The sequence below is a fragment of the Rickettsiales bacterium genome (assembly GCA_035765535.1).
GTDB lineage: Bacteria > Pseudomonadota > Alphaproteobacteria > Rickettsiales > JABCZZ01 > JABCZZ01.
Map to the genome: position 1 here is coordinate 402,225 of DASTXE010000006.1, position 113,755 is coordinate 515,979.

General features: G+C 52.3%; 124 protein-coding genes, 2 tRNA genes and 1 pseudogene (2 of these 127 only partly in view). 49 read left to right on the forward strand and 78 right to left on the reverse strand.

Features of this window, described 5'->3' with window-relative positions; all coding sequences use genetic code 11:
* On the reverse strand, positions 1 to 540 hold the 5' portion of the coding sequence (locus VFT64_10585) for a YceI family protein (GenBank protein ID HEU5048274.1). Its footprint begins 42 nt before the window's first position; 540 of the gene's 582 nt are visible here — the first part of the coding sequence; the start codon lies at positions 538 to 540; its stop codon lies beyond the left edge, outside the window.
* A gap of 311 nt (positions 541 to 851) precedes the next feature.
* Here VFT64_10585 and VFT64_10590 point away from each other — a divergent pair, with 311 nt between their 5' ends.
* Together VFT64_10590 and VFT64_10595 are read left to right on the forward strand one after the other, a co-directional pair.
* A complete protein-coding gene (locus tag VFT64_10590; protein ID HEU5048275.1) occupies positions 852 to 1,091 on the forward strand; it encodes an osmotically-inducible lipoprotein B in 240 nt (79 codons plus the stop codon).
* Positions 1,092 to 1,122: 31 nt separating this feature from the next.
* Positions 1,123 to 1,785, forward strand: a complete 663-nt coding sequence (locus VFT64_10595; GenBank protein ID HEU5048276.1) for a hypothetical protein — start codon at positions 1,123 to 1,125, stop codon at positions 1,783 to 1,785.
* 85 nt (positions 1,786 to 1,870) lie between these two features.
* Here the strand turns inward: VFT64_10595 and rplQ are convergent, their stop codons facing one another.
* The 35 genes and pseudogenes from rplQ to VFT64_10770 all read right to left on the reverse strand — a co-directional run bounded on the left by rplQ (position 1,871) and on the right by VFT64_10770 (position 23,722).
* Complete coding sequence (gene rplQ, locus VFT64_10600) at positions 1,871 to 2,287, reverse strand: 50S ribosomal protein L17 (GenBank protein ID HEU5048277.1); 417 nt, start codon at positions 2,285 to 2,287, stop codon at positions 1,871 to 1,873.
* Between the two features lie 19 nt (positions 2,288 to 2,306).
* Positions 2,307 to 3,323 (reverse strand): DNA-directed RNA polymerase subunit alpha, encoded by a 1,017-nt coding sequence (locus VFT64_10605; protein HEU5048278.1) that lies wholly within the window; start codon positions 3,321 to 3,323, stop codon positions 2,307 to 2,309.
* A 105-nt stretch (positions 3,324 to 3,428) separates the two neighbouring features.
* Positions 3,429 to 3,851 (reverse strand): 30S ribosomal protein S11, encoded by a 423-nt coding sequence (gene rpsK, locus VFT64_10610; GenBank protein ID HEU5048279.1) that lies wholly within the window; start codon positions 3,849 to 3,851, stop codon positions 3,429 to 3,431.
* A 35-nt stretch (positions 3,852 to 3,886) separates the two neighbouring features.
* Entirely contained in the window at positions 3,887 to 4,267 is a 381-nt protein-coding gene (gene rpsM / locus VFT64_10615; GenBank protein ID HEU5048280.1) for a 30S ribosomal protein S13, read from the reverse strand.
* A gap of 90 nt (positions 4,268 to 4,357) precedes the next feature.
* The gene (locus VFT64_10620) at positions 4,358 to 5,032 is read right to left on the reverse strand and encodes an adenylate kinase (protein HEU5048281.1); all 675 of its coding nucleotides are present in this window, start codon (positions 5,030 to 5,032) and stop codon (positions 4,358 to 4,360) included.
* Positions 5,029 to 6,369, reverse strand: coding sequence for a preprotein translocase subunit SecY (secY, locus tag VFT64_10625; GenBank protein ID HEU5048282.1), 1,341 nt, complete (start codon positions 6,367 to 6,369; stop codon positions 5,029 to 5,031). Before secY ends, VFT64_10620 begins: the two co-directional genes overlap by 4 nt.
* 67 nt (positions 6,370 to 6,436) lie before the next feature.
* Positions 6,437 to 6,898, reverse strand: a complete 462-nt coding sequence (rplO, locus tag VFT64_10630) for a 50S ribosomal protein L15 (GenBank protein ID HEU5048283.1) — start codon at positions 6,896 to 6,898, stop codon at positions 6,437 to 6,439.
* A 52-nt stretch (positions 6,899 to 6,950) separates the two neighbouring features.
* Entirely contained in the window at positions 6,951 to 7,112 is a 162-nt protein-coding gene (rpmD, locus tag VFT64_10635; GenBank protein HEU5048284.1) for a 50S ribosomal protein L30, read from the reverse strand.
* A gap of 212 nt (positions 7,113 to 7,324) precedes the next feature.
* Complete coding sequence (gene rpsE, locus VFT64_10640) at positions 7,325 to 7,897, reverse strand: 30S ribosomal protein S5 (protein HEU5048285.1); 573 nt, start codon at positions 7,895 to 7,897, stop codon at positions 7,325 to 7,327.
* A gap of 17 nt (positions 7,898 to 7,914) precedes the next feature.
* Positions 7,915 to 8,277 (reverse strand): 50S ribosomal protein L18, encoded by a 363-nt coding sequence (gene rplR / locus VFT64_10645; protein ID HEU5048286.1) that lies wholly within the window; start codon positions 8,275 to 8,277, stop codon positions 7,915 to 7,917.
* Positions 8,278 to 8,283: 6 nt separating this feature from the next.
* The gene (gene rplF, locus VFT64_10650; GenBank protein ID HEU5048287.1) at positions 8,284 to 8,817 is read right to left on the reverse strand and encodes a 50S ribosomal protein L6; all 534 of its coding nucleotides are present in this window, start codon (positions 8,815 to 8,817) and stop codon (positions 8,284 to 8,286) included.
* Positions 8,818 to 8,827: 10 nt separating this feature from the next.
* Positions 8,828 to 9,223, reverse strand: a complete 396-nt coding sequence (rpsH, locus tag VFT64_10655) for a 30S ribosomal protein S8 (protein HEU5048288.1) — start codon at positions 9,221 to 9,223, stop codon at positions 8,828 to 8,830.
* 11 nt (positions 9,224 to 9,234) lie between these two features.
* Complete coding sequence (rpsN, locus tag VFT64_10660) at positions 9,235 to 9,540, reverse strand: 30S ribosomal protein S14 (GenBank protein ID HEU5048289.1); 306 nt, start codon at positions 9,538 to 9,540, stop codon at positions 9,235 to 9,237.
* Between the two features lie 12 nt (positions 9,541 to 9,552).
* Complete coding sequence (gene rplE / locus VFT64_10665) at positions 9,553 to 10,092, reverse strand: 50S ribosomal protein L5 (protein ID HEU5048290.1); 540 nt, start codon at positions 10,090 to 10,092, stop codon at positions 9,553 to 9,555.
* A gap of 167 nt (positions 10,093 to 10,259) precedes the next feature.
* On the reverse strand, positions 10,260 to 10,583 hold the full coding sequence (gene rplX / locus VFT64_10670) for a 50S ribosomal protein L24 (GenBank protein ID HEU5048291.1): 324 nt from the start codon (positions 10,581 to 10,583) through the stop codon (positions 10,260 to 10,262).
* Between the two features lie 14 nt (positions 10,584 to 10,597).
* Positions 10,598 to 10,966, reverse strand: coding sequence for a 50S ribosomal protein L14 (rplN, locus tag VFT64_10675; GenBank protein ID HEU5048292.1), 369 nt, complete (start codon positions 10,964 to 10,966; stop codon positions 10,598 to 10,600).
* 33 nt (positions 10,967 to 10,999) lie between these two features.
* Positions 11,000 to 11,227 (reverse strand): 30S ribosomal protein S17, encoded by a 228-nt coding sequence (gene rpsQ / locus VFT64_10680; protein ID HEU5048293.1) that lies wholly within the window; start codon positions 11,225 to 11,227, stop codon positions 11,000 to 11,002.
* Positions 11,228 to 11,343: 116 nt separating this feature from the next.
* A pseudogene (rpmC, locus tag VFT64_10685) lies at positions 11,344 to 11,532 on the reverse strand (50S ribosomal protein L29).
* 4 nt (positions 11,533 to 11,536) lie between these two features.
* Positions 11,537 to 11,956 carry a 50S ribosomal protein L16 gene (gene rplP / locus VFT64_10690; GenBank protein HEU5048294.1) on the reverse strand — a complete coding sequence of 140 codons (420 nt, stop codon included), beginning with the start codon at positions 11,954 to 11,956 and terminating at the stop codon, positions 11,537 to 11,539.
* Between the two features lie 11 nt (positions 11,957 to 11,967).
* Positions 11,968 to 12,657, reverse strand: coding sequence for a 30S ribosomal protein S3 (gene rpsC / locus VFT64_10695; GenBank protein HEU5048295.1), 690 nt, complete (start codon positions 12,655 to 12,657; stop codon positions 11,968 to 11,970).
* A gap of 3 nt (positions 12,658 to 12,660) precedes the next feature.
* Positions 12,661 to 13,041, reverse strand: a complete 381-nt coding sequence (rplV, locus tag VFT64_10700; GenBank protein ID HEU5048296.1) for a 50S ribosomal protein L22 — start codon at positions 13,039 to 13,041, stop codon at positions 12,661 to 12,663.
* Between the two features lie 11 nt (positions 13,042 to 13,052).
* The gene (gene rpsS, locus VFT64_10705) at positions 13,053 to 13,334 is read right to left on the reverse strand and encodes a 30S ribosomal protein S19 (protein HEU5048297.1); all 282 of its coding nucleotides are present in this window, start codon (positions 13,332 to 13,334) and stop codon (positions 13,053 to 13,055) included.
* Positions 13,335 to 13,347: 13 nt separating this feature from the next.
* Entirely contained in the window at positions 13,348 to 14,178 is an 831-nt protein-coding gene (rplB, locus tag VFT64_10710; protein HEU5048298.1) for a 50S ribosomal protein L2, read from the reverse strand.
* 93 nt (positions 14,179 to 14,271) lie between these two features.
* A complete protein-coding gene (locus tag VFT64_10715; GenBank protein ID HEU5048299.1) occupies positions 14,272 to 14,604 on the reverse strand; it encodes a 50S ribosomal protein L23 in 333 nt (110 codons plus the stop codon).
* A 5-nt stretch (positions 14,605 to 14,609) separates the two neighbouring features.
* Positions 14,610 to 15,236, reverse strand: coding sequence for a 50S ribosomal protein L4 (gene rplD / locus VFT64_10720; protein HEU5048300.1), 627 nt, complete (start codon positions 15,234 to 15,236; stop codon positions 14,610 to 14,612).
* A gap of 36 nt (positions 15,237 to 15,272) precedes the next feature.
* Positions 15,273 to 15,992: a 50S ribosomal protein L3 gene (gene rplC, locus VFT64_10725; GenBank protein HEU5048301.1), complete on the reverse strand. Its 720-nt coding sequence runs from the start codon at positions 15,990 to 15,992 to the stop codon at positions 15,273 to 15,275.
* Positions 15,989 to 16,315, reverse strand: a complete 327-nt coding sequence (gene rpsJ, locus VFT64_10730) for a 30S ribosomal protein S10 (protein ID HEU5048302.1) — start codon at positions 16,313 to 16,315, stop codon at positions 15,989 to 15,991. Before rpsJ ends, rplC begins: the two co-directional genes overlap by 4 nt.
* Before the next feature lie 65 nt (positions 16,316 to 16,380).
* Positions 16,381 to 17,571 carry an elongation factor Tu gene (gene tuf, locus VFT64_10735; protein ID HEU5048303.1) on the reverse strand — a complete coding sequence of 397 codons (1,191 nt, stop codon included), beginning with the start codon at positions 17,569 to 17,571 and terminating at the stop codon, positions 16,381 to 16,383.
* A gap of 29 nt (positions 17,572 to 17,600) precedes the next feature.
* Positions 17,601 to 19,676, reverse strand: a complete 2,076-nt coding sequence (gene fusA, locus VFT64_10740; GenBank protein ID HEU5048304.1) for an elongation factor G — start codon at positions 19,674 to 19,676, stop codon at positions 17,601 to 17,603.
* A gap of 31 nt (positions 19,677 to 19,707) precedes the next feature.
* The gene (gene rpsG / locus VFT64_10745) at positions 19,708 to 20,178 is read right to left on the reverse strand and encodes a 30S ribosomal protein S7 (protein HEU5048305.1); all 471 of its coding nucleotides are present in this window, start codon (positions 20,176 to 20,178) and stop codon (positions 19,708 to 19,710) included.
* A 9-nt stretch (positions 20,179 to 20,187) separates the two neighbouring features.
* Positions 20,188 to 20,559: a 30S ribosomal protein S12 gene (gene rpsL / locus VFT64_10750; protein ID HEU5048306.1), complete on the reverse strand. Its 372-nt coding sequence runs from the start codon at positions 20,557 to 20,559 to the stop codon at positions 20,188 to 20,190.
* Positions 20,560 to 20,761: 202 nt separating this feature from the next.
* Positions 20,762 to 21,793: a TAXI family TRAP transporter solute-binding subunit gene (locus tag VFT64_10755; protein HEU5048307.1), complete on the reverse strand. Its 1,032-nt coding sequence runs from the start codon at positions 21,791 to 21,793 to the stop codon at positions 20,762 to 20,764.
* A gap of 204 nt (positions 21,794 to 21,997) precedes the next feature.
* Complete coding sequence (locus VFT64_10760) at positions 21,998 to 22,513, reverse strand: hypothetical protein (protein HEU5048308.1); 516 nt, start codon at positions 22,511 to 22,513, stop codon at positions 21,998 to 22,000.
* A gap of 395 nt (positions 22,514 to 22,908) precedes the next feature.
* Positions 22,909 to 22,984, reverse strand: a tRNA-Thr gene (locus tag VFT64_10765).
* 108 nt (positions 22,985 to 23,092) lie between these two features.
* Positions 23,093 to 23,722 carry a Sir2 family NAD-dependent protein deacetylase gene (locus VFT64_10770; GenBank protein ID HEU5048309.1) on the reverse strand — a complete coding sequence of 210 codons (630 nt, stop codon included), beginning with the start codon at positions 23,720 to 23,722 and terminating at the stop codon, positions 23,093 to 23,095.
* 235 nt (positions 23,723 to 23,957) lie between these two features.
* Between VFT64_10770 and VFT64_10775 the strand changes: the two genes are divergently transcribed.
* The 5 genes from VFT64_10775 (at position 23,958) to VFT64_10795 (ending at position 29,468) form a co-directional block, all read left to right on the forward strand.
* Positions 23,958 to 24,998 (forward strand): rod shape-determining protein, encoded by a 1,041-nt coding sequence (locus tag VFT64_10775; GenBank protein ID HEU5048310.1) that lies wholly within the window; start codon positions 23,958 to 23,960, stop codon positions 24,996 to 24,998.
* A 67-nt stretch (positions 24,999 to 25,065) separates the two neighbouring features.
* The gene (locus VFT64_10780; GenBank protein ID HEU5048311.1) at positions 25,066 to 25,995 is read left to right on the forward strand and encodes a mitofilin family membrane protein; all 930 of its coding nucleotides are present in this window, start codon (positions 25,066 to 25,068) and stop codon (positions 25,993 to 25,995) included.
* Between the two features lie 2 nt (positions 25,996 to 25,997).
* The gene (locus tag VFT64_10785) at positions 25,998 to 27,029 is read left to right on the forward strand and encodes a heme biosynthesis HemY N-terminal domain-containing protein (protein ID HEU5048312.1); all 1,032 of its coding nucleotides are present in this window, start codon (positions 25,998 to 26,000) and stop codon (positions 27,027 to 27,029) included.
* A 5-nt stretch (positions 27,030 to 27,034) separates the two neighbouring features.
* Complete coding sequence (locus tag VFT64_10790) at positions 27,035 to 27,523, forward strand: hypothetical protein (GenBank protein ID HEU5048313.1); 489 nt, start codon at positions 27,035 to 27,037, stop codon at positions 27,521 to 27,523.
* 118 nt (positions 27,524 to 27,641) lie between these two features.
* Positions 27,642 to 29,468, forward strand: a complete 1,827-nt coding sequence (locus VFT64_10795) for a hypothetical protein (protein HEU5048314.1) — start codon at positions 27,642 to 27,644, stop codon at positions 29,466 to 29,468.
* 2 nt (positions 29,469 to 29,470) lie between these two features.
* Here the strand turns inward: VFT64_10795 and nuoE are convergent, their stop codons facing one another.
* From nuoE to VFT64_10825, 6 genes are read right to left on the reverse strand one after another with little or no spacing between them, the layout of a single operon-like run.
* Positions 29,471 to 30,076 carry an NADH-quinone oxidoreductase subunit NuoE gene (gene nuoE, locus VFT64_10800; protein HEU5048315.1) on the reverse strand — a complete coding sequence of 202 codons (606 nt, stop codon included), beginning with the start codon at positions 30,074 to 30,076 and terminating at the stop codon, positions 29,471 to 29,473.
* A gap of 17 nt (positions 30,077 to 30,093) precedes the next feature.
* Positions 30,094 to 31,272 carry an NADH-quinone oxidoreductase subunit D gene (locus VFT64_10805; protein ID HEU5048316.1) on the reverse strand — a complete coding sequence of 393 codons (1,179 nt, stop codon included), beginning with the start codon at positions 31,270 to 31,272 and terminating at the stop codon, positions 30,094 to 30,096.
* 2 nt (positions 31,273 to 31,274) lie between these two features.
* Complete coding sequence (locus VFT64_10810) at positions 31,275 to 31,778, reverse strand: GNAT family N-acetyltransferase (protein HEU5048317.1); 504 nt, start codon at positions 31,776 to 31,778, stop codon at positions 31,275 to 31,277.
* Position 31,779: 1 nt separating this feature from the next.
* A complete protein-coding gene (locus tag VFT64_10815) occupies positions 31,780 to 32,376 on the reverse strand; it encodes an NADH-quinone oxidoreductase subunit C (protein HEU5048318.1) in 597 nt (198 codons plus the stop codon).
* Between the two features lie 3 nt (positions 32,377 to 32,379).
* Positions 32,380 to 32,886 (reverse strand): NADH-quinone oxidoreductase subunit B family protein, encoded by a 507-nt coding sequence (locus VFT64_10820; protein ID HEU5048319.1) that lies wholly within the window; start codon positions 32,884 to 32,886, stop codon positions 32,380 to 32,382.
* Between the two features lie 45 nt (positions 32,887 to 32,931).
* Positions 32,932 to 33,315, reverse strand: a complete 384-nt coding sequence (locus VFT64_10825; GenBank protein HEU5048320.1) for an NADH-quinone oxidoreductase subunit A — start codon at positions 33,313 to 33,315, stop codon at positions 32,932 to 32,934.
* 77 nt (positions 33,316 to 33,392) lie between these two features.
* Between VFT64_10825 and VFT64_10830 the strand changes: the two genes are divergently transcribed.
* Both VFT64_10830 and VFT64_10835 read left to right on the forward strand, forming a co-directional pair.
* Complete coding sequence (locus VFT64_10830; protein HEU5048321.1) at positions 33,393 to 33,947, forward strand: NifU family protein; 555 nt, start codon at positions 33,393 to 33,395, stop codon at positions 33,945 to 33,947.
* 72 nt (positions 33,948 to 34,019) lie between these two features.
* Positions 34,020 to 35,120 (forward strand): cysteine desulfurase family protein, encoded by a 1,101-nt coding sequence (locus VFT64_10835; GenBank protein HEU5048322.1) that lies wholly within the window; start codon positions 34,020 to 34,022, stop codon positions 35,118 to 35,120.
* Positions 35,121 to 35,125: 5 nt separating this feature from the next.
* Here VFT64_10835 and VFT64_10840 read toward each other — a convergent pair whose 3' ends face one another.
* The 4 genes from VFT64_10840 to serB all read right to left on the reverse strand — a co-directional run bounded on the left by VFT64_10840 (position 35,126) and on the right by serB (position 39,888).
* Entirely contained in the window at positions 35,126 to 36,793 is a 1,668-nt protein-coding gene (locus VFT64_10840) for a hypothetical protein (protein ID HEU5048323.1), read from the reverse strand.
* A 257-nt stretch (positions 36,794 to 37,050) separates the two neighbouring features.
* Entirely contained in the window at positions 37,051 to 38,217 is a 1,167-nt protein-coding gene (locus tag VFT64_10845) for a porin (protein HEU5048324.1), read from the reverse strand.
* 300 nt (positions 38,218 to 38,517) lie between these two features.
* Positions 38,518 to 38,913 carry an ATP synthase F1 subunit epsilon gene (gene atpC, locus VFT64_10850; protein HEU5048325.1) on the reverse strand — a complete coding sequence of 132 codons (396 nt, stop codon included), beginning with the start codon at positions 38,911 to 38,913 and terminating at the stop codon, positions 38,518 to 38,520.
* A 75-nt stretch (positions 38,914 to 38,988) separates the two neighbouring features.
* The gene (gene serB, locus VFT64_10855) at positions 38,989 to 39,888 is read right to left on the reverse strand and encodes a phosphoserine phosphatase SerB (GenBank protein HEU5048326.1); all 900 of its coding nucleotides are present in this window, start codon (positions 39,886 to 39,888) and stop codon (positions 38,989 to 38,991) included.
* On the opposite strand from serB, the gene miaA reads away from it, so the two are divergent.
* Genes miaA through hisI form a run of 5 tightly spaced genes read left to right on the forward strand, consistent with a single transcriptional unit; the run spans position 39,889 to position 42,613 of the window.
* Complete coding sequence (gene miaA / locus VFT64_10860) at positions 39,889 to 40,728, forward strand: tRNA (adenosine(37)-N6)-dimethylallyltransferase MiaA (GenBank protein HEU5048327.1); 840 nt, start codon at positions 39,889 to 39,891, stop codon at positions 40,726 to 40,728. It begins immediately after the preceding gene.
* 53 nt (positions 40,729 to 40,781) lie between these two features.
* Complete coding sequence (locus VFT64_10865; protein HEU5048328.1) at positions 40,782 to 41,390, forward strand: LysE family translocator; 609 nt, start codon at positions 40,782 to 40,784, stop codon at positions 41,388 to 41,390.
* Between the two features lie 36 nt (positions 41,391 to 41,426).
* Positions 41,427 to 41,855 (forward strand): hypothetical protein, encoded by a 429-nt coding sequence (locus VFT64_10870; protein HEU5048329.1) that lies wholly within the window; start codon positions 41,427 to 41,429, stop codon positions 41,853 to 41,855.
* Positions 41,852 to 42,235, forward strand: coding sequence for a hypothetical protein (locus tag VFT64_10875; GenBank protein ID HEU5048330.1), 384 nt, complete (start codon positions 41,852 to 41,854; stop codon positions 42,233 to 42,235). The genes VFT64_10870 and VFT64_10875 overlap by 4 nt, the downstream gene beginning before the upstream one ends.
* Before the next feature lie 48 nt (positions 42,236 to 42,283).
* Positions 42,284 to 42,613: a phosphoribosyl-AMP cyclohydrolase gene (hisI, locus tag VFT64_10880; protein ID HEU5048331.1), complete on the forward strand. Its 330-nt coding sequence runs from the start codon at positions 42,284 to 42,286 to the stop codon at positions 42,611 to 42,613.
* Here the strand turns inward: hisI and VFT64_10885 are convergent.
* Complete coding sequence (locus VFT64_10885) at positions 42,608 to 44,365, reverse strand: aminopeptidase P family protein (protein ID HEU5048332.1); 1,758 nt, start codon at positions 44,363 to 44,365, stop codon at positions 42,608 to 42,610. The genes hisI and VFT64_10885 overlap by 6 nt on opposite strands.
* A gap of 61 nt (positions 44,366 to 44,426) precedes the next feature.
* Positions 44,427 to 44,936 carry a hypothetical protein gene (locus tag VFT64_10890; protein HEU5048333.1) on the reverse strand — a complete coding sequence of 170 codons (510 nt, stop codon included), beginning with the start codon at positions 44,934 to 44,936 and terminating at the stop codon, positions 44,427 to 44,429.
* Between the two features lie 43 nt (positions 44,937 to 44,979).
* On the opposite strand from VFT64_10890, the gene VFT64_10895 reads away from it, so the two are divergent.
* Positions 44,980 to 45,456, forward strand: coding sequence for a hypothetical protein (locus tag VFT64_10895; GenBank protein HEU5048334.1), 477 nt, complete (start codon positions 44,980 to 44,982; stop codon positions 45,454 to 45,456).
* Between the two features lie 16 nt (positions 45,457 to 45,472).
* Here the strand turns inward: VFT64_10895 and VFT64_10900 are convergent, their stop codons facing one another.
* The 6 genes from VFT64_10900 to dnaG all read right to left on the reverse strand — a co-directional run bounded on the left by VFT64_10900 (position 45,473) and on the right by dnaG (position 51,884).
* On the reverse strand, positions 45,473 to 46,132 hold the full coding sequence (locus VFT64_10900) for a hypothetical protein (protein ID HEU5048335.1): 660 nt from the start codon (positions 46,130 to 46,132) through the stop codon (positions 45,473 to 45,475).
* 53 nt (positions 46,133 to 46,185) lie between these two features.
* Positions 46,186 to 46,428 carry a hypothetical protein gene (locus tag VFT64_10905; GenBank protein ID HEU5048336.1) on the reverse strand — a complete coding sequence of 81 codons (243 nt, stop codon included), beginning with the start codon at positions 46,426 to 46,428 and terminating at the stop codon, positions 46,186 to 46,188.
* A 31-nt stretch (positions 46,429 to 46,459) separates the two neighbouring features.
* Positions 46,460 to 46,975: an outer membrane lipid asymmetry maintenance protein MlaD gene (gene mlaD, locus VFT64_10910; protein ID HEU5048337.1), complete on the reverse strand. Its 516-nt coding sequence runs from the start codon at positions 46,973 to 46,975 to the stop codon at positions 46,460 to 46,462.
* 35 nt (positions 46,976 to 47,010) lie between these two features.
* On the reverse strand, positions 47,011 to 47,373 hold the full coding sequence (locus VFT64_10915) for an NADH:ubiquinone oxidoreductase subunit NDUFA12 (protein HEU5048338.1): 363 nt from the start codon (positions 47,371 to 47,373) through the stop codon (positions 47,011 to 47,013).
* A gap of 97 nt (positions 47,374 to 47,470) precedes the next feature.
* A complete protein-coding gene (gene rpoD / locus VFT64_10920; GenBank protein ID HEU5048339.1) occupies positions 47,471 to 50,035 on the reverse strand; it encodes an RNA polymerase sigma factor RpoD in 2,565 nt (854 codons plus the stop codon).
* Between the two features lie 22 nt (positions 50,036 to 50,057).
* On the reverse strand, positions 50,058 to 51,884 hold the full coding sequence (dnaG, locus tag VFT64_10925) for a DNA primase (protein ID HEU5048340.1): 1,827 nt from the start codon (positions 51,882 to 51,884) through the stop codon (positions 50,058 to 50,060).
* 82 nt (positions 51,885 to 51,966) lie between these two features.
* Here dnaG and VFT64_10930 point away from each other — a divergent pair, with 82 nt between their 5' ends.
* The 4 genes from VFT64_10930 (at position 51,967) to trpD (ending at position 56,823) form a co-directional block, all read left to right on the forward strand.
* Positions 51,967 to 52,707, forward strand: coding sequence for a TlyA family RNA methyltransferase (locus VFT64_10930; protein ID HEU5048341.1), 741 nt, complete (start codon positions 51,967 to 51,969; stop codon positions 52,705 to 52,707).
* 167 nt (positions 52,708 to 52,874) lie between these two features.
* A complete protein-coding gene (locus VFT64_10935; protein ID HEU5048342.1) occupies positions 52,875 to 54,035 on the forward strand; it encodes a phosphoserine transaminase in 1,161 nt (386 codons plus the stop codon).
* Between the two features lie 98 nt (positions 54,036 to 54,133).
* Positions 54,134 to 55,708 (forward strand): phosphoglycerate dehydrogenase, encoded by a 1,575-nt coding sequence (gene serA / locus VFT64_10940; protein HEU5048343.1) that lies wholly within the window; start codon positions 54,134 to 54,136, stop codon positions 55,706 to 55,708.
* Between the two features lie 92 nt (positions 55,709 to 55,800).
* Complete coding sequence (gene trpD / locus VFT64_10945) at positions 55,801 to 56,823, forward strand: anthranilate phosphoribosyltransferase (protein HEU5048344.1); 1,023 nt, start codon at positions 55,801 to 55,803, stop codon at positions 56,821 to 56,823.
* Here the strand turns inward: trpD and VFT64_10950 are convergent.
* From VFT64_10950 to VFT64_10965, 4 genes are all read right to left on the reverse strand, one after another.
* Positions 56,820 to 57,926: a helix-turn-helix domain-containing protein gene (locus VFT64_10950; protein HEU5048345.1), complete on the reverse strand. Its 1,107-nt coding sequence runs from the start codon at positions 57,924 to 57,926 to the stop codon at positions 56,820 to 56,822. The genes trpD and VFT64_10950 overlap by 4 nt on opposite strands.
* Complete coding sequence (locus tag VFT64_10955; GenBank protein HEU5048346.1) at positions 57,923 to 58,624, reverse strand: hypothetical protein; 702 nt, start codon at positions 58,622 to 58,624, stop codon at positions 57,923 to 57,925. Before VFT64_10955 ends, VFT64_10950 begins: the two co-directional genes overlap by 4 nt.
* A gap of 2 nt (positions 58,625 to 58,626) precedes the next feature.
* Positions 58,627 to 59,373, reverse strand: a complete 747-nt coding sequence (locus VFT64_10960) for a hypothetical protein (protein ID HEU5048347.1) — start codon at positions 59,371 to 59,373, stop codon at positions 58,627 to 58,629.
* A 99-nt stretch (positions 59,374 to 59,472) separates the two neighbouring features.
* Positions 59,473 to 61,413 (reverse strand): secretin N-terminal domain-containing protein, encoded by a 1,941-nt coding sequence (locus tag VFT64_10965; protein HEU5048348.1) that lies wholly within the window; start codon positions 61,411 to 61,413, stop codon positions 59,473 to 59,475.
* 237 nt (positions 61,414 to 61,650) lie between these two features.
* Here VFT64_10965 and VFT64_10970 point away from each other — a divergent pair, with 237 nt between their 5' ends.
* The 3 genes from VFT64_10970 to ilvC all read left to right on the forward strand — a co-directional run bounded on the left by VFT64_10970 (position 61,651) and on the right by ilvC (position 65,192).
* The gene (locus VFT64_10970; GenBank protein HEU5048349.1) at positions 61,651 to 63,441 is read left to right on the forward strand and encodes an acetolactate synthase 3 large subunit; all 1,791 of its coding nucleotides are present in this window, start codon (positions 61,651 to 61,653) and stop codon (positions 63,439 to 63,441) included.
* 1 nt (position 63,442) lies between these two features.
* Complete coding sequence (gene ilvN, locus VFT64_10975) at positions 63,443 to 63,988, forward strand: acetolactate synthase small subunit (protein ID HEU5048350.1); 546 nt, start codon at positions 63,443 to 63,445, stop codon at positions 63,986 to 63,988.
* 184 nt (positions 63,989 to 64,172) lie between these two features.
* Positions 64,173 to 65,192: a ketol-acid reductoisomerase gene (ilvC, locus tag VFT64_10980; protein HEU5048351.1), complete on the forward strand. Its 1,020-nt coding sequence runs from the start codon at positions 64,173 to 64,175 to the stop codon at positions 65,190 to 65,192.
* 73 nt (positions 65,193 to 65,265) lie between these two features.
* Here the strand turns inward: ilvC and VFT64_10985 are convergent, their stop codons facing one another.
* The 5 genes from VFT64_10985 to metZ form a co-directional block, all read right to left on the reverse strand.
* A complete protein-coding gene (locus VFT64_10985; GenBank protein ID HEU5048352.1) occupies positions 65,266 to 65,688 on the reverse strand; it encodes a hypothetical protein in 423 nt (140 codons plus the stop codon).
* Between the two features lie 111 nt (positions 65,689 to 65,799).
* A complete protein-coding gene (locus VFT64_10990) occupies positions 65,800 to 66,228 on the reverse strand; it encodes a hypothetical protein (protein ID HEU5048353.1) in 429 nt (142 codons plus the stop codon).
* Positions 66,229 to 66,232: 4 nt separating this feature from the next.
* Positions 66,233 to 66,916 (reverse strand): AIM24 family protein, encoded by a 684-nt coding sequence (locus VFT64_10995; protein HEU5048354.1) that lies wholly within the window; start codon positions 66,914 to 66,916, stop codon positions 66,233 to 66,235.
* Complete coding sequence (locus VFT64_11000; GenBank protein ID HEU5048355.1) at positions 66,858 to 67,784, reverse strand: sterol desaturase family protein; 927 nt, start codon at positions 67,782 to 67,784, stop codon at positions 66,858 to 66,860. The genes VFT64_10995 and VFT64_11000 overlap by 59 nt, the downstream gene beginning before the upstream one ends.
* Positions 67,781 to 68,968, reverse strand: coding sequence for an O-succinylhomoserine sulfhydrylase (gene metZ / locus VFT64_11005; GenBank protein HEU5048356.1), 1,188 nt, complete (start codon positions 68,966 to 68,968; stop codon positions 67,781 to 67,783). Before metZ ends, VFT64_11000 begins: the two co-directional genes overlap by 4 nt.
* A 363-nt stretch (positions 68,969 to 69,331) precedes the next feature.
* On the opposite strand from metZ, the gene VFT64_11010 reads away from it, so the two are divergent.
* The 4 genes from VFT64_11010 (at position 69,332) to VFT64_11025 (ending at position 71,558) form a co-directional block, all read left to right on the forward strand.
* Positions 69,332 to 69,628 carry an HU family DNA-binding protein gene (locus tag VFT64_11010; protein ID HEU5048357.1) on the forward strand — a complete coding sequence of 99 codons (297 nt, stop codon included), beginning with the start codon at positions 69,332 to 69,334 and terminating at the stop codon, positions 69,626 to 69,628.
* A gap of 187 nt (positions 69,629 to 69,815) precedes the next feature.
* A tRNA-Val gene (locus VFT64_11015) sits at positions 69,816 to 69,891 on the forward strand.
* A 202-nt stretch (positions 69,892 to 70,093) separates the two neighbouring features.
* The gene (gene rpsU, locus VFT64_11020; GenBank protein ID HEU5048358.1) at positions 70,094 to 70,297 is read left to right on the forward strand and encodes a 30S ribosomal protein S21; all 204 of its coding nucleotides are present in this window, start codon (positions 70,094 to 70,096) and stop codon (positions 70,295 to 70,297) included.
* A 181-nt stretch (positions 70,298 to 70,478) separates the two neighbouring features.
* Positions 70,479 to 71,558: a hypothetical protein gene (locus tag VFT64_11025; GenBank protein HEU5048359.1), complete on the forward strand. Its 1,080-nt coding sequence runs from the start codon at positions 70,479 to 70,481 to the stop codon at positions 71,556 to 71,558.
* A 30-nt stretch (positions 71,559 to 71,588) separates the two neighbouring features.
* Here the strand turns inward: VFT64_11025 and aspS are convergent, their stop codons facing one another.
* Positions 71,589 to 73,403, reverse strand: coding sequence for an aspartate--tRNA ligase (aspS, locus tag VFT64_11030; protein HEU5048360.1), 1,815 nt, complete (start codon positions 73,401 to 73,403; stop codon positions 71,589 to 71,591).
* 190 nt (positions 73,404 to 73,593) lie between these two features.
* Here aspS and guaB point away from each other — a divergent pair, with 190 nt between their 5' ends.
* The 3 genes from guaB to VFT64_11045 all read left to right on the forward strand — a co-directional run bounded on the left by guaB (position 73,594) and on the right by VFT64_11045 (position 77,667).
* Positions 73,594 to 75,057: an IMP dehydrogenase gene (gene guaB / locus VFT64_11035; protein ID HEU5048361.1), complete on the forward strand. Its 1,464-nt coding sequence runs from the start codon at positions 73,594 to 73,596 to the stop codon at positions 75,055 to 75,057.
* 666 nt (positions 75,058 to 75,723) lie between these two features.
* Positions 75,724 to 75,903 carry a hypothetical protein gene (locus tag VFT64_11040; GenBank protein ID HEU5048362.1) on the forward strand — a complete coding sequence of 60 codons (180 nt, stop codon included), beginning with the start codon at positions 75,724 to 75,726 and terminating at the stop codon, positions 75,901 to 75,903.
* Between the two features lie 36 nt (positions 75,904 to 75,939).
* Positions 75,940 to 77,667 (forward strand): DUF6600 domain-containing protein, encoded by a 1,728-nt coding sequence (locus VFT64_11045; GenBank protein HEU5048363.1) that lies wholly within the window; start codon positions 75,940 to 75,942, stop codon positions 77,665 to 77,667.
* A gap of 57 nt (positions 77,668 to 77,724) precedes the next feature.
* On the opposite strand, the gene VFT64_11050 is transcribed toward VFT64_11045, so the two are convergent.
* From VFT64_11050 to parC, 3 genes are read right to left on the reverse strand one after another with little or no spacing between them, the layout of a single operon-like run.
* Positions 77,725 to 77,901 carry a Trm112 family protein gene (locus VFT64_11050; protein HEU5048364.1) on the reverse strand — a complete coding sequence of 59 codons (177 nt, stop codon included), beginning with the start codon at positions 77,899 to 77,901 and terminating at the stop codon, positions 77,725 to 77,727.
* Between the two features lie 10 nt (positions 77,902 to 77,911).
* Complete coding sequence (locus VFT64_11055) at positions 77,912 to 78,817, reverse strand: co-chaperone YbbN (protein ID HEU5048365.1); 906 nt, start codon at positions 78,815 to 78,817, stop codon at positions 77,912 to 77,914.
* Positions 78,818 to 78,849: 32 nt separating this feature from the next.
* Positions 78,850 to 81,078, reverse strand: a complete 2,229-nt coding sequence (gene parC, locus VFT64_11060) for a DNA topoisomerase IV subunit A (protein HEU5048366.1) — start codon at positions 81,076 to 81,078, stop codon at positions 78,850 to 78,852.
* A gap of 59 nt (positions 81,079 to 81,137) precedes the next feature.
* Here parC and VFT64_11065 point away from each other — a divergent pair, with 59 nt between their 5' ends.
* Complete coding sequence (locus tag VFT64_11065) at positions 81,138 to 81,929, forward strand: creatininase family protein (protein HEU5048367.1); 792 nt, start codon at positions 81,138 to 81,140, stop codon at positions 81,927 to 81,929.
* Positions 81,929 to 83,224 (forward strand): methylenetetrahydrofolate--tRNA-(uracil(54)-C(5))-methyltransferase (FADH(2)-oxidizing) TrmFO, encoded by a 1,296-nt coding sequence (gene trmFO / locus VFT64_11070; GenBank protein ID HEU5048368.1) that lies wholly within the window; start codon positions 81,929 to 81,931, stop codon positions 83,222 to 83,224. Before VFT64_11065 ends, trmFO begins: the two co-directional genes overlap by 1 nt.
* 3 nt (positions 83,225 to 83,227) lie before the next feature.
* Here the strand turns inward: trmFO and VFT64_11075 are convergent, their stop codons facing one another.
* The 5 genes from VFT64_11075 to VFT64_11095 form a co-directional block, all read right to left on the reverse strand.
* Positions 83,228 to 83,722, reverse strand: coding sequence for a TlpA disulfide reductase family protein (locus VFT64_11075; protein HEU5048369.1), 495 nt, complete (start codon positions 83,720 to 83,722; stop codon positions 83,228 to 83,230).
* Between the two features lie 2 nt (positions 83,723 to 83,724).
* Complete coding sequence (locus VFT64_11080) at positions 83,725 to 85,266, reverse strand: ATP-binding protein (protein HEU5048370.1); 1,542 nt, start codon at positions 85,264 to 85,266, stop codon at positions 83,725 to 83,727.
* 12 nt (positions 85,267 to 85,278) lie between these two features.
* A complete protein-coding gene (locus VFT64_11085; GenBank protein HEU5048371.1) occupies positions 85,279 to 85,854 on the reverse strand; it encodes a YfiR family protein in 576 nt (191 codons plus the stop codon).
* Between the two features lie 193 nt (positions 85,855 to 86,047).
* Positions 86,048 to 88,084, reverse strand: coding sequence for a TonB-dependent receptor (locus VFT64_11090; GenBank protein ID HEU5048372.1), 2,037 nt, complete (start codon positions 88,082 to 88,084; stop codon positions 86,048 to 86,050).
* 178 nt (positions 88,085 to 88,262) lie between these two features.
* Positions 88,263 to 89,066, reverse strand: a complete 804-nt coding sequence (locus VFT64_11095; GenBank protein ID HEU5048373.1) for a hypothetical protein — start codon at positions 89,064 to 89,066, stop codon at positions 88,263 to 88,265.
* Positions 89,067 to 89,288: 222 nt separating this feature from the next.
* On the opposite strand from VFT64_11095, the gene VFT64_11100 reads away from it, so the two are divergent.
* From VFT64_11100 to mraY, 7 genes are read left to right on the forward strand one after another with little or no spacing between them, the layout of a single operon-like run.
* Complete coding sequence (locus VFT64_11100; protein ID HEU5048374.1) at positions 89,289 to 89,747, forward strand: cell division/cell wall cluster transcriptional repressor MraZ; 459 nt, start codon at positions 89,289 to 89,291, stop codon at positions 89,745 to 89,747.
* Between the two features lie 17 nt (positions 89,748 to 89,764).
* The gene (gene rsmH, locus VFT64_11105) at positions 89,765 to 90,742 is read left to right on the forward strand and encodes a 16S rRNA (cytosine(1402)-N(4))-methyltransferase RsmH (protein HEU5048375.1); all 978 of its coding nucleotides are present in this window, start codon (positions 89,765 to 89,767) and stop codon (positions 90,740 to 90,742) included.
* Positions 90,739 to 91,125 (forward strand): hypothetical protein, encoded by a 387-nt coding sequence (locus tag VFT64_11110; GenBank protein ID HEU5048376.1) that lies wholly within the window; start codon positions 90,739 to 90,741, stop codon positions 91,123 to 91,125. Before rsmH ends, VFT64_11110 begins: the two co-directional genes overlap by 4 nt.
* Entirely contained in the window at positions 91,103 to 92,887 is a 1,785-nt protein-coding gene (locus VFT64_11115) for a penicillin-binding protein 2 (protein ID HEU5048377.1), read from the forward strand. The genes VFT64_11110 and VFT64_11115 overlap by 23 nt, the downstream gene beginning before the upstream one ends.
* Before the next feature lies 1 nt (position 92,888).
* Complete coding sequence (locus VFT64_11120) at positions 92,889 to 94,373, forward strand: UDP-N-acetylmuramoyl-L-alanyl-D-glutamate--2,6-diaminopimelate ligase (protein ID HEU5048378.1); 1,485 nt, start codon at positions 92,889 to 92,891, stop codon at positions 94,371 to 94,373.
* A gap of 3 nt (positions 94,374 to 94,376) precedes the next feature.
* A complete protein-coding gene (gene murF / locus VFT64_11125; GenBank protein ID HEU5048379.1) occupies positions 94,377 to 95,819 on the forward strand; it encodes a UDP-N-acetylmuramoyl-tripeptide--D-alanyl-D-alanine ligase in 1,443 nt (480 codons plus the stop codon).
* Positions 95,819 to 96,907 carry a phospho-N-acetylmuramoyl-pentapeptide-transferase gene (gene mraY / locus VFT64_11130; protein ID HEU5048380.1) on the forward strand — a complete coding sequence of 363 codons (1,089 nt, stop codon included), beginning with the start codon at positions 95,819 to 95,821 and terminating at the stop codon, positions 96,905 to 96,907. The genes murF and mraY overlap by 1 nt, the downstream gene beginning before the upstream one ends.
* Here mraY and VFT64_11135 read toward each other — a convergent pair.
* Complete coding sequence (locus tag VFT64_11135) at positions 96,876 to 97,943, reverse strand: hypothetical protein (GenBank protein HEU5048381.1); 1,068 nt, start codon at positions 97,941 to 97,943, stop codon at positions 96,876 to 96,878. The genes mraY and VFT64_11135 overlap by 32 nt on opposite strands.
* 223 nt (positions 97,944 to 98,166) lie before the next feature.
* On the opposite strand from VFT64_11135, the gene VFT64_11140 reads away from it, so the two are divergent.
* Together VFT64_11140 and VFT64_11145 are read left to right on the forward strand one after the other, a co-directional pair.
* Positions 98,167 to 98,952: a BPSL0067 family protein gene (locus VFT64_11140; GenBank protein HEU5048382.1), complete on the forward strand. Its 786-nt coding sequence runs from the start codon at positions 98,167 to 98,169 to the stop codon at positions 98,950 to 98,952.
* Positions 98,946 to 99,380, forward strand: coding sequence for an STY0301 family protein (locus tag VFT64_11145; protein ID HEU5048383.1), 435 nt, complete (start codon positions 98,946 to 98,948; stop codon positions 99,378 to 99,380). Before VFT64_11140 ends, VFT64_11145 begins: the two co-directional genes overlap by 7 nt.
* On the opposite strand, the gene VFT64_11150 is transcribed toward VFT64_11145, so the two are convergent.
* Complete coding sequence (locus VFT64_11150) at positions 99,381 to 100,598, reverse strand: UbiH/UbiF/VisC/COQ6 family ubiquinone biosynthesis hydroxylase (protein HEU5048384.1); 1,218 nt, start codon at positions 100,596 to 100,598, stop codon at positions 99,381 to 99,383.
* A gap of 155 nt (positions 100,599 to 100,753) precedes the next feature.
* Here VFT64_11150 and nadA point away from each other — a divergent pair, with 155 nt between their 5' ends.
* The 8 genes from nadA (at position 100,754) to VFT64_11190 (ending at position 108,281) form a co-directional block, all read left to right on the forward strand.
* Positions 100,754 to 101,698, forward strand: a complete 945-nt coding sequence (gene nadA, locus VFT64_11155; protein ID HEU5048385.1) for a quinolinate synthase NadA — start codon at positions 100,754 to 100,756, stop codon at positions 101,696 to 101,698.
* A gap of 72 nt (positions 101,699 to 101,770) precedes the next feature.
* Positions 101,771 to 102,178, forward strand: a complete 408-nt coding sequence (locus VFT64_11160; GenBank protein HEU5048386.1) for a hypothetical protein — start codon at positions 101,771 to 101,773, stop codon at positions 102,176 to 102,178.
* A 75-nt stretch (positions 102,179 to 102,253) separates the two neighbouring features.
* Entirely contained in the window at positions 102,254 to 103,435 is a 1,182-nt protein-coding gene (locus VFT64_11165; GenBank protein ID HEU5048387.1) for an aspartate aminotransferase family protein, read from the forward strand.
* A 26-nt stretch (positions 103,436 to 103,461) separates the two neighbouring features.
* Positions 103,462 to 104,370 carry an ornithine carbamoyltransferase gene (gene argF / locus VFT64_11170; protein HEU5048388.1) on the forward strand — a complete coding sequence of 303 codons (909 nt, stop codon included), beginning with the start codon at positions 103,462 to 103,464 and terminating at the stop codon, positions 104,368 to 104,370.
* 79 nt (positions 104,371 to 104,449) lie between these two features.
* A complete protein-coding gene (locus VFT64_11175; protein ID HEU5048389.1) occupies positions 104,450 to 105,205 on the forward strand; it encodes a DsbA family protein in 756 nt (251 codons plus the stop codon).
* A gap of 218 nt (positions 105,206 to 105,423) precedes the next feature.
* Positions 105,424 to 106,029: a TadE/TadG family type IV pilus assembly protein gene (locus tag VFT64_11180; GenBank protein ID HEU5048390.1), complete on the forward strand. Its 606-nt coding sequence runs from the start codon at positions 105,424 to 105,426 to the stop codon at positions 106,027 to 106,029.
* A gap of 3 nt (positions 106,030 to 106,032) precedes the next feature.
* Positions 106,033 to 106,629, forward strand: a complete 597-nt coding sequence (locus tag VFT64_11185; protein ID HEU5048391.1) for a TadE/TadG family type IV pilus assembly protein — start codon at positions 106,033 to 106,035, stop codon at positions 106,627 to 106,629.
* Between the two features lie 152 nt (positions 106,630 to 106,781).
* Positions 106,782 to 108,281 carry a hypothetical protein gene (locus VFT64_11190; protein HEU5048392.1) on the forward strand — a complete coding sequence of 500 codons (1,500 nt, stop codon included), beginning with the start codon at positions 106,782 to 106,784 and terminating at the stop codon, positions 108,279 to 108,281.
* A 115-nt stretch (positions 108,282 to 108,396) separates the two neighbouring features.
* On the opposite strand, the gene VFT64_11195 is transcribed toward VFT64_11190, so the two are convergent.
* The 3 genes from VFT64_11195 to VFT64_11205 all read right to left on the reverse strand — a co-directional run bounded on the left by VFT64_11195 (position 108,397) and on the right by VFT64_11205 (position 110,822).
* Positions 108,397 to 109,071 carry an ABC transporter ATP-binding protein gene (locus VFT64_11195; GenBank protein HEU5048393.1) on the reverse strand — a complete coding sequence of 225 codons (675 nt, stop codon included), beginning with the start codon at positions 109,069 to 109,071 and terminating at the stop codon, positions 108,397 to 108,399.
* On the reverse strand, positions 109,064 to 110,317 hold the full coding sequence (locus VFT64_11200) for a lipoprotein-releasing ABC transporter permease subunit (protein HEU5048394.1): 1,254 nt from the start codon (positions 110,315 to 110,317) through the stop codon (positions 109,064 to 109,066). Before VFT64_11200 ends, VFT64_11195 begins: the two co-directional genes overlap by 8 nt.
* A 163-nt stretch (positions 110,318 to 110,480) precedes the next feature.
* The gene (locus tag VFT64_11205) at positions 110,481 to 110,822 is read right to left on the reverse strand and encodes a hypothetical protein (GenBank protein HEU5048395.1); all 342 of its coding nucleotides are present in this window, start codon (positions 110,820 to 110,822) and stop codon (positions 110,481 to 110,483) included.
* Positions 110,823 to 110,987: 165 nt separating this feature from the next.
* Here VFT64_11205 and VFT64_11210 point away from each other — a divergent pair, with 165 nt between their 5' ends.
* Positions 110,988 to 112,229 (forward strand): aspartate aminotransferase family protein, encoded by a 1,242-nt coding sequence (locus tag VFT64_11210; protein ID HEU5048396.1) that lies wholly within the window; start codon positions 110,988 to 110,990, stop codon positions 112,227 to 112,229.
* 69 nt (positions 112,230 to 112,298) lie between these two features.
* Here VFT64_11210 and ilvD read toward each other — a convergent pair whose 3' ends face one another.
* On the reverse strand, positions 112,299 to 113,755 hold the 3' portion of the coding sequence (ilvD, locus tag VFT64_11215) for a dihydroxy-acid dehydratase (GenBank protein HEU5048397.1). It continues 271 nt past the right edge of the window; the window shows 1,457 of its 1,728 coding nt (coding positions 272–1,728); its start codon lies beyond the right edge, outside the window; the stop codon is at positions 112,299 to 112,301.

Genomic DNA, 113,755 nt, shown 5'->3' on the forward strand with positions numbered 1-113,755 from the left:
GTCACCCAGTCCCGGCAGGTAACGGTCGATCCCGAAATCCGAGCGGTTGATTGAAGTGCTAGCAGTGAAACCCGCCGTCATCTTATTCATCATATTCTTATCAAGCTTGTTCAGCTTCACATTGAGTGCAACGGGCTTGGAAACGCCGTGGAGCGTCAGCGTACCGTGAACGACCGCACTGTCCTTACCGTTAAGATCCACCCGGTCGCTCACGTAAGTGGCTGTCGGAAAAGCTTCTGCATCCAGAAATTCCTTACCTTTCACATGCTCATCAAGCTTGGCGATATCCGTATCGAGATTGGCAATCGGAATGGTTACATTCACTTTGCTCGCCGCCGGGTTCTGCTGATCGAGCACCAGGGTGCCCTGGATATTCATGAATTTGCCTGACGGATTGGAAAAACCGAAATGGTTGATATGGAATTCGACCGCCGTATGCATCGGGTCCAGCGTATAGGTTTCCGGTGAGGCAAAAGAAGGCGTTGCCAGTGTGCAGGCGAGCAATGTGCCATAGGTCAACCGGGAAAGAAGATGTCGCATAATCATGTTCCTTTTATAAGAAGTGAATGACAAGAGATTAATCAGGACGATAGTTTCTATTCGGGAAAAATACAAGCGGACACAATCGCATCGGGAAAAAAATTCCGCCTGTTCGCCTGATTAGTCATAACCTGATATAACAGAAAAAGATCAGCTGCAATAAACTACTGGATTTCCTAAGGACAAAACTACTCTTCCTGTGTCGTTTATAGACATTTTATACAATCGCTCTGAATAAAATACGATTGATTTATGCCATGCCGTTTATAATAGCCGGAGTTAAAACGCATCATGTTAGGGTGGTAATCGTTATGAAAAAATATGCACAATATATCAGCGCTATTTTAGTGGTCACACTTATAACTGCCTGCGGTGACACTCAGGGACAAAGAGCTTTATCCGGCGGCGCTATCGGTGCCGGTGCGGGTGCCTTAGGCGGTGCCGTTCTCGGTGGAAGCCCGGTAGGGGGTGCTTTGATCGGCGGTGCGGCAGGTGCGGCAACGGGTGCTTTGACAACAAAAAAACAGATTAATTTCGGCGATATTAAATAGCACTACATCGTCATCACATCCAGGATAGTATATGACTGAAAACACACAGGGTATTTCCAGACCGCAGTGGCTGGTTTCCTGTATCATCTCCATGCTGGTAGGCATAGGCGGAACGGCACTTTATTATAGTCCCCCGCCTCCTCCGCATGAGGTCGGTGAGGATACCTCATGGATAGCCTTGTCTCCTGCCAGCGATCCTTTGACTTATACGCAGGAAGCCATGTTTCACTCCGATATCAAACTGCCTGCAGTCACTTCTTTCTCCGGTAAGGTGAAATTCATTACAGACGCAACAAGCCAGAAACCTAAAACAAAACTTGGCTATGTGGTGGATATGAATATTGCGCCGCTGGATACCAAACAGTTTCCACCCCAGCCCAAGCCTAGCTCCGGAACCGATGCATCCGCGAAAGCAGCGCCAGTTCCCACCGTCGATTACGATGTAGTGTTCTATTTCATCCTTAAGGACAAAGACGGCTTCCCTCTGATGAAACTCGCCAGCAATGAAGAGACTGTGCATTCAGGGCAGAACAACCATTTTCAGTTCTATGCCAGGAATTACGTACCCGCATCTGTTGCCGCCAATACACGCGTGATAAGCGCACGCATTGAAGCGGTCAGGTGTTTAAGCTGCAGATCTGAGATCGAGCATGAAGCGGAACGGCGTAAACCGCACTCCATCTTCCATTTCTAACCATAAAGGACGGTTTCAAAACCAACACACAATAAAAAAGGCCGCTACTTTCATAGCAGCCTTTTTGGGTGGTCTAGCAAATGGCTTAAGCTGCTTCTGCCGGAGCTTCAGCAACCGGACCGGAGTCCTGGCCTTTTGCGGATTCATCGCGATCCACCAGCTCGATAATTGCCAGCGGAGCATTGTCGCCGTAGCGGAAGCCCGCTTTCAGCACGCGGGTGTAACCGCCCTTGCGGTCCGCATAACGCGTCGCAATGGTGCTGAACAGTTTTTCAACCAGCGCCGTATCCTGAATCTCTGCAATGGCCTGACGGCGAGCATGCAGACCGCCGCGCTTGCCGAGCGTAATCAGGCGCTCAACAACCGGACGAAGATCCTTCGCCTTCGGCAAAGTGGTGGTAATCTGCTCATGCTTGATCAAAGCCTGGCACATATTGGCAAACATAGCTTTACGGTGTGACGATGTAACACCAAGCTTTCTACCGCTAATTTTATGACGCATTGTATCTCTCCCTCATCCCCTAGTACGGATCTTCAAATTTACGTGCCAGCTCTTCAATATTTTCAGGCGGCCATTCCGGTACTTCCATACCGAACTTGAGCCCCATGCTGACGAGCACTTCCTTGATTTCATTAAGCGACTTGCGGCCGAAGTTCGGCGTCTTGAGCATTTCGCTTTCGGTCTTCTGTACCAGATCGCCGATGTAAACGATATTGTCGTTCTTCAGGCAGTTTGCGGAACGCACAGACAGTTCCAGCTCGTCTACCTTCTTCAGCAAATACGGGCTGAACTTCAGATCCGACTTTTCTTCTTTCTTTTCTTCCAGAGCCTGCTCTTCGAAATTGATGAACAGACGCAGCTGGTCCTGCAGGATACGTGCAGCAAATGCTACTGCGTCTTCCGGCGTAACCGTGCCATCTGTTTCCAAAGTCAGGGCAAGCTTGTCATAGTCAGTCACCTGGCCAACGCGGCTATGGTCAACTTTATAGCTGACTTTGCGGACCGGGCTGAACAGCGCATCTACCGGGATCAGACCGATCGGCGCATCTTCCGGACGGTTCTGCGAAGCGCGGACGTAACCCTTGCCCACTTCAACCGTCAGTTCCATGTTCAGCTTAGCGCCTTTATCGAGCGTGCAGATCACATGATCTTTATTGATGATTTCAACATCATGCGTTTCCGCAATCATGCCGGCAGTCACTTCGCACGGACCGACAGCCTGCAGCGACAGGTGCTTCTTTTCCGGGCTATGTACTTTAATGCGCAGCTCTTTAATGTTGAGGATGATGTTGGTAACGTCTTCACGTACGCCGGTCAGCGCAGAGAACTCATGCAGCACGCCGTCGATCTTGATCGCGGTGACAGCAGCGCCTTGCAGCGAGGAAAGCAGAATCCTGCGCAGGGCAACGCCGAGCGTATTGCCGAAACCACGCTCAAGCGGTTCTGCAACGATCGTCGCAATATTCGGATTGTTGCTTGCAACATCCACATCGAGCTTGTTCGGTTTAATTAAATCATGCCAGTTTTTGCTAATCACGGATTGTCCTCACTTCTTAGTGTTTGACGATAAAGTCTTATGTCCCACATTCACGATAAAAGATGAACGGCCTGAAGCCGCTCATCTTATGTATCACATCAAATATTAAACCCTGCGGCGCTTCGGCGGACGGCATCCGTTATGCGGAACCGGAGTGATGTCACGAATGGACGTCACAACCAGACCGACAGCCTGTAATGCGCGCAGCGCGGATTCACGACCGGTGCCCGGTCCTTTTACAACGACAGTCACCGTCTTCAGACCATGCTCCTGCGCTTTTCTTGCAGCGGCATCGGCAGTAACCTGCGCAGCATACGGCGTGGATTTACGCGAACCTTTAAAACCATGCGCACCAGCGGAAGACCAGGAAACGGTGTTACCCTGCATATCGCTGATCGTTACAATCGTATTGTTGAAGCTTGCATTAACATGCACAACGCCTGCACTGATATTCTTGCGCTCGCGCTTTTTAATGCGCCCTGCATTTGCGTCTTTGTCTTTGCCTTTAGCTGCCTGTGCCTGAGCCATAATAATCTAATCCTCGAGTTGCCTGTATTCAGGTATTATTTCTTCGTCGCTATTTTCTTACCGGCAATAGCCTTAGCCTTGCCCTTACGGGTGCGCGCATTTGTATGCGTACGCTGACCGCGAACCGGCAACCTCTTACGGTGGCGAAGACCACGGTAGCAGCCCAGATCCACAAGGCGCTTCACGTTCATCGACACTTCACGGCGCAAATCGCCTTCAACAGTGTAATCACGGTCAATGATTTCGCGAATCTTGATCACTTCGCTTTCAGTAAGCTGGTGCACGCGCTTACTCAGCTCAAGATCTGCTTTCTGGCAGATTTCCTCTGCTTTTTTCGGTCCGATACCGTGAATATACTGCAGCGCGATTAGAACGCGCTTCCCAGTCGGAATATTTACACCTGCAATACGAGCCACAAATTCTCCTTAAAACTCAATCACTTATAAAAAATAGGCCCAAACAAGGAACATCCAAGCCTATGGGTAAGAGAGCGGAAATAATATGAATTATTTCCCCGCTGTCAATCTTTTTAACGAACTTTGAAGCACTTTATCGATATACTTCGTTACTTCGCCAATTTCCGCCATTCCATCCACACTATGGAGCACACCGTGCTTTTCATAATAAGGAAGTAACGGGGCCGTCTGGAGGTGATAAGCCGCCAGTCGCGATTTCACCGTTTCACGATTATCGTCCTTACGGCGCACAAATTCGTGGGAACCGCAAACATCGCATACGCCCTGCATTTTAGTAGGCTTGAACTCATCGTGATAACCCGCGCCACACTTTGCGCATGCAAAGCGTCCGGCAATACGGTTAATCAGCATGGCGTCATCTACCGTGATCTCGATGACGAGATCAATATAGCGGTTCATGGCTGCCATGGTCTTGTCGAGTGCTTCCGCCTGCACGACCGTGCGCGGGAACCCGTCAAGAATAAAACCGTTACGGCAATCCGGCTGGGAGATACGCGACCGGATCAGCTCAACCATGATATCGTCGGAAACCAGCTGCCCTGCCTTCATGACCGAATCAGCCTGTTTGCCGATCTCAGTACCTTCAGCTACAGCTGCGCGTAACATATCACCGGTGGAAAGCTTAGGCACGTTCAGGCGCTTCTGTAATAATTCCGCCTGCGTTCCCTTCCCTGCTCCCGGCGGCCCTAAAAGAATAATGTTCATTTCTTCCCCTTGAGCCTTGCCTTCTTGATCAACCCTTCATACTGATGGGCAAAAAGATGCGACTGTACCTGCGCCACGAAATCCATAAGCACGTTAACCGTAATCAGCAGACTCGTTCCGCCGAGATAGAACGGCATTTTGTAATTCGCAATCAGAACTTCCGGAAGTGCGCATACGAAACATAAGTAAATCGCACCGACAACGGTCAGACGGGTCAAAACATAGTCCAGGTATTCCGCTGTATTCTTGCCGGGACGGATACCTGCGATAAATCCACCATATTTCTTCAGGTTTTCTGCCGTGTCATTGGCATTGAATACGATCGGGGTATAGAAAAAGCAGAAAAACGCAATGATCGCCATATATAAGACGATGTAAAGCGGCTGACCATGGCCAAGATACGCCGTCACTGTGGACATCCAGGAAGGACCTTTGCCCTGGTTGAAGCCGGCGATAGTCAGCGGGAACAACAGAATCGAACTCGCAAAAATCGGAGGAATCACGTTGGACATATTAAGCTTCAACGGCAAGTGCGAGCTCTCGCCGCCCATGATTTTCATCCCTACCTGACGCTTTGGGTACTGCACGATAATACGGCGCTGTGCACGCTCCATGAACACGATAAACGCGATCAAAGCCAGTGCAATCGCGATAACGATCAGGATAATCTCAACCGGAAGCGCACCGGTACGGCCCAGTTCAAGGGTGCTAGCCAGAGCGCTCGGAAACCCTGCAACGATGCCTGAGAAAATGATAAGCGATGAACCGTTGCCAATGCCGCGCGCGGTGATCTGCTCACCGAGCCACATGAGGAACATCGTTCCACCGACCAGCGTCATGGCTGTTGTCAGGCGGAAGAAAAGACCAGCATCAATAACTGCTGATACCCCATTTTCCTGCATGCTTTCCAGACCGACGGCAATACCGTAGCCCTGCATGAAAGCAAGCAATACTGTACCGTAACGCGTATATTGATTGATTTTGCGTCTGCCTGCTTCGCCTTCTTTCTTCAAAGCTTCCAGATGGGGAGAAGCAATCGTCATCAGCTGGATGATAATCGACGCAGAAATATAAGGCATGATCGCAAGCGCGAAAATGGTCATACGACCGAGCGCACCGCCCGAAAACATGTTGAATACACCAAGAACGCCACCGGAGTGATGTTTAAAAATCTGGGCCAGAATCTGTGGATCGATACCGGGAATCGGAATATAAGCCCCTATACGGGCTACAATAAGAGCGCCTATCACGAACCAGAGACGCTGCTTGAGTTCCTTTGCCTTGCCTATGACGCTGAGATCAAAGCTACCGGCAAGGCGTTCCGCCGCAGAAACCATAAATTCTGTACCTTACATTTTCAGGTTAAAGATTGGGGTAATCCGGGGAGAACAGCAACTGCCAGAATTAAGCAGCAGCTGCAACCGTAACTTTGCCGCCAGCCTTCTCTACCGCTTCAATCGCCGCTTTGGAAGCGCGCGTAATTTCAATCGTAAGCTTGGCTTTGATTTCGCCCTTGGAAAGGAGCTTCACGCCATGCGGATTTTTGCGGGCAACGCCTGCTTCAACAAGCGCTTCAACCGTAACCGGCTTTTTAGCATCCAGTTTACCAGCATCAACAGCCTTCTGCAGGTCGCTGAGATTCACAACGCTGAACTCAACGCTCTTATACTGGTTGAATCCACGCTTCGGCAAGCGACGGTGAATCGGCATCTGACCACCTTCGAAACCTTTGATACGCACACCGGTACGCGCCGTCTGGCCTTTACCGCCACGGCCGGAAGTCTTGCCTTTGCCGGAACCGATACCGCGACCAACGCGCATACGGCCTTTGCGTGCACCTTCGTTATCTTTAATTTCGCTCAACATATGTTCCTCGTCGCAATCTTATTTGTGAATCACGCTCAAAGCGTAATTACGATTATTCTACCACCTTTACCAGGTGCTTTACTTTTTCGATCATTCCACGCAGAGAAGGCGTATCTGCAAGCGTACGCTTACGGTTGATCTTATTGAGGCCAAGCCCGATCAGCGTATCGCGCTGATATTTCTGGCGACCGATAGGGCTGCCCGTCTGGATCAGCGTTACAGTCTTTCCCGAAGCAGCCTGAGCCGGAGCTTTCTTTTCTTTCGGAGCAGCCGTTGCAGCAGCTTCCTTCTTAGCGGGAGCAGCTTTCTTGGCTGTCGTATCCGTTGTTTTCTTGGCAGCAGGTTTCTTCACCGCTTTCTTTTCAGCAGTTTCGGAACCTTCGGCTTTCGCTTTTTTCTCAACCATATGTATCGCCCTAAACTATACTATTCTTCTTTTTTGTCGTCTTTCACTTCCGCACCCGACTCACGACGGCCGATGATTTCACCGACTTTCTTGCCACGTTTTGCAGCAACTGCACGCGGAGAACGCATGGTCGTAAGCGCATCGAAAGTGGCTTTCACCATGTTATGCGGATTGGAAGTACCGATCGACTTTGCTACAACGTCCTGAACGCCCAGCGCTTCGAAAACAGCGCGCATCGGACCGCCAGCGATGATACCCGTACCCGGAGCAGCCGAGCGCATGAAGATCTTGCCTGCACCGAAACGGCCAGCGATATCATGATGCAGTGTGCGGCCTTCGCGCAGTGCGATACGCACCATATGCTTTTTAGCATCGTCGGTCGCTTTCTTTACTGCATCGGTAACTTCTTTCGCCTTGCCGGAACCATAACCGACACGTCCCTTGCCGTCACCGACAACAACGAGCGCAGCAAAACCGAAACGCTTACCGCCTTTAACTACTTTTGCAACACGATTGACTGCAACGAGCTTATCGATGAACTCGTTGGCCGCTTCTTCTTTGTCTGCTGCCGCTTTTTTGTTTTCACGTGCCATCTGTTATTTCCCAATGCTTAGAATGATAATCCGCCTTCACGCGCGCTGTCCGCAAGCGCTTTAACGCGCCCATGATACAGATAACCGCCACGATCGAACACTACTTCAGAGACTTTAGCTTTTTTCGCACGTTCTGCAATCAGACCGCCAACCATTTTAGCTGCGTCAATCGTAGCACCGGATTTTACTTTATCCGTGACTGCTTTTTCAACGGTGGAAGCATGAGCCAGCGTTACGCCCTGAGCGTCATCGATAACCTGCGCATAGATATGCTTGCCGGAACGAAATACGGACAGACGAACACGGCCGCCAGCTTTCTTGCGAATTGCAATACGAACACGTTCTTTACGGCGTTCAAATAAATGGTGTTGCTTTCCCATATGATCCTACTTCTTCTTGCCTTCTTTACGACGGATTTTCTTGCCTTCATAGAGCACGCCCTTGCCCTTGTACGGGTCAACGCGACGCAGACGATGAAGTTCCGCAGCCACCTGGCCGACCAGCTGCTTATCAGCACCGGAAATAACGATCAGGGTCGGCTTTTCCGCCTTGATTTCAACACCGGCCGGAATCACAAATTTGATTTCATGGCTGTAACCGAGCGACATAGTGAGAACACCTTTGTCAACTGCGGCCCTGAAACCCACGCCGATGATTTCAATGCGAACGCTGAAACCTTCAGAAACGCCCTTCACCATGTTATTGATGAGTGCGCGAGCGGTTCCCCACATAGCACGCGCTTCCTTGCTGTCGTTAGCCGGAGCAACATGAACTTTGCCATCCGTGAACGAAATCTTGGCAGCGCTATTGATTGCAGCATGCAGTTCGCCTTTGGCGCCCTTAACGCTGATTTCCTGGCCTTTGATATCGACCTTTACTTTATCCGGTACTGCAACCGGCAACTTACCTACACGCGACATGAGTCATCCCCTAGAATACGCTGCACAATACTTCGCCGCCGACATTGGCGCTACGTGCTTCGAAGTCAGACATTACACCTTTGGAAGTGGAAACGATAGCAATGCCCAGACCGTTGAAAAACTTCGGCAAATCCGAAATGGAGCTATAAAGGCGGCGCCCCGGGGTGGATTCACGCGAGATTTCTTTAATAACCGGTTCACCTTCATGATACTTAAGGTCAACGCGGATATCTTTTTTATTTCCGTCTTCTACAACAGCATAGTCACGGATGTAACCGTCATTCTTCAGCACTTCGAGCACGTTGGCGCAAAGCTTGGAATAGTGGCACTCAACATGCGCCAGACGTGCCTTCTGGCCGTTTCTGATGCGCGTAATCATATCCGAAAGGAGGTCGTTAATAGCCATAATTTCTCTCCTTACCAGCTGGACTTAACGAGGCCGGGAATCTGACCGAACGAGCCGAGCTCGCGCAGTTTGATACGGCAAAGTTTGAATTTACGATAGTTACCACGCGGACGACCGGTCAGTTCGCAACGATTGCGGTGACGGGTTTTAGCGCCGTTGCGCGGCATGGCAGAAAGCTTCATCTGAGCAGCGAAGCGCTCTTCCATGGAAAGCTCTTTATTCATGATGACAGCCTTAAGAGCGGCACGCTTGCCAGCAAACTTCTTTGCCAGCCTTTCCCGCCTGTTGTTTTTCTCTACCGAGCTAGTTTTTGCCACAATGTACCTCTTTTACTTAACAAACGGAAACTGGAAGCCAGCGAGAAGTGCCTTTGCTTCTTCATCAGTATTAGCGGTGGTCACGAAGGACACATCCATACCGCGGATCTTATCAACTTTATCATAGCTGATTTCCGGGAAGATGAGCTGTTCTTTGAGACCGAAAGTGTAGTTACCCTGCCCGTCGAAGCTCTTGCCAGACACACCACGGAAGTCGCGAATACGCGGCATTGCAGTGGTAATCAGACGATCCAGGAATTCATACATACGCTGTTTACGCAAAGTCACCTTAGCACCGATCGGAAGATTCTGGCGCAGCTTAAAACCTGCAATGGATTTGCGTGAACGCGTGATAATGGGCTTCTGACCGGAGATCAGCGCCAGTTCATTGACAGCGACATCAATAACCTTGCTGTCATCAACGGCTTCGCCAAGCCCCATATTGATAACGATCTTTTCCAGCTTCGGAATCTGCATCGGATTCGCATAACCGAACTGCTTCTGCAGGTCGGCACGGATTTTTCCAACATAGAGCGCCTGCATGCGCGGCATGGAAGAAGTCTCAGTCGTTTTAGCAGCTTTTTTCATATAACTTTCTCTGTACAAATCCGGTTTTTGCCGGAAAAAATCAAAAGAGGACGCGACTTATACTATAATTCCCCTTTATTGCAATGAAAAAAACCTGCAATGGGAATCTTTTCAAGTCTTAGCCCGGAATCTTAAGCGATCACCTCGCCAGAACGTCTGGCAACGCGCACTTTGTTACCATCGGCCAGCTCTTTGTAGCCAACACGCGTAGCTTTACCTTCTTTCGGGTCGAGCAGCGCCACGTTGGAAATATGCAGCGAGGCCTCCTTGCTGACGATACCACCGGCATTCGTACGATCCGGACGCTGGTGACGTTTTACAAGGTTAACACCGGAAACGACAACGCGGTCACTTTCACGGATAACCGAAAGAACGGAGCCTTTTTTGCCTTTATCTTTACCGGCAATAACAACGACTTCGTCGCCTTTTTTAATTTTAACTTTTTTCTGAGACATGTGAGTCGTTCCCCTTACAACACTTCCGGTGCCAACGATACGATCTTCATGAACTGCTTGGCACGCAGTTCGCGCACAACCGGGCCGAAGATACGGGTGCCGACCGGCTCATTATCCTTACCGACCAGAACCGCCGCATTCTTATCAAAACGGATAGCGCTGCCATCCGGACGGCGAACGGCAAAAGCAGTGCGCACGATAACGGCGCGGTGCACCTGGCCCTTTTTAACTTTACCACGCGGAATAGCATCCTTTACAGACACCACAATTACGTCGCCGACGGATGCCGTCTTACGCTTGGAACCGCCCAGCACCTTAATGCACTGTACGCGCTTGGCGCCGGAATTATCCGCAACATCCAGGTTTGTTTGCATTTGAATCATAAAAAGCCCGCTTTCTTTCTGTCACCTGACCAATTAATAGATCACAGCCCATTTTTTCGTTTTCGAAATCGGGCGTGATTCGACGATCTTTACGACATCGCCGGTTTTGCACTTGTTCTGCTCGTCATGAGCGGAATATTTCTTGGAGCTACGCACCGTCTTTTTGTAGATCGGATGCGTGAAACGACGCTCAACCTGGACTACAACGGTCTTATCGCCTTTGTCGCTGGTCACTACACCTTGCAAAATACGTTTCGGCATCGTTACTCTCCTGCAGCTTTCTTTTTAGCGGTTGTTTTCTTGGCTTTCGTCTCTTTAGCGGCGGCTTCTGCCTTCGGCGCTTTTGGAGTCTTCGCCTTCTTCACAGCGGGTACGGTACCTGCCGGTTCATTCAGCAACGTCTTGACGCGAGCGATATCGCGACGAACGGCACGGAAACGTGCAGTGTTCGGCGTTTCACCGCCTGCAATTTGAAAACGCAGGTTGAACAGCTCTTTCTTCAGGGAAACAGCCATATCCTTCAATTCGTCGTGTGACTTACCACGCAATTCGGAAATGTGCGCCATAAACTTAGTGTCCTTCCCCTAAACGAGCTATAAACTTGGTTTTGATCGGGAGCTTTGCAGCTGCGCGTTCAAAAGCCTCGCGTGCCACCTGTTCGCTCACACCGTCTACTTCGAACAGAACGCGGCCCGGCTTTACGCGGCATACCCAAAATTCAACGGAACCTTTACCGCTGCCCATACGTACTTCAGCAGGCTTGCGCGTAACAGGTACATCCGGGAAAATGCGGATCCAGAGGCGGCCGACACGCTTTACGTGTCTGGAAATCGCACGGCGAGCCGCTTCAATCTGGCGCGCAGTAACGCGTTCCGGTTCAAGCGCCTTCAGGCCGTATTCCCCGAAATTCAGGTCAAAACCACCTTTAGCGTTACCTTTAATACGGCCTTTATGGGCCTTACGGTATTTTGTCTTCTTCGGCATCAACATAAAATATGCTCTTATATCAGTTCGTTACCAGTGGTGCGCTCAACGTCTTTCTTGTCCTGCGCCATCGGATCGTGGGCCATGATTTCGCCCTTGAACACCCACACCTTCACACCGATGATACCATAGGTGGTAAGGGCGGTTGCTATACCATAGTCTACATCAGCACGCAAGGTATGAAGCGGAACGCGACCTTCGCGGTACCATTCCATACGGGCGATTTCGTTACCACCAAGACGACCGGAGCAGTTAATACGAATGCCCAGCGCACCAAGACGCAGAGCCGATTGTACTGCACGTTTCATCGCGCGGCGGAAAGCGATACGGCGTTCAAGCTGCTGAGCAATGCTTTCAGCGATCAGAGTGGCGTCAATTTCCGGCTTGCGGATTTCAACAATATTCAGATGCACTTCATCACGCGTGAACTTGCTGAGATCTTTTTTAATCTTTTCGATATCAGCGCCTTTTTTACCAATCACCACACCCGGACGTGCCGTATGGATAGTGATACGGGCTTTTTTGGTCGGACGCTCGATAATAATGCGGCTGATACCAGCGCTGCCGAGATTCTTTTTCAGATATTTACGGATGGAGATATCTTCATGCAACTTGCCTGCAAAGTCACCACCCGCAGCAAACCAGCGGGAATCCCAGGTTTTGTTTATCCCTAAACGTAAGCCAACCGGATTAATCTTCTGACCCATGCCTTATTCCCCTTTTTCGCGCAAAATAATGGTGAGATTGCTGAACGGCTTGAGAATCCTTGCACCACGACCGCGCGCACGGGTATGCATACGCTTCATAACAAGGCTCTTGCCAACCCATGCTTCCGATATAACGAGATCGTCAACATTAAGGTTGAAATTATTTTCAGCATTGGCGATAGCTGACTGAACAGCTTTACGAACATCGCCTGCAATACGCTTGTGGCTGAAGGCAAGCTGGACGAGCGCGTTTTCAACTTTCATGCCGCGAATCATCTTGGCGACATAATTGAGCTTAATCGGGCTGACGCGCAGACGATTGATAATCGCCCTGGCCTCTCCTTGCCTGCTGCCCTTGGCAGCTTCAGATTTCTGCTTTGCCATAAATCAATCCTTTAACCTGCTTTTGCTTTCTTATCGCCGCCACCATGGGCAACGAAGGTACGCGTCGGAGCGAATTCGCCGAATTTATGGCCAACCATATCTTCAGTCACCAGCACCGGGATGAACTTTTTGCCATTGTAGACGCCGAAAGTGACGCCAATGAACTGCGGCAATATTGTCGAACGACGTGACCAAATCTGGATGATCTGGTTACGACCGCTTGCACGGGCTTTTTCAGCCTTAGCAAACAGGTAACCATCGACAAACGGGCCTTTCCAAACTGAACGAGCCATAATCTCCTACCCCTTATGCTTTCTTGTGACGGCTATGAACAATAAGCTTATTCGTGCGCTTATTCTTCCTGGTCTTATTACCTTTGGTACCCTTGCCCCACGGTGTAACCGGATGACGGCCACCTGAGGTACGGCCTTCACCACCACCATGCGGATGGTCAACCGGGTTCATTGCAACGCCACGCACGCAAGGACGGATGCCCTTCCAGCGGCTGCGACCTGCCTTACCAATCATTTCGTTCTGGTGGTCCTGGTTGGACACAGCACCGATCGTTGCCATACACTCACCGCGAACCAGACGAACTTCGCCCGAACGCATTTTAATCTGCACATAACCGGAGTCTTTACCTACCAGCTGCACATAACCACCGGCAGCACGGGCAATCTGACCGCCCTTACCGGGCTTCATTTCAACGTTATGAACGATCGTACCCACCGGAATGTTACGCAGCTGCATAGCAAAACCGGGCTTTACGTCCGTTTTCACGCCGGAGCAAATCACATCACCGACCGCGAGACGCTGCGGAGCAAGAATATAGGAAAGTTGGCCGTCTTCATATTTAATGAGGGCAATGAACGCCGAACGGTTCGGATCGTATTCGATACGCTCGACCGTAGCGTTGACGTCAAATTTGGTACGCTTAAAATCAACATGACGATAGCGCTGCTTATGACCGCCACCGACGCGGAACGCAGTAACGCGTCCGAGATTATTACGTCCACCGGATTTATTCTGACCTTCCGTCAGAGACTTAACCGGTCCGCCCTTCCAAAGTTCAGAGCGATCTACCTGTACCAGACCACGCAAAGATTTGGTGGTCGGTTTAAATGTTTTAAGCGCCATAACTACGTCTCCATGTTTTGCGGCGGCAAATATTAACCCAAATTGAATCGGGGAAGCGACTTATATCCATTCCCTAGCAAATTGCAAGCAAAATTATGCTATACCGCTCGCTAAATCGATCGACTGACCGGCTGCCAGGGTGACAACCGCTTTTTTGAAGTCTTTTCGCTGGCCCAGAGCGCCACGGAATACTTTTACCTTACCCTGCACGTTGATCGTATTCACGCTCACGACTTCAACCTTAAAAAGAGCTTCAACCGCTTCTTTTATTTGGGTTTTCGTCGCATCATTGCGTACGCGGAACACAACCTTGTTCTGTTCGGAGATAGCCGTAGCTTTTTCCGTGATCACCGGGCGTTCGATAACATCATAGAATGCTTCCTTAAGTACCGGAGCTTCTTTCTTCGCCTTTTTTGCTATTGCCATATCCCTTATTCCTTAGCTAAACGCGCTTCCAGGAAAGCAACAGCGTCCTTGGTCAGCACCAGTTCCTTGTGGTTCAAGATGTCATAAACATTGGCACCCTGCTGCGACAGAATATCAACGCCTTTAATATTGCGAGCTGCGCGGGCAAATGCCTCGTCAAGCTGTGCACCGCCGATGATAAGGGGCTTTACAAAGCCGAACTTTTCCAGAGCGGCGGCAATTTTCTTCGTCTTCGCTTCTTTAACCTGCAGCGAGTCGAGAATCACCAGCTTGCCTTCTGCCTGTTTAGCGGAAAGCGCTACGCAAAGAGCAAGGTTACGCACCTTTTTCGGCAGGTCGATAGCGTGGCTACGGACAACCGGACCGAAAATCGTTGCACCGCCACGGAACTGCGGGGAACGCAGCGAACCGGCACGTGCACGACCGGAGCCTTTCTGTTTCCACGGCTTTTTCGTCGTGCCGCTTATTTCCGATACGCCTTTGGTTTTATGCGTACCCGCACGGCGCTTTGCCAGCTGATACTGTACCATGCGCGCCAGGATGTCCTTGCGCATTGCTGCGCCGAACACTGCATCAGCAAGCTCAATATCGCCAGCTGCCTTGTTATCAAGCGTCTTTACCGCGACCTTCATAGAAGTAACCTCTTTCAACCTTAATATTTCCTGCGACTATTCGCTCTTCTGTTCTGCCGGTGCGGCAACAGCTGCATCAGCCGCTTTTTTCAGCGCGGCAGGCAGCGGCACATTAGCCGGAGCAGCACGCTTTACAGCGTCTTTAATAAGCACGTAGCTGTTTTCAGAACCCGGTACGGCACCTTTGATATAGATAAAGCCACGTTCTGCATCCGTGGAAACCACTTCCAGATTGGACACCGTAACGCGCTCAACACCTAGATGGCCAGCCATCTTCTTGCCTTTGAATACTTTACCCGGATCCTGACGCTGACCGGTCGAACCGTGTGAACGATGCGAAACCGATACACCGTGCGAAGCTTCGAGACCTGCGAAGTTCCAACGCTTCATAACACCGGCAAATCCTTTACCGATCGTCGTGCCGATAACGTCTACATACTGACCCGGCAAGTAATGCGTAGCAGCAATTTCCGCACCGATTTCCGGGAGGTTTTCTGCGCTCACGCGAAATTCAGCGAGCTTCATGCCCGGCTCAACTTTTGCCTTTGCATAATGGCCGCGCAGGGCTTTGCTGACATTCTTCACTTTCGCCTTACCGGAAGAAAGCTGAACAGCAGTATAGCCGTCACGTTCCTGAGTCTTGTGCGCAACCACCTTGAGATTATCAAGCTGGAGCACGGTTACGGGGATATGAACGCCATCTTCGTCGAAAATGCGCGACATCCCAAGTTTCTTTGCAATTACACCGGTTCTCATGCTGCCTTCTCCTCACCCAGCTGAATCTTCACGTCAACCCCGGCGGAGAGATCGAGCTTCATCAGCGCATCAACAGTCTGTGGCGTCGGATCGATAATGTCGATAAGACGCTTATGCGTACGGATTTCGAACTGCTCGCGCGACTTCTTATCGATGTGCGGTGAACGGTTAACCGTAAAACGCTCGATACGACGCGGCAGCGGCACGGGGCCACGAACCTGTGCGCCTGTACGCTTCGCGGTGTTCACGATTTCGCTCGTCGAGTTATCCAGCATCATATGGTCGTATGCTTTCAGACGAATCCGTATTTTCTGACTGTTCATATCTTTTCCCTTTGGTTAAGGGGCCGGAGCACTTTACAGCACTCCAGCCCCTTCCCCTTTTATCGTTACTCTACAATTTTAGCGACTACGCCCGCACCTACGGTTCTGCCACCTTCACGGATAGCGAAACGCAGACCTTCGTCCATAGCGATCGGCTGAATCAGCTGAATTTCCATGGAGATGTTGTCACCCGGCATAACCATTTCAACACCTTCCGGCAGCGTTACTACGCCCGTTACGTCGGTCGTACGGAAGTAGAACTGCGGACGGTAGTTAGCGAAGAACGGGGTATGACGGCCGCCTTCTTCCTTGGTGAGAACGTAAGCTTCCGCTTTGAACTTCGTGTGCGGAGTGATGCTGCCCGGCTTCGCCAGTACCTGACCACGCTCAACTTCGTCACGCTTCGTACCGCGCAGCAGTGCGCCGATATTGTCACCAGCACGGCCTTCGTCAAGCAGTTTGCGGAACATTTCAACACCGGTGCAGGTCGTCTTAACCGTCGGTTTCAGACCAACGATTTCAACTTCTTCACCCACTTTCACGATACCGCGTTCAACACGGCCGGTAACAACGGTACCACGGCCTTCGATGGAGAACACGTCTTCGATCGGCATCAGGAACGGCTTGTCGATCGGACGTTCCGGCTGCGGAATCGTCGCATCAACAGCTTCCATCAGTTTCATGATAGCGTCTTTGCCGAGCGCCGGATTCTTGTCTTCCAGAGCGCACAGAGCGGAACCGCGGATGATCGGGATGGTGTCGCCCGGGAATTTGTACTTGTTCAGCAGTTCGCGAACTTCCATTTCAACCAGATCGAGCAGTTCAGCGTCGTCAACCATGTCGCACTTGTTGAGGAATACAACGATAGCCGGTACGCCAACCTGACGAGCGAGCAGGATGTGCTCACGGGTCTGCGGCATCGGACCGTCAGCAGCGGATACTACGAGAATAGCACCGTCCATCTGAGCAGCACCGGTGATCATGTTCTTCACATAGTCAGCGTGGCCCGGGCAGTCAACGTGCGCATAGTGACGGCCTTCGGTTTCATATTCAACGTGCGCGGTGTTAATGGTGATACCACGTGCTTTTTCTTCCGGAGCAGCGTCAATCTGGTCGTAAGCAGTGAATTTTGCACGGCCGGCTTCTGCCAGTACTTTCGTAATCGCAGCGGTCAGCGAGGTTTTGCCGTGATCCACGTGCCCGATCGTACCGATATTGCAGTGCGGCTTATTGCGTTCAAATTTCTCTTTGCTCATTGAAAGACTCCTTGTTTATCTAAAATGGTTTAAGCAACTTTTTTCTTGATTTCGTCAATCATGTTAGACGGAACCTGCTCATAATGGTCGAACTGCATCGTATATTGAGCACGTCCCTGCGTCATTGAACGCAGTGTATTAACATAACCAAACATTTTCGCAAGCGGAACCATCGCATCAATCACGATAGCGTTACCGCGCATGTCCTGGCCCTGAATCTGGCCACGGCGGCCGGTAAGATCGCCGATGACGGAACCGGTATATTCTTCCGGCGTCACGACTTCGACCTTCATGATCGGCTCAAGCAGCTTCGGGTCACCCTTCGGCATGCCTTCGCGGAATGCAGCTCTTGCAGCGATTTCGAATGCGAGCACGCTGGAGTCAACGTCATGGTAAGCGCCGTCAACCAGCGTTGCCTTGAAGTCGATCGTCGGGTAACCGGCAACCACGCCGTTATCCAGAGAAGCCTTCAGGCCTTTTTCAACGCCCGGGATGAATTCCTTCGGAACCGAACCGCCAACGATTTTGCTTTCAAAGATGAAGCCGCTGCCCGGTTCAAGCGGTTCGAGTTCGAGCGAGATACGCGCAAACTGACCGGAACCACCGGACTGCTTCTTGTGAGTATAATCGATTGTGGTCTTCTTCGAGATCGTTTCGCGGTAAGCAACCTGCGGAGCACCTACATTCGCTTCCACCTTGAACTCGCGTTTCATACGGTCAACGATGATTTCCAAGTGCAATTCGCCCATACCCTTAAGGATGGTCTGACCGGTTTCTTCATCGCTGGAAACGCGCAAAGAAGGATCTTCAGATGCAAGCCTGGACAGAGCCATGCCCATCTTTTCCTGGTCGGCCTTGGTCTTGGGTTCAACAGCCAATTCGATAACCGGCTCGGGGAATTCCATACGCTCGAGGATAACAGCGGCATCCGGATCGGACAGCGTGTCACCGGTCGTGGTGTCTTTCAGACCGGCCAGCGCGATGATGTCACCAGCATAAGCTTCCTTGATATCTTCGCGGGAGTTCGCGTGCATCAGCAACATACGGCCCACGCGCTCACGCTTGTCCTTCACCGTGTTGAGTACATAGGAACCGGATTCCAGTTTGCCGGAATAAATACGGGCGAAGGTCAACGAACCGACGAACGGGTCGCTCATGATCTTGAATGCCAGTGCGGAGAATTTTTCGCCGTCTTCCGCCTTGCGCACGATTTCAGCTTCGGTCTTCGCGTCGATACCCTTGATCGCCGGAACGTCCAGCGGGCTCGGCAGGAAGTCCACAACCGCATCAAGCATCGGCTGAACGCCTTTGTTCTTGAAAGCAGCGCCGTTCAACACCGGAACGAATTTGAACTGTACGGTACCTTTACGGATACAAGCCTTGAGCTGCTCGGTGGTCGGCTCAGTGCCGCCAAGATATGCTTCCATAACCGCATCGTCCATTTCAACGGCGATTTCGAGCATCTTTTCACGGGCTTTTTTCGCAGCATCAACCATGTCGGCAGGAATTTCAACTTCGTCGAACTTCGCGCCGAGGTTTTCATCATGCCATACAATAGCCTTCATTTTGATCAGGTCGACAACGCCAAGATATTTGTCTTCGGAACCGATCGGCAACTGAAGCACGAGCGGTACGGTACCCAGACGGTCAACCATCATGTCGACACAACGCTGGAAGTTCGCACCGGTACGGTCCATCTTATTGACGAAGCAGATACGCGGAACACGGTATTTGTCGGCCTGGCGCCATACGGTTTCGGACTGCGGCTCAACACCCGCAACGGAGTCGAATACGGCAACAGCACCGTCAAGTACGCGCATGGAGCGCTCTACTTCGATGGTGAAGTCTACGTGGCCCGGTGTGTCGATAATGTTGATGCGGTAGTCGCCCCAGAAGCAAGTGGTAGCAGCAGAGGTAATGGTAATACCACGTTCCTGCTCCTGCTCCATCCAGTCCATGGTGGCAGCACCTTCGTGCACTTCGCCGATCTTGTGCGATTTACCGGTATAATAAAGAATACGCTCCGTAGTCGTGGTTTTACCTGCGTCGATATGCGCACAGATACCAATGTTACGATAGTCTTTAAGCGGTGTTTTACGAGACATATTCTTAATTTCCCAGAACTTTTCTTATTGGTTACCAGCGGTAATGCGAGAATGCTTTGTTTGCTTCCGCCATACGGTGAGTATCTTCACGCTTCTTGATCGCGCCGCCACGGTTGTTAGCAGCATCGAGCAGTTCGTTTGCGATACGCTCTTTCATGGTCTTGTCCTTGCGAGCGCGCGAAGCAGCAATGAGCCAGCGGATCGCCAGCGCCTGACGGCGTTCCTGACGCACTTCCGTCGGCACCTGGTAGGTCGCACCGCCTACGCGGCGGGAACGCACTTCAACGGTCGGCATGACGTTATCCAGCGCAGCGCTGAAAACCGGCAGCGGGTCCTGGCTGGTACGCTTATTGATAACATCCAGAGCACCGTACACGATTGCTTCCGCAACGGACTTCTTCCCATCATACATGAGGGAATTGATGAATTTCGTAAAAACGACATTGCCGTATTTCGCATCCGGCAAAACAACTCTTTTAACTGCTGCACGACGACGTGACATAAAAACTCCTTATTTAGGACGCTTCGCGCCGTAGAGCGAACGCGACTGCTTACGATTCTTAACACCCTGGGTATCGAGCGTACCGCGAATAATGTGGTAGCGCACACCCGGCAAGTCCTTTACACGGCCGCCGCGGATCATGACCACGGAGTGCTCCTGAAGGTTATGCCCTTCACCCGGGATATAGCTGGTAACTTCAAAGCCGTTCGTGAGACGGACGCGGGCGACCTTACGCAGAGCCGAGTTCGGCTTTTTCGGCGTGGTCGTATAAACGCGCGTACAAACGCCACGTTTCTGCGGGCAGGCTTCCATAGCCGGCACTTTGTTGCGATGCGTCGGCTTCACACGTGGTTTGCGAACCAATTGATTAATTGTCGGCATGAAGTATCCTTAATAATTCTTTTGTAACTAGTTAACGGGAAAAAAGCAGCCCGCAAGAGGGGGGCAACATAACCATAGGCCTAAATTCAGTCAAGATAAATTTTGCAAGTTTAAGGCTTTTTGACAAGGACGGCGGACAGTAGGCAAACTGCGGGGAAATTACCCTGCGTCTGCCCCCTGCCCGCCGCTTTAGAAACCGGGCTTACTGGCCCTTAATAATATTGAGCAAATCCTTCTCCAGCGTATTCTGGCTGTCATCGGATTCATTGTCACCCGACAGGATGCCCTTGGAGCATTCATCGCGCTTCCAGCTGCCGACATCCGCATCCAGATCCACCTGCTGCCACTTGGGGTGCCCTGTGGACTTCAGATCGCCCATGTTATCGTAGATGGCCTTGACAAGTTTGCCCATATTGCGGCAATGCTCGCGGTAATAGTCCCCCTTTTTCATGGTATAATCATAGGTTACGAGCAACGCCTTCACGGAAACCGTCGGCACGTCCTGCGTAACGTAGCTATAATCGTCATGGGTGATGGTGGCTGAATTATATTCCTTCAGCAGCCTGCGGTCAGTGATCGGCAGGAAGTGAACATGAGACAGTTTCCCGGCGTTCGCCCCTTGAATGCTTTCAAGCTCTTCCATGTTCTTGAACATTTTTACCGGCTTTCCGCCCACGAATACCATCGCATCAACTTCGCCGTTCAGCACCGCAATCACACCGTGCGGCGGATCGACCTGGTACATTTTGGCGGGAGTAATCCCAAGAATCGAGAAAATATTGACTGCAGTGATAAGACTGCCGCTATCTTCACTGCCAACGACGACACGCTTATTGTTAAGCTCTTCGATGCTCTTGATGTCATTATTGGCGAGAATATGGACTTCCTCATTATATAAAGGAAGAACGAGGCGCAGCTTGCGGGCTTTTTCCATAGAATCTTTATTCTTGGAACGGCTTAGGAAGCCCATCACGTCCGACTGCACGATCGCCAGGCCGACCTTTTCCTTGCTCGTAATACGCTTCAGGTTGTCTACCGATCCCTTGGAGTCGAACACATTGACCTGCACGCTGGCTTTTGCGGCTTCACGGGCAATATCACGGCCGAATACTATATAAGTACCGGTTTTCGGTCCGGTAACCATCCCGATGGCTGCATCATCGCTTGCGGCCATTCCGGGGACGCTGACCGACATCAGGCACAATGCCAGAAGGATTATACGTTGCAATTTCATTAGCGACCTCTTCTGTTTATAACAATAACCGCCCTGCCCGAAGACAAAGCTCTACTATAGCGCATCCGCCATATCCGGCATGGCACGCAACCACTCAATGCCCTGGCGTTGTATGCCAGGCACACCCAATCTGTAAAGAAAAATTAATAAATGACTTCCAAACGGCAGCCATAATAATTCAAGCGTATCGCTGAAGCCGAGAACTTACTGTCTATCAATAATGGAGAGCAGATCCGCCCCGGCAGCCGGGCTGGCTTTCTTCGGCGCAGCTTCCTCCGGTTTCGCGGTAGACGGTTTTTCATCGGCAGGCTTCTGAGGCGCGGCAGCTACCGGTGCTGGTTGACCGGCAAGCTCAGGCTTCCCTGCCTCAGGCGTATCCAGCTGGGGCTTCTCCTGAACGGAGACATCCTCAACAGGAGCTGCTTGCGCAGGAGTAGCCTCGACCGGTTTTGCCGGTGCAGGCGCCGGTTCAACCGGCGTGGCCACAGAAAGGGGCTGTGAATCTTCACTTTTCACATAAGGCTGGGCGTCAGGAAGCCTGACAATATTATTCTGGCCTTTCGGCGTAGGAACGGAAACTGCAGATACGGTATCCGCTTTATCATTATCCAGAATGGCAACCAGACCGGCATTCACTATGACGAACAGTGCGACCAGCAGAAAAGTGAATTTGAGATTCATGGAATGGGCTTCTGCTTTATCGAGCATGATCTCCGGCATAACGACTCCAGCATGATCCACGGGCTCTTGTGTTTCAGAGTCCGGCATGATCAATGTAAACTTCGCCGGCCCCTGTTTGTTGCCGGTAAGATTGTCAGCGCCCTCACCAGTATTCGGAAGGGACACCAATGTTTGACTTGATATTTTTCCGCGAGGCATTCACGTAACCTTAATTTTTATTTACACGCCTTAAAACATACTCTCACCATTTATGCAATAGTCTCTTTGTGCATTTTGCATTTTTAGGTTGTGCTCCTATTCATAAACACTACCAAGCAATTGATCAGACAAACGCAACGGTGCGCAGCCAATGAATGTTGATCCCAAAAAGAGACACCCAGAGAGCGAGTATGTTTTAGAAAATTTTATGAAGCGTGCTTACAAGTCTGTAAGAATGGTGCCGTTGACAGGAGTCGAACCTGCGACCCACGCATTACGAATGCGTTGCTCTACCAACTGAGCTACAACGGCGCCGGAAAAATTTACCGGCAGCATCATTACCCAGAAGATTTCAAAAGTGCAAGCACTCCTTTACGAATAAAATGCAATTATGCGAGTAGCCATTGCGGAGATCTCTACTTAAAGCAGCGCCTTCACAAATTCCGGCACCAGTTCCGTGGCCCTGCCATACCGTGCTTCGTCGAATAAATACCCACCCTGCGACGGTTCAAGATTCAGCTCCAGCGTATGGGCGCCGCGAGCCCTGGCTTCACTTGCGAATCCTGCCGCCGGATAGACATTGCCCGACGTACCGACGGAAACAAATAGATCGCAACGTGCGAGCGCCTCGTAAATCTCCATCATATAAAGCGGCATTTCACCAAACCATACAATATGGGGGCGCAACGTTCCAACTTCGTGACAGCAGCCGCAAAGACTCTCTGAGCTTATATCCCCTGCCCAGCCATAAATAGTATCTGTTTCAACGCAGCGCACCTTCTTCAATTCGCCGTGCATGTGAAAAAAGCGAAATCCTTTGCCGCTCGCATGCCCCGCCAGTGCACGATCATGCAGATCGTCTACATTCTGCGTCACCAGCGTGAAGTCACCGTCAAACCGCTCGGCAAGCATCGCAAGCGCTGCATGCGCAGCATTCGGCTGCACAGCAGCCAATTGCGCACGCCGCTGATTGTAAAACGATTGCACCAGTTCGGGGTTACGCGCGAATGCTTCAGGCGTGGCCACATCCTCAATCCGGGATGATGCCACAGCCCATTTCCATCACGGAATGTCGCAACGCCGGATTCCGCGGATATCCCTGCCCCCGTCAGCACGACCACAGACTTGATGTCCCTGCCTTTCAGAACTTGAAAATCACCCATGCTCGCCCCATATTTTTCTATATCTTATGCAGCGCAATATAATTAGACAATGGTCTTTGACATGCCGCAAAATCCGTCTATAAAATAAAGCCGTTCACCCTAAATAAATCCTTGGTAATAGTATGTTCGCACGTTTCTTCGGTCTCCTTTCCTCCGATATGGCTGTCGATCTCGGCACCGCCAATACGCTGGTCTATGTGAAAGGAAGAGGCATTATCCTGAACGAGCCCTCCGTGGTCGCGATGGTGTCCGAGCGCGGTGTAGACGTGCCTTACGCATTCGGCAACGAAGCCAAGATGATGCTGGGCCGCACTCCGGCCAAGATCGAAGCCGTAAGACCCCTCAAGGACGGCGTTATTGCGGACTTTAAGACCGCTGAAAAAATGATTCAGCATTTCATTTACCGCATTCATAGCCGCCGCAGCTTTACCGGCCCGCTCATTATTATTTGCGTACCCTCCGGCTCCACTCCCGTTGAGCGCCGCGCTATTCAGGACGCTGCAGAACGTGCCGGTGCGCGTGAAGTCTTCCTGATCGAGGAACCGATGGCTGCAGCAATCGGTGCTGGCTTACCTGTCACAGAACCGACTGGTTCCATGATCGTGGATATTGGCGGGGGCACGACGGAAGTCGCCATCCTGTCACTGGGCGGTATCGTATATGCCCGTTCGGTGCGCGTCGGCGGCGACAAGATGGACGAAGCGATCATTTCCTATATCCGCCGTTATCATAATCTCCTGATCGGTGAAACCACAGCCGAGCGCATCAAGAAAGAAATCGGTGCCGCCTGCCCGCCGCAGGAAGGTTACGGCAGGACCATTGAAATCAAAGGCCGCGACCTGATGAACGGCGTGCCCAAGGAACTGACCCTCAGCGAATACCAGATTGCCGAAAGCCTCATCGAACCTGTCAGCCAGATTGTGGAAGCGGTAAAGGTGGCGCTGGAATGCACCCCGCCGGAACTCTCCGCAGATATCGTGGACAAGGGCATCGCACTGAGCGGCGGCGGTTCGCTGCTGCATAACCTCGACTTCGTTCTCTCGCAGGCGACCGGTCTGCCGGTATTCGTGGCTGAGGAACCGCTGAACTGCGTGGCGCTGGGCAGCGGCAAGGTGCTTGAAAACCGCGACGTCTTCAAGCATGTGCTGTTCAAGCAGGACTGATATTGCCTCACATCTTTTTCATTTGCAGCAAGTTTAGCCGGTAACGGTTTTTTAGACTGGAGACACCATGGAAAACGCCGACATCGAAAAAGAGATTATCGCCGAGAAGAAAAGCATCTCGCATCTGCGTATTGCATTACTGGTCTTCCTGCTCGTAGTGACAGTCGCCTTCGCAGGCTTCTATAATGTCACCAATAAACATGTGGACCGCCAGATGGTGGATACCTCCGTATTGGACGCACGTCTTCAGAATATCGATAATGCCGTCTCCAGCCATGAACGGCGGCTTGAGAAAGTGGAACAGGACCTGGAAGCGCTGAGCAAAATGCAGAAAGCATCCACCCCCGAAGCCGTAAACGCGCTGGATACTAAGGTCACAGCATTGGAAAAAGACGTGCATACGATGAAACCTTCCTCCGGTGCTAATGCGCAGACTCCGGAGCAAATCTCACATGCCATCGGACTGATTTCGGTCTTCTTCCATTTAAGTAGCAACATCACTTCCGGCAAACCGTTCATTGCCGAACTGAACGCATTTGAAAATAAATATGGAAAAGACGATCAGGCAGTAAACGATATGATTGCCACCGTCGCGCCTTATGCAGACAGCGGCATCCCGACCACTCCGCAACTGCTGGATTCGTTCGACGATGCGGCCGACAGCGCCAAGCGCCGGGAAGCGGCACCACCGGAAAATGCGGGGTTCTGGCAGAAGCTGGTCTTTAATCTTTCGCACATGATAACCATACGCCGGATCGATCAAACGCAGAAAGGTAACTCCACCGACATGATTATCGGACGCGCTGAGGATCACCTGAATAATGATGAGATCAGCGCAGCCATCACTGAAATTAATGCCCTGCCGGAGAATATCCGGGGTAATTTCGCCGCCTGGCTGGAAGACGCAAGAATCGCCGAACAGGCCCCCGCCATCATCGACAGTATGGAGGAAAAAGTGATGAAAAAAGCCTTCGCAGCCCAAGAAAAAACTGACTGACAATGTGGCGCATTATCCTGATCCTGCTGATTATCGCTTTCCTGTCACTGGGCGTGGCATGGCTGGCGGACACGCCGGGAATCGTAACGGTGGATTGGGGCTCCTATCATCTTGAAACTTCCCTGCCGATGCTGCTGGCCATTGTCGCAAGCACCGCACTGCTGTTCATGCTGATCTATACATTGGTGCTGACGCTGCTTTACACACCGCGCCACTGGGCACATTCGCGTCTTGCCGGCCGCCAGATGCGCGGTATCGAGGCGATGACGGCCGCATTCGCTGCGCTAGCCACAAGCGATTTGCGACAGGCACGCAAGCAGGTCCTGCGCGCGCAGCAATACCTGCCGCATCAGCCGCTGCCGCTCATGCTGGCCGCACAGCTTGCCCGTATGGAAGGCAACGATAGCAAAGCGCGCCTCTATACGGAAAAGATGCTCGGCAATGAAGTAACGGAAGCCATGGCGCTGCGCCATCTGATTGAAAATACCCGCAACGCGGATGATCATGCGACCGCGCTCACCTATGCCGAAAAGGCTTTGGCCCTGAACCCTAAAGATACGGGCATGATTGCCACGCTCTGCGAACTCTACGTAAAAACAGGCAATCCCTCCCGTGCCAAGCACCTGCTCGAACACTCTTTGCAAAGACGTTACATCGATAAAAAATTCTTCCGTCAGGAAAGCGCCCGGATTCTATGCGAAGAAGCAAAACAGCTCATGGAACAGCGCCGCACCGACGCGGCTATCATTCAATTGAAAGAAAGCCTCTCCCGGCAGCCCGAACTGACGGAAGCTGCCGTGCTGCTTGCCGAGATTCTCATTGCCCGCAATGAGTCGGAAAAAGCATTCGCTATTCTTGCAAAATCCTGGAAATACGCACCCCATGCCTCCTTACGCGAAACGCTGGTCAGACTCGGTGAAAATGAGCAGAACCGAAAGAAATTTATATCATCGCTGCAAAAAATTGCTAAAATACATCCGGAACATGAGGAAAGCGAATTGCTGCTCAGGGATATAAACAACACCGCCGGCTGATTGCCATGTCGAAAAGATTATCTTCCATTCTTCTATTCTTATTGCTGGCTGCCTGCAGCGGTCAGGCCGCGAACGATGTGGATCACGGATTGGATGCAGTAGAAGATAATACTGCCGCCACCTGGAACAAGGCCCGCAGCATTGCGGGTTTCCCGGAACGCCAGCCCAAGCCGAAAACCTCCAATGCACAGGCCCGGTATTGCTACCGTGCGCTTGAGGATATCATTTGCTACGGAAAACCCATCCCCGGCCAGGAAGACCGCCTTATCGCCTACCAGGGCAGCCATGGCCAGACCGGCTATATATTGCCCGAACACCATACGGATGAAAATGGAATTGAATTGCCTGTACTGGAATCCTCAAAGGTCGCCGTGCCTCCCGCTGTCGCCGGAACAGAGGCAGCCCCCGCCGCAAACCGTCCTAAGCTGAAGGAAATCTTCTATAACCCGGATGAACTGCAGCCACGAGAGCTAGTTCCTCAAAAATCTGAATAAAAACAGCATAATAGTTCCCTCCCAAGGTTCATCTCACTGCAGTAAAATTCACAAAACTGTCACATACTCCCTTTGGCTTTTATGTTACCTTCTTAAAAGAGGTAAATAATAGCCATATATGAGCACGGACACCGCAACCGCATTACAGGAACCTACAGCATTTGGCGCTCTGGAAACCAACACCATTTACCAGATCGGCGATAGCAATAAATACCTGTATATTAAATCGTCCCAGAAAAACGATCCGGTTAACCCGCAAACCCCTCCTGTAATAACCTATTACGTTCATTTTGCGACCCGCGATCCTGCCAAAAATATGTTGAATCGCATTAATGCTGAAAGCTTCAGCATGGGAAAAGACGATACCGCTCTAATGACCGGATTACTGAACAAAATAGGAGCCGCAGAATTGCGCAAGGCGGAACCTCAAAGAGAGCATGTCATCGCGCTCAATCACCCGCAAAACTATGCCGAACCAACGGACAGTGATCTTGATAAAAGACACAAAAACAGTCTGAAGCAGATCATAGACAGTCATGAAGAAGATAAAAGGGGCATTCCTCTGAATGCTCCGGTAAAAGTAGAAGCTTATTGGCAAACTGCGCATGAAGACTATCTCAGACAGCAGCAAGCAAAAACAGAGAAAGTAGAGACAGACACTACAGCAGCTGATAAGCGGACTCCCCCGCCACCTCTGCCACTTCCCGATACCCTGCCCCATGTAAAAGATGAAGGTACCGGTCCTAAGAAGCTTACCTTCAGTCAGTTGGAAAGCGGGGTGATGTATCCAACGGGAAAAAACCGCACTTTCCTTTATATAGAACCTGGCGATTCAAATCATACAGTCAATGTTTACACTTATTCGGCACAGGCAACAACGCCTGTTATTTTCGATATTGAGGTCGCGCCCCCCCCTTCCACAGCCCAATCTCCTGCAGAAGCCAGATTGATAAAAGATAATAAAAAGCAACTGGCCAAAACTATTCAGGGGCTAGAGATTTATGAACCAGACCGCAGGTTATCCCCTACCGGTGAGGATGCAATCGCCGCCGCTCTCCCGCGTTACGTAATGCAGGCTTATTTGGGAGGCGTTAAACTTCTTCCAGAAGAAGAACGCAGAAAAAAAGTTGCTTCAAATGCTGAACGGCAAAACCAATCTGCGGGATCACAAGAATTATGGGGTGATATCAAAGGCAGCATTACCGGTCAACCCCGGCTGGTATTAGCGACAGATAAATCAGGTAGGCTGCTGGCTGGCATCGTTATGCATCCCGGCGATTCCGTAGAAGAATGGGCGGCATTTGATACAAATACGCGCAAATGGACAGTACCAGAGAAAGATAGCGTCAAAGCAGAAGATGTAACCATTGTATCTCCCTCTGATAGTGCTGAATATATAAAGACCTTCAAACAACAGGCTGGTGTAACACTTACCGACAAGAAACATGAAGGAAAACCTTCGCTTTTTGATATTATGTTCAGCGAGGAATCCATAGGCGATGACACAGTGAAACAACGCTTTACACCGGAAAAAATCGCCGATCATCTAAGGCAGGACTTTAAGGATCGTTATTCCGTAGAAGCTCCGCCTGCGAAAGACCCACCAGAGTCCTCATCATCTCCTTCCTCTCCGATCGTCAATGCCAACATCAACGGCAATCTGGATACAAAGCATGAACTGAATATGGGCAAAGGCACTGTTGCATTTGCTGCCATCGCGGGCACCGCATTGCTCGGAGCCGTTGGAATCGGTGCTATGAGAGCAAAAAACGCTCCTCAAACACCGGCAACACAACAGGATAATGGGCAGAATCCGCAAGCCGAACAGAATCAGAAATCTTGGATCAACAAGATCGCGCCATTAGGGCTTGCAGCCGCAGCAGTCACAGGCGCTGCATTATTGGTTGCAAAGAGCAATTCCAATAGCGGCGGTCAAAGCCGGTAAGGTTACTTCTTCTTTTTAAGAGTAGTCGCGCCGCCCTGGGGTTCGGAAGACGTACGGCCGGATTGAGAGCCGGGCTTGGCTTTCCCTTCTTTCAGCGCATCCAGCAGCTTTACGACATTTTCTGCCGTCAGATCTTCGTAGAAATGATCGCCAACCTGCGCCATCGGCGCATTCACGCATGCCCCCAGGCATTCGGCTTCCTTAAGGGTAAATTGCTTATCGGGCGTGGTTTCACCCACCTTGATACCCAGATGTTTTTCGCATGCTTTGACGATCGCATCCGAACCGCGCAGCCAGCAGGGAGTCGTGGTGCAAAGCTCCACCATATGCTTGCCCACAGGAGCAAGATTATACATCGTATAAAAGGTCGCGACTTCATAAACGCGCATCGGAGCCATGTCGAGCATTTCCGCAATCACATCCATCGCCACTTTCGGTATCCAGTTGGCATGCTGCTTTTGCGCCAGCGTCAACAGCGGCATAACGGCCGAAGCCTGCCTGCCTTCCGGATAACGCGCGATGATCTTGCGCGCCTGTTCCAGATTTTCAGGAGTAAAGGCAAACTCCGTCGGCTGTTCAAACACTTTCTGCTGTACTGCTGCACCCATAACTAATCTCTCACAAATTATCTGTCGATTTCACCGAATACAATATCCTGCGTTCCGATGATCGTCACCAGATCCGCAAGCAGATGCCCCTTGGTCATGAACTCAAGCGCCTGCAGATGGGCAAAGCCCGGTGCGCGCACTTTGCAGCGATAAGGCTTATTCGTGCCGTCCGATACGAGATATACGCCGAATTCACCCTTAGGCGCTTCCACGGCCGTATAGGTTTCCCCTTTGGGAACGTGATAGCCTTCGGTATAAAGCTTGAAGTGATGGATCATTGCTTCCATCGAAGTTTTCATCAGATCGCGCTTGGGCGGCGTGATTTTCGGATCGTTCGTTGCGACCTCGCCCTTTGGCATTTTCTCCAGGCACTGTTTGATGATACGCAGCGACTGGCGCATTTCTTCCATACGCACAAGATAACGGTCCCAGCAATCGCCGTTCTTACCGATAGCAATATCGAAATCCAACTGGTCGTATACTTCATATGGCTGCGCCTTGCGCAGATCCCACGCAATGCCGGAGCCGCGCAGCATCGGACCGGAGAAGCCCCAGTCAAGTGCCTGCTGTGCGCTGACCACGCCGATATCCACCGTGCGCTGTTTCCAGATGCGGTTTTCGCTAAGCAGATTGTCCACATCGTCCAGATATTTCACGAAGCCTTCGGCCCAGCGAGCGATATCGTCTTCCATACCGGCCGGAATATCCTGATGCACGCCGCCCGGACGGAAATAAGCCGAGTGGAAACGTGCGCCGGAAGCGCGTTCATAGAAGGAAAGAATCTTTTCGCGTTCTTCAAAGAGCCACAGCAGGGGCGTCATCGCGCCCACGTCAAGCGCCTGCGTCGTCACGTTCAGAATATGGTTCAGGATACGCGTCAGCTCGCAGAACAGTACGCGCAGATATTTTGCGCGCGGTGGAATCTCACAGCCCAGCAGCTTCTCCACTGCCAACGCGTAGCAATGTTCCTGCGCCATCGGCGATACGTAATCCAGACGATCGAAATACGGCAGCGCCTGCAGATAAGTCTTATGCTCGATAAGCTTTTCCGTACCGCGGTGCAGAAGACCGATATGCGGATCGGCGCGTTCGATCACTTCGCCGTCCATCTCAAGTACAAGGCGTAATACGCCATGCGCCGCCGGATGCTGCGGGCCGAAATTGAACGTCATGTTTTTGGTTTTTAATTCTGCCATAACTATATATCTTCCAGGGAACGGTACATGATATGCACATCGGTAAGCCCAAGCTGGCTATGACGGAACGCCTTGGGAACCGTACCGATGATCTTGAAACCCATTTTCTGCCATAATTTCACGGCAGCCTCGTTTGTCGCCACTACAAAATTGAACTGCATGGCGCTGTAACCAAGACGCTTTGCTTCCTTCAGCGATGCGCGGCACATGGCCTGCGCAATGCCTTTGCCACGGTAATCCTTATGCACCATATAACCGGCATTAGCCACATGGTCGCCAAACCCCGGTTTATTGCTGCGGATCGTGAACGTGCCGACAATCCTGTCACCATGCTTTACGACATAACCGTGGCAGTTATTGTGAATCCAGATATTCTGCGCCTGTTCTTCGGTCATATCCGGCGCATAGGTGTACGTGTCGCCGCGGCTGATGACATCGCGGAAAATGTTCCAGATACCCGGCCAGTCACTTTCAGCGGCTGGCGATATGCTCCACTCTTCGCTCATGTTAATTCACTTTCGGTTTATTAGCGTCGTCAAACGCGTATTTGGCACCTTCCCACGGGCTGAGGAAATCGAACGAGCGGTATGCCTGCTGGAGTTTCACCGGAGAATAAACCACAGCTTTCTGCTCTTCGTCATAACGCAGTTCCACAAACCCCGTCAGCGGGAAATCCTTACGCAGCGGGTGGCCGTCAAATCCATAATCTGTCAGGATACGGCGCAGATCTGAGTTGCCGGAGAAATAAATGCCGTACATATCCCAGGTTTCGCGCTCAAACCACCCTGCTGCAGAAAACACACCGACCACGGAAGGGACAGGCGTAGCCTCATCTGTCTGCAGCTTCACGCGCACACGGCAATTCAGTTTTACCGAAAGCAAATTATACACCACGTCGAAACGCTTTGCGCGTTCGGGATAATCCGCACCGCAGACATCCATCAGCTGCGTAAACTGGCACTCAGCATCGTCACGCAGGAAAAGCATGAGCTTCACCACATCGGCAGCCGGAACGTGCAGCATCAGTTCGCCGAATGCGATCTCCGCTTCTACCTTCTGCGCCTTTTTGATGTGCTCAGCGAGTTCTACAAGGGTTTTTGCCATGGCTTATCTCTTGATGGTTCCGGTTCTCTTGATTTTCTTCTGCAGCTGCATGATGCCGTAAATCAGCGCTTCCGCCGTCGGAGGGCAGCCGGGAACATAAACATCCACCGGCACAATGCGATCGCAACCGCGCACGACCGAATAGGAATAATGGTAATAACCGCCGCCATTCGCGCAGCTTCCCATGGAAATCACATAGCGCGGCTCGGCCATCTGGTCGTAAACCTTACGAAGCGCGGGCGCCATTTTATTGCACAGCGTACCGGCCACAATCATCACATCTGCCTGACGCGGGCTCGGACGGAACACAACGCCGAAACGGTCCATATCATAACGTGAAGCCGCCGCCTGCATCATTTCCACCGCGCAGCATGCTAAGCCGAATGTCATCGGCCAGAGCGAACCCGTACGCGCCCAGTTGACGAGCTTATCGAGTGAAGCCACAACGAAACCTTTATCGTTAAAGCTCTCGAATACATCGCCCAGAATCGCATCCTGGTTATACTGCATGTTGGCGGGCACTACCGCCGTGTTTTCCGTGATTGCCATAAGCCCTTACTCCCAGTCCAGCGCGCCTTTTTTCCACTCGTAAATAAACCCGATCGTCAGCACCCCGAGAAACGCCATCATCGACCAGAAACCGTACACGCCGATCTTGCCGAGCGTCACCGCCCACGGGAAGAGGAAGGCCACTTCCAGATCGAAGATGATGAACAGGATGGATACAAGATAGAAACGAACGTCGAACTTCATGCGCGCATCGCCGAACGCTTCAAACCCGCACTCATACTGGGATAGCTTCTCTTCATCCGGCTTGGTGGCATTGAAGCCGAAAATCGCCGGAATGATGAACGGGATGACTCCCATCACAAACGCGATTCCCCCGGCAATTCCAAGGAAAATCAGGATAGGAAGATAGCTTGTTAACAGGGTTTCCATGGGGTACAATATATGTTACAGTGTTTTTTATACCTGTAGTTATAATTCCAAATTCCGCTATTACAAGGACTATTACAATGTTTATTCAGACGGAAACAACTCCGAATCCGCTCACGCTGAAATTCATTCCGGGCGTCCCGGTTCTGGATGCGGGCACGGCGTTTTACACCGACAAATCCGCCGCTTCCGAATCTCCTTTGGCGCTTGCGCTTTTCGACATCGCCAATGTCAATGCCGTGTTCCTCGGCAGTGATTTTATCACCGTGACGCGCGCCGAACAATCCTCCTGGGAAACGCTGAAACCCGCCGTTCTTACGACCATCATGGAGCATTTCGTCTCCGGCAGGAAAACCGTTAATACCGGCAGCAAAACCACCAGCAACGGCGCCGGCGAGGAAGATAGCGAGATCGTGAAGCAGATCATCGAACTGATCGACACGCGCGTACGTCCCGCAGTGGCGCAGGACGGCGGCGATATCATCTACCGCAGCTTTGAAAACGGCATCGTCAAACTGGAGCTGCACGGCTCTTGCTCAGGCTGTCCGAGCTCAACAATGACGCTGAAAAACGGCATCGAAAACATGCTGCGTCACTACGTACCGGAAGTGATCGCCGTGGAAGCCGTGGCATAAGCCGTCTTACACATTAGACTATACCGTGGGGGATGATTTCATCCCCCTTTTTACATAAAGGCAAAGTGATTTATGGAGACGATTCAGCATTATCTCGATTACAACGCCACGGCCCCTGCTCTGCCGCAAGTGCTTGAGATCATACAGGAACTGCATTCCCTCCCCTTAAATCCGTCCTCCGTGCATACTGGAGGCAGAAAAGCCAAACAAGTGCTCGATAGCGCCCGTCGCACACTTGCGGAAGTGATTGGTGCCTTCCCGGCCGAAATTATCTTCACTTCTTCTGGCACGGAGGCCAATAACTGGGCCATTCGCTCTTTTCCAGGCGATGTGGTGCTTGTGTCTTCCATCGAGCATTCCTCGGTGCTGAAAACAGCACAACAGCGCAACCATATCCTCCTGCCGGTAACGGAAGAAGGAGCGGTGGATATGGAGAAGCTCAAATACACGTTAAAAGATAAGAAAAATTTCCTTGTTTCTGTGATGCTTGCCAACAACGAAACCGGTGTGATTCAACCCATTCAGGAAATTGCCGCCCTCGTGCATGAAGCTGGTGGGTTGCTGCATTGCGACGCCGTGCAGGCGCTGGGGAAGATCCCGGTAGATTTTACGAATCTCGGCTGCGATATGATGACCCTTTCTGCTCATAAAATGGGGGGAACATTGGGAGCAGCAGCATTGGTGGTCAAAAACGGTCTGCCGCTCCAGCCCTTTATCACCGGCGGCGGACAGGAACAGAACCGCCGCGCCGGAACGGAAAATGCCGCCGCCATCGCAGGGTTTGCCAAAGCAGCAGAATTGATAGACTTCAAACATATGGCGCAAATCCGGCATTGGCTGGATAATTTTGAAGCACAGGTAACGAGCATAGGAGGCCGCGTTATTGGCAAAGAGGCACCGCGCCTGCCCAACACAAGCTGCATCGTCATGCCAAATGTCACTGCTGAAACGCAGTTGATCAGTTTCGACCTGGAAGGTATTGCCGCAAGCGCAGGCTCCGCCTGTTCTTCCGGGCGTATCGAACCTTCTCATGTATTGAAAGCCATGGGCATGGAAACCGCACAGGCAACTTCGGCACTGCGCATCAGCGGCGGCTGGGCGACAACCGAACAGGATATTAATGTCCTGACGGCAGCCTGGGAAAAGCTATTCCGCCGCAAACACGCGCTTTAAAAATCTCAGGGAATACGCTTATAAACCTGAAAAGCACAATTATACTCAACCGTCTTTAACCCAGGCCCCGTTGGCGGTGGATAGGTTGCCGCAATGGCAGGCGAAAGACTCGTGCACTTATCAATGGTTTTCAATAAGGTATAATGCTGCCATGCCTGCGTGAACGCCGGAATTGCATTCATGACATCCACCCAGTTCAGTGTCTTACCTAAAGGTATCGTATAAAGGCTCTGAGATAATTCAACGAATACAATATCCGGCTTATTCTTTTCCAAATCTTCTGCCATGGCATAAGCGGTATAATAAAAAATACCTTTATGCTGCTCGGCAAAATCACGGCCGGCAGTAATAAATACGGGCAACATCCAGAATTGAGGGAAACGTGTCACCCAACTGGCGCCGGAAAGTTTACTGACGCGTGTCCATGCAGAGAAGTTCATACCCATTGCTCCAAATGAGCGGGCATGCTGTTCCCTCACAACGTCCAGAAAAGATTGATAATAGCCGGGACATTCACGTGTACCGCGGCAGGGATAGCTATAAACCTGCTCGGCGTAATGGCTTTCCGTCGCCGCTTCCAATCCAAAATTCATCATACATAGTATGACGCCAAGTAATGGTTTCCATCCCGTACGTGTCCATCCTGGATTTCGGTCCAGAAACTCCCATAGCACAAACCCGCAAACCAGCAGCAGCACTGTTATAAACGGCTGATAAGTATAGCGCCAACCGCTGTTGATATGAACATAGAGGAGCAGAAAAGGGATGAGAGAAAGAAAGTAATAAATATCTTTTCTGTAAACCGAACTACTACCAAAACGAAACATGGCAAATGTGAAAAATACATTGAGAAAGACACTTATGAACTCGATATGGACATCCTGAATGGCCGAATAAGTATAATAAGCGATCGGCAAGACGACTGTCAGATATTCAGGCGTAAACAGACAAACAATGGCAGCGTAAAGAATGCCAAGCACATAAATGGCAATATTCTCAGGACTGCGTAGAATCCGTGGCGAGCGCGTATAAAATATATGTACGATTTGGATACCCACAAACAGCACCATACATTGCGGTTTTATAAAAAAACCTATCGCTGCAAGGCTACCTATTAATAATCGTCTGCGCAGACTAAAATGAGCAGGACTCAAGCTTGGCATCCAGCTTAGTAAATACGGTAGAGTCGTAATAATAAAAATATGCTCGCGATCACCTACAAAAGGCGGACGCATGCGGATCATTAGAAGAAAGCACAACAATAATACCCATTGCATCTTCCTGGATGGAGTACTGAATCCCGGATGTTGGGCCATCATATGGGCGCATAAAATGATAACACTCACCACAAGCACCAATATCAAAAGAACAAGTATCTGGTAATCCTGCAGGAATAAAAAATGCCGCGACAACAACACCGGCAGCCCATAGAGATAGAATAAAAGCGGAGGCGTGACCGGAACATGGTCTACATAGAGCTTCTTACCATCAAGCCACATGCCGGACACAAGCAATTCCCAATCCTGATCACCCCAGAAAGCCACGGAAAAATCCGCATACAGGGAAACACCGAGAAGCAGCCCGACCAACAGAGCCAGAATACCGGTAGAACGGCTTGTAAATAGCTCCGGGAGAGACTGTTCAGGTGCTGGTGAAGAGAGTTTATGGTCCATTGACGCAACCTAACATATCGAATGTTGCTTGCAAGCTGCAGGTTGCAGATAAATAGCTGAATGCAAGGAGTGCGATTAACAAACCACACTTCCTGACGCAAATTTTGGTCCGCGGTCAGCAGGCCGCGTTCTTCAGTCGCCGCAGGCGTTAGGCTCATTGTAAAAGTCAGCAGACTTTTACAGGAGCAATTAAACAAAAAGAAAAAGGGCGGCGCTTGCGCACCGCCCTCAATCTCTAATCGAGTCTCAACTCTCTATTAGAAGGAGAGCTGGGAACCAACGATAACAACGTTACCCTTGTTCTCGGTGCCGGTGGTGCCGGTGCCGGTCGGGTTCAGGTCATACCAGGTGTACTCGACGAACGGGGTCAGGCCCGGAGCGAGTTTGTAGTCTACACCAACGGATACGTCCTGGAACTTGTTGTTGAAGCCAGTCGGTTTGGTTTCGCTGCCCAGGTAGGTGACGCTTGCGCCAACCGGACCGGTTTCATAAGCGATACCGCCCGTCCAGTAGTCAGCTTTGGTGCCGCTGGCAGCAAAGCTATCACGCCAGTCGCCATACGAACCAGCTGCGCTGAAGCCCATGTAAGACAGCTTCAAACCAGCGTTCCAAGCTTCAACGCTCTTGCCGGTAGCAGCAGCGTCAGACTTAGCGCTTTCACCGGTAACAGCAGCAGCAACGCCGAGCTGGTCAAACTGGTTTTCATAGTTCAGACCGCCGCTCCAAACGTTGGAAGCCGTATCCGTTGCAAAGGAACGGTTGGTTGCCTGACCACGGTTGCTGAGTTCCGGAGCATAGCTTACGCCCAGCTGGAAGCCGGAGAAGCGCGGAGTGTAGTAGGTGATCTTGGTGTCGTTGCCATAAACGTCGCTAGCAAAACCAACAGCCGGACCTGCTTCGATCGGAAGGCGCGGAACGGTGATGAACTTACCGCCGCCGAAGGTGGTAGCAGTGCCGCCGCCATTAACATCAGCAAACAGGTACCAGTCGCCATCGATACCGCCGGTAGCGCGTGCGATATTGGAAGCGTCAACTTTCAGGTTGCGAGCTGCGCTGTCGTTGGAACCGTATTCAATGTGGCCCCACTGGTCACCCTGCAGGTAACCATAGGTACGGCGAGCGTTGATACCGGAGTTCGTGGAACCCTGAGCGGTTGCGCTGCTGCCGTCGATGTCAGCCTGGAGATCGATTTCAGCGCCGTAGCCGAGACCTGCGTCGGTCTTGCCAGCGATGTTGAAATGGATTTCGTTATCGTTGCGGAAAGCAACCTGGTGCTGGGAACCGGTGTTGTCCGATTTGCTCCAGCCCGCTTCAAACGTGCTGAAACCACCAACCGTTACTTTCGGATCCTCAGCGTTCGCCGCGCCTGCGAGCAGGACAGCCGCGCCGATGAGGGCGGAAGTACCAAGAAGTATTTTTTTCATAACTAAATTCCTATTATAGTTGTTTTAAGTAGTCAGGTATAAAGTGCCTATTTACCGCACGGGCAAAGACGAACCCGCGCAAACGCACTTTCGTTTTACCTGCCCCACAATATGTAAACTTGCCCCCGGATATGCAAGTAGAGACTACAAAAATAGGGCAAAAAAAGCTGTATTTTTGACACTCTGTTGCCAAGATGTCACAAACCACCCTGGAAATCTTAATTTTTGGTAAACAAGCACCGAAAACTGCTTATCCAACAACGGGATAAACAGCATTAAACTCAATTATAATGAAGGCGTTTAGAACTCAGCCAGGACGGCTTTCGCTAATTCCAACGCATGAATGGCATCTTCTTTTGCAGTTTCATCCATCGCCATATCGAGCGCATTTTCCGCCCTTGCCAGCTCTCTTTCCGCATCGGCGCGGGTCATGGCATCCAGGTCAAGTACGCGTTCGGAAAGTACCGTGCAGGATTCCTGGCGCACTTCGGCAATACCTCCGGAGACGAACAAGCGGCGGATGGCATCCTTGCCGGTATAGACACGGACAACACCGTCCTTAACCGCAGAAATCAGCGGCGCATGGCCCGGCAGCACCCCAAACTCGCCTTCAGAACCCGGCACATCTACCTGGTTGGCCTGACCGGAGAAGAAAATAGCGTCCGGCGTGACGAGATCGAATTTCAATGTATCCATAAACCATTCATTCCATAGTTCAACGCGAGTATTCAAACCAAGCCCCTATACAAGGAGAGCATGCGTTTGGCAACATTATTTCACGAATTCGTCCTTCCGGTACCCCTGCATATAAAGTAGTGCTGTAAGGTCACAGTGATTGATCCTGGCCCGCGCGCTTTGCTGCACCACCGGCTTGGCATGGTACGCAGCTCCCAGTCCTGCCGCCATAATCATCGGCAGGTCGTTCGCTCCGTCTCCAACCGCAAGAGACTGAGAAGTAGAGAGATTATTTTCTCCACAAGCCTGCATGAGCGCGGAAAGTTTGGCCTGTTTATCCAGTATGGGGTCTAAGACATGTCCGGTCAGCCTGCCTTCTGAAACCTCCAGCCGATTGGCAGAATTATCATGAAATCCAAGCGCTTCCTGAACACGCGAGGTAAAAAAATCAAACCCGCCCGAGACTAGCAATGTATACGCCCCATTGGCACGCATGGTCTGCACGAGTTCACGTGCACCGGGCATAAAACGCACACGTTCATTATATACCTGCTGCAATACACTCGCTTCGAGCCCCTTAAGGAGCTCAACGCGTTCACGCAGTGCGGCAATAAAATCCAGCTCCCCGCGCATGGCACGCTCGGTAATCGCGGCCACCTGCTCCTTAATTCCGGCAAAATCAGCGATTTCATCGATACATTCAATCGTAATGATCGTGGAATCCATATCGCTGATCAGCAGCTTCTTCTGCCGCCCGTCCGTATCCTGCGCCAGACAATCTATCGCCAGATCGCCAATCACCGCACGCGCCGCTTCTTCCGCTGCTACAGGTTCAAGCTTGCTGAATACAATGTCGCAAGCTTCATCTGGTGCAAGCCAGTCCTGCCCAATCACCTGCGCCCCCGCTCCTTCAAGGGCTTTCACAATATCATTTACGAGTCCCTGCCCCAGCTTTTCCTTGTCAGATGCGGCAATTACGGTCAAAACGGATTTCATATGCATTCCATTACTATTATATGCGGGGCCACCGCGAGCGGTAAATCGGCTTACGCGCTGGATATAGCGCAGAATATTGGCGGTGTCATCATCAATGCGGACGCAATGCAGGTTTACCGCGAGCTGGATATTGTGACCGCGCGGCCCACACCGGAACAGGAAAATATCGCTCCTCACCTGCTGTATGGAGTCTTGAGCGCAAGCGAGAAATGCTCCGCCGCACGCTGGTTGGAAATGGCGAAACAGGCCATTGATGAAACCCTCGCTAAAGGAAAGATACCACTTATAACCGGAGGCACGGGACTCTATATCAAGACATTGATAGAAGGCCTCTCCCCCATTCCGGACGTGCCGGAGAACTGCCGCAAACAGGCGGAAATGCTATGGCGCGAATACGGTGCGCAGGCACTGGCAGAGCACGATCCCGAAATGCATGCACGCCTGAAACTGGGCGATATGCAGCGCCATATCCGCGCGCTCGGTGTATGGCTGGCCACAGGCAAATCGCTCGCTTACTGGCAAACCATTCCGCGCGAACGTCCCTATCCGGATGCTGTTTTCGATATAAAACATGTCGAGCTTCCCAGAGACGAACTCTACCGCCGCTGCGATATGCGCTTTCTCTCGATGATGGAAAATGGCGCGTTGGAAGAAGCGAAAGCGCTGCATGCGCTGAATCTTTCGTCCGATATGCCTGCAGCGCGCGCCGTCGGCGTACCGGAGCTTTTCGCGTATCTGGAAGGAAAATGCACGCTGGAAGAGGCAGTTAGCAAGGCTCAGCAAGCCACTCGCAACTATGCAAAACGCCAGATGACGTGGTTTCGTCACCAGTTGAAATAAGGGCACGGCTGTGGTAAGGTGCGCGGCCCTAATATAATGTAAGTCAAGCAGTTATGATTCCGTTGCACGCCTATCTCCTTTATTGCGGACTATATGCTATTGCTATCGCCGTACCGGGCCCCGGCATCGTGGCCATCGTTGCACGCGCCTTGCGTTCCGGTTTCCGCTCCGCAATTCCGGCGGTGTTAGGCAATGCTGTGGGTGACTGGATTCTGATGTCGCTTTCCGCACTGGGACTGGCTGTGCTGGCACAATCGATGGGCAAACTGTTCTTGATCGTTAGGCTTGCCGGTGCCGTTTACCTGTTTTACCTCGGCTATAAATACTGGACTGCAGAAGCCGCCGATGCCACTGACGCCCCTCCTGCAGATGCCCGTCAGGGTTTCCTATCCCAACTGGCGCTGACGCTCGGCAATCCCAAGGCCATCGCATTCTTTGTGGCGCTCCTGCCGGTGGCGGTCGACATTAATCACCTTAAACCCGCCGGATACTTTCAGCTTTCAGCTACCACTTTCGTGTTGCTCCCAGCTATCATGCTTTCCTATGCCGCACTGGCTGCCCGGATACGCCAGTTTCTATCCAGCCGCAAGGCGCAAAACAGGCTCAATAAAACCGCCGCCGTGATCATGGTGGGGACAGGTATCGGGGTTGCGGCCACTTAGGCTTCCAAAATAGCCCAAATTGGCTATAATAAGCCTATGTCAGTCAAAACTTTAGGCACATTAATCAAGGTCCATAAGCAACGGCTTGACCAACTGCGCAGGCAAATGGTCGCGCTGCAGGAGGAACTGCATCAGCTTGAACAGCTTGCCGCACGGTTGAAACGCGAGCATGAAGAGGAAATCGAACTTGTGGCACGGGAGCATTCTCTCGCCAGTTTCTTCGGCTCTTATTCCAGCCACACGCGCAAAAAGCTCGAAAAGATCGCGGAAGAAACCGCACGCCTGGAAGAAACCATCGAAAAGAAAAGAGCAGAAATCGCCGAGGAATTCGGTGAACAGAAGAAATACGAGATCGCCCAGACCAACCTTAAAGCCAAACTGGACGCACAGGAAAAGCGCCTCCAGATGGGTAGGCTTGACGAAATTGCGACGCAGCAATATATGCGTCACAAGGAAGAACCGTGATGAAGCTGAAAAAACACCTCTACATGTTGGCCGCCTTGAGCGCCTTAAGTGCGTGCAACCCTGATTTGCTGCGTGTCCCCACGAAGGAAGACGATTGCCGCAGGCAGGCGCATGAGCGCATCAAGCTCTATAACAAGCCCGATATCTACCCCATCAGCGAAGAAGAACAGCAGGAAGCACTGAATTCGTTGTTTAACGCCTGCATGAGCGGCAACACCTATCAGAAGGAAAGCAACACATCTTCCCAGCCTGGGCAGATTCCGCCGCCTCCTCCGCCACCGGATGCCGCCATTACCGAAACGAACGAGCCGCCGCTGGAACCGCCTTTTCAGGATAGCACCAGTTCAAGATCGCAGTTGGAAAACATCCTGACGCATTGACGCACAGCATTTTTAGCGTCATCTTGCAAAGTACATACGGAGAATCACATGCAGAACATCGAAACCGCACTGGAAAAAGTAGCCTTCAATAGCGACGGGCTCGTGCCCGTCATCGCCCAACGCCATGATACAGGCGAAGTGCTGATGCTCGCCTGGATGAACCGCGAATCGCTTGAAATCACGCTCAAGACAAAACAGATGACTTACTGGTCACGCTCGCGCGGCAAACTCTGGCGCAAAGGAGAATCCTCCGGCCACCTGCAGACACTCAAAGAGATGAAAGTGGATTGCGATGGTGACACGCTGCTTGCATCCGTAGAACAGATTGGACCTGCCTGCCACACCGGCGCACCGAACTGCTTCTTTCAGGATTTATAACGCGGCAAAGCGCTTCAGCCACGCCTTCTCAGCATCATTCAAATGGCGTTCGTGAGTTTCGTAAACACGGCGGTGGTAGCTATGCAGCCACTCCACTTCCTGCAAGGTCAGCAGTGCCGTATCCACCAGACGCATATCGAGCGGGGCAAGCGTGATTGTTTCAAACCCTAAATAAGCTTTACCGTTTTCGCCCACCATTACCTGACGCACGGCGACCAGGCTCTCAATGCGGATACCGTAGGCATTCGCCTTATAGAATCCCGGCTCGTTGGAGACCACCATACCCGGCACAAGGGGTGCATCCCCACCGCGTTTTCCGATGCGCTGCGGCCCTTCATGCACAGAGAGATAACTGCCCACGCCATGGCCCGTGCCATGATCGTAATCAAGCCCCGCCTGCCATAGATATTGCCGCGCCAGCACATCAAGCTGCCCGCCGCTCGTTCCTTCCGGAAACACCGCGGAAGCAAGCGCAATATGCCCTTTAAGCACACGCGTAAAATCCGCCTTCATCTGCGCGCTAGGTGTTCCAAGTGCCACCGTACGGGTGATATCCGTCGTACCGTCCAGATACTGCCCGCCGGAATCCACCAGCAGCAGGCTATCCTTATCCAGCGCGCGGTTAGAACTTTCCGTCGCATGGTAATGCACGATTGCGCCGTTCGGCCCGCTGCCTGAAATTGTGGAAAAGCTCGGCTCCAGATAAAGCTCGGATTGTTTACGGAATGCCTCCAGCTTCTGCGCCACCGCAATTTCTGTGAGCGCTTCACCACTGGCAACCGCCTGCTCCAGCCAATGCAGGAAGCGCGTGACAGCCAGCCCGTCGCGTATATGCGCCTGCCGCATCCCTTCCAGCTCCGCCTCATTCTTACAGGCCTTTGGCAAATGGCATGGATCGGAGAATTCCACAATATGCGCTCCGGCAGACGCCAGCTGCTGATAGAACCAGATCGGCGAAGCAGCCGGATCATACAAAACACGCTTGCCTTTGAGCGCCGCAATATCCTGCTCCAGTTGCTGCGGCGGTTTCACACGCACGCCGTCTCCCAGATGAGCAAGCACTTCCTGCGAAAGCCGGTCGCTCGCAATGTAAAAATCCACGACTCCTTTTGCATCAATCACGGCATAGCACAGCAGAAACGGCGTAAACGGCACATCGCTGCCGCGCAGATTTAAAAGCCAGCAAATAGAATCAGGTGCTGTGAGCACGGCTGAATCCGCCCCTTTTTCCTTGAGCGCCGCCGCGATCATCTCCCGCTTCTGCTGGCTGGTCTGCCCCGTATAGGCTAAAGGCTGGATACGCGCTTTACTTGCCGGAGCCGCCGGGCGTCCCTGCCATAACACATCCACCGGATTGCTTTGCAGCGCTTTCCACACCAGTTTTGAACAGGCTGTTTCGTAACGCTTAATAGCCTGCTTCGTGTGCAGCCGTGCATCATAACCGATGATGGATTCTGCGCCTGCCTGTGCGGCAAGCCATTTTTCCGGCGGCATATCCCCGCTATTGTAAAGTTCGAATCCTTTCACTTGCGTCTCCGCCTGCAGCGTATATCGACCGTCGGTGAAAAATGCGGCTTTGTCCTGCAGCACAATCGCAAGCCCTGCCGAACCGCTGAAGCCCGTGAGCCATTCAAGCCTTTTAGCGGAGTCGGGCACATATTCACCCATGAACTCATCATTGACGGGCAGGATAAATCCATCCATTCCCTGCTGGCGCAACGCGCCGCGTAAAGCTGCAATCCGTTCGGTCATAACGCTCCTGAATAATCTTTATTCAGCATAAATCGTTCTGCCTGCTGCGGCAAGGAGGAGTTTACCTATGCCCGGGCGTGGAAGACGGGCCTCGTGGAGTAGACGTTCCTCCCTGAGGCGTGGAAGAACGGCCTTGCGGTGTGGATGACACTCCCCGCGGAGTAGACGAAGCGCCGTGCGGAGAGGAGGAAACGCCGCGCGGCGTGGAAGAAGCCCCCCAACTCGGCAATGCTGTGGTTTGCGAAGTCGGCGACGAAGAACGCCCCCAGCTATACGGCGCAATGACATTCGGGGATTGCGGCGAGGAGATCGGCGTTGTCGATTTCCCCCAGGTGTAACGCGCCTGCGGGTTTGGAGCCTGAACATTAAGCGGCGTTGGCGCGGCAATCGGAGTGGAGGACTGGCCCCATGTGAAGGGCGAAAGGACATTCGGTGAAAACGGCTGTGCAATCGGTGTCGTTGAAATCCCCCAGTAAGGCGGCGATAACGGCGAGGCAATAGGCGTTGAGCTGATATTCTGAGAAGCGGCAGACGGCCCGCCTCCAGCACCGGAGGGGCTGAAAGGCGACAATGAGACTTGCTTATACGGACGCGAAGGCGGCGGAGGTTCCTGTGTGCCGGAAGATGCACTACCCCCACTGGCCACGCTTGACACAGACGGAACGGACGGTATGGCCGGGATAGAGGGCATCGCAGGAAGTTCAGGCGTGGCTGGAGATGCAATCTGCGGCAAGGGAGGAATCACGGGGGAAGCAATAGCAGGTAAAGGCGGGATCACGGGCGAAGCGATTGGCGGCAACGGAGGAATGACGGGTGAAGGGACCGACACACGGTCAAGTGGCTTAAATTGCAAGTTCAGGGAAGGAATGCCCGGCGTTCCCTGCCCTGCACCGCTCGGCGCTGCGACAGCAGAAGCAGGCGGTGCAGCAGGAGCAGCTGGCGGACTTGCACCGGCAGACGGTGATAATGGCGCGGTTGAAGGTGTATTGCCGGCAGGGCCTACGGAAGGAAAATCGACCGCATCCGCATCAACTGCCTGCTGTGCGACAACAGACCGCGGCAGCAGTAAAAGCGTAAGACAGAAAGCATAGAGCAAAGCCCCGCGCATTAGTGACCGGCAGCCTCTTTTTGCTTTTTCGCAATTCGGCGTTCCAGTTTCTCCGTGTCTCTTAAAATATCCATCGCATTATAGTCGCGGTCGAAAAGCGTTTCATGAAACGCCTCCACACGCTTCCTCAAATCGCTCAGGCGCTTCTGCGCACCCCTGCTGCCGGAATGAATCGCATAGAACTCTGAAGCCAGCGCATTAAGCTGGCGGTCATCCGCATCGCGCGTGCCATTCTCCGGTGCCGCTGACTGAACGGGTTGAGGAACTGTAACCGGCTGCATCACTTGCGCAGCAACAGGTTGCCATGGCATATAGCATGCGGAAACATAGGGGTAATAACCTTCAGGATTGCCGCAATACCAATACTGCGCACTCTGCTGCGGCTGCGTGACGATCACCGTCGAAGGTACATACGGATCGGGATAAGGGTAAACCGGTGCGGGATAATAATACCAGCTTCCGCCGACTATCCACCACCAGCCATTGCGGCCGTCATGGAATCCGTCATGCCAGTAGCCGCTATGCCAGCGCCCCATATCGTAATCGTGAAAATGGTGGATATCGCCATGCCAGTGCCCATAATAAGCAGCCGCATCGCGCATCGGCAAAACGGCAAGCAACGCGGCGAGCGCGGTAGATGCAATTGAAAGCGATTTCATAGGAGCCTCCGTTTCTGAACTATCTAGTCAGCGCGGCCGGATCTCAGGCAATATCAGCCGATGCTGTTGCGCTTCAGCGAATCGATCATATTCCGCAGCACGATACGCATGAAGTCTTCGCTGCAGCCCATCTGCACGGCTTCCACGAATGCATGCTGGCATACTTCGTAAACCTCTGCGAGGTTGTTGTTGAGCGTGGAAATCTTTTCCTCGCTTTCCAGCGGTACGCCATCACGGCCAACCCACTGTGACGGAACAAATGTCATCTCGCCCGACGTGCTTCTGTTAGGAGTCATAAACTACCTCTTCTTCAATCTATTGTACGGATTACGGCTTAACAGTCGGAACGGGAGCAGACGCGTCTTTTTTCTCGGATTCATCCTTCTTGCCGTTTGACTTGCTGTCTACGCCGCCAAACGCCATCTTCCCTATCAGTTCTTCCAGATTCACGGAAGACTGCGTATAGGGGATAAATCCATTCGCCGCAAGCATCTTATCGTCTGCGCCCGGCTCCAGTTTTATATATTTATTGCCCAGCAGGCCATCGCTTACCACAGCCACGCTCGAATCAGCCGGAACCTTAATTCCGTCCTTAACCTGAAGAGTAACCACGGCCTGATAGGTTTGGGGATCGAGCCCCAGTTCGCTCACCACGCCGACCTTGATGCCGCCGATGCGCACATCCGTCCCGACAGAAATACCGGCAACCGTGGAGAATTTTGCTTTCAGCGGATAGCCTTCCACCGATTTGAGATTCCCGCTCTGATAGGCAAATATCATGAAGGCTGCGGCAACAACCAGTACCAGCGCTCCCATGATGACTTCAAATGTCTTATTACCCATAATCATGTTTCTCCTAAAGATTCCGGCTGGCAGTGCTATTGCGGTTTCCACGCTTCATAATCCGCAACCGTGGGCGCGCGTTCCCTGCCTGTGCCGATATAGCCGGCAGGCTTATAGGCGTTGCGAGTGCCAGTCAGATTCGGCAGATGTTCCTTCAGCCAGGAAAAACCGAGCGGCGGACGCTGCGTCGGCAATACGTCCGTCGAATAATGCAACCATCCATGCCATTCCGCGGGCACTTTTGAAGCTTCGACGATTCCTTTGAAAACGACCCAGCGCTTGTTCTTGCCGATAGCATTCTTCTCGCTGCGGGCAACATAATATTTATTGCCGAACTTGTCTTTGCCGACAAAACGCCCCTTGAACGCCGTGTATAATAATGTGCCTATGGTTGCCATTTTTCTCTCTTCAAGATTAGACAAGCTACGGAATGGAGACGCAGAATACGGAAAAAACTTTGTTCATGCAACGTTTTCCGACGTCCCTTTTCCCTCGTTACTGCTGCTCCAGGAAGCTTCTGAGCTTACGCGAGCGTGACGGATGCTTCAGCTTGCGTAGCGCCTTAGCTTCGATCTGACGGATACGTTCACGCGTAACCGAGAATTGCTGGCCTACCTCTTCCAGCGTATGGTCGGTATTCATACCGATACCGAAACGCATACGCAGTACGCGTTCTTCACGCGGGGTGAGGCTTGCAAGAATACGCGTCGTCGTTTCGCGCAGGTTCGAGTGAATCGCAGCATCGAGCGGCAATACAGCGTTTTTGTCTTCGATGAAATCGCCCAGATGCGAATCTTCTTCGTCACCTATCGGCGTTTCGAGCGAAACCGGCTCCTTCGCGATCTTCATGACCTTGCGCACCTTATCCAGCGGCATCACAAGTTTTTCTGCCAGTTCTTCCGGCGTCGGCTCACGGCCGATCTCATGCAGCATCTGGCGCGACGTACGTACGATCTTGTTGATCGTTTCAATCATATGCACCGGGATACGGATCGTACGTGCCTGATCGGCGATCGAGCGCGTGATCGCCTGGCGGATCCACCAGGTCGCATAAGTCGAGAACTTATAACCGCGGCGATATTCGAATTTATCCACCGCTTTCATCAGGCCGATATTACCTTCTTGAATAAGGTCGAGGAATTGCAGGCCGCGATTCGTGTATTTCTTCGCAATCGAAATCACGAGACGTAAGTTCGCTTCGATCATCTCGCGCTTAGCTTTCGTGGCTTCGCGCTCGCCTTTCTGCACGGCATTGACGATACGCTTATATTCACCGATACCGACACCGACTTCGCTTGCAATCTTGGAGATTTCATCACGGATATTGGTGATGAAGTCCTTATCTTTCGTTGCAAAATCCGCCCAGCCTCTGTCTTTCAGCTTGGCTACTTTCGCGATCCAACCCGGATTCAGTTCCTGACCCGTATAGTTCTGGATGAAGCTTTTGCGGTCAACGCGGTGGGTTTCCGCCTGACGCAGCAAACGACCTTCCAGGCCGAGCAGACGCTTGTTCACATTGTAAAGCTTCTCCATCAGCCCTTCCACACGCACCGTGCTCAGGCGGATATCCATCATGAGATCCACGAGCTGGCGCAGCAGGGTCTGGTATTTTTTACGGTCCGCATCGTTATACGTGCCTTCGCCATAAGCAGACTGCAGATGCTTTTCCTGCAAGGAGCGCAGCTTTTTGCTGATTTTTGCAAACTCGTCCAGCGTTTCCAGTATCTTCGGCTTCAGCGCATTTTCCATTGCAACGAGCGAGATCGCGGCATCGTCATAATCATCCGGATCTTCTTCGCCATCGCCATCTTCATCTTTCTTATCTTCGACTTCTTCATCGAACGGAACGTAATCGTCATCCTCTTCGTCCTCGTCTTCGCTAGCTTTCTTGACGGCTTTCTTCGCAGCCTTCAGTTCCGCCTTGGAAGCTTTTTCCTTCGCGGCTTTTGCCTGGCGTTCGGCTTCGGCTTTCTCACGCTCCGCCTTTTCTTTCTCGCGGCGCTTCTTTTCTTCTTCTTTCGCCTTGGCAATCAGGGCGGCCGTGCCGTCCTGCTCCATGACCTTTTCAGCCACGTTTTCCATCGGAATTTCAGCGGAAGCAAATACGGGCTTACCTTCCGCATCCGCACCGTACGCTGCATCAAGATCGATCACGTCGCGCAGCATCAGCAGGCCCGCAGCCAGATCGTCGCGCCAGGACAGGATTTCCTGCATCACCATCGGGCTTTCGCACAGAGACGAAATAATCATCTCGCGTCCGGCTTCGATACGCTTTGCAATCTCAATTTCACCATCGCGCGACAGCAGTTCGACATTGCCCATTTCGCGCAGGTACATACGTACCGGGTCGTCGGAACGGCCGCCTGCATTCTCCAGCACTTCCTCAGCATCGCCGCCTTCTTCGCGCTGCTGTTCGGAAAGCTCAAGCGACTCGCCTTCTTCCACTACGCTGATATCTGCGCGTGACAGCGCGCCAATCGTCGCTTCGATCATTTCAGGCGAGAATTCATCCCCCGGCAGATACGTATTGAGTTCTTCATAGGTGATATGGCCGCGCGTACGTCCGAGCGCGATCAGTTTCTTGATGACGGCTGGATTCGGCTCATCCTTCGAGCCCTTCGCAGCCCCTTTCTTACCAACGTTTTCTTCCACTGCTACTTTCTTGTCTGACACGATCTTCTTCTGCTCTTGTTTTTTCTGATTCTGCTTCTGATTCTGTTCCGGCTTCTTCTGAGGTGCTGCTGATTGTTTCGGCTGTGGCTTTATAGGTTTTTCATTTTTTTTTGCAACAACAGCCTTCTCTATTTTTTTATTTGGCTTAACCTCCGCTTTTTTTACCGGAGGCTTTTTCTGCGGCGGTTGGGGCTTCTTCACTGCCGCCTTTGGAGCCGGCTTTGCCACTTTCTTACTTTTTGCAGCGGCAACATTACGAGCCGGGGGCGATGCCTTTCTGGCCGGTTTCGCCGGAGCTTTTGCTGCGACGGCTTTTTTCACGGGAACATTCTTCTTAGATTTATCCTGCGCCTTGCTTTTCGTAGCCTTCTTGGATGCTGCTGCCATAGTATGACCTTATGAATATATTCTATGCTTCTGATGTAACAACATAACGAGAGCGATGCAACTCATCTCTCTGTTTCTGTAATGCCTGTAACCGGTTAAAATTCTGTTCGGACGAGTCACGCTCCAGCGCGCCGCTCGCTTCCTTAATCTCATTATCCAGCTTTTTATCGCTATAGGCGCAGTAAGCCATCTCAAAAGCGCGCACTGCCGCCTCCGGGCTTTCCGCAGCTCCGCCGCGCAGCTTCGCCTGAACCACATTATTCTGCTGCAAGATAGTTTTTACCTTTTCACTAAATCCGCGTTCAGCAAGAGCGGCACAAAGCGCCGCATGCTCAACCCCTTGCGCGACCGAGCCTATTTCTAAAACAGCACAGCGTATTTTGTCAAGCACAGGTTGCGTGAAGTCCATATGCGCAAAATGCTCTTCGATGTCAGGATGATGCAGCAAAAAAGGGTACTGTATCATCAATCCGGCAATCTCCTCTTCCAGCCGCCCCAGATGCGCTTCTGTGTCATTTTCATCCGGCAGAACGCCCGGTTTGACCGGCGGCAACACGGCTTTCGCGAATTTTCCGGGTCGCTTGAGCACGTTCATCTGTCCTTTAAAATAATCACGCAGATGCTGTTTTACAATAGTATCAGCCACCGCATCAGCCGTTTTCAGCAGATGCTGCTCCAGCATCGCCCGCTTTTCTGGCGTTTCTGTACCGATCTCCGTGACGGCGCTTTCCCACAGGAAATGCGAAAGCACCTTGGACTGCGCCAGTAATGTGCGCATGGCGGAGGGCCCCGCCCGCTTAATAAGACTATCCGGATCATCTCCCCCGGTAAGACTCACCAGCCGCAGGCTATGGCCGGGTTTCAGTAATGGTATAGCGAGCTCAGCCGCCCTTTTCATGGCACGGGCACCGGCAGCATCCCCGTCCAGGCAGAAGATAGGCTCCGGCACTGCCCGCCACAGCAGCCTCAATTGCGGCTCCGTCACAGCCGTTCCCAACGGTGCCACCGCTGTCGTGAATCCGGCCTGATGGAGTGCAATCACATCCATATACCCTTCCGCCACGATCATCGTATTCGTCTCACGCGCTGCCCTGCTGGCGATATCATAGGCAAACAACATTTCCCCTTTTTTAAAGATAGGGGTTTCCGGCGAATTCAAATATTTAGCCGCATGCTTGGATTGCTGGGAGGGTAATATTCGCCCGCCGAAAGCCACAATCACACCGCGCGCATTGCGGATCGGAAACATCAGACGCCCGCGAAAACGGTCATACGTTCTGCCGTCATCAGCCTTTGCAAGCAGCCCGGCCTCAATCAGCATAGCTTCGCTGATACCTTGTTTCATTAAAGCGGACTTCAATTCCTCACGCCCTGCCGGAGCATATCCCAGCCCGAACTGTTCCACCATCGCCGCGCCCAGAGCGCGATCCGCCAGATAATGCCGCGCCTCTTCGCCTCCGCGCGCAGAAAGCTGGTGCACGAACCACTTGGCCGCCAGCGCAACCGTATCCTCGATACTGTGACGCTTCTGCTCCTGCTGTTTGGCTTCACGCGTCATCTGCGGCACCTGCATGCCAACTTCACCCGCCAGCCGCTCCACCGCCTCTATATAGCTAATACCTTCATAATCCTTTATGAATCCAATTGCATCTCCGTGCGCGCCGCACCCGAAGCAATGGAAGAACCCCTTCTCGTCATTAACCGTGAAAGAAGGCGATTTTTCTTTATGGAACGGGCAAAGCCCATGAAATTCACGGCCATGCCGCTTCACAGGCATGCGTTTGCCAATGACTTGCGACAGGGGTGTATGGTGCCGCAGCCTTTCAATAAATTCCGATGGAAAGCGCATAAGGTTAATGGTAGGCAATAAGTCCGGTTACACTTTATATAGTGCAAACCCCTTCCATTTACAATGCGCGGCAACAAAAAGCATGGCAAAATTAAGGCTGGACATATTACTGGTTGATCGCGGACTGGCCGACACCCGCGCAAAAGCGCAGGCACTGATCGCCGCCGGCAAGGTCTATAGCAACGAAGTAAAACTCGACAAGGCGGGCCATCCGGTGGCTGAAGATATTCCGCTCACCGTCCGGGAGGCCGAACACCCGTGGGTTTCGCGCGGCGGCATGAAACTTGCGAAGGGATTAGAATATTTCAATATAAATCCCAGTGGCTTAATTTGCCTTGATGTCGGCGCTTCCACCGGCGGATTCACGGATGTATTGCTGACTCATGGTGCGGCGAAGGTCTATGCGGTGGATGTCGGCCACGGGCAGCTGGACTGGAAATTGCGGCAGGATGCACGTGTCGTGGTGCTGGAAAAGACTAACGCACGGAGCCTCGACCACAATTTAATCCCGGATACCCCTGCCCTTATTGTCTGCGATGCGAGCTTTATCAGCTTGAAAACCGTGCTGCCTGCTTCGCTTACACTGGCAGCAAAGGACGCAGTCCTGATCGCGCTCATTAAGCCGCAGTTCGAAGTCGGCAAGGGCAATGTCGGCAAAGGCGGTGTTGTGCGTGACGAATCGCTACATAAGATAGTATGTGAAGATATTGAGAACTGGCTCACAGAAACCATGGGCTGGAATGTATTGGGAATTACGGAAAGCCCGATCAAAGGCCCCAAAGGCAATACGGAATTTTTAATCGCAGCCGCGCACAGTCATTAAAGCACGGAAATTATCCCACAAACTACATCCTCCAAATGTGATACCAATCCGCAGAAGCCCTTAGTTCTGCCGTACTAATCATTTACAAAAAAGTTTATTGCATCCTCCCGGCAATGCGCTAAATATCGTACCGCAATGCAATATACTCAATGTGAGGCCCGATCTTTATGAAACCTACCGCAAAACCCCAGAATCCCTGCTTTTCTTCCGGCCCCTGCGCCAAGCGTCCCGGCTGGTCGCTGGATGCGCTGAAGGACGGCGCTTTCGGCCGCTCCCACCGCGCCAAGATCGGCAAGAACAAGCTGGCTGACGTCATCGAACGCTCCAAAGCGGTACTGGGCATGCCGAAAGATTATGTGCTGGGCATCGTACCCGCTTCCGATACGGGCGCGATTGAAATGGCCATGTGGTCGCTGCTGGGCGAACGCGGCGTGGATGTTTTCGCATGGGAAAGTTTCAGCGCTACATGGGCTGCTGACTGCAAGAAGCAGCTCAAGCTGCAGGACCTGCGCGTATTCAATGCCGACTACGGCAAACTGCCGGATCTCTCACAGGCTGACTGGAAGCGCGACGTGGTGTTCACCTGGAACGGCACGACCTCAGGCGTAAAAGTGCCCAATGGCGACTGGATTCCGGCGAACCGTGAAGGTCTCGCAATCTGCGACGCGACTTCCGCTGTATTTGCCATGGAAATGCCGTGGGACAAGCTCGACGTTGTCACCTGGTCCTGGCAAAAAGTCATGGGCGGCGAAGGTGCGCACGGTATGATCGCACTGAGCCCGAAAGCCGTTAAGCGCCTCGAAAGCTACACGCCTGCATGGCCGCTGCCGAAGATCTTCCAGCTCGCTAAAGGCGGTAAGCTGATCGAAGGCATCTTCAAGGGCGAAACCATCAACACGCCTTCCATGCTCTGCGTGGAAGACGCGCTGGACGGTTTGAAATGGGGCGAAAAGCTCGGTGGCCTGAAAGCGCTTGTTGCACGTTCCAACGCCAACCTCGCTGCGATTGAAAACTGGGTAACCAAAGCAGGCTGGGCTGGATTCCTTGCGGAAACAAAGGAAACCCGTTCCAACACGTCCGTCTGCCTGAAGATTGTTGACCCGTGGTACACTGCATTGTCTGAAGACGAACAGGCTGCAGGTGCGAAGAAAATCGCAAGCCTGCTGGAAGCAGAAGGCGTTGCTTACGATATCGGCGCATACCGCGATGCACCGGCGGGCCTGCGTATCTGGGCTGGCGCAACGGTGGAAACCAGTGATATTGAAGCGCTGCTGCCGTGGCTTGACTGGGCTTACGCACAGGTAAAGCAGGAACGCAAAGCCGCATAACACTTCCGCCATCTATAAAGGCCGAAGAAGCGAATAAGATGCGAAGGGAGATGAACTTCATCTCCCTTCATAAAACATGAGATGAAGGAAACAAAACAATGCCAAAAGTACTGATAGCCGACAAACTAAGCCCGCAGGCCATTGAAGTGTTCAAGCAGAACAAAGTGGATGTGGATGTCAAAACCGGCATGACGCCGGATGAACTGCTGGCCGTGATCGACCAGTATGACGGGATCGCCATCCGCTCCGCAACCAAAGTGACCGCTGCCGTGCTCGAAAAAGGCAAGAAGCTGAAGGTAGTAGGCCGCGCTGGCATCGGTGTCGATAACGTTGACGTCAAAGCCGCCACCGCTGCTGGCGTTGTAGTCATGAACACGCCGTTCGGTAACTCTGTTACTACCGCTGAGCATGCTATCTCGCTCATGATGTCCCTCGCACGTGAAATTCCGGCCGCGAATGCTTCCACCCATGCAGGTAAGTGGGAAAAGAACCGCTTTATGGGCGTAGAAATTTCCGGCAAAACGCTCGGTCTTATCGGCTGCGGTAATATCGGTTCCATCGTTGCCGACCGCGCACACGGCCTGAAGATGAAAGTGATCGCATACGACCCTTTCTTAAGCGCAGAAAAAGCTGAATCCATCCAGGTGGAAAAAGTGGAGCTGGACGAACTGCTGAAGCGCGCCGATTTCATCACGCTGCATACCCCGCTCACCGACTCGACCCGCAATCTCCTTAATAAAGACACTCTGGCCAAGACCAAGAAAGGCGTTCGCATTATTAACTGCGCGCGCGGTGGCCTTGTGAATGAAGCCGACCTGAAAGCAGCTCTCGATTCCGGCCATGTAGCAGGCGCAGCGTTCGACGTGTTTGAAACCGAACCTGCCAAAAGCAGCCCGCTGTTCGGCATGGACCAGTTCATTGCTACGCCGCATCTCGGCGCTTCCACGTCCGAAGCGCAGGAAAACGTTGCCGTGCAGGTGGCCGAGCAGATGTCAGAATTCCTGACGGTTGGCACCGTTACGAACGCGCTGAACATTCCGTCCGTTTCCGCTGAAGATGCACAAAAGCTGAAACCGTATATCAGCCTTGCGGGCCAGATTGGCAGCCTTGCCGGCCAGCTCGCTGAAAGCGGCATCAAATCCATCAAGATTCAGTATGAAGGTGCTGTCTCGACGATGAACACCAAACCGCTGACCGCTGTGGCGCTGGAAGGCCTGCTTTCCCCGCTGGTGGAAACCGTGAACATGATCAACGCTCCTGTTATTGCGAAAGAACGCAACATCGACGTCAGCGAAGTCAAGCGTGACCGCGCCAGCGACTACCAGACGCTGATTCGCATTACGGTTGTTTCCGACAAACACTCCTACGAAGTGGCTGGCACGCTGTTTGCTTCCAAGCCGCGTCTCGTGGAAATCAGCGGCGTGAAGCTTGAAGCGGGTATGGGCGCACGCATGCTGTATGTCAACAACGAAGACAAGCCGGGCCTGATCGGCAATCTCGGCAAGCTGCTGGGTGAAGCGAAGATCAACATCGCAAATTTCCATCTCGGCCGTAACGACGAGCGCAACGACGCTATCGCACTGCTCGAAGTGGATGATCCGGTATCGGCCGATCTCGTCGCGCAGATCAACAAGCTGCCGAGCGTGAAACAGGCTAAAGTACTGAACTTCTAACACCCTACCCGGTTCCGGCTCCACTGTTCATAATGTGGAGCCGGAGCATTTCGCAGCTTGCTACCAGCCAAAGCCTGCGCTAATTTCTCCCCATGATAAAAGAATTCATATCGCGTCTGGCCGGCGGTGAAGATTTAAGCCAGGAAGAAGCGACCCGTACATTCCAGATTATTATGAATGGCGGCGCCACGCCTGCCCAGATCGCTGCCATATTAATGGGACTGCGCATAAAAGGTGAAACCGCTGCCGAAATCGCAGGCAGCGTAATCACCATGCGTGCCAAGATGGAAACGCTCAACGCTCCGGAACATTGTATCGATGTCTGCGGCACAGGTGGCGATGCCTCACGTGAAAGCGGCAGCACATTGAACGTCTCTACCGCTGTCTCTCTTGTGGTGGCGGCCTGCGGTGTGCCGGTTGCCAAACATGGTAATAAATCCGTCTCCTCCTCCAGCGGTTCGGCAGATGTGCTGACGGCGCTGGGCGTCAATATTCAGGCGGGCAAAGACAAATCGGAAACAGCGCTGCGGGAGGCCGGAATATGCTTCATGTTCGCCCCGCTCTATCACAAATCCATGCGAGATATTACTCCCGTGCGCCAGGAACTTGGTATCCGCACGCTCTTCAACCTTCTGGGCCCCCTCGCCAATCCGGCAAAACCTAAACGCCAGCTCTTAGGCGTATATGACCGGAAATTACTGCATCCGATGGCGACAGTCCTGAAAACCTTGGGCAGTGAAAAAGCCTGGATTGTGCATGGCAGTGACGGCATGGACGAGTTGACCATTTCTGGCCCTTCTCATATCTGCGAACTAAATGGCGATACTATCCGCTCTTTTAACATATCCCCGGAAGATGCGGGATTGGAATGTGCCGCACCTGATGCGCTGAAAGGCGGCACGCCGGAACAGAATGCGCACGAATTATCATTACTGCTGACCGGCAAGCTTTCTGCTTACCGCGATATTGTGCTGCTTAACGCAGCCGCCGCCTTGGTCGTAGCGGATAAGGTAGCGGATATAAAGGCAGGTGCAGACCTTGCCGCAGAAGCGATCGACACCAGAAAAGCATTAGAAACGCTGGCCGAACTGGCACGGATTACCAACAGCAACTAAGATACAGCATTATTATTCTGGCTGCGATATTCGCTTGGTGAAACGCCTGTAATCTGTTTAAAAACCCGGTTGAAGGATGGAATACTGTTGAACCCGACCTCAAAAGCGATGGTGGTAATAGGGGTAGTTTCATCGGCCAGTCGCTGCTTGGCCTCTTCCACCCTGTAACCGTTCACCAGCATGCTGAAATTTTGCGAGAAGCATTTATTAATCGCCCGCGAAAGATTATTTTCTGTCACTGCCAGCTTTTTCGCGAGCATTTCACGGCTTAGATCCATCTGCCGGTAAAGCTTCTGCGACTCCATAATCTGTGTGACATCTTTCGCCAGCGCTTTGTCTTTTTCCGTTGTGATCGTACTATCCACAATGGTCTCGGCAATAGTCGGTACACGCTCATAAGCGATTTCGAAGGAACGGTCGAACACGCGAAAGATATAAGTAAGCACGAGGTAGATGAATCCCATGCGCACCACCGTACCGGCGATCTCTGCGCGCTGCAGGTCAAGATGCCCGCTGGCTTGCGCAAGCTTCATGGCCAGAATGATCAGATTCAGCACAATCAGCGATACGATGATCGCATACCGATCACGAGCCTGGTAGGAATTAGTCTCCTCTGCCCGCCCCAGACGGTTATAAAGTGCAATCGTCAGCAGGAAGATCATTCCCGCGCTGAAAACTTCATAGAGCTGACGAAAAACAAAGGGAGCGGCACAGAGATTATCGTGAATACAGATTTCTGAGCCGCTATAAAATGTCGTCGCATAATCGATCGAGCTACCTCCCACCAGAGGTATGGTCAGCACAGCCCAGTAAACAAGGGCCGGAATATCACCGGTAATAAACGTAATAATCAGCAGAAAACTGAAGGCCGTCATCGTGCTCTTGCCCGTCACGAGCGCCTGCTGCAGCCAGGGACCGAACCCCAGCGTATCACCCAGCGGAAGAATGAAGCTGCAAGCCAGCGCCACGAAATAAAGCACCGGCACGATGATCTTGCTGAAATTACGCGCTGTCACCAGCAGGAAAAAGATAATGAACAGACACGGCCCAAGCGCCATCAATTGCAGTGCCTGGTACCAGTTCAGTAAATTACCTTCCATCATGGCTCGTCGCCTTGCCGTATCTTTTCCATTTTCTTCAGCCGCTCTTCGACGAAATACGTCATGAAGCGGAGTTCCGCAGGCGGGATGTTTTTAGAATTTTTCTCAATATCTTCGATGATATGATAGGCATCATCCATCTCGCCGCGCTTTTCATGCACGAAGGCAGGAAGCTGCCGCACCCAGTAAGGAGCATTATACGCATGTTCCAGCGGTTCCGCCATCTTTAATGCAAGATCGTTATCCTTGAGCTTGTGCTGGGCAAGGTACACTGCCTGCGCCAGCCACCAGTATTTCTGCTCCGGCCTGTAAGAAGAATATTCATAAAGATAATCGATAACATATTTCACATCCGGCACATATTGCGTCTGGCTGAAATAATAGCTCGCGATAAACGGCATATAATCGGACTGGTTATTCAGGCTCTCAAGCAGCATGAACCAGGCATAAAGTTTCTGGAAATCATATTTATAAAGCTCAGTGAAACGCCCGAACGTATCGCCCGCATTCTGGATATCCAGCGCCAGCAGGCGGAAATAAAACTCCTCATCGCCGAAAGAAAGCGCCTTGACCGCTGTTCTGCCTGGAACATCAGGCACGATATCCATCTCCGGCAAACGGTTATGCGTCATTCCCCAGAAGCCTACCTGCAACCCGAAGAAGACCAGCAACAAGCTATATCTGCGCAAAAAACTCATCATAATTAAAACTGCCTGCGGCGGAAATCCACAACGGTTGCCAGCAGCAGCAACGCTATAACCGCCACCGCCTGCGCCACAAGAAACTCCCATTCGCCCACCTGTTTAAGCCCATAAATAAGCCAGTCGCTGCGCGCAAAGAAATCAAGCCGCGGAACGATCGCTGTTATCATCTTCAATATCTTGCCAGGAGCGCCGCTCAGCCAGCCGCTTTTGGAATCTGCGTCGATAATCGCCAGAAAGAAACCTGCCAGACGGGCAAATGCATAAAACCCCATGCTTGCAAGCGTAGAGGTAACGGCACTGCGAAGCGTGAAAGAAGCAAATAATGCAATCGTCACCACAAGCCAGCATTCTACCAGAAGACTTACACCCCAGAATATAAACCCCTTCATGTTCATAATCCCCTGCACGGCAACAAGCCCAAGCATCGGAATGGTCAGCAAAGTCGCCACAGCGCCAAATCCCAGCCAGTATGAGAATACAAGATTTGTCCGTGTAATGGGGCGGGAAAGAAAAACGTCGATTTCCTTACTATCGAAAGCACTGCGCACATGAAAGCAGGCGAAGATGATAAGTCCGATAACCACGACGCCGCGAACGGCAGCGCTTGTAAAGGAAACCGTCATCTCCTGATTCTCTATCAGCGCTGTTCCACCAAGCATATGCGCAATTAGCGTGCAGACCAGAATACCGAGCATCAACATGCTAAACAGCCAGTCACGCAGCGCTGTCAGAAGAATATACTTCACATTGGTAAGCATAATGCGTCACACGGTTCTTAAGCAACCGCCCTCTTATGGAAAAGCTGTTTCGCTAATATTGGAAAATCTGCCACTGCATTCCCGCCCTTAAAAAGATACCGGTCTGGGATCCTGGGAGAATTTATGGAATATATTCGTATCCGTGCCGTTGAGGGAACCATGCGAACCGACAATCGAAGCCTTGATAAGCAACACCAGTTCCTTGTTATGAGATGACTTGCTGACACTCTTAAACAGGTTTCCAATAATCGGCAAACCGCTTACAAACGGAACACCAGAGTCCGTATTCGTTGCTTCCTGCTGCATCAGCCCGCCGATCACCATCGTCTGGCCGCTCTTAAGTTTCAGCGTAGAATCCAACTCGCGCACCTGCACTTCAGGAATCTCACTCGAAACACCGCTAATTTTATAAAGAGCCGCTTCAATAGCAACCGCAGGATCCGACACGAAATCAAAAATCGTGGATAAAGTCGGGCGCACGGAAAGCGTCACTTCATTGTCTTTCAGGTCGATCGAAGGCATCATCGTCATCATGATACCGATCGGAACGGTGTTAATCGTGCTGGTGACTGTCGGCTGTGTCGGCAAGGAAGTGGTGGTGCCTACCGTCGTGGTGGTCGGCGCCGTAACACTCACCGTAAAGTAAACATGATTTGTCGCAAAGGTTAGCGTAGATTGCTGGTTATTGATCGCATGTAGGCGCGGACTTGATAAAGTACGTACCGTACCGAACGCTTCCAGCATTTCCAGAATATTTTCCGTATTGCCGCTAAGCGAAAACTGGACAAAGTTAGAGGTTGATGTAGGTACCAGCGGATTGGTAGGCGAACGTAATGGGAACTGTGTGGAGATATTACCTATCCCGATATTATTGCCGATACGCGTGCCGACCGTCTGCCAGTTAATGCCGCTGGCATACTGGTCGTTCAGGTCAACCTCAATAATTTTGGCTTCAATCAACACCTGGGCAGAAGCATTCTTTCTCAATTCCTCAATATAGCGTTCAACCATTTCCTGCTTGCGGTTGTCAGCATTGACCGTCAGTACGCCTGCTTGCCGATTGAGTGTATATTCTGCTTTATTCGTAGCGCCAGCCTGAGCGGAGGCATTATTACCACCCGGCGTAGCGGACGGTGCTGCAGGAAGCGGCGGCGCTCCTCTCCCCCCGCTGGCGGCATTAGCATTTGGCTCCGTCAGCATAGTATTGGCGGAAAGATGATCCGGCTCCTGATAAGCAATGATCTGCTGAATGCCCGCTTCAAAGGATTTCCAGAAATCACCGCTGGATTTCGTCTGCACGCTTGAAGTCGAACCCGTCGTAAGCCCCCCACCCGAACCGCCACCGGAAGAACCGCCCGAAGAACCGCCACCACCGCCGCCTGACGAACCGCCGGATCCACCGCCGGAAGAACCGCCACCACCGGAAAGTACATTGGTGCTTAAATTCACAGCGCTGGCACTGTCACGATCCACGTTCAGGAAGCTGACGGGATAATTCTTAATATAAGGCATATCGCGCTCAACATGCAGGACCCCGTCCTTCATCGTGTAGCGCAGATTAGCAAGTGCAGCGATACGGTCGATCACTTCATTAAAAGGACGATCCTTTGCAATAAAATTAATTCCGCCCGAGATTCCCGCATCAAGATCGATATCGACATCGGCGAGCTTCGCCAGTTCCACCAGCACGTCTTTCAGCGGCACGTCATCTGTCACCGCGATGGAAACGATCTGGGTTTCGCCTATTTTGGGAGGACGCGGAGCAGCCAGGATATCCGCCATCTTCGGAACGGGCGGCGCTTCCTGCGAAATGGTCAGCTTGGGTGGTGCATCACCCTGCTTGGCAGCCGTCAAATGTTTGTAATCATCGCGCGTCAGATTGAGGTCGGGGTCGATAGGATCGAGATGCTTGTAATCACCTTTGCCGACTTTGCTGAAGGACTCGCCTATGCTTCCCATGGAACTGCAACCTGAAATGAACAGGAAGGAGCCCGCAACAGTAACGGACAACAAGCGGGAAAGACTCATTTTATACGCGACCTGCAATGTCCTATGCCTTTGCTTTTCGTAATAAATTATATGACGCAAATACCACCTAACTCTTTATATATATGGTTACAATCTACGGTTCAACTATTTATTAATTACTTATCAAATAAAATATTGCCCGTTGCATTCAAAAGCATTCTATGAGAAAAACATTACATTTCTCTGCTTCCCAGCGCATCGGGAACAGATTTCCGACGAGATAATTTTGAGACAAATATGCAACCATCGCTGAAAAAAGAAACGGAAAAAATGCCCGCGCAGACAATGGAAATCACCGGAGCCGAAATGGTGGTGCGTGCCATTGTTGAACAGGGAACAGACACGGTGTTCGGTTATCCGGGCGGTGCGGTGCTTCCGATATACGACGCGCTGTTCAAGCAAAACAGCCTGCGGCATATTCTCGTGCGCCATGAACAGGCAGCGACACACGCCGCCGAAGGCTATGCGCGCTCCACAGGAAAAGTCGCTGCCGTCATCGTGACGAGCGGTCCCGGCGCAACCAATGCCGTCACGGGTCTCACGGACGCGCTGATGGATTCCATTCCGATGGTCTGCATTACAGGCCAGGTTCCCACGCATCTGATCGGCTCGGACGCTTTTCAGGAAGCCGACACGACCGGAATCACGCGCTCCTGCACGAAATACAATTACCTCGTGCGCGATATTAAAGATCTGGGCCGTATTCTGCATGAAGCATTCCACATCGCCCGCACCGGCAGGCCGGGCCCCGTGGTCGTTGATATTCCCAAAAATATCCTGAACCAGATCGGCACTTATAACGGTCTGCAGGAAACAGAACGTAAATCCTATAATCCGCAAACCGTCGGCAATGAGAAACAGATTGAAAAAGCCGTTGAGTTGATGGCAAATGCCAAGCGTCCGATCTTTTATGTCGGCGGCGGTGTAGTCAACTCAGGCCCTGGGGCGTGCGAGGCACTGACCGACTTCGCACGCACAACCGGTTTCCCTGTCACCAACACCCTGATGGGGCTTGGCGCATTCCCCGCTTCCGATCCGCAGTTCCTCGGCATGCTCGGAATGCACGGCAGCCTGGAAGCAAACATGGCCATGCATGATTGCGACGTCATGATCTGCGTCGGCGCACGTTTTGATGACCGCGTCACGGGCAAGCTAGAAGGCTTCTCGCCGAAATCAAAAAAGATCCATATCGATATCGACCCCTCCTCCATCAACAAAAACGTTCGCGTGCACGTGCCGATCATCGGCGATGCCGGAACGGTAGTCGAGCAGATGGCTGCTTTATGGAAAAAGAAAAAGCCGAAGCTCGACAAAACAGCACATGCAGACTGGTGGAAACAAATCGAAGGCTGGCGCGCAAAGAAAAGCTTCAGCTACGCTAAAAGCAAGGATACCATCAAGCCGCAATATGCACTGGAAAGGCTGAACGAAGCCCTGAAGAAACAGGATTTCTTCATCACAACCGACGTTGGCCAGCACCAGATGTGGGCGGCACAGTTCCTGAAGTTCGACAAGCCGGGCCACTGGATGACCTCGGGTGGCCTCGGCACGATGGGTTATGGTTTTCCCAGCGCTATCGGCGTGCAGATTGCAAACCCTGAAAAGCCAGTGGTGTGCGTGACAGGCGAAGCCTCGTTCATGATGAACATTCAGGAGTTTTCGACCGTCGCGCAGTATAACCTGCCGGTCAAGGTCCTGATCCTCAATAACGGCTATATGGGCATGGTGCGCCAGTGGCAGGAGATGTTCCATGGCGAACGCTATTCCGAATCCTACATGGAAAGCCTGCCGGACTTCGTAAAGCTCGCCGAAGCCTATAAGATCAAAGGCCTGCGCGCGAGCACAGTGAATGAAGTAGATAAAGTCATCAAGGAAATGCTGAGCACCAAGGGCCCCGTCCTGGTAGATATGATCGTGGAAAAAGCGGAGAACGTTTATCCGATGATCCCGGCCGGTGCAGCGCATAATGAAATCGTGCTTGGGCCCGAAAGCCGCAACGACCAAAAGCTCGACAAGAATCAGGTATAATATGTCCGACATTGTATACGATATTCCGGAAGTCAAAGAGACGATTGAAAAACATACGCTGGCCGTGCTCGTGGATAACGAATTTGGCGTGCTGGCGCGCGTCATCGGCCTGTTCTCTGGCCGCGGCTATAACATTGAAAGCCTGACCGTAGCCGAAGTGGAGCACGACAAGAAACTGTCGCGCATCACCATCGTCACCTCCGGCAGCGAGATGATCATCGAGCAGATCAAGCGCCTGCTGGAACGCATGGTGCCTGTGCACAAGGTCAATGACCTGACCGTCGAAGGCTCGCATGTTGAGCGCGAACTGGCGCTCGTCAAAGTCAAGGGCAAGGGTGACAGCCGCATCGAGGCTTTACGCATTGCAGAGATATTCCGCGCCCGCTCGGTGGACGCATCACATGACAGCTTCGTATTTGAAGTAACGGGCACAAGCGACAAAGTTGATGCTTTCATCGAACTCATGCGCCCGCTCGGCCTGGTGGAAACGGCACGCTCCGGCGTCGTCGCCATTGCACGGGGCAAAAAAAGCCGCACTGCTGCCTGAGAAAGCAGTGTTTGCCGGGGATTTTCCTGCTCCAATCCGGGAAGCTGTCTCTGGCATAACGGCTTATGCAATCCGTGCCAAATAAACGCGTGTACGTCGCATTTTCCCTTGTGTTTTAGCCATTTTCACTTACAACAAATAAAATCGCGCAACCCCATATCAACCAACGTTAATGGAGACCATGATGAAAGTGTATTACGATAAAGACGCTGATCTGAAGTTGATCAGGTCCAAAAAAGTGGCTGTTATCGGCTACGGCAGCCAGGGCCATGCCCATGTGGCAAACCTGCGCGACTCCGGCGTGAAGAACCTGAAAGTCGCCCTGCAGTTTGGCTCCAGCTCAATCGAAAAAGCAAAAAAAGCGGGGTTTGAAGTTGTTACTCCGGCAGAAGCCGCAAAGTGGGCCGATCTCATCATGATCCTGACTCCGGATGAAACCCAGGCAAAACTCTACAATGAAGAACTCGCGCCGAATCTGAAAAAAGGCGCTGTCATCGCTTTCGCGCACGGCTTCAATATCCACTTCCAGCTCATTGAGCCGAAAAAGGATTCGGACATCATCATGATCGCACCGAAAGGCCCCGGCCATACGGTACGCGGCGAATACCAGAAAGGCGGCGGCGTGCCCTGCCTTATCGCAGTACATCAGGATGCTTCCGGCAAAGCGAAAGAACTCGCCCTGTCTTACGCTTCCGCTGTCGGCGGCGGCCGTTCCGGCATCATTGAAACTACCTTCCGCGAAGAATGCGAAACCGACCTGTTCGGCGAACAGGCAGTTCTGTGCGGTGGCGCTGCTGCCCTCGTTCAGGCTGGGTTCGAGACGCTGACCGAGGCGGGCTACGCACCGGAAATGGCATATTTTGAATGCCTGCACGAACTGAAACTGATCGTCGACCTGATGTATGAAGGCGGCATTGCCAACATGCGCTACTCGATCTCAAACACCGCCGAATACGGTGACTACAAGACCGGTCCGCGCATTATCACGGAAGAAACCAAGAAAGAAATGAAGCGCGTGCTGGAAGACATCCAGACTGGTCGCTTTGCGCGTGATTGGATGCTGGAAAACGCAGCCGGAAAAGCATCTTTCAAAGCAACCCGTCGCATGCAGGCTGAGCACCCGATTGAAGCGGTCGGCGAAAAGCTGCGCAAGATGATGCCCTGGATCGCCAAGAACAAGCTGGTGAACAAAGCGGAAAATTAATCCTGCGTTAATGCCTAACTAAAAAGGCGTGCCTCCTTCAGGAGCACGCCTTTTTTTATGCATGAACCACGTACTACCAATGACCGAACCCAAAATCCAGCGCATCAAACAGCAGGAAATCATCAACCCAATCATCGCGGCTGCCTCCTCTTTTAGCAATAGCATAAGTCAGCACACCGGCCGCTACGGAAGTAACCGCAGATAGGGCAAGGCTTTTCTCTTTTTCATTATGCGTTATCTGCCGCCACGCTCCGGAAAACATGTTTGCATGATGGTCTTTGACTATAGCGGATTCTTCACTTCGCAATTCTTTCTTGGCTTCACGCTCCGTCCACTGGCCTGTTGCAACATTTTCTCCGGCCTTCCTTTCAACAGCATCAAAAGCGCCCTGATCCCGCAATGCATTCGTCGCAAATCTCCTGGCCGTTGTATGCAATGTCACCGCTCCCGCCATTGCCGAAACGGCACTCGCCACTAATAAAGCGCCTTTATCCATAGACATGCCTTCAGTGAAAATCGTCACTTCAGTATAGCCGATACTGTCCGCGGATGCTTGTGAACATTATGTGACAGAGCTAACAAATATTATTAATATACAAGCGACAAATTATTTCCCGTATACGCTACGCACGCGCTGCACCAGCCTATCCGTCTGCTGCTCAAGTCCCTTAACGACATTCTCCGCCACCAACTTACGCCATAAGAATGCAAACGGTCCGTCCACGCTGATTGTAGATTTAATTTCCAGCCCGTCCGGATGCATGACCAATTCGTGAGAGTCATACATTTTCGCTAAAAGAAAAGGAGTCACGTCCGTGAAAGAGCGGTTCACAGTTACTTCCGTAATCGCGATTGTAAATTTAGGCCCGCCCTTGGGCTTAAAGAGGAAATGATTTCCGACCGCAAAAGCGCCGGAAATTTCCGCAAGGTCGATATCATCCTGCCATGTATGCCACTGATTCACATCCGTCCATACATTCCAGACTTCTTCCGCAGAAAGGCCGATGACTTTCTTGCTGTAACTTCCGCTCCACATAAACTTACGATTGCTGCTTTGTGGCAAGCACGCCCAGTAAACTGTCAACAATCACCTGCTGCAACGCAACAGAATGATTCGGAATGCTGGAAAGATAGACCCTGCCCGTTCCTTCTATTACCTGAACAAACCCTTCGCCGGATGTCGCTGTTGCAAACAGTGACCGGCTGGAGCGCTGCACAGAATAACCGAGCCCTGCACTGCGTGCCACGGCAAACGCACCATCCAGCACCAAACGTTCATTCTTCAGGTCCACTACTTCAATCGGCCCGGGCGAACAGGCGATTACCCAGCCTGTTCCTGAAACAGCCGTCTGGATAAACCCTTCCCCGGAAAAAAGCCCGGAAGATAGATTATTCACATGAACATCCACTTCCACGCCCATATCCGAAGCCCAGTACGCCCCACGCTCGAGCACAACCTTATTGCCTTTGAGATCGATTTCAACGAACTCATGAAAGCGCGGCGCAAGCATCAGCGTACCCGTACCTTTATAGACAGGACGGAAAATCTTATTGCCGGTAATCGCAGACTTCAACATGCCGCTGACAGAGGGCATCGGGCTCGTCATATCGATCTGGCCACGCCAGTAACGCGCCGCACCGGCTTCGGTGCGAACGGAATCGTTCTCAAGCGTCACTTCCACGTAATGCATCAAGTCCTTGGTCTTGATCTCGAACTTCGCCATTGTCTGCTCTCACTTTTTTGCGTTTTTTGATAAAAGGATAGGCGAGCTGATCCAGCACGTTCTCCGGTATATCGTCATGCTCCGCGCCAAATACGGTCGGTCGTTTGTCTTTCGGATCATAATACGTGCCGAACAGAATATCGAGGAACGGGAATGTCGGTGCAAAATTCTTGCTCCCGCCCTCCGCCATGTGCGTATGATGCCAGCGGTGAAACGTCGGGCTCGCCAGAAAATAGCGGAACGGTCCGTAGGTCCAGTTCACATTCGCATGGACAAGCGGTGAATAGATCATATTGAACGGCAGCAGCACCGCCCAGGCTTCTGCACTGAAGCCAAGCATATAGACCACCGCCCCCACCATGGTGGAATGGATGATGATATTCACGGGATGGAAGCGCACGGAAGTCAGCCAGTCTACATTCTTGGGTGAATGATGGATGGAATGGAACTTCCAGAAATGCATCGTATGGAACATACGGTGCGTCCAGTATTGCATGAAGTCCATGATCAGCAGGATAAGAAATGCCTGTGCCAGCACGGGAAGTTTATTAAGCGGCGCTACACCCGCGTTGAAATTCGCCATATCCGCGGTCGTATAAATGCCCAGCGCCAGCACTAGCGCTACCAGCCCGCGATTAATCAGCACATTCACTTTTACATATAAAAGCGGCCCGCTGAAAAACCAGTAAAGCGTGTCGGGAATCATTCCTTTATGAATAAGCGGCTGGTCACGCTTGCTCGGAAAAAGCACTGCTAAAGACATGAAGACCGCACCGCAGACGAGGAACCACGTCACGATATTCCAATGCGCCATCTGCATATAGAAGGATGCCGCCATATCTCCGATATGCGACAGTTGTTCGCTCATGATAATGCCTGTTTCAAATCATTCAGAAGATCGCCAATATCCTCAATGCCGACGGAAAGGCGCAACAGCCCATCCGTAATACCCAGCCCCGCGCGCGTTGCCGCATCCATATTGGAATGCGTCGTCGATGCCGGATGCGTGATCAGACTTTTCGCGTCGCCCAGATTGTTGGAGATGTCTACAATCTCCAGCTTATTCATAAACCGGAAGGCTGCCTTCTTGCCGCCCTTCAGGGAGAAGGCGATCATGGGCCCGCCATTGCTCATCTGTTTCTTCGCTATAGTATAATGCGGGTGGCTCTTAAGTCCCGGATAAAATACCTTCTCAATCTTCGCATGCCCTTCAAGGAACTTTGCAATCGCCGCCGCATTGGCACAATGGCGCTCGATGCGCAAGTCCAACGTCTCCATACCTTTCAGCGTCACCCAAGCATTGAACGGGCTAAGTGCAGGACCGGTATGACGGTGGAACGGCAGCAGCACTTCGTCAATAAACTGTTTGCTGCCCAGTACGGCACCGCCCAGCGTACGCCCCTGCCCGTCTATATGCTTGGTCGTGGAGTAAACAACGATATCCGCACCAAGCTTCAAAGGATGCTGTAAGAGCGGTGTGGAGAATACGTTATCGATAATCAGCTTCGCTTTTACCTTTTTACATAGCTTCGCTACTGCAGCGATATCGACGATATCAAGCGTCGGATTGGCAGGCGTTTCCACGAACACCGCCACCGTGTTTTTACGCAGCGCTTTTTCCCACTGTTTGAGATCCGCACCGTCCACCAGCGTATACTCAATTCCGAACTTCGGCAGGATCTGTGTAATAATATAGTAGCACGAGCCGAACAGCACTTTGCTCGCAACGACATGGTCGCCCGTTTTCAGCTGGCACATTAAAGATGCAAACACGGCAGCCATACCGCTCGCCATGACACAGGCACGCTCCGCGCCTTCCATAAGCGCCAGGCGGTCTTCCAGCATCGCGAGCGTCGGGTTCAGGTAACGTGAATAGACGAAGCCCGGTGCCACGCCATTGAAGCGGCTTTCCGCCGTTTCTGCGGAGTCATAACAGAAGCCGGAATTCATGAAAATGGCTTCGCTCGTTTCGCCGAAATTGCTACGACGCGTTCCACCCCGCACCAGGCGGGTGGCAAGTCCAAGGGAGATTTTGGTTTTCTTTTCTGACATGGCCACACACTCTATATTATATTATATATTTATATAGGGAACGTACAGAGGCATTGTTAGAGTCTCACCTGTTATATGCAATATAATAATATGCGCGCGGCACACAAAAACACCGTCTGTGTCATCTGCTGCATCGCCCGCAAAACGGGGCTCACACTGTGTTCTGGATGCATCTACCTTGCGCAATCCGACTAAAAAGCCCTAAAAATGACCGAAATCCTGCATTTTTTTAAGAGGCGGCACCAAAATCTTGTTTACAAGGCTAAAAAAGAATGGTTGAGTCGAAGGCGTAGACACCGCAGAGACTGAGTTCTTCAAGGTGTCATACGAACAAAAACAAAATAAACCTTAACGGAGTTTGCCATGAACAAAAATGAATTAGTTGCTGCAATCGCAGATCTCGCTGACCTCAGCAAAGCAAAAGCAACCGAAGCGCTCGACGCGTTCACCGCAGTTGTTGCAAAGACCCTTGCTTCCGGTGGCGAAATCCGCCTCGTTGGCTTCGGCACGTTCGAAGTGGCTAACCGCAAAGCAACCGAAGGCCGCAACCCGCGCACCGGTGCTACCATCAAAATCGCAGCTTCCAAACAGCCGAAATTCCGCGCTGGCAAGCAGCTGAAAGAACAGGTCAACAAGCCGTCCAAGAAAAAAGCCGCTTAATAATATAGGCGGCTTTTTTGCTCTGTAAGATTGCAGAGCGGAAAGCATCAAATTTACGCCGCTATTTTTTTATTAAATTTAGCGGCGTAAATGTTGACAGAAGAAAATAAAGTTACTATGAGTTTCGGCACCGATACGGTGCCAGTTTTTTATGGGGGCTTTTAAGACTCCATAATCAGCAAAGAGAGGGCGATTAGCTCAGTTGGTAGAGCATCTCGTTTACACCGAGAGGGTCGGCAGTTCGAGCCTGTCATCGCCCACCATCTGCATCTTCGGCTTCGCGTGGCTTACGATACGCGAAGTTGAAGATGCGGTCCTCCCTCTCGTCAATCTGAAAATTCCCTAAAATCCCTATATAAGAAGCCTTTGGGCCCGTTTTGTCGCCAGAATACGATTATTCTCGACAAGACACAGGTTCATGATTATACTCCGCGGCCTAGAATTCGTGGAAGGGGGTAACCTTTAGTGGTAGAAGTAGTTGTTCGTGATAATAACGTTGACCAGGCGCTTCGTGCCCTCAAGAAGAAGATGCAGCGTGAAGGCATTTTTCGTGAAATGAAGATGCGTCGTCACTTTGAAAAACCCTCTGAAAAGCGCGTTCGCCGTGCAGCCGAAGCTGTGCGCCGCACCCGTAAACTTGCCCGTAAAACGGCAGACAAAAACGATTAAAAAACCTTTTTAACCGTGCCAAAGGCCATTTACCTGTTGAAAAAGCAGTTAAATGGCCTTTTTTTGTGCCTATAATCCTCTTCCATCAAACCGCAATTTTCACATAATCTTCACAATTCTGCGGAAGCGATATGTGATATTCTGAACAATGGATTAACATGCATTGATTGCGCGCTATTTTATGGGAGCTTTTGAGGATTTCCGTCAGGCCGCCACCCGAAGAGTCTATAAGGGTGTGACTTCGTCCGCCTCCAGCGGCTCGAAATCCATGCTCACGCATGCGCTCAAACTCAATGCTTCTTTCGGCCTGCTCATTTCCTCCGCTGTACTGGTCTTCTGGGATATCAGCGATTACCGGCTTGAAAAAAAGAAACTCGCACAGGAATACTCGCAGGAACTGGGAGCAAGGCTTAATAAATCCCCTGATCAGGTCACGGCCAAGGATCTGGAAACGGTCGCCGCAGACAATCCGACACTGGGCGAAGCAGTGCATCGCAGCAAATTGAAGCGCAATCTGCACATCACAAGCAACCTGCTCGGCACGGTCGCAGGCTTTGCAGCAGCCACTTTTCTTTTCGCCTCAACAGGGGGCATCGGCATGGCAGTCTTGGCCGCCCTGGTGGGATTCGTCTCCTATATGGCGACGGACGCTGCCGCTGGCGCCATCGGGCGCAGAATGCTGCATCTGAAAGAACCCAAAGTGAAGGACGTGGAAAAGAATCCATCGCTCCAGCCAGAACTGAGCATGCCAAGCCAGGTGAAATTCATCGAATGGATGCAGGACCGCCGGTTGGAAATCGCACCGGAACACGTTGCGATTCTGCTCAATAAAGCCAATCCCGGTGCGGACATTCCCGTGGAGCAGACGGAACAACTGGCGCAGGATCTGAATGATCGGCTCGTCAACGCACAGGAACTCGCATTCATCGCCTACGGCCAGACCTCCGGTGTGCCCAAGCGTGAGATACCCGAACGCAGCGCCCTGGAGATGGCTAACCAGAGAATTGCGGAACAGACTCAGGTCATCCGCGAGCAGGCCGCAAAGCTGGGAGACAGGGCATCGGAATTCGGCAGCGCCGCAAAAGAGAAAGCTTCAGAATTCAAAGAAAGAGCGGGAGAATGGACAAGCCGCATCATGCCCAAGAAACAGCCGCAGGACATTATTAATGAAAAAATAGCCCAGGGCCCGCAAAGCGCCGCTGACACGGTGCTGAACCAGCGCCAGCAACAGGCTGAACAGCCCGCAGGGTTAGGCGTCTAATCCAGTCATTGCGAAACAGAATAAAAGATTCTACGCCGCTTCTTTTGCTGCCTTCGCCTTCGGTGACATCTGAATATGCAATTCACGCAATTGCTTCTCTTCCACAAACGCAGGCGCCTGCATCATGAGATCTTCCGCTTTCTGGTTCATGGGGAAAGTGATAACCTCACGGATATTGGGCTCGTCCGCAAGCAGCATCACCATGCGATCCACGCCCGGGGCCAGACCACCGTGCGGCGGTGCACCGAACTTGAAGGCGTTGATCATCGCACCGAAACGCGCATCGACGGTTTCCTTACCGTAACCCGCAATCTCGAAAGCTTTGTACATGATATCCGGGCGATGGTTACGGATCGCACCGCTAGAAAGCTCTACACCGTTGCATACAATATCATACTGGTAAGCAAGAATCGAAAGCAGTTTTTTCTTGTCGCCTTTGGCAGCTTCCAGCGCTTCCATTCCCCCCTGCGGCATGGAGAACGGATTATGGCTGAAGATGATTTTGTTCTCTTCTTCATCCCATTCGTAGTACGGGAAGTCCACGACCCAGCAAAGTTTGTAGCAATCTTTCTCCACCAGCCCCAGCTCTTCACCAAGCTTCACGCGCACCTGCCCTGCAAGCTTAGCAGCCGCAAGTTCTTCACCGGAGGAGAAGAATACGGAATCGCCATTCTTAAGACCTGCCGTTTTCTTGAGTTCTTCCAGCTTTTCCGGCGTCAGGAATTTCGCAATCGGACTCTTCGGCGTGCCGTCTGCTTCAAAGGTAATGTACGCCAGTCCCGCCGCCCCGAGCGACTGCGCATAAGCGATCATCTTGTCGAAGAAGCTGCGCGGCTGCCCTGCCGTGTTCGGTGCAGGCACAGCGCGGATGACGCCGCCATTCTCGATAATCTTGTTAAAGATGCCGAAGCCCGAGCCCTGGAACACAGTGGTCGCATCGCTGATCTTGATCGGGTTGCGAAGATCCGGTTTATCGCTGCCATATTCGAGCATTGCCTGACGGTACGGAATGCGCGGGAACGGATAGTCAGTAACCTGCTTATTTGAAAACTCCTTGAACAGCCCATGCAGCACCGGCTCGATCGCCGCGAATACGTCTTCCTGCGTGACGAAGCTCATTTCAATATCGAGCTGGTAGAATTCACCCGGCGAGCGATCCGCGCGCGCATCTTCATCGCGGAAGCAAGGCGCAATCTGGAAATAACGGTCAAACCCGGCCACCATCAACAACTGCTTGAACATCTGCGGCGCCTGCGGCAGCGCATAGAACTTACCCGGATGCACGCGGCTCGGCACGAGATAGTCACGCGCCCCTTCCGGTGAGCTGGCAGTCAGGATTGGCGTCTGGAATTCATTGAACCCCTGCTCTGTCATTTTGCGGCGCAAAAATGAAATCACCTGAGAGCGCAGCAGGATGTTGCGATGCAGTTTCTCGCGGCGCAGATCCAGAAAGCGATAGGTCAGACGTGTATCTTCCGGGAATTCCGCATCGGAATTGACCTGCAGAGGCAAAAGTTCCGCAGCGGATTCCAGCACATAGGATTCCACCACCACTTCAATCGTTCCCGTAGCAAGATCCTTGTTCACCGTCTCCGCCGCACGCGCCACAACCTTACCCACAACGGTGATCACGCTCTCATAACGCACAGCCGTCAGCGAGTCGAAAATATCTTTATTGCTCTCAGAGTTAGCCACAAGCTGCGTAATGCCGTAATGGTCGCGCAGATCGATGAACAGCAGATTGCCATGGTCGCGCTTGCGGTGTACCCATCCGGAAAGTTTAACATTCTGCCCGGCATCCTTGGCCGTAAGCTGGTTGCAGGTATGGGTTCTGTACTGGTGCATTTTCTCTATTCTTTTCATTAAGTTCGCCAATTCTCAAAGCCCCCGGCCAGAGCCGGTTTCCCTAAGAGTTCATTATCGAACGCTAGGTATAATGGATTGAAACGCATGAAACAAGCGCAATTGCAGATTTTGCTAATGACATTTTCTTGCAAATGCGCTATAAGCTCGCAAATTTTCTTGAGGTCGAATTATGGAATTTGTGGAAGCGCTTACATTTGACGATGTCCTGCTGAAGCCCCGCGCCTCGTCTGTTCTCCCAAACGAAACCGATACTTCCACACGCATCACACGCGATATCAAGCTCGGCATCCCGCTCATTTCCGCAGCCATGGACACGGTCACCGAAAGCGGTCTTGCCATCGCCATGGCACAGAATGGCGGCATCGGCTGTATTCATAAGAACCTTGCTATTGAAGCCCAGGCCGACGAAATCCGCAAAGTAAAGAAATTTGAATCCGGCATGGTCGTCAATCCCGTGACGATTACTCCAGAGGCCACGCTTTCACAGGCGCTCGGCCTCATGAAGGCGAACCATATCTCCGGCATCCCTGTGGTGGAGCCCAAGACCGGCAAGCTTGTGGGCATCCTGACCAACCGCGACGTACGCTTCGCTTCCGACCCGAAACAGAGCGTGCAGGAACTGATGACGAAGGAAAAGCTCGTCACTGTGCAGGAAGGCGTGGACCGCGAACAGGCAAAGAAACTGCTGCACCAGCACCGTATTGAAAAACTGATCGTGGTGGACGACGCTTATCGCTGCATCGGCCTTATCACCGTAAAAGATATTGAAAAAGCGCGCGCCTTCCCCGCCGCCTCCAAAGATTCACTGGGACGCCTGCGCGTCGCCGGTGCTGTGGGTACGGGCGCAGACGGCATGCTTCGCGCGGAAGCGCTGATCGCTGCCGGGGTGGACGTTATCACCGTGGATACGGCGCACGGTCATTCCAAAGGTGTGATCGACGCGGTGAAGAACATCAAAGCCCGCTTCAAGGATATCCAGATCATCGCCGGCAACATCGCCACCAAGGAAGGTGCAGAAGCCCTGATCGAAGCAGGTGCGGACGCGGTGAAAGTAGGCATTGGCCCCGGCTCCATCTGCACAACGCGTATCGTCGCAGGTGTCGGCGTACCCCAGCTTTCCGCGGTTATGGACGTTGCAAGCGTTGCACGCAAAGCAGGTGTGCCCGTGATTGCGGACGGCGGCATTAAATATTCCGGCGACCTCGCCAAGGCAATCGCCGCGGGTGCAGATTGCGCCATGCTCGGCTCACTCTTTGCAGGCACGGAAGAAGCTCCGGGGGATGTCGTGCTCTATCAGGGCCGTTCTTATAAAGCATACCGCGGCATGGGCTCAGTCGGCGCCATGGCGCGCGGCTCAGCCGACCGTTATTTCCAGCAGGAAATCAAGGACAGTCTGAAACTTGTGCCTGAAGGCGTGGAAGGCCGAGTGCCGTTCAAGGGCTCCGTTTCCGGCGTGATCCACCAGCTGGTGGGCGGCCTGAAATCCGCGATGGGCTATACTGGTAATGCCACCATCTCTGGACTGCAGACGAACCGCGAGTTCGTACGCATCACCAATGCGGGCCTTTCGGAATCCCACGCGCATGATATCATCATCACGCACGAAGCGCCGAATTACCGCATTAACAGCTAGAATTGCTGTCACAAAAGATTCACTACCCTTATTAAGTGCAATTGATCTATAGTTGCCCTACTATACGGCGTGCCGTCATTTTGTATGGCATCAGGCTGTTTCAGCGTGAGGCAAACAGATGGCATCACGCTTTCAACGGCGACAGCGGACAAAGAAGTCCGGGTCCTGCGCCCCGAAAAATCGGAGGCAAAATGATCAAACGCATCAGACGTCTACTCTGTCCGGTAAAACGCGCACGCTCCCGAAAGATGTGAGGAAATGTGTAATCGAAAAGGTTGCAAGTTCAAAAAAGGACCTGCGGCATGCGCGAGCCCAATCCGTAAATGCGGCAGGACATCAGCATGGCTCTGCTATGCGCACTCACTATGCTCCAGCTGCTGCAATGCCTGTGTGATGGCAGCAGAAACTCCATGCAGGGATCAAGTGAAGTGGTAGTGATTGAGGGAGCACAGTGCTGGAACAGTTGGCGACGACTATTCAGGTACTGACTCTTCTCTTTCACGGTCTCCATAAGCTCTGGTGCTTGAGCCTTCCCCACATAAACAACTTATAAAAATCCACCCCAAAATGGTTACACATTCGTAATACCCCGCTCAAGCGCCGGTAATGCGCACCCTGCTATATATACCTCATCAGGCAACAAAGCCTGCAGAAACAGAGGAAAATATGTTCAGGAAAACCATAGTCACCGTTTTAGGTCTGGGCCTGCTTCTCACATCTTTATCAGGCTGCATCGTGGAGCCGGCAAGACCTGCCGCCGTTTATTACGCTCCTCCTCCGCCGCCGCGCTATTACATCGCTCCGGCACCGGTTTACTATCACAGATACCATTATCGTTATTATTAATAGTGGAATCATAACCGGTAACCCGACAGGATTATTATGCGCACGAAAAAACCTCTCCCGTCCCTGCTGCTTGCGGCGGCGCTGCTACTCACCACCAGCGCCACCGCCTGGGCCGATCCCCCCGCCCGTGTGGGCCGCATCGGCTATCTTCAGGGGGAGGTCGCATTTCATAATGCGGAACAGTCCCAATGGACGTCGGCCATGTTCAATTACCCTGTTACAACCGGAGATGCTTTCTGGACGGATCAGGGCGCCAGAACGGAGATTCAGGTCGGCGCGTCGGAAATCCGGATGGATCAGGCAACGGAGCTGGACATCACGCGCCTGGACGATGAGGCGATGCAGCTGAACGTGCCGCAAGGGACGATCAACATTCATCTGCATACCCCTCCCGCAACGCCTGTGCAGGTGATTACACCGCAAGGGGAGATCGACCTGCTGCAGCCGGGCAGTTATCACATAGAAGCTTCCCATCCCGGCGCGATGCCGAGTGCTTCCGTCACAGTGCTGGAAGGTAGCGCGCAGATACAAGGCCCCTCTTCTCCTCTCAGCATATCAGCGGGAGAACATGCAACCCTGTCCGGTTCCCCTGCTTCTGTAACGCTCGACGAAGCCATTCCCACAGCCTTTGATAACTGGGCGCTGACGCGTGAACACCGCGAAGTGGAACTGGGAACCGCACATTATGTTTCGGCGGAAACAACCGGAATCAATGACCTGAATAATTACGGGCAATGGGCCTCCACTCCCAGCTACGGCGCTGTCTGGTATCCGTCTGCAGTTCCTGCCGGATGGGCTCCGTACCGTTATGGCCACTGGGCCTACGTCGCACCCTGGGGATGGACCTGGATAGATGATGCACCCTGGGGATTCGCGCCATTCCATTACGGACGCTGGGCGCATATTCATGGAAGATGGGGTTGGTGTCCCGGTGAGCGGGAAGCGCATCCGGTTTATGCCCCCGCCCTGGTGACCTTTGTCGGCGACAGATCCTCTGTCGGCTGGGTCCCGCTGGCACCGCATGAAGCGTTCCGCCCTTATTATCATACAAGTATGAATTACATCCGAAACGTGAATGCCAATAATGTAGACAAAACCACGATAAATCGCATCACTGTTAACAATGTCACTAACAACGTAAACATCAACCAGTATGCTAACAGCAAAGTGATAACCATGGTGCCGCATTCAGCCTTTGCCAAAGGAGCACCGGTTCACCACACATCGCTTCCGATTCAACCCTCGCAGATAACCAAAGCAAATATAACAACCGACGTCGACCGCATAACCCCATCGCGGGAAAGCAGACACGAACATTTCAGAAACATCCCGCCTGCACATCATGAAACGCAGGCACATATTCCGACTTCAGTACCTATAGCCATGCCACACCGGGAACATGAGCATAAGGCGAATGAGCATGAGATAGCACGTCCAACACCTCCTGCTGCACCGCAGCACCCAATTCCGCCGCTTGTAAAAGAGCCGCAAATGATACGTCATGATATGCCGGAAAATCATATTCCAAAGCCCATAGCACAACCGCGCCCCATGGAGATTACGCATCCCGTTCAGCATTTCCAGATAGAACCGACGCCGCAAGGTTGGCAGAGAGTACCGCATGAGCAGCATGGGCCGTCACAGGAACAACATGGCGCAGGGCATCCTGTGGAGCAACATCCTCATGCACAGGAACAGCCCCACAGAGCCGAACCGCATTCTGCCGCACCAAGAGATACAAATGATAATAGAGGCCACCCGTAAACAGACAAAGGCACTAAAGATCTGGCGAGCTATTCGTGAGCCAGGGTATAGTAGACTCTATGAATCTAACTTACGGGCTTCTTCGACCAGCATGATAGGAATGCCGTCGCGGATTGGATAGGCGAGCTTTGCTTTATCGCTGATCAATTCCTGACTGGTGGCATCGTAACGCAATGCGCTTTTTGTCAGCGGGCAAACCAGCAGCTCTAATAATTTAGGATCGACATTCGCCATAATTACCGCCTTATTTAAACAAAATAGCCGAAAGCTTACGCCGTCCGGTCTGCGCAACCGGATTCTCAAAACCCAGTGCCTCGAACATCGTGAGCAATTGCTTGCGCGCCGCCCCGTCATTCCATTCTTTATCAGCCGCAATTACCTTCAGCAATTCCTCGACCGCCTCTTCCGCATTGCCGGAAGCGTAAAGCGCCGCCGCCAGATCAGAGCGTGCCTGGTGGTCGGCAGGATTCGCCGCCAGCGCCTTATGAAGTTTCTCCAGCGCCTCCGGCTTCGGCGCATTCTTTGCAAGATTAAGCCGCGCATTTGCTGCGACCACCGCTTCATGATTCGCACCTGTTTCCGGCACGGCTTTCAGCAGCGCTTCCGCCTGCTCCAGATTGCCCGTTGCGATGAAAGCAGAGGCAAGCCCCGCAATCGCTTCCACATTTTCAGGCTCCATCTGCAGCACAGCCTGGAAATAACGCATTGCCGTCTGTGCGTCGCCTGCCTCAAGCAGCATCGCCGCCTGTTTCAGCATTTCCTTGGCGTCTTCTTCTTCCGGTGTCGCCTGCATGAACTGCGCGAACAATTGCTTAAGCTGGCTTTCCTGCATCGCACCGGAGAATCCGTCCACCGGCTGACCGCCTACGAAAATATAGACCATCGGCACGGACTGGATGCGGAACTGCTGCGCGAGCTGCGGGTTTTTGTCAATATCCACGCGGGCAAGCTTCAGCCTGCCCTTGGCATCGTTCACCACTTTTTCCAGTGTCGGCCCGAACTGCTTGCAAGGTGTACACCAGGTTGCCGTGAAATACACCACCACCGGCACCTGCAGCGAGGCCTGTATGACCTCATGCATGAAATTCTGTACTGTCGCTTCGATGATATGGCTGCCGGAAGTCTCTTCTGCAGCTTTGTTGGAAAGCATGACCATAACCGACCTATCTAATTAGAATTAACTTACTCAAATAAGTTAGAGCGCGGGAAACCTGTCGGCGGCAGACGTCCTGCCGTTCCACGATGACCGAGCCAGGGCTTGATATCCTCTTCCGTGCGCACACGCTCACCGGATTTCCAGGAAAGCCCATCCGCCTGGTTAAAAATCTTCACATCCGCCAGCGACCCGCCTTTATATTTTTGCAAGGCAACACCCTGCCCACGCGTCATCTCCGGGATTTCGCTGATCGGGAATATGAGCAGCTTACGGTTATCGCCGATCACGGCCACACTGTCGCCATCCACCACACGCAACGCAAGCGCACGCCCCTTATCGACTGTATTAAGAATCTGCTTGCCGTTCTTCGTGCTCGCCACCACATCTTCCGATTTCACCACGAAGCCCCTGCCCGCATCGGACGCCACAAGGAACTTCACCTCCGGCACGAACACGCTTAAGTCGACAATGTCATGCTCGTTGCCAAGCTCAATAAACAGGCGCACAGGATCGCCATGCCCTTTGCCACGGGAAATCTTATCGCAAGGAATCGTGAAGAATTTCCCGTCCGTGGCAAACAGCAGCAGCTTGTCCGTCGTCTGCGCAAATATAAAGAATTTACCTTCGTCACCTTCTTTATATTTGATGTCGCTGAGATCGGTCGTATGTCCTTTAACCGCCCTGATCCAGCCCATCTTCGAGCAGATGATCGTGATCGGCTCTTTCTCGACCAGTGCCTCGATGGAAATGACGGAGACCGCAGGCGCATCTGCAAACTCAGTGCGTCTTCTGCCGATCTCGGTTGCTTCCCCGAACGCTTTCTTGATTTCCTTAATCTCTTTGGCAATCACCTTCGCGCGCTTTTCGTCAGAATTGGCGATTTCATTCAGCTCTTCCTGCTCTTTAAGCAGATTATCGTTTTCCTGGCGGATCTCAATCTCGTCCAGCTTACGCAACGAACGCAGGCGCATATTGAGGATAGCTTCGGCCTGTACGTCCGTAAGCTTCCACCGCTTCATCATCTTGGGCTTGGGTTCGTCTTCCTCACGGATGAGTTTGATCACTTCATCCAGATTCAGATAAGCAATAAGCAAACCGCCCAACACTTCCAGCCGGTGCGCGATCTTCTCAAGCCGGTACTTCGTGCGCCGCAGCACGACTTCATCACGATGCGCGAAAAATTCCAGAAGCACTTCACGCAGGTTCAGCACCTGCGGCATATTGCCCCCTGTCAGCACGTTCATATTCATATTGAAGCGCGTTTCCAGGTCCGTCACCTTGAAGAGCGATTCCATGAGCATGTCCGCATCGATCTGCCGGTTCTTCGGCTCGAGCACGATGCGTATTTCTTCCGTCGATTCATCACGGATGTTACCAAGGAACGGCAGCTTCTTATTTTTAAACAGCTCGGCAATTTTCTCGATCAGGCGCGATTTCTGAACCTGGTACGGAATCTCCGTCACCACGATCTGGTAAAGCCCGTGGCTCAGTTGCTCTTTCTCCCAGCGCGCACGCACGCGGAAACTGCCGCGCCCCGTTTCATACGCCTGCAGGATGTTCTGGTGCGGCTCAACAACGATACCGCCCGTCGGGAAATCCGGCCCCTTGACGAACTCCATCAGCTTCGCAACCGATGCATTGGGATGCTGGATCAGGTAGATCAGCGCATCGCACAATTCGCCGACATTATGCGGCGGAATCGAAGTCGCCATGCCCACCGCAATACCTTCTGAGCCGTTAGCAAGCAGGTTCGGAAAGCTTGCAGGCAGCACGATCGGCTCATGGTCCTCACCGTCGTAAGTCGGGCGGAAATCCACCGTATCCTGATCGATCCCGGCCAGCAGCGCAACCGCCACATCCGTCAGACGCGCTTCGGTATAACGCATCGCGGCTGCGTTATCGCCGTCAATACTGCCGAAATTCCCCTGGCCTTCCACGAGCGGATAACGTACCGCAAAGGACTGCGCCAGACGCACAAGTGTATCGTAAACCGCCGTATCGCCATGCGGATGGTATTTACCGATAACGTCACCCACAACGCGGGCGCATTTTTTAAAGCCTGATTTCGGGTCGAGCTTGAGCTGCAGCATCGCGTAAAGCAGCCTGCGATGCACCGGCTTAAGCCCGTCACGCACGTCCGGCAGCGAACGGGACATGATCGTGGAAAGCGCATACGCAAGATAACGCTCGGAAATCGCGTCTTTAAATGACACGTCCGTAATGATAGGCGTATTGTCTGATTTCTCTGGTTTCATAATTCGTAAACTTCTATATACACCATACCAACGCCAAATCAACAGAGGGCTTGCGCTTTATGCGGATTATTTACGCCACGGCAGTTTCCATCGCCATTTTCTCAGCCAATTGCGCCACTGCCGCGCCTGTCTGGATGCAGGATATGACATGGCAGGAAATAGACAAAGCCATCAAATCCGGGAAAACTACCGTCATTGTACCAACCGGCGGCATCGAACAGAACGGTCCGCATCTGACGCTCGGCAAACATAATTTCATTCTGGAAAAAACGGCGCCCGCTATTGCGGAAAAACTTGGCAATGCGCTGGTTGCTCCGATTATTCCTTATGTTCCCGAAGGTAACGCTACCCCTCCTGAAGGCCATATGCGATTTGCAGGCACTATCTCCATGCAGCCTGCTACCTTTGCGGCAGTGCTGGAAGATACGGCCGCGAGCCTCAAACAGCATGGCTTTAAATATATCTGCTTTATCGGCGAGCATGGGGGAAGCCAGGCCGTACAGGGCGACGTCGCCGCTAAACTCTCTGCACAATGGCATAAGGAAGGTGTGAGAGTCATTCAGGTCGATGATTATTACGATGCGGATAACGGCCAGGTCGCATGGGCGAAAAAGGCGGTGCCTGCCGAAAAAGATATCGAGGCACATGGCGGTTTTGCCGATACATCGGAAATGCTTGCCGTCGCTCCGCAGGAAGTGCGTAATAACTTGCGTGCCCCCTACGCAGCAGGCGATTACGAAAAAACCGGGGCCGCCGGTTCCTCCGTCCATGCAAGCAAGCAATATGGTGAAAAGCTGCTGGAACTGAAGGTTGAAGCAGCCGTAAAAGAAATCGAGAAAGCAGAGAAATAATGAATCCCATTCACGTCATTGGCAGCGGGCTGGCCGGCAGCGAAGCCGCATGGCAAATTGCTCAGGCCGGAAAATCCGTTATCCTTCATGAAATGCGCCCGCTTGTTAAAACCGATGCGCACCAAACCGACAAAAGCGCCGAGCTTGTCTGCTCCAACTCTTTCCGCTCAGACGATCACGTGAACAACGCCGTCGGCCTGCTGCATGAGGAAATGCGCCGCTGCGGCTCGCTCATCATGCGTGAGGCAGATAAACATAAACTCCCTGCAGGCTCCGCGCTTGCCGTAGACCGTGAAGGATTTTCGCAAGGCGTGACGGAAGCGCTTCAGAGCCACCCGATGATCACCCTCGTGCGCGAGGAAATCAGCAAATTACCCTCACCGGAATTTGGCGAAACTATTATCGCCACCGGTCCGCTCACTTCTGCAAAGCTTTCCGAATCCATTCTGAAAGTGACGGGCGAAGCCTATCTTTCCTTCTTCGATGCAATCGCCCCTATCGTGCTCAAAGACACGATCGATATGAATGTCGCCTGGTTCCAGTCGCGCTATAATAAAGGTGACGGTGCGGACTATATCAACCTGCCGATGTCCGAAACCCAATATTATGCTTTCATCGATGCGCTGATCGCAGGCGAAAAGACCGAGTTCAAGGAATGGGAAAAGAACACACCGTATTTTGAAGGCTGCCTGCCGATTGAAGTCATGGCGGAACGCGGGCGCGAAACATTACGCTTCGGCCCGATGAAACCCGTTGGCTTAGACAATCCGCACAATAGCGAACGGCCTTATGCCGTCGTGCAGCTGCGACAGGACAACAAACTCGGCACGATCTACAATATGGTCGGTTTCCAGACGAAATTGAAATACGGCGAGCAGCAGCGTGTGTTCCGCATGATACCGGGACTGGAGAACGCTGAGTTCGTGCGCCTGGGCGGCCTGCACCGCAACACCTTCATCAATAGCCCGAGATTGCTGACCGAAGATCTGCGCCTGAAAGCTGCACCGCATATCCGTTTTGCAGGACAGGTCACAGGCGTGGAAGGTTACGTTGAAAGCGCAGCCACCGGTTTACTCGCAGGCCGTTTCGCTGCCGGAAAGATGACTCCTCCTCCCGCCACCACAGCACTGGGTGGATTACTGAATCACATCACGGGCGGCGCGGAAAGCAAGCATTTCCAGCCGATGAATATCAATTTCGGCCTGCTTCCACCACTACAAGGAAAAATTCGCAAAGACGAACGCGCCGCACGCATGACAGGACGCGCAAAAGAAGATCTGTCCGGGTGGATATAAGGATTATTTTTTAAGCAACGGCAGCACGTCCCGATCCAGATTCTTCCGGTTCAGCGGAATCAGGTCCGGGGAAACAGCCAGCCGAATGATCCCTTTTCGATCGATGACATAAGTCAGCGGAATAGCGTGCGGAGTATCGAATTCATTGGGATGCATATCGTCTGCCATAAAAGCACTGAATGCATAAGGCTCCATAACCTTCTTCACCTTGTCGCGGTCACTGTAACGGTCAAGGCTGACTGCAATAATTTCCAGTCCGCCTTCATGGTGCGCACGGTAAAACCCATCCAGCGCCTGCATCTCTTCACGGCATAAAATACACCAGGTCGCCCAGAAATGCACCAGAACCACCTGCCCCCTGAGCTTACCCAAATCTACCGTATGTCCGCTTAAATCCTGCCCCGCCAGCGCAGGTGCTTCCTTACCTGCCGCGGGTTCTGCTGCCTGCGCAGGCAGGCAGACTATCAGCAGCAATAATGTTATAAGAACACGATTCATGATTAAGCCATATGTTCTGCTGTCGAGCCTGTATCCATCAGCTCGCTGATATAAGTGGGATCGGCAATGAAATGCAGCGTCACTTCCGTACCGACGCCGATTTCGCTGTCAATCGCAATACTGCCGTAATGCAGCGCCATCAGGTTGCGTGTAAGCGGCAGGCCAAGACCCGTGCCGCCGTAACGGCGGTTCAGTCCGCTATCCACCTGTTCGAAGCCCTGGAATACGCGGGAGATGCTTTCCTTCTCCATGCCTATGCCGCTATCACGAATGGTAATGACAAAATCCGTGACAATGCCACCGCGCATATACGGAGTTACCCGCATATACACATTACCGCCCGACTGCGTGAACTTCACGGCGTTGGACAGGATGTTGAGAATGATCTGGGAGAAACGCAGACGGTCGGCAATAATCGGAGTGGTCTGCTCCGGAAGCTCGGCTGTAATGGTAACGCCGCATTCCGCCGCACGCTTCTCCATAATGCGGATACACTTGCTGATGGCGCCGACAATATCCACGCGCTCGAACATGAGGACCATCTTGCCAGATTCCGCTTTGGAAAGATCCAGAATATCGTTGATGATATCCAGCAGATGACTGCCGGCGCTGTTGATGTCATTCGCATATTCAAGATACTTCTCGCTGCCGAGCTTACCGAACAGCTGCTCTTTGAAGACCGATGAGAAACCGATAATCGCATTCAGCGGCGTGCGCAGTTCATGGCTCACATTGGCCAGGAAATGCGACTTGGCGATGCTTGCGCTTTCCGCATCTTTCTTCGCCTTGCCTAACTCTTCATTCTGACGCAACAGCTTGCGATCACGCGCCTGGATCTCATCCAACATCGCATTGAATGCATCGATCAGCATGTCAATTTCATTGTCGCTGCGCCCGCCCACAGGAACATATTCCTGCGCCATGCGAAGCGAGAAATCTTCTTCCACCGTGACACGCCGCGCCGTATCGGCAAGCGCAAGTATCGGCTGGGAAATCGTGCCCTGCACACCGAGCGCAAACAAAGAAGACCCCATGCCGATGACGATGATAATCGCCAGAGCGAGAAAAATCTGCTTGATCAGATACGCCCTGATCTCGCGCATATCGGATTCAAGCACGATCGAAGCCACCAGCATGCCGTTATTGTCCAGATGCTTGATCACAAGTGCATTGCCCTCGTAATCCCCTACCCCTTCGGAGCGCCCGTTAATGTCAGGGCAGGTCTTATCCTGGACGGAAGAACTGAAATAAGCTGCCGCCGGAACAGCACTCGCATCATACATGCATACGCGCAGGATAGAAGGCTTGGAGCTGAAAACATCACGCAGATTATTGGTCGCCGCGTCTTTCTGGTCGAAACTGATATAAGCCAGATTGCTTTTGCCCACGTTAACGGCTGTATCTTCGAGCTGCGAAAGCAGGCTCTCGCGCATATTGTATATACCAATCAGCGTAATGATGATCGTCGTCAGGATGATCGCAACCCCGCTGACTACTGTAATCAGTAGTGTAAGACGCTTTTTAATGGTTGCATGTTTCATCATATGATCTGCGTCCTACTTGATGACTTCCGCTGCGATCTGCAGCAGCCTCGCATCAATACTGAGTCCGCTGGCTTCCGCCGACTTCAGGTTGATACGCAGATTGATTTTATCCTTGGAAAAAAGCCCAATACTTTTCCCCACCGTAACCATTTCGATGATGCCACCTTCATCCGCAAACCCTTTCGATTCGCTGATGCTGAGCACAGGATGGTGCACCACATGTGAAAGCAGTGAGGAGATAGAGTCTTCGGCGTCCTTGCCGACAAACAGCACATGACATGACTCAAGCGCATTCCCGGAAGCAGTAGTATTAATCGTCACTGCAAAATTCTGCCGATGGGCCTGTTCGAAGCTAGTAAAATAATTACTGAAATCCTTATCGCCGACAATGCAGACTGTCGCCGCATTGCTGGTCTTAGGCGTTACGGCGCCCGGCCAGTCGACAAACTTGAGAAAGTTATAAATGAATGCGATTCGGATACGGTACTGCGCAACTTCCTTGCCGCTCTCTTCATCCGCTATGGCAGGAACGAGCGTACACGTACACCAGATCAGAGCAAGCATGAGAATTGAAAATATTCTGCGCATAATGAGGTATTCTAGCGGGAATGTATTAAATAAGCCTTAACTGGAGGAGGAGTAACCGGCATCTTCGCAAATTCCTGAATATTAACCTGAGAATGTGGCAGAAAAGTAACGGTGCTTTTCCTGCATGACGGCACGCAAACAGCCCAGTTGCATAACTCAGCAGAATCACAATAGCAAGGGTTTCAGTCAGGAATCAGAACCGCACCGTGGCCTTGGCAAGCACGCTTCTGCCGACTTCAATGGGAGCCTGATAAATGAAGCCAGTGAATTCCTGGTGTTCGGACCTCAGCAGATTCTGGCCAATCAGGCTTAAATCCACGCCACTCATCGGCACCCAGCCAAGACGCATATCCAGTCGTGTATAAGCTGGCACGGAAGTTGGCGCTGCTGACTGCACATTCGGCAGTTGGTCTACGTGATACACCATTGTATCCCACTGCATATTATGCGGCAGATCCACATAGGAACGCAGGCTGAACTGCTGGTTTGGAGCATTACCTTGCCTCGTGACAAGACTGCTACCAATAATATCCAGATGCGAAACATATATCGTGTAACTGCCGTTGAACTTAATATTTTTGGTTGCCTGCCATGTAGACGCGAGTTCCACGCCGTGTGTTTCACCGCTATTAGCGTTACCCACAACCTGAGGAGCGTACGTATAAGTGCCCATGAAAGGATCGAACCTTGTGCTGGTAGCACCACTCGAAAGAGAGGCTAGATCGTGATAATAATTATAATATCCCGTCACATCTACCGAGAGATCTTCGCGCGGCATTACGCGGTAACCAAGCTCATACGAGAGCACATCTTCTGAATCAGCAAAGGGATTGCCTTTTTCAGCAACCACCGTATTGCCTGAAGGCACCGCCAGCACAAGGCTCAGATCCTGGTTGGATTGGTTCGGTGTATGGACAGCCTTGGAAACCGCTGCCCACACGGTCTGTGTGTCGGAAGGCAGCCAGGTAATCCTGGCGCTCGGTTCATATTCGAATCCGCTGAAATCATTATGCTCGAACTTGCTGCCAACCGTCAGGAACAATTTGTTCTGCACAATGGAAATTTTGTCCTGAAGGAAGCTGCTGTACAGATTCTCATAATAATTTTCCGGCTGAAAACTGACATAGAAATCATTGCCGGTAATACTGGTAATACGGCGATATCCAAGCCCCCATGTCACTTCATTATATTTATTAGGTGTCCAGTTATGCTGAAAGTCGAAATCCGTTGTCTGAGTATGGAAGCTCGTTCCATTGGCTGCATAATCGAAAAGCTCACGCACCGTATCGTCATAGTAAGCCTGTAGTGTGATATCCGAGGTGCTGCTGAACTCATGCTTCCAGCGTCCCAGCACATTCATACCGCTTACATGGTCCGTATCGTTCACTAACTGAAACCGTGAAGGTGAAACAGTGGAAGTCACAGGTAATGTGCGTATTGCATTTTCTTTGCCCTGATAGACATCCCCTTGCAATGTTCCCGTATCTTTGCCGGCTCCATTCCAGTCCATGCGGAAACCGCCCTGCCCGTTATCCCAGGCATCGCCTGCACCCTTTCCATTCAGGTTGTGCTGCTGGTTATAGTCAAAATACTGGGCATAGGTACGATACGCCAGGTTGCCGGACGTACCACCATAACGCGCACTGGTGGAAACACGCTCCTGCGTTCCCGTCGCTGCTGAAACAAGAGTGCCTTGAGTGTCTTTCGCATTCTTCGTGATAATATTGATTACGCCATTGACCGCATTCGCTCCCCAGAGCGTTGCCCCCGGTCCGCGGATCACCTCAATACGGTCAATATCTTCCAGTATCAAATTCTGTACATCCCAGAACACACCTGAAAACACCGGAGAATATACGGTTCTGCCGTCAATCAGCACCAGCAGCTTGTTGGAAAACTGGCCGTCAAACCCGCGTGAAGCAATCGCCCATTCATTGGAACCTGCTTGCGCCACCTGCAATCCCGGCACCATGCGCAGTAATTCAGGTACGCTCTGCATACCGGAACGGCGGATATCTTCCTGCGTAATAACATAAAGCGCCGCAGGAGCCTGCGACGCTTTTTCATCCCTTTTGGATACCGAGGTGACATCCATATTGACCAACTGCTGTAATGACATATTAAGCAAGTCGCTGTCATTACTCAGATCGCTTTCCTGAGCAACCGCCATTTCGGATAAGCTACAAAGCGCACTTGTCAAAAGAAACGCCATCAACAGATTATTACGCATAATCCCCCTCGCACTATTTGCAATATGGCAATTCTTATCAGGAAAAAGTTAAATATTATTTAATAAAATGCACTGTATTATAGAAAAGGGCCTTATTTCTATAGATAAATCAATGCCCCATCGCACATTTCCAAATAGGTGCGACTTATAAACAACAGTTCAACCGTGTAATTAGAGCTTAAAGGACCGCGCTGTCGTAGGACATCCGAACGATGGAATTGTTAAATACCATCTTGTCGGCAATCGCTGCATTCATCACGCAAGGCTTATTATGCATGCTGGCAGACGAGGTATATTCCGTTCCCCTCACTACCGATTTATCAATAACCGAGCTCATGAGATACAGCTTAATCTCTTCCATGGTAGGATAGACCGGTAACGGCACATCCATATGCACCTTGGTATCTTTCCACCCCATACCCACGAATTCCTGCCTGTAGAGGCGTGAATTGATTAACGGGCAGATAGCAAACAGCATATGCACATTCAGGGCAACAGACTTCTGGATGGCGCGGCGCAGGATTTCCCGTGAGATTTCACCGTTGCGGAATTCCGGCAGAATCGCAACACCCGAAACCTGTCCGTAAGATAATTGCTTATGTTGAAGATACGGAAAGAGCTTTTCCAAACGGAAATCTTCTATTTCCATAGGTAAAAGATGAGGGCGACGCGGTGTCTTGATATTAAGCCTTGCGCCACCGATGCAAAAATTACCCATTTTAGCGACTAGAATATAGCCATTGCGATCATACTCGCATTCTGCACCGGAATAGCGGGTCAACCCCAGCACTGAGCCGAAACCGTCTTCACGTATACGGTAATATTGGTGAAGCAACCCGGGATCACGGGTGAATTCAAAAACAATCTCCGGTTGCTTGGGCCTGGAATAACGCCGAATGAGCGCTTCTTCCGTATCGGGATCAAAGGAGGAGGACTGGGAAACGCCGTTTTCCGAGGGTACGGAACCTGTCAGGGGAATCATAGACGCCGCCTCCATTTATTAATTTTGCATTAATTATTATTAATAAATAGTTAATTTCCGATCTAATTGCAACAGGAATTTTGTAAAATCTTTATGAAAAATTTATACGGCGCTTTTTTGCTATAGATCCAGCCACTTTCTACTTGACCATCCCATGCCTTAGGCGTATTTTCCCATTATAGCCCATGAAATTCCATTTTATCCCAAATTATCCCAAACAAGATGCTTTTCCTATCCACATTCCAGAACAAGATCGACAAGAAAGGCCGCATTTCCGTACCTGCGACCTTCCGCGCCGCGCTTGCCAAGGATACGGAATTCTCCGGGATCATCGCATATGCATCCTTTATTAACCGCTGTGTTGAGGCCTGCAGCATCGCCCGCATCCGCAAACTGTCCGAGCGCATTGAAACGCTGGATCCTTTCTCTGAAGAACGCGATGCATTTGCCACCACCATCCTGGGCGGCAGCGTACAGCTCCCTTTTGACGGCGAAGGCCGCGTCATGCTGCCCGAACATCTGATCGAAGTTGCAGGCATTGCCGAAACGGCCATCTTTGTCGGCAAGGGCGAAACTTTTGAAATATGGGAACCGGCCGCATTCGCCGAATACTCAGCGCGCGCTCGCGACATCGCTCGCGAAAAGCGCCTGCGTTTGCGCAGTGAAGGAGCCACCCAATGAGCAAGGCTGATATAAAGATGAATGACGATAAGACAACACAAGCAGAAAAAGCTCCGCACACTTCCGTTATGTTGAATGAAGTGTTGGAGGCCATGCAGCCTGCCGACGGCGAAATTTATGTCGACGGCACGTTCGGCGCAGGCGGCTACAGCCGCGCACTGCTGGAATCTTCACGTTGCACCGTCTACGCCATTGATCGCGACCCCAACGTCTCCGTTATGGCGGAAAAACTCAGCAAAGCATTTCCCGGCCGCTTCTTCTGGCTGATGGGTAACTTCAGCGACATGGTAAACCTGCTCGCGCAGCAGGGCGTGACCTCCGTCAACGGCATCGTGCTCGATATCGGCGTCTCCTCCATGCAGTTGGATAATGCCGAGCGCGGTTTCTCCTTCAAGCATGACGGTCCGCTCGACATGCGCATGAGCGGCTCCGGTCAATCCGCATTCGATATCGTCAACAGTGCAGATGAAAAAGAGCTGGCCGATATACTCTATTATTACGGCGAAGAGCGCAAATCGCGCCAGATCGCCCGCGCCATTGTCAATGCCCGCACGGAAGCACCGATCGCGCGCACGCGGCAGCTGGCGGAAATTATTCGGCGCGTCCTGGGAAGCAAAGACGGTCTTGATCCGTCTACCCGCACCTTCCAGGCATTGCGCATTAAAGTAAATGACGAGCTGGGTGAACTGGAACAGGCTCTTTCCGCAGCAGAAAACCTGCTTGCGGAAGGCGGAAGACTTGTAGTGGTCACGTTCCATTCGCTCGAAGACCGCATCGTCAAACAGTTTTTTCAGTCGCGTTCTGGCGAGACTAGGGGAGGTTCGCGTCACCTGCCGCAAATCGGGGCAACCCACAAAGCGGCCGCTGATCACCTCCCCGTTTTTTTCTTGAACAGAAGAAAGCCTGTCCTGCCGGGTACCAGTGAACTTCGTTCCAATCCGCGCGCGCGTTCCGCCAAATTGCGCGTCGCCATTCGTTCGGGGTATGGAAAATGAATATACGCCTCTCTACTATATTATGGGTCGTCATGCTGATTACCGGCGCGTGCGGTCTTTACATGGTGAAATATAAAGTACAGGCCGTGCGCGCTGAAGTGCTCGCGACGGAGCGCCAGCTGATTGAAGAAAAGCGCAACCAGCATGTGCTCAACGCGGAATGGACATATCTGACCCGCCCGGAAAGGCTACGCACGCTGGCGGCAAAATACCTGAACATGCAGCCGATGCGCGGACAGCAGATCGCCGAATTTTCTACCCTGCCCTATGCCGCACCGGAAGGCAGCCGTACCGATGTAGCTAAACAGGAAGCGCCGCGCTCCTCCGGAACCATCAAATTCGTCAGCGGAGGTCCTGCGGATGAGGGCTACCACGACGAATAATGGGACGCGTAACAACGCACAGCCAAAAAACAGGCAGGTCATTCAACGTGAAAGCAGCGGTACAAAACTCATAGAACAAAGCAGAACGCGCCTGCTCTGTATCATTGTCTTCTTCGCCATGTCGTTCCTGGGAATCACAGGTAAGCTGATGGAGATTACTATTCTCCATCGCAATCCGGAAGCACCGGAGACCAACACAGCCAGTCCTGTAAGTGATGATAAAATCGTCGATGAAAATGCCCTGCCTATGTCCATCACTCGCAACGATATTGTGGACCGCAACGGGCTTGTGCTGGCAACGTCCCTGATTACCCAGTCCCTGTTCGCCAATCCGCGTATTATTACGGACCCCGACCAGACAGCCCGGAAACTCGTAAAAATATTTCCCGACCTGCATGAACATATTATTGCCAAGCGCCTCAAAAGTAACGGCACGTTCGTATGGATCAAACGCAACCTGACACCGAGAGAAGAAAACGCAGTTAATAATCTTGGCATACCGGGACTCTATTTCCAGCCGGAACAAAAACGCGTATACCCGTATAAGAATCTATTCTCGCATGTAGTAGGCTTCGTAGGTCTGGACGGAACCGGCCTCGCCGGCATCGAGAAATATTTCGACAAACAATTGCGTAATACCAAGGACTATAAAAAACCTCTTCAGCTCTCGCTTGATCTGCGCCTGCAGAATATCGTTGCCGAGGAAATCCGTAAAGGCATGGATGAATTCAATGCCATCGGCGCAACCGGCATCATACTCGACCTGCACAACGGTGAAATTCTTGCCATGGCTAACGTCCCTGATTTTGATCCCAACCGTCCGGCAGACTTCCCGGCGGTTAACTTATTCAATCGTGCGTCACTGGGCAGCTATGAAATGGGATCAACCTTCAAAACATTCACCACTGCCATGGCGCTCGATTACGGCACGGTGAACCTGAATGACGGATTCGACGCCAGCCGCCCTTTCATGTTCGATCATAATATCATTAAAGACGATCACCCTAAAAACCGCTGGCTGACCATTCCTGAAATCTATACTTATTCATCCAACATCGGCACAGCCCGCATGGTGATGGCCGTAGGTAAGGAAAAGCAGCAGATCTTCCTGCACAAGCTGGGGCTGATGGACAGTAAAGTAAACATTGAGCTGCCTGAGCTTGGCTCGCCGCAATATCCCAAGAACTGGAGCGAAATCAGTTCGATTACCATATCCTACGGTCACGGTATGGCGGTCACGCCGCTGCACCTGATGCGCGCATTCGCTGCTATCGTCAATGGCGGCACCTATGAAAATATGACCCTGGTGAAGGACGGTAATGCGGATAAGCCCGCACCGGAACGGGTGATCAAGGACGCTACCTCGCGCGAGTTGCGCCGCCTGATGCGCCTGGTCGTGCAGTTCGGCACCGGCAAGCAGGCGGACGTGCCAGGCTACCGCGTAGGCGGCAAAACAGGGACAGCTGAAAAAGTAAAGAGCACAGGCGGTTACAGCCATCACTCCAATCTTTCGCTTTTTATCTCCACTTTTCCTGTTGATGATCCGAAATATATAGTATTGGTAATGATGGACGACCCCAAAGGCAACAAGGCTTCGCATGGTTTCACCACTGCAGGCTGGGTTGCAGCGCCATTCGTCGGTGATATTATCAGCCGCATGGCGCCGCTGCTCGGTTTAAGGCCGGAGTTCGACGTGCCGGAGGACCCCGTCAATAAATACTGGCTGAATAACGCAATTCAACGACTGTCAATAAAAGACTGATATGCTGTTTCTTACCGAACTACTTACCAATTATCAGGGCTCCCTTTTTCTCAGTGGAAACGCGGAGAAGCTTCCCGTAACCACCATCACAGCAGATTCGCGTCAGGTCACTGGTGGCGCAGTGTTCGTCGCCATACGCGGCAACAATATAGACGGCAGCGTTTATATTGCACAGGCTGTGGAAAAAGGCGCTGTCGCCATCGTCACCGACAATGAAGGCCCTATCGAAGTGCCGCCTACGGTCGCACTGGTGCGCGTCGACAATGCAAGACTTGCGCTCGCCAAAATGGCTGAGGCATTGTACGCACCGCAGCCGACACATATCGCCGCCGTGACCGGTACGGACGGAAAAACCTCCACAGCAGATTTCCTGCGTCAGCTCTGGGAAATGAGCGAGTTGAAAGCCGCCTCCATCGGTACGCTGGGCGTCATCGGCCCGCAGACCGGCATCGTCTTCCCCGCCGTAAACACTACGCCCGATCCCGTGCAGCTTCACCAGACACTGCATGCGCTCGCCTCCAAAGGCTGCCAGCATGTCGCCATGGAAGCATCAAGCCACGGCCTGCATCAATACAGGCTCGACGGCGTGCATCTGCGCGCAGCAGCATTCACCAACCTCACGCGCGACCATCTGGATTACCATAAAACGCCGGAAGCGTATTTCCAGGCAAAATCCCGGCTGTTTTCCGAGCTCCTTCCTGCTTCCGGCACCGCCGTGCTGAACGCGGACGATACGCAGTTCAAGGCGCTGGAAGAAATTTGCAACAAGCAGGGCATCAAAATCATCAGCTACGGCCAGAACGGCAAGGATTACACGATCAAGAAGATCACCCACCGGATCGACGGGCTGGCCGTGCAGGCAAGCATCGAAGGTAAATCGCAGCATTTCATGCTGAATATGGTTGGCGAATTCCAGGTCATGAACGCGCTTGCGGCACTCGGGCTGTTCGTCAGCTGCGGAGGCGCGCTGGAAGACGGGCTGAAACATTTGCCTCACTTGCACAATGTCAAAGGCAGGCTTGAGCGCGTGGCCACACACCCAAGCGGCGCGCCGATCTTTATCGACTATGCACATACTCCGGCGGCACTTGCCAATGTGCTCAAAACAGTACGCAAACATGTGGAAGGTAAGCTCGTAGTCGTATTCGGCTGCGGTGGTGACCGCGACAAGGGCAAACGCCCGGAGATGGGCAAGGCAGCTACGGAACTGGCCGATATAGTGATCGTAACGGACGATAATCCGCGCAGTGAAGATCCGGATGCGATCCGCGCCGAGATCATGAAGGAAGCGCCGAACGCTAAAAATATCGGCGACCGCGCGGAAGCCATTGCCACGGCGATCAAATCGCTGAACAGCGGTGACTTCCTGCTCATCGCCGGAAAAGGACACGAGAATACGCAGATTATCGGCAGCAAGGTAACGCCGTTTAACGATGCAGAAGTTGCGCGTTATGCGGTAAAACTATGCGAACAAAGGTTTGGATAGACGATGTGGACTGTAGATGAAATCCTGAAAGCGACCGGAGGAACTTCTTCCCTCGCTGGTTCGCTTACACTTTCCAATGTTTCCATCGATAGCCGCAAACTTGCCCCGGGCAGTCTGTTTCTCGCATTCAAAGGTGAACGTCTGGACGGGCACGAATATATCAAAAGCGCACTTGAATCCGGTGCAAGCGCCGCATTAGTGCATCGCATCCCCGAAGGCTTACCGAAAGATGCTCCGCTCATTGTGGTGGAAGATACGTATAAAGCACTGGTCGACATGGCCAAAGCCTCCCGCAGGCGCACCAAGGGAAAAATCATTGCCGTCACCGGCAGCGTCGGCAAGACGAGCACCAAGGAAGCTATCCGCACCGTGCTTGCAAGCAGCGGCAGTGTCTACGCAACACTCGGTAACCTGAACAACCATATTGGCCTGCCGCTCTCGCTGTGCAATTTGTCTGCGGATATGGATTTCGGCGTGTTCGAACTCGGCATGAATCATGCGGGTGAAATCTCTTACCTCACGAATATTCTCCATCCCGATATCGCCATCATCACCAACGTGGAAGCCGTGCATCTGGAATTCTTCGCAGGCATAGAAGGCATTGCGGATGCAAAAGGTGAAATCATGGAAGGCCTGACCAAAGACGGCACCATCATTCTAAACCGCGATAATCCGCATTACGCAAGACTTCTCGCAAAAGCACACGGTCACGGCATTCGCCATATCATGACATTTGGCGAACATCCCGAATCCACCTGCCGCCTCACAAACTATGCACTGACTGATTCCGGCGTGCAGATTGACGCAGTGATCAACAACACTCCCCTGACCTTCCATCTGGGCGCAACAGGCCGTCACTGGGCACATACGGCGCTGGCAGCACTGGCAGCAAGCACCGCTGCCGGAGTCGTTCTCAAAACCGCAGCCGCAGCGCTCGCCGGTTTCCACGAACCGGAGGGTCGCGGCAAAGTGATCAACGCTTCCCTTCCGCAAGGCGATGTAAGCATCATCGACGATTGCTATAACGCAAGCCCCGTCTCCATGAATGCTGCCATTGCAAAGCTGGCCGAGCTGCAGGCGCACGGAAAAGCGCATGCACGTAAGATTGCCGTGCTGGGCGATATGCTGGAACTGGGGCCGACCACAGCGGAGCTGCATAAAAGCCTGCTATCCGCACTGGAACGCCATAAAATCGATAAAGTCTATGCCTCCGGCGCGACGATGAAACATCTGTACGACACCCTGCCCTTACCCATGCGCGGCGCTTATGCGGAAAATGCAACAGCGCTCTCGCCGCTCGTGACAGAAGCACTGCAGGCCAATGACATTATTCTGATTAAAGGATCGCACGGCAGCCGCATGGATATCGTCCGCGATGCCATCGTGAAACAAGCCGCAGATTCTTCAATCACTTCTCCCAAAGCCTTACTCAAAGGAACCCATTAATGCTCTATAACCTCCTGTTCCCGCTCGCTCATGATTACGCCCTCTTCAATCTCTTCAAGTATTTAACTTTCCGCAGCGGCGGCGCGGTGCTGACATCGCTGATCATGACGTTCTGGACGGGACCGCACATCATACGCTGGCTGAAAGCCAAACAGCGTGAAGGCCAGCCTATTCGTGAGGATGGCCCGGAATCTCATCTGCTCACGAAAAAGGGCACGCCGACCATGGGCGGCATTATGATCCTGCTGTCTGTATTCACCTCTACTATATTATGGGCCGACATCACGAACCATTACGTTTGGGTCGTGCTGTTCGTGACGCTGGGCTTCGGCGCTGTGGGCTTTGTGGATGATTACCGCAAGCTGACCAAGCGCAACAGCAAGGGGCTCCCTGGCAAAATGAAGTTGCTACTGCAATTCTCGATCAGCCTCATTGCTGCAGTATGGATTCACAAAGTCGCCCCGGCGAATCTCTCAACCCATCTCGCGGTGCCGTTCTTCAAGGACGTCCTGATTAATCTAGGCGTATTCTATTTCATCTTTGCAATGATCGTCATGGTCGGCGCATCCAACGCCGTGAACCTGACAGACGGGCTGGACGGTCTCGCGATCGTCCCCATCGTCATCGCTTCCGGCTGCTTCGTGCTGATTTCTTACCTCGTAGGCAACCTGAAATTCGCGGACTATCTTCAGGTGCATCACATTCCCAACTGCGGTGAACTGGCTGTGTTCTGCTCGGCGCTGATCGGCGCGGGCCTCGGCTTCCTGTGGTTCAACGCTCCGCCTGCGCAGGTCTTCATGGGCGATACGGGCAGCCTCGCTTTCGGCGGTTCACTCGGCGTGGTGAGCGTGATCGTGAAGCATGAACTCGTGCTTGCCATCATCGGCGGCCTGTTCGTCGCGGAAGCGGTTTCGGTAATCCTGCAGGTCGGCTCATTCAAACTGACAGGCAAACGCATCTTTAAGATGGCTCCGCTGCACCATCACTTCGAGAAGCTTGGCTGGAAGGAACCCACCATCGTCGTGCGCTTCTGGATCGTCGCCTGCATCCTGGCACTTATTGGGCTATCGACGCTGAAGATAAGGTAGAAAGAGCATCCTGATATCGCTGCACGAACGATTCGGAGCGGTGTGAAAACATGTCTTTCGGTTCCTGCTGCTTTGCCAGACTGGAAAACTTTCTTGACTGTGGAACTTCTTCACGCAATGGTCCTGCTTGTTCCTGTGCCGGTATCTGCTCTGCCATATCTGGCGTCGATTGATCAGTTATCTTGTAGTTGCTTCTGAACACGCGCCGGAATACAGAGATACCATATGCCCCGGAAATAGCCATACCGATGGCAGCACTCGATAATATATGCTTAGCCTCTTCCTTGCTCTTACCCGATTTTTTCCATCCTTCTATTCCATTCAGCAATGGAGATATGACATCCAGTATTCCACCGATGATTAACTCGCGCTCGTATTTCAATGCCAGCTTCATCTTTCCCTTGCTATCTATTTCATGTTCACTCGCAATTTCCTGTGGCCGTTCCTTAAAATGCCCGTAACCGTAAAATGCTTTCATGCCAACAGTTACCAGGGCCGAATACAGCCTTATCCTTTCTTCAGGGTAAGCACGCTCGCCTTCCGCCAGGCCAATGCCATGGGCTTTCAATCCTTTACGCGTATTATTGTAAACAGTTAAAGCCTGTGCCGGTAGAATGGCAAGATATTCAAATTGCGAAGAAGAACGGCTCGGATGTCTTAGCACATTTCCCACGCGCTGGAATACGGTATTCCCTTCCGGGATCTGTGCTCCTCTTCCGGCCCAAAATGCCCATGATTTTTCTCCCATGGCCATAAGACTGGACGTTACACGAAGCTTATCCACTTCCCGAACGCCATGCACCTGCCGTACCAGAGCGCTGCGCGCATTCTGGTAATACGCGTAGATACAGGCAAGCATGCTGAAACTATCAAATCTGTGCTCTTTATCGAAACGCGACTTCAGGTAAATCCATGCTTTATTTGTATTATCATATCTGGAAATAGGCCGTGCATCGCCTTGCGCCATGTCAATAGACCCCGCATACACAGGCGCTTTCTTTTTATTCTCTTGTGCTGTTTCCGGAAAAACAGGCATACAAACAGCTCCTGATGGAACATCAAGCCGTTATATTAACATAACTTTTAATGAATATCCTGCCTGTCAAAAAAAATTCATATCTTATCATAATGCTAGCGTGTAATTGCACCTCTGGACCACCAACTGCATTTTGTTTCTTAAGCTCAAACAATGGGAATAGTCCCTTGACAGTAATTTATATGACATATAAATTAATTATACCCTTAAAAACGGAGTGTGTGTGCAGCTGCGATCCAATCACAAACTGACAGCTACCCCAAAGGGTATTTTGTTCGATGATAAGCCGCTTAATAAATCCGTTCAGCAAGAATTATCACCCTATGCACTTCGTTATATTAAACGTGCAGGAGAACTTCTGAAACAGGTGTCGCCTGAAGATTGGGATAAGCATACCCCTCACCATATGAATGATGTGCCCGAACTTGCTAGGGCACAGATGATGTTGGCACTGGCGAATCCTATTATATTGAATAAATACAGCGCCGACCAACCACGCGACTGGCACGGCAGGTGGACTGATGGGAGTGCAGATACATCAACGCCAACATATCAAATCGATCACAGTGAAGAATATCAGGTCGCCAGCAGCGGTACGGTTATGACTGATGCACAAGTGGATAGCGATATCCCAAAAGCACATATACTGGACAACCCTGCTCAATACGTGCACCAAAGTTTCCCTAACGCAAAAGGCAATACAGAGTGCGTGGCTTTTGCTCAGCAGGTTGGCGGAGCACCGCTAACTAGTGAATGGGTTGCAGGGGACTATATCTCCCCAGACAATCCTCCCCCTAAAGGCACTTGGGTCGCTACCTTTAATAGAGATGGTAATTATCAGGGACACGTCGGAGCATTTAGTCGCTTTGATAACAAAGGTAATTTATATCTATACGATCAGTTTAATAAAAAAGGAAAAGTGACAGAACAATTCTATCGTCACAAGCCCAAAGACTGGAAAGGTCATATCAGTAACAACCCAACCCAATATAGGATCGTCAAATGGTAAGGTACTTTTTCTTCATTCCATTCGCTGCAACTTTCCTACCTCATGCGGCTCTCGCACAGAGCACACTATGCCCTTTATCACTTTCTACAAAAGGTACATCAATAGAACAGCCTGCGGGTTGGCAAAGTTATGCACCACCACCGGTAATATTGGAAAAAGACGGTACATCTTATCATTTATATAGCATTAATTTCGTGGAAGATGACGATATCGATTTTCTACCCCCTTCCAAAACAGGAAATACAAAAGATTCCGTGTCCTATCATTGGCAATTTAATAAAAAATCTGATTACGAAATTGACTGCATATATGATGGAACTTCCACACACCTGACACAGAAATTGACTCCGGGCTTAAAAAGCTGCGAAGCTATATATAAAAAAGGCAAGGACGGAAAATTATCGTTCAGCACAGCGCAGTGCAACTGATCACGCCGCGTCCTGCATCATCCTCGGCAGGTCGCCCATAAGCCCCATGGCGTGTCGCATGAAAATGCGCTTGAGCGGCGGCGCATGATTGACGATATCGAGCCCCATATCGCGCGCCAAGCGAAGTGGAGTAATATCATTGGAGAATAGCCTTGTAAGCCCGTCCATGATCGCCCCCATGCTCATCGCATCAAACCTGCGCCAGCGCTGGTAATGCGCAAGCAGATCGGCTGAGCCGATATCCAGGCCAAGCCGCAGCGCATCCACGACGAGTTCCGCCAGCACCGCCACATCCCTGAACCCTACATTCACGCCCTGCCCTGCAATCGGATGGATCGCATGGGCTGAATCACCTATCAGCGCAAAGCGGCTATCCACATAACGCTTAGCCAGTACAAGATGCAGCGGATAACAAAAACGTTTACCCACCTGCTTGAAATTTCCCAGATGCGTGCCGAGACGCTTGGCAATTTCGGCATGGAACGCTTCTTCCGGCAATTTGACAATATCCGGCGCAAGCGTTTCATCTTCGCTCCAGACCAGCGCCGAACGGTTGCCCTGCATCGGCAGCGCCGCAAACGGGCCGACTGGCAGGAAACGCTGGATCGCGAGCCCCTCATGCGGCAGTTCATGCTCAATCGTGCAAACGATTGCCATCTGTTTGTAACCGCGCTCGATCGTGCCGATTCCCACTTCGGCGCGCAGCTTGGAGCGCTTGCCATCCGCCGCTACGATTAAGGGAGCACGCCACTGCGAACCGTCCGATAATGTCACGCTGACGCCATAAGCATCCCGTTCCATGCTCTTAACCTGCATGGGAGCCAACAACTTTAATGAAGGCAACTCTTTCACGCGCTGCATAAGCGCAAGGCGCGTATGGCGGTTTTCCACCATATTGCCAACCGGCTCATCCCCCACATCGCGATAATTATAATGCACATGCGCAGTAGAATCCCCGTCCGCCACACGGATATCAAGGATCGGCTGGGCGTAAGGCTGCATATACTGCCAGATTCCGGCCGCGCGCAGCACACGTTCGGAGCCGAGCGAAATGGCGCTTACACGCCCGTCGAATTCGGGCATAACCTGCGAAGCCATATCCTCTTTTTCGATCACTGTGGCTTGCACGCCTTCCTGCGCGAGCGCAATTGCAAGCGTAAGCCCGACCATGCCGCCGCCGACGATCAGAATATCGGTATGATGAATGGGGTTGTTCATAAATTTCCCTTTTCTCTCGCCAGATATATTGAAAATCCTTCGTTTCTGCAATATATCCCTTACAGGAGTTATGGTATACTCCCTTATCACTTATTATGTTACATTGTTACGAAACACTGCATATCAGTTTGTAATTCAGTCGGATAGCAAAGAAAATGCCCACCCTCGAACAGAATATCGATGCCTTGCGCAAAAGCATGAACGCCGTCATTCTCGCCCATTATTACCAGGAAGATGATATCCAGGACATCGCCGACTTCGTAGGCGACTCGCTCGACCTCGCCCGCAAAGCCGCCGCGACGGACGCCGACGTCATTGTCTTCTGCGGCGTAAAATTTATGGCCGAAGGCGCAAAAATCCTCAACCCGAAGAAAACCGTCCTGCTGCCGGACCTGAAAGCAGGCTGCTCGCTGGAAGATTCCTGCCCGGCCCCTGCATTCGCCAAATTCAAGCAGCAGCACCCGGATCATATTGTAGTGAGTTATATCAACTGCTCCGCAGAGGTTAAGGCGCTGTCGGATATCATCGTCACCTCCACAAACGCCGAACATATCATCCGCCAGATCCCGGAAGACCAGAAGATCATTTTCGCACCGGACCGGTTTCTGGGCAGCTACCTGATCGGCAAGACCGGCCGTGACATGGTACTGTGGAACGGCAGCTGCATGGTGCATGAGCGCTTTTCTGAGAAAGAACTCGTTAAACTCAAGACCCGTCATCCGGACGCCTTTATCATCGCCCACCCCGAATGCCCGCAGGACCTGCTGAAATACGCCCATCATATCGGCTCGACCTCCTCTCTGCTTCGCTTCACCGAAGCCAATCCGGGCAAGGAATTCATTGTCCTGACGGAACCGGGCATCATTCACCAGATGCGCAAGCTCTCACCCGGCAGCATATTCCATGAATCGCCCGGCATTGTTGAGGGCGCCTGTGTCTCCTGCAACACCTGCCCTTACATGAAGCTCAACACGATGGAAAAGCTTTACGAGTGCATGAAGAACCGCTCGCCGGAACTGCTGCTGTCACCGGAAATGATCGCCTCCGCGCGCAGGCCGCTGGAACGTATGCTGGAAATGTCACAGAAGTTAAAAAACTAATTTTATACTTTCCACTTTTGATTATTTATGCCATTTTCCAATATAATGCTTATGACGAAGGACAAACGGCCTATGAAGAAAAAGATCGCTATCAGCGCACTGGCTTGCCTGTTAACCCTGTCCGGCACCGCCATCGCGGCTCCCCAGGCAGCTTACCAGCCCGCACCACGGGAAACCAAAGGCCAACTGCCGCTGATGATTATCCGCTTCAACGAGCCGCATGTCGATTTCGCCAAAGCCCTGTATGAAACCATGAATCAGGCTTTCAAAATCAAACCGGGTGCGCATTTTGATGTCGTATCCGTGAGCCAGCATTCCAACGATGGCAGCGAACAGCAGATTTATGACGATATTGCCGCCCGCAATACCGCCCGCGTCATGAAAACGTTCGACGAAATGGGCATGCCGCAAAGCCGCCTGACGCTGACACACACTTCCGAGCACGTGCTCTCCAGCGAAGTTAGAATCTACGTACACTGATAGCCTGAATTTACTTTAATTATATTTGACAAGCATCTGACTAGTGCAGATAATGTCCGCTTTTTCGGATATACCGTGGTAAATCAGGAACAAATTGCTTCTTTGCTGCCGGTCTACAACCGTACCGATATTGTAATGGTGCGGGGCAATGGCGCTTACCTGTTTGACGAGGCAGGGAAACAATATCTTGATTTTGCATCCGGAATCGCCGTCAACTCCCTCGGTCACTGCCATCCCCATCTGGTCGAAAGTCTTACCAAACAGGCGCAGGAACTCTGGCACTGCTCCAATCTTTACCGCACGCCGGGCTTGGAAAAGTTTGCAGAACGCATCACAAACCATACTTTCGCCGATAAAGTCTTCATGACGAATTCCGGCACGGAAGCCGTCGAATGCGGTATAAAAATGATCCGCCGCTTTCATTACGCAAACGGCACGCCGCGCCCGCGCATTATCACCGTCACCGGCTCATTCCATGGCCGTACTCTGGCCTGTATCTCTGCCGGACGCAGCCCCAAAGCCGTTGAAGGCTATGAACCGCTGCTTGAAGGCTTCGACCAGGTGCCGTTCGGCGATCTCGAAGCCGCACGCGCAGCCGTAACACCGCAGACTGGCGGCATCATGCTTGAAACTATTCAGGGCGAAGGCGGCATCCGCCCCCAAGGTATGGAATACCTGCAAGGCTTACGCAAACTTGCGGACGAGCACGGCCTGCTGCTGTTCCTGGACGAAGTGCAATGCGGCATCGGCCGCACGGGCCGCATGTTCGCTTTCGAGCATTACGGCATCACGCCGGATATCTGCTCCATCGCCAAAGGCATCGGCGGCGGCTTCCCCGTGGGCGGATGTCTTGCCACCGCCCATGCCGCCAAAGGCATGACCCCCGGCTCTCACGGCGGCACTTACGGCGGCAATCCACTGGCAACCTCCGTAGCCAACGCCGTGCTGGATGTCATGCTCAAAGATGGTTTCATGGAATGCGTGCAGAAAGTGGGTGATCAGTTGAAAGACGCGCTGCAGAGAACCATGAATGATTTTCCGCATGTTATCGAAGAAATTCGCGGAATGGGCCTGATGCTCGGCGTTAAAACCAAACCGCGCGCGACCGAAATTGTCGCCCGCCTGCGCGAGCGCGGACTGCTGACAGTGGCCTTGGCAAGCGATAATATCATCCGCTTCCTGCCCCCCCTTATCATCACGCAATCCCATGTGGAAGAAGCCGTCCGCATCCTGCGTGACGTCATTGCCAACAGCTAAACCAACCTCAACAGCGAACATACACCATGAAACATTTTCTGGATTTATCGGATATTGCTCCCCGCGATTTACGCGCCATTCTCGACATGGCGGTGAAGCTTAAGAAAGCGCGCGCAGCGGGCGAAGAAAACCGGACGCTGGCCGGCAAAAAGCTTGCGATGATCTTCGAGAAAAACTCCACCCGCACACGCGTCTCTTTCGAAGTGGGGATGCTGGAACTGGGCGGCCAGGCCATTTATCTCAGCGGCAAGGATACCCAGATCGGCCGCGGCGAAACCATTTCCGATACCGCCAAGGTGCTCTCGCGCTATATCGACATCATCATGCTGCGTTGCCACAAACACGAAATGCTGACCGAACTGGCGCAGCATTCCGCCGTCCCCGTCGTGAACGGGCTGACAGGCTACAGCCATCCCTGCCAGATTATGGCCGACATCCTGACCTATGAAGAACATCGCGGTCCTATCACCGGCAAAAAAGTCGCCTGGTTCGGAGACGGCAATAACGTCTGCCATTCTTTTATCCACGCCGCTGCAAAGTTCGGTTTTACACTGGCTGTCGCCTGCCCTCAGGAACTGATGCCTGACCCGCTGCTGGTTGCCTGGGCACAGACACAGGGCGCAACCATAGAAATCAGCGCAAACCCTCAGGAAGCTGCAAAGGGCGCGCATCTGCTCGTGACCGATACATGGGTCTCCATGGGCGACTCGGACAGCGAAAACCGCATGCGCCTGCTGCAGCCCTACCAGGTAGACGAGGCATTGATGCAGCAGGGCGAAAAGGATGCCTTGTTCATGCACTGCTTGCCCGCCCATCGCGGTGAGGAAGTGACGGCCGAAGTATTGGACGGCGCGCGCTCCGTCGTCTGGGACGAGGCCGAAAACCGCCTGCATGTTCAGAAAGCCATCATGCTGTGGTGCCTGGAAAAATTCTAGGCGCGCCTATCCGCTGTTGAATTTGCCTGCCGAAACAGCTACCCTGAAATCACATACCACCCTTCATACAGGAATATTTATGCATACTTCCCTGGCCAAATTCGCTTTATCCGCCCTTGCTTCCGGCGCGTTATTGCTGTCCTCTACCGCCTCCCTCGCACAGGAAAAATCTTTAAGCAAAGCGGAAGTGGAAGCCATTGTAAAACAGGTCATCCGTGACAATCCCGAGATGATTCTGCAGTCCGTTACCGACTACCAGAAAAAGAAGCAGGCAGAAGCTGCGGCAGATGTCACGAAAAACCTGCCCGCGCTGAAAGGGCAGCTGCAGGAGGATCCTCTCTCTCCGTTTGTCGGAAACCCGAAGGGGGATGTAACTGTCGTCGAATTCTTTGATTATCACTGCGGTTACTGTAAACGCTTTCTTCCCGTCATAGCCCAGCTGCTGGAAAGCGATAAGAAGGTTAAGATGGTATTCAAGGAATTCCCGATCCTGAGTGATGATTCCACACTGGCTGCCAAAGCGGCACTTGCCGTCAACAAAATTGATAAAAGCAAGTACCTGGCCTTCCATTCGAGCCTCATGGAAATGACGACCGCTTTCACCATGGAAAACCTGACCCAGAAAGCACAGGAACTCGGTATCGACCCCGCAGTGCTTAAGAAAACCATGGAAAGCCCCGATATAGAAAAAGAGATCGCACAGACAAGGGAACTGGCGCTGAATCTGGATATTCACGGCACTCCTGCGTTGGTCATCGGCACCCATATTATCCCGGGAGTGGTGCCGCTGAGCGATCTGCAATCGACCATCGACTCCGTGCGTAAGGGCAAGTAATTTAAAGACTGTTCAGGGCGCAGTGAGGATAGCTTACTGCGCCCATATTGTATTTGGCTAAAATACGCTATAAAGCAGCGCAATAACCCTCTCATAAAAAAGCAATTTCCCTATTTAAAAACCACGCGCATTGGGGTATGATAAGGAAAGCGGGAGTAAGCCTGCAAGCCTTGCGTTTGGCCTGCGAATGGCCGTGCTTCCGGACCGCTGGGGATAATATGCAGTTTCTGTATCAAAGGTTCCGCAAATCCGAGCAAGGCGCCACTGCCGTGGAATACGCTATCGTCGCGCCGATATTACTGTTGCTTCTGCTCGGTACTATCGAATACGGGCTGGTCATGTATGCCTCAGCCGTGCTGGAAGGCTCAACGAATGCTGCTGCGAGACTCGCCAAAACCGGCTATAACAACACTTCCACCAGCGGCACTTGCGCTTCACCGACCCAGACCCGTCAGCAATATATTACCTGCGTCATTCAGACACGCGTGAGCGGACTCCTCAAAGCCAATCTCCTAACCGTCAGCTCGAAATCCTACTCAGATTATGGCAATATCGGCGAACCCGAACCCTATACGGATATTAACGGTGTCGGCCATTATGTTGTGGGCGACCCTTATACGGATATAAACGGCAACGGCCAGTGGGATTCCGACATGGGCGCGGCAGGCCTTGGCGGTCCGGGCGATATCGTGGTTTATACCGCATCCTACCCCTGGCCGATATTTACTCCCATGATCCAGCAGTTCTTCGGCAATAACGGCACCTACACCATCACCTCCAGCGCCGTGGTGAAGAACGAGCCTTATCCTTCAACCTCAAGGTAGTCCATGGCATCCCTCAGGCAACATTTCCGGGATTTACTGGTACGCGAAGAAGGGCTCGCCTATCTCGAGTTCGCGCTCTCGATTTCACTGATGCTGATGATGTTCATGGGATCGGTGGAAATATCACGTTGCCTGCTCATCACACAGAAACTGGAGAAAGTAGCGGCCAGCGTCGCCGACGTTACCACACAGACCGACCCCAACACCGGGCCCGTCACCACCAGCCAGATGTCTCAATTGATGAGCGCTGTCACGGACATGATGAGCCCCTACACGACCGGCGTAAGCGATCCGAAGATCAAGGTCATCGTGACTGACATCACCAAAACCGGCTCTAATTCCCCCGTCATCAACTGGCAGTATTGCGGCGGTGGCGCGTTATCCGTAAACAGCAGTCTCGGCACTACGGTGGGCAGCAACGCAACGCTTCCCAGCGGCTTTACCATGAGCGCAGGAGAAGAAGTCGTGATCGGAGAAGTGTATTACAGCTTCACTCCCATCATCAGCAATAACAGGATACTGGGTTCGTTCCGTATCTACAGATATTCGATTTACGTACCGCGCCTCGGCGCACTGACAGGGTTCTCATCGCACTGCTAGGAAAGAAATGTGCGGGAGGCGTGGAGGAGTTCTATACGACGACCTCGCGTAAGCAAGGGGGTAGCGTAAGCGAAGGGGGAGCATCCCCCTTAGGCAAAATAAAGAGCGGTTTAGGAATATTCTGGACTGCTGTAAGGAAACGGGAGATTTATATGCCCAATATCTTCAAACAATTCTGCGCTGATGAAAAAGGCAGCGTTTTCGTACTGGTGGCATTGTCGTCACTGTTGATGATCATGGCAGGCGGTGCAGCAATCGATATGGCGCGCGCCCAGACCCTGCAGGCGAAAATCTCTTCTTCGCTGGACGCAGCAGGACTCGCCGCAGGCGCTACCGCAAGCAGCGTCGATCCGACAACGCAAGCCACACGTTATTTCAATGCCAATTTTCCGACCGGATATCTGAACTCCGGCGCTGTGACACTGAATATCACCTGCGCAGATATGAACGGCAATACTGTCACCTGTTCAAGCGCCAGCACCTATACGATCAATCTCTCTGCCAGCACAAGGGAGCCGACTACTTTCATGAAAGTCGTGGGCATTAATTCAATCCCGGTTTCGGCCAACTCCCAGATCACGCGTCAGACATCCGGGCTCGAACTTGCGCTCGTACTCGATAATACGGGATCGATGGGCAACGCCGTCAATGGCGGTTCCGTCACCACCTCCAACCCGGCAAAGATTGATGCGCTGAAATGCGCATTGGCGGGCGATGCCGCATTTGGCACCACGAGTACGAGATGTGAAAATGAAGGTCTTGTCACCAGTGGATTACTGGATATCTTATACGGTAATAACAATACCCTGTCCGATCTGTTTATCGGTGTAGTGCCCTTCTCAGATATGGTGAATTTGAATATCACCGCAGCCCCCGGTTCGAGCTTTGTCAATAACGTAACAGCCAGTAACAAGACAAGTATGGGCGGTTGTGTCGATTCACGCAGTTACTCGATCAACAGCACAACCGATTCCGGGATATCCGTACCTGTAGGCGAAGGCCCCATTACACTGGATATCTCAGATGACCCTCCCTCTTCCTCTTCGTCAAACACTTACTTTCAGGCCTTAATTAAAAGCGGAAATAGCACATGTCCTAAAGCTGACGTCCAACCGATGTCGCTTTATAAAAGTGATGCTGTTGCTACCATTAAGAGCATGACCGCCAATGGCAGCACGATGATCCAGCTTGGATTTGCCTGGGGCTGGCGTATGTTATCGCCAAACTGGACAGGCTTATGGGGCAGCACGCCAACCTTCACCTACCCAGACACGACCACGACCGTGCAGCTTCCTTTGCCCTATAACACAGAAAAAATGTTAAAAGTAATTGTACTAATGACAGACGGTGTGAATACTACCGCACACTCCGATAGCGCTTACGAGAATTTCTCTACCTATCCGGACACCACCACCAAACTTGATAAACTAACTTACACCGTATGCGATGCGATTAAGAGCAAGGGTATCATCGTTTATACGATCGGTTTCGGCAGTTCCAGCGACATTGATACAACATTGCTGAAACACTGCGCCACACAGAACTACACCGGCGATACGAGCCATTACTTCCTTGCACCGAGCAACGCGGACTTGGAAGCCGCGTTCCAGCAGATCGGCGACCAACTGGCAAACCTACGCGTGAGCCAGTAAAGAGCATAGCTTTAGACGTCATCCCGCTGCTTGACAGCGGGATCTCTATCATCCGCACGGGATACCGCGATTAAATCGCGGTATGATGAATGAACAAGGTTTTCTTAGAACGAGGTTATTCTATTTTGCCGTCGTGCAAACTCACTACCCGATCCATACGCCGCGCCAGTTCAAGGTTGTGCGTCGCAACAATTGCAGAGAGTCCGCGCGACCTCGCCAGATCGATAAACAGTTTGAATACCGACTCCGAGGTATGCGGGTCGAGATTGCCCGTAGGCTCATCCGCCAGAATCAGCGCCGGATTATTGGCAAGCGCACGTGCAATCGCCACACGCTGCTGCTCCCCGCCGGAAAGCTCCGCTGGCCGGTGATCGCCCCGACGTGCGAGTCCAAGCCCTTCCAGCAGCGTTGCCGCACGCGCAGCCGCTTCACGATAAGGCACGCCCGCGACCATTTGCGGCAGTGCAATATTTTCCGTCGCCGAGAATTCCGGCAGCAGATGATGGAACTGATAGACGAAACCCAGATGGTTGCGCCGCAGCATCGTGCGCTGATTATCGTCTGCTGTTTCCGCATGCTGGCCTTCAATAATGATCTCGCCGCTGCTCGGCGTGTCCAGCAATCCTGCAATCTGCAGCAAGGTGCTTTTGCCGGAACCGGAGGCTCCGACCAGCGCAATAATTTCACCGCGTTTCACCTGCAGATCGATACCGCGCAACACTTCCAGCACCTGTCCGCCCTGCGCAAAGGAACGCTTTACCCCTTTAAGCTCGAATACGATATCACTCATAACGCAATGCCTCCGCCGGATCGAGTCTCGCCGCACGCCTTGCCGGATAGAGCGTCGCAAGGAAGGAAAGCCCGAGCGCCATGACAACCACCAGCGCTACTTCCAGCGGATCGATCTCCGCCGGCAGCGTAGATAGGAAGTAAAGCTGCTCGGCCAGAATTCTTCCACCGCTCACGCGTTCAATGAATACGCGGATATTATCGACATTGACCGCCAGCACGAGCCCCAGCACCACGCCAATGGCCGTTCCCGCAATACCGATAAGCGAACCGCAGGCAAAAAAGATGCGCATGACCGAACCGCGCGTCGTCCCCATAGTGCGCAAGATTGCAATATCATGCCCCTTATCTTTGACCAGCATGATAAGACTGGAGATGATGTTGAACGCAGCCACCAGAATAATCAGCGTCAGGATAATAAACATCACATTACGTTGCACCGTCAGGGCCTGGAATATGGAGCGGTTGCTTTCCTGCCAATCATAAATACGGAAACCGTTGCCCAGCTTATCTTGCAACTCTTGTGCGATACGCTGTGCGTCATAAGGATTGTTCACATTGACCTGAATAGCCGTCACACGGTCAGAGCCCCCGTCGCCGAGTTTGAAATAAACCTGCGCTTCCTTGAACGGCATGAGAATCATACCGGAGTCGTAAGCGTTCATGCCGAGTTTGAAGGTTGCCGCAAGCGGATAGGCTTTCAGGCGCGGCACGAGCCCTGCAATCGTCTGCCTGCCTTCCGGCGAAATCAGTGTCACGGAATCGCCCACGCTGGCACCGAGATTTTCTGCCAGCCGCTGCCCCAGGACAATACCGTCTCCCGTTTTAAAATCCGCAAGATTGCCGGAAGTGATCTTGTCCACAATATGACGCTTCTGCTCCAGATCGTCATAACGCAACGCCAGCACCTGCGCACCGTAAGCACGGCCATTGGCGGAGACCATCACCTGCCCCTCCACACTGGCAATCGCGCTCGTTACACCCGGAATCTGTAACTGCTTGATCACATCGTCATAATGGTCGATCGAACCGCCCGCACCATACACGCTGATATGTCCGCTCCAGCCGATGAAATCCTTGAGCATCTCGGTCTTCACGCCGTTCATGACCGATGTGATAACGATAAGCGCCGCCACCCCAAGCGCAATGCCTGCAAGTGAAAAGGCTGTGATGAGGGAAACAAAGCCTTCCTTGCGCCGCGCCCGCAGATAACGCCAGGCCATCATCATCTCAAACGAGGAGAACATACACGCACCTATCGCAAATCAATATGAAGTAATGACCAGAGATTATTTCAAAAGTGGCAAGACCGCCAATGACAGCAATGCATAGCAGACTTTTCAAATAATCACCCATAAAAAAAGCAGCCTGTAGAGTCTACAGGCTGCTTTCCGTGTTCAGTCCCCAATATTACTTGGAGGTCTTTTCTGCAGCCGGAGCGGCAGCTTTTTTGCCATGGTGGTGTTTGTGGCCATGGTGCTTTTTGCCATGGTGCTGTTCAGCAGCATGTTCTTTTTTGCCGTGGTGCTTCTTGCCTTTTTTGGCATGCTTTTCGGGGCACGGCTTGTGGCCAGCTTCCTGGTGGTAGATCACGAATTCGGAAGGAGCGGCTGCCTGAGCGCGGCTCTTGTTAGCAATTTCCAGAATATGAGAAAAGCTGTTCATTTCGCGAACGACAGGCGTATCAGCGAATGCAGCGGTCGAAGACAGCACAACAACTGCCGATACCAGGCTGGCGGTAAGTTTTTTCATTTTGTAGCCCCTTTGTTTAGATTAGAAAAGTTATAAATAAAATATAAATTTTGCGTTGCGTTTAATATCGCATCTGGACAAGAATAGCAAATCAATATTTGCCAATTCAGGCTTTACGATTAATATAGTTGCATAAAATACACTAACCTTAAGGTGTTCTTTCCCATGATCAAACCCGCTTCCAAACAGACCAAGCAGCTTATATCTAAAGGAAAAAAATACTTTCTTCCCACCTATAAGCAGCGTGAAATGATCATCAGCCACGGCAAGGGCGCACGTATCTGGGATATCGATGGAAATGAGTATATTGACTTCGGTTCCGGTATTGCCGTAAACGGGCTGGGCCATTGCGATCCAACTCTCGTGAAAGCGCTCACCGTACAGGCCAAAAAACTCTGGCATACCAGCAACATATTCTATACCGAGCCGGGTATCCTGCTGGCAGAAACGCTGGTCAAAATGTCCGGCTTCGCCAAACATGTATTTTTCAGCAATTCCGGTGCGGAAGCCAATGAAGCCGCAATCAAGCTCGCCCGTAAATACGCTACTAACAATGGCAGGCCGCCGGAAAAGCGCGAAATCATCACCTTTATCGGCTCCTTCCATGGCCGCACGCTGACAACCGTCACGGCCACAGCACAACCCAAATATCAGGCTGGTTTTGAGCCACTGCCGCAAGGCTTCGTTTATTGCCCGTTCAATGACGAAAAAGCGCTGGAAAAGCTCGTTACCGACAATACCTGCGCCATCATGCTGGAACCCATTCAGGGCGAAGGCGGAATCACACCTGCCAAGCCGGGATTCCTCAAATTTATTCGCGAGTTATGCGACAAGCACGGCCTGCTCATGATTCTGGATGAAGTGCAGAGCGGCATGTCGCGCACCGGCAAGTTCTTCGCATACCAGCACGAGGCCGGGGTAAAGCCGGATATCGTAACGGTTGCCAAAGGCTTGGGCGGCGGTTTCCCGATCGGCGGCATGCTGGTCGGCGATAAAGCGGCCGAAACCTTCCAGTTCGGCTCGCACGGCAGCACGTTCGGCGGCAATCCGCTGGCTACCGCTGTCGCTGGTGCGGTACTGAAGAAACTGCAGTCCAAGCCGCTGGTGCAGAATGTCAAAACCCGTAGTGCAGAACTCTTTGCCGAGCTGAAAGTAATCAATAAGGAACTCGGGCTGTTCAAGGAAATCCGAGGCAAAGGCCTGATCGTGGGCGCCGAACTTAATGACCAGTGGCGCGGCAAAGCCGGGGATATCACGGAAGTCGCTCGCAGGCATAATGTGCTGATCCTGCAAGCCGGGCCGGACGTGCTGCGCATCATGCCCCCCCTCACCGTCAATAAGACGGAAATGAAGGAAGGCCTGAAACGCCTGCACAAGGCATTAGCGGATTTCGTTTCTCACGCCTAGCAGCTAAAAGCCCAAAAAATAAAGGCGCTGTGAGTTTCACAGCGCCTTTTTTATCTATCTGCACCTTGATTAGATATCAGCGTACATTTTCTTTTCAGCCTTACCGCCCGGATGCGTCACCGCTCCTTTGGCAGCCGGACCTACGATCTGCGCGTATTTCCAGAGCGTGCCGGAGGCATAATCCGTCTCACGCGGCTTCCATGCGGCTTTGCGCTTGGCCAGTTCCTCATTTGAAAGTTCAACATCAATCGTACCTTTTTCAGCATCGATGTTGATGATATCGCCGTCTTTAAGCAGCGCAATCGGCCCGCCAACTGCCGCTTCCGGCCCCACATGGCCGATGCAGAGCCCGCGCGTACCGCCGGAGAAACGCCCGTCCGTAATGAGCGCGACCTTGTCGCCAGCGCCCTGACCGTACAAAGCCGCTGTCGTGGAAAGCATTTCGCGCATGCCGGGACCGCCACGCGGCCCTTCATAGCGAATGATGATGACATCGCCGTCCTTGTAAGCACGTTTTTCCACCGCCGCAAACGCTTCCTCTTCGGAATCGAAGCACAGCGCCGTACCCTTAAATTTCTGCTGCTGCGGCTTCATGCCTGCAACCTTTACAATCGCCCCTTCCGGCGCCAAATTGCCCGAAAGCGTTACTACGCCACCAGTCGGCGAAAGCGGTTGTTTGACCGGCAGAACGACTTTCTGATCCTGCGGGAACTTGATCTTCGCCAGATTTTCCGCCTGCGTCTTGCCGCTGACTGTAATGCAATCACCATGGAACAGTCCGATATCCAGCAGTTCCTTCATTACAATCGCAATACCGCCAACATCATACAGATCCTTCGCTACAAAACGCCCACCCGGACGCAGATCCGCGAAATACGGCGTACGCTTAAACACTTCGCCCACCGCGTGAATGTCGAAATCGATCCCCGCCTCATGCGCAATCGCAGGCAGATGCAGCGCAGCGTTCGTTGAGCCGCCCGTAGCCGCCACCACCATCGCCGCGTTTTCGAGCGATTTGCGTGTTACGATATCGCGCGGGCGCAGTTTGTTCTTCAGCAGTTCCATCACTGCTCCGCCTGCCGCAAATCCATATGCATCGCGCGATTCATACGGCGCAGGCGCACCCGCAGAGCCGAGCAATGCAAGTCCGATCGCCTCAGAGACACAAGCCATTGTATTAGCAGTAAATTGACCGCCGCACGAGCCGGCAGAAGGACATGCTACCTGCTCCAATTCATCTACATAAGCTTCATCCACCGTTCCGGCAGCATACTGGCCAACCGCCTCGAACACGTTGACCACGTCCACATCCTTACCCTTGAAACGCCCCGGCATGATCGAACCGCCGTAAATGAATACGGAAGGAATATTGAGCCTGACCATCGCCATCATAAGGCCCGGAAGTGACTTGTCACAGCCCGCGAGCCCCACCAGCGCATCATAACAATGGCCGCGCACGGTCAGTTCCACGGAATCCGCAATCACTTCACGCGAAACGAGCGAGGATTTCATGCCCTGATGGCCCA

Coding starts and splice junctions, on each gene's coding strand:
- VFT64_10900 (HEU5048335.1), bottom strand. CDS start 46,132: ATGAAATCGCTTTCAATTGCATCTACCGCGCTCGCCGCGTTGCTTGCC.
- VFT64_11120 (HEU5048378.1), top strand. CDS start 92,889: ATGCTGTTTCTTACCGAACTACTTACCAATTATCAGGGCTCCCTTTTT.
- VFT64_10870 (HEU5048329.1), top strand. CDS start 41,427: ATGTCAGTCAAAACTTTAGGCACATTAATCAAGGTCCATAAGCAACGG.
- VFT64_10825 (HEU5048320.1), bottom strand. CDS start 33,315: ATGGAAACCCTGTTAACAAGCTATCTTCCTATCCTGATTTTCCTTGGA.
- VFT64_11200 (HEU5048394.1), bottom strand. CDS start 110,317: ATGTTCTCCTCGTTTGAGATGATGATGGCCTGGCGTTATCTGCGGGCG.
- VFT64_10930 (HEU5048341.1), top strand. CDS start 51,967: ATGGCAAAATTAAGGCTGGACATATTACTGGTTGATCGCGGACTGGCC.
- VFT64_10985 (HEU5048352.1), bottom strand. CDS start 65,688: ATGGATAAAGGCGCTTTATTAGTGGCGAGTGCCGTTTCGGCAATGGCG.
- metZ (HEU5048356.1), bottom strand. CDS start 68,968: ATGTCAGAAAAGAAAACCAAAATCTCCCTTGGACTTGCCACCCGCCTG.
- VFT64_10885 (HEU5048332.1), bottom strand. CDS start 44,365: ATGACCGAACGGATTGCAGCTTTACGCGGCGCGTTGCGCCAGCAGGGA.
- VFT64_11085 (HEU5048371.1), bottom strand. CDS start 85,854: ATGCGCAGAATATTTTCAATTCTCATGCTTGCTCTGATCTGGTGTACG.
- ilvN (HEU5048350.1), top strand. CDS start 63,443: ATGTCCGACATTGTATACGATATTCCGGAAGTCAAAGAGACGATTGAA.
- VFT64_11050 (HEU5048364.1), bottom strand. CDS start 77,901: ATGGCGAATGTCGATCCTAAATTATTAGAGCTGCTGGTTTGCCCGCTG.
- nadA (HEU5048385.1), top strand. CDS start 100,754: ATGCCCACCCTCGAACAGAATATCGATGCCTTGCGCAAAAGCATGAAC.
- guaB (HEU5048361.1), top strand. CDS start 73,594: ATGGAATTTGTGGAAGCGCTTACATTTGACGATGTCCTGCTGAAGCCC.
- mlaD (HEU5048337.1), bottom strand. CDS start 46,975: ATGGGTAATAAGACATTTGAAGTCATCATGGGAGCGCTGGTACTGGTT.
- rplP (HEU5048294.1), bottom strand. CDS start 11,956: ATGTTGATGCCGAAGAAGACAAAATACCGTAAGGCCCATAAAGGCCGT.
- rpsG (HEU5048305.1), bottom strand. CDS start 20,178: ATGTCACGTCGTCGTGCAGCAGTTAAAAGAGTTGTTTTGCCGGATGCG.
- VFT64_11075 (HEU5048369.1), bottom strand. CDS start 83,722: ATGAATCGTGTTCTTATAACATTATTGCTGCTGATAGTCTGCCTGCCT.
- VFT64_10915 (HEU5048338.1), bottom strand. CDS start 47,373: ATGGCAACCATAGGCACATTATTATACACGGCGTTCAAGGGGCGTTTT.
- VFT64_10810 (HEU5048317.1), bottom strand. CDS start 31,778: ATGAGCGAAGAGTGGAGCATATCGCCAGCCGCTGAAAGTGACTGGCCG.
- rplC (HEU5048301.1), bottom strand. CDS start 15,992: ATGAGAACCGGTGTAATTGCAAAGAAACTTGGGATGTCGCGCATTTTC.
- VFT64_10760 (HEU5048308.1), bottom strand. CDS start 22,513: ATGCCGGAGATCATGCTCGATAAAGCAGAAGCCCATTCCATGAATCTC.
- VFT64_11000 (HEU5048355.1), bottom strand. CDS start 67,784: ATGAGCGAACAACTGTCGCATATCGGAGATATGGCGGCATCCTTCTAT.
- VFT64_10995 (HEU5048354.1), bottom strand. CDS start 66,916: ATGGCGAAGTTCGAGATCAAGACCAAGGACTTGATGCATTACGTGGAA.
- parC (HEU5048366.1), bottom strand. CDS start 81,078: ATGAAACCAGAGAAATCAGACAATACGCCTATCATTACGGACGTGTCA.
- VFT64_11135 (HEU5048381.1), bottom strand. CDS start 97,943: ATGCCTGTTTTTCCGGAAACAGCACAAGAGAATAAAAAGAAAGCGCCT.
- rpsE (HEU5048285.1), bottom strand. CDS start 7,897: ATGGCACGTGAAAACAAAAAAGCGGCAGCAGACAAAGAAGAAGCGGCC.
- VFT64_10955 (HEU5048346.1), bottom strand. CDS start 58,624: ATGATGAGTTTTTTGCGCAGATATAGCTTGTTGCTGGTCTTCTTCGGG.
- trmFO (HEU5048368.1), top strand. CDS start 81,929: ATGAATCCCATTCACGTCATTGGCAGCGGGCTGGCCGGCAGCGAAGCC.
- VFT64_10595 (HEU5048276.1), top strand. CDS start 1,123: ATGACTGAAAACACACAGGGTATTTCCAGACCGCAGTGGCTGGTTTCC.
- VFT64_11160 (HEU5048386.1), top strand. CDS start 101,771: ATGAAGAAAAAGATCGCTATCAGCGCACTGGCTTGCCTGTTAACCCTG.
- rpsL (HEU5048306.1), bottom strand. CDS start 20,559: ATGCCGACAATTAATCAATTGGTTCGCAAACCACGTGTGAAGCCGACG.
- VFT64_10815 (HEU5048318.1), bottom strand. CDS start 32,376: ATGGCAAAAACCCTTGTAGAACTCGCTGAGCACATCAAAAAGGCGCAG.
- VFT64_10835 (HEU5048322.1), top strand. CDS start 34,020: ATGGAGACGATTCAGCATTATCTCGATTACAACGCCACGGCCCCTGCT.
- hisI (HEU5048331.1), top strand. CDS start 42,284: ATGCAGAACATCGAAACCGCACTGGAAAAAGTAGCCTTCAATAGCGAC.
- murF (HEU5048379.1), top strand. CDS start 94,377: ATGTGGACTGTAGATGAAATCCTGAAAGCGACCGGAGGAACTTCTTCC.
- VFT64_11010 (HEU5048357.1), top strand. CDS start 69,332: ATGAACAAAAATGAATTAGTTGCTGCAATCGCAGATCTCGCTGACCTC.
- VFT64_10715 (HEU5048299.1), bottom strand. CDS start 14,604: ATGGCAATAGCAAAAAAGGCGAAGAAAGAAGCTCCGGTACTTAAGGAA.
- serA (HEU5048343.1), top strand. CDS start 54,134: ATGCCAAAAGTACTGATAGCCGACAAACTAAGCCCGCAGGCCATTGAA.
- VFT64_10935 (HEU5048342.1), top strand. CDS start 52,875: ATGAAACCTACCGCAAAACCCCAGAATCCCTGCTTTTCTTCCGGCCCC.
- VFT64_10780 (HEU5048311.1), top strand. CDS start 25,066: ATGGAAAACGCCGACATCGAAAAAGAGATTATCGCCGAGAAGAAAAGC.
- dnaG (HEU5048340.1), bottom strand. CDS start 51,884: ATGCGCTTTCCATCGGAATTTATTGAAAGGCTGCGGCACCATACACCC.
- VFT64_10590 (HEU5048275.1), top strand. CDS start 852: ATGAAAAAATATGCACAATATATCAGCGCTATTTTAGTGGTCACACTT.
- mraY (HEU5048380.1), top strand. CDS start 95,819: ATGCTCTATAACCTCCTGTTCCCGCTCGCTCATGATTACGCCCTCTTC.
- rplB (HEU5048298.1), bottom strand. CDS start 14,178: ATGGCGCTTAAAACATTTAAACCGACCACCAAATCTTTGCGTGGTCTG.
- atpC (HEU5048325.1), bottom strand. CDS start 38,913: ATGGATACATTGAAATTCGATCTCGTCACGCCGGACGCTATTTTCTTC.
- VFT64_11210 (HEU5048396.1), top strand. CDS start 110,988: ATGATCAAACCCGCTTCCAAACAGACCAAGCAGCTTATATCTAAAGGA.
- VFT64_11190 (HEU5048392.1), top strand. CDS start 106,782: ATGCCCAATATCTTCAAACAATTCTGCGCTGATGAAAAAGGCAGCGTT.
- rpsJ (HEU5048302.1), bottom strand. CDS start 16,315: ATGAACAGTCAGAAAATACGGATTCGTCTGAAAGCATACGACCATATG.
- VFT64_10845 (HEU5048324.1), bottom strand. CDS start 38,217: ATGAAAAAAATACTTCTTGGTACTTCCGCCCTCATCGGCGCGGCTGTC.
- rpsC (HEU5048295.1), bottom strand. CDS start 12,657: ATGGGTCAGAAGATTAATCCGGTTGGCTTACGTTTAGGGATAAACAAA.
- fusA (HEU5048304.1), bottom strand. CDS start 19,676: ATGTCTCGTAAAACACCGCTTAAAGACTATCGTAACATTGGTATCTGT.
- VFT64_11090 (HEU5048372.1), bottom strand. CDS start 88,084: ATGCGTAATAATCTGTTGATGGCGTTTCTTTTGACAAGTGCGCTTTGT.
- rplV (HEU5048296.1), bottom strand. CDS start 13,041: ATGGCAAAGCAGAAATCTGAAGCTGCCAAGGGCAGCAGGCAAGGAGAG.
- VFT64_10790 (HEU5048313.1), top strand. CDS start 27,035: ATGTCGAAAAGATTATCTTCCATTCTTCTATTCTTATTGCTGGCTGCC.
- VFT64_10620 (HEU5048281.1), bottom strand. CDS start 5,032: ATGAACATTATTCTTTTAGGGCCGCCGGGAGCAGGGAAGGGAACGCAG.
- rplR (HEU5048286.1), bottom strand. CDS start 8,277: ATGGGAAAGCAACACCATTTATTTGAACGCCGTAAAGAACGTGTTCGT.
- VFT64_11055 (HEU5048365.1), bottom strand. CDS start 78,817: ATGCTTTCCAACAAAGCTGCAGAAGAGACTTCCGGCAGCCATATCATC.
- rplQ (HEU5048277.1), bottom strand. CDS start 2,287: ATGCGTCATAAAATTAGCGGTAGAAAGCTTGGTGTTACATCGTCACAC.
- VFT64_11100 (HEU5048374.1), top strand. CDS start 89,289: ATGCTTTTCCTATCCACATTCCAGAACAAGATCGACAAGAAAGGCCGC.
- VFT64_11205 (HEU5048395.1), bottom strand. CDS start 110,822: ATGAAAAAACTTACCGCCAGCCTGGTATCGGCAGTTGTTGTGCTGTCT.
- VFT64_10990 (HEU5048353.1), bottom strand. CDS start 66,228: ATGTGGAGCGGAAGTTACAGCAAGAAAGTCATCGGCCTTTCTGCGGAA.
- VFT64_11115 (HEU5048377.1), top strand. CDS start 91,103: ATGAGGGCTACCACGACGAATAATGGGACGCGTAACAACGCACAGCCA.
- VFT64_10905 (HEU5048336.1), bottom strand. CDS start 46,428: ATGACTCCTAACAGAAGCACGTCGGGCGAGATGACATTTGTTCCGTCA.
- VFT64_11065 (HEU5048367.1), top strand. CDS start 81,138: ATGCGGATTATTTACGCCACGGCAGTTTCCATCGCCATTTTCTCAGCC.
- VFT64_10830 (HEU5048321.1), top strand. CDS start 33,393: ATGTTTATTCAGACGGAAACAACTCCGAATCCGCTCACGCTGAAATTC.
- VFT64_11110 (HEU5048376.1), top strand. CDS start 90,739: ATGAATATACGCCTCTCTACTATATTATGGGTCGTCATGCTGATTACC.
- VFT64_11150 (HEU5048384.1), bottom strand. CDS start 100,598: ATGAACAACCCCATTCATCATACCGATATTCTGATCGTCGGCGGCGGC.
- trpD (HEU5048344.1), top strand. CDS start 55,801: ATGATAAAAGAATTCATATCGCGTCTGGCCGGCGGTGAAGATTTAAGC.
- argF (HEU5048388.1), top strand. CDS start 103,462: ATGAAACATTTTCTGGATTTATCGGATATTGCTCCCCGCGATTTACGC.
- rpsK (HEU5048279.1), bottom strand. CDS start 3,851: ATGGCTCAGGCACAGGCAGCTAAAGGCAAAGACAAAGACGCAAATGCA.
- VFT64_10840 (HEU5048323.1), bottom strand. CDS start 36,793: ATGGACCATAAACTCTCTTCACCAGCACCTGAACAGTCTCTCCCGGAG.
- VFT64_10950 (HEU5048345.1), bottom strand. CDS start 57,926: ATGATGGAAGGTAATTTACTGAACTGGTACCAGGCACTGCAATTGATG.
- VFT64_10965 (HEU5048348.1), bottom strand. CDS start 61,413: ATGAGTCTTTCCCGCTTGTTGTCCGTTACTGTTGCGGGCTCCTTCCTG.
- VFT64_11185 (HEU5048391.1), top strand. CDS start 106,033: ATGGCATCCCTCAGGCAACATTTCCGGGATTTACTGGTACGCGAAGAA.
- rpsH (HEU5048288.1), bottom strand. CDS start 9,223: ATGGCTATTAACGACCTCCTTTCGGATATGATTACGCGCATCAGAAAC.
- VFT64_10795 (HEU5048314.1), top strand. CDS start 27,642: ATGAGCACGGACACCGCAACCGCATTACAGGAACCTACAGCATTTGGC.
- VFT64_10755 (HEU5048307.1), bottom strand. CDS start 21,793: ATGAAATTGCAACGTATAATCCTTCTGGCATTGTGCCTGATGTCGGTC.
- aspS (HEU5048360.1), bottom strand. CDS start 73,403: ATGCACCAGTACAGAACCCATACCTGCAACCAGCTTACGGCCAAGGAT.
- VFT64_11045 (HEU5048363.1), top strand. CDS start 75,940: ATGCGCACGAAAAAACCTCTCCCGTCCCTGCTGCTTGCGGCGGCGCTG.
- rplN (HEU5048292.1), bottom strand. CDS start 10,966: ATGATTCAAATGCAAACAAACCTGGATGTTGCGGATAATTCCGGCGCC.
- VFT64_11145 (HEU5048383.1), top strand. CDS start 98,946: ATGGTAAGGTACTTTTTCTTCATTCCATTCGCTGCAACTTTCCTACCT.
- rplX (HEU5048291.1), bottom strand. CDS start 10,583: ATGTCTCAGAAAAAAGTTAAAATTAAAAAAGGCGACGAAGTCGTTGTT.
- rplO (HEU5048283.1), bottom strand. CDS start 6,898: ATGTTGAGCGAAATTAAAGATAACGAAGGTGCACGCAAAGGCCGTATG.
- VFT64_11080 (HEU5048370.1), bottom strand. CDS start 85,266: ATGATGAAACATGCAACCATTAAAAAGCGTCTTACACTACTGATTACA.
- VFT64_11095 (HEU5048373.1), bottom strand. CDS start 89,066: ATGATTCCCCTGACAGGTTCCGTACCCTCGGAAAACGGCGTTTCCCAG.
- VFT64_11175 (HEU5048389.1), top strand. CDS start 104,450: ATGCATACTTCCCTGGCCAAATTCGCTTTATCCGCCCTTGCTTCCGGC.
- serB (HEU5048326.1), bottom strand. CDS start 39,888: ATGAAATCCGTTTTGACCGTAATTGCCGCATCTGACAAGGAAAAGCTG.
- VFT64_10820 (HEU5048319.1), bottom strand. CDS start 32,886: ATGCAGTATAACCAGGATGCGATTCTGGGCGATGTATTCGAGAGCTTT.
- rplD (HEU5048300.1), bottom strand. CDS start 15,236: ATGAAGGTCGCGGTAAAGACGCTTGATAACAAGGCAGCTGGCGATATT.
- VFT64_11195 (HEU5048393.1), bottom strand. CDS start 109,071: ATGAGTGATATCGTATTCGAGCTTAAAGGGGTAAAGCGTTCCTTTGCG.
- VFT64_10775 (HEU5048310.1), top strand. CDS start 23,958: ATGTTCGCACGTTTCTTCGGTCTCCTTTCCTCCGATATGGCTGTCGAT.
- rpsS (HEU5048297.1), bottom strand. CDS start 13,334: ATGGCTCGTTCAGTTTGGAAAGGCCCGTTTGTCGATGGTTACCTGTTT.
- VFT64_10865 (HEU5048328.1), top strand. CDS start 40,782: ATGATTCCGTTGCACGCCTATCTCCTTTATTGCGGACTATATGCTATT.
- tuf (HEU5048303.1), bottom strand. CDS start 17,571: ATGAGCAAAGAGAAATTTGAACGCAATAAGCCGCACTGCAATATCGGT.
- VFT64_10970 (HEU5048349.1), top strand. CDS start 61,651: ATGCAACCATCGCTGAAAAAAGAAACGGAAAAAATGCCCGCGCAGACA.
- rpoD (HEU5048339.1), bottom strand. CDS start 50,035: ATGGCAGCAGCATCCAAGAAGGCTACGAAAAGCAAGGCGCAGGATAAA.
- miaA (HEU5048327.1), top strand. CDS start 39,889: ATGCATTCCATTACTATTATATGCGGGGCCACCGCGAGCGGTAAATCG.
- VFT64_10785 (HEU5048312.1), top strand. CDS start 25,998: ATGTGGCGCATTATCCTGATCCTGCTGATTATCGCTTTCCTGTCACTG.
- rsmH (HEU5048375.1), top strand. CDS start 89,765: ATGAATGACGATAAGACAACACAAGCAGAAAAAGCTCCGCACACTTCC.
- rpsQ (HEU5048293.1), bottom strand. CDS start 11,227: ATGCCGAAACGTATTTTGCAAGGTGTAGTGACCAGCGACAAAGGCGAT.
- rplF (HEU5048287.1), bottom strand. CDS start 8,817: ATGTCGCGTGTAGGTAAGTTGCCGGTTGCAGTACCGGATAAAGTAAAG.
- ilvC (HEU5048351.1), top strand. CDS start 64,173: ATGAAAGTGTATTACGATAAAGACGCTGATCTGAAGTTGATCAGGTCC.
- nuoE (HEU5048315.1), bottom strand. CDS start 30,076: ATGGGTGCAGCAGTACAGCAGAAAGTGTTTGAACAGCCGACGGAGTTT.
- VFT64_11025 (HEU5048359.1), top strand. CDS start 70,479: ATGGGAGCTTTTGAGGATTTCCGTCAGGCCGCCACCCGAAGAGTCTAT.
- VFT64_11180 (HEU5048390.1), top strand. CDS start 105,424: ATGCAGTTTCTGTATCAAAGGTTCCGCAAATCCGAGCAAGGCGCCACT.
- rplE (HEU5048290.1), bottom strand. CDS start 10,092: ATGCCGCGCATGCAGGCGCTCTATGTTGGAAAAATCCGTGCCGACCTG.
- VFT64_11040 (HEU5048362.1), top strand. CDS start 75,724: ATGTTCAGGAAAACCATAGTCACCGTTTTAGGTCTGGGCCTGCTTCTC.
- secY (HEU5048282.1), bottom strand. CDS start 6,369: ATGGTTTCTGCGGCGGAACGCCTTGCCGGTAGCTTTGATCTCAGCGTC.
- VFT64_10805 (HEU5048316.1), bottom strand. CDS start 31,272: ATGGCAGAATTAAAAACCAAAAACATGACGTTCAATTTCGGCCCGCAG.